The sequence below is a fragment of the Methylophilus sp. 42 genome (genome assembly GCF_000384155.1).
Lineage (GTDB): Bacteria > Pseudomonadota > Gammaproteobacteria > Burkholderiales > Methylophilaceae > Methylophilus.
This window is the reverse complement of sequence record NZ_KB913031.1, coordinates 1,612,153-1,727,495: the sequence shown is the minus strand read 5'-3', so window position 1 is coordinate 1,727,495 and position 115,343 is coordinate 1,612,153. Positions and strand designations below refer to the sequence as shown.

98 protein-coding genes and 1 tRNA gene (2 of these 99 only partly in view) are annotated in these 115,343 nt (G+C 47.3%); 80 read left to right on the top strand and 19 right to left on the bottom strand.

From position 1 onward, the window contains the following. The 3 genes from MET42_RS0108415 to MET42_RS0108405 all read left to right on the top strand — a co-directional run. On the top strand, window positions 1-625 hold the 3' portion of the coding sequence (locus tag MET42_RS0108415) for a response regulator transcription factor (protein WP_019882469.1). Its footprint begins 38 nt before the window's first position; the window shows 625 of its 663 coding nt (coding positions 39-663); its start codon lies off the left edge, out of view; its stop codon occupies window positions 623-625. Next, window positions 622-1,959: an ATP-binding protein gene (locus MET42_RS0108410; protein ID WP_232411404.1), complete on the top strand. Its 1,338-nt coding sequence runs from the start codon at window positions 622-624 to the stop codon at window positions 1,957-1,959. The genes MET42_RS0108415 and MET42_RS0108410 overlap by 4 nt, the downstream gene beginning before the upstream one ends. Before the next feature lie 103 nt (window positions 1,960-2,062). After that, window positions 2,063-3,028 carry a PEP-CTERM sorting domain-containing protein gene (locus tag MET42_RS0108405; RefSeq protein WP_019882466.1) on the top strand — a complete coding sequence of 322 codons (966 nt, stop codon included), beginning with the start codon at window positions 2,063-2,065 and terminating at the stop codon, window positions 3,026-3,028. A 497-nt stretch (window positions 3,029-3,525) separates the two neighbouring features. Here MET42_RS0108405 and MET42_RS14775 read toward each other — a convergent pair whose 3' ends face one another. Both MET42_RS14775 and MET42_RS0108400 read right to left on the bottom strand, forming a co-directional pair. Next, complete coding sequence (locus MET42_RS14775) at window positions 3,526-3,717, bottom strand: hypothetical protein (protein WP_152604427.1); 192 nt, start codon at window positions 3,715-3,717, stop codon at window positions 3,526-3,528. A 601-nt stretch (window positions 3,718-4,318) separates the two neighbouring features. Next, window positions 4,319-4,403: transfer RNA gene (locus MET42_RS0108400), tRNA-Leu, on the bottom strand. A 35-nt stretch (window positions 4,404-4,438) separates the two neighbouring features. Between MET42_RS0108400 and rnr the strand changes: the two genes are divergently transcribed. From rnr to MET42_RS0108385, 3 genes are all read left to right on the top strand, one after another. After that, window positions 4,439-6,919 carry a ribonuclease R gene (rnr, locus tag MET42_RS14365; protein ID WP_019882465.1) on the top strand — a complete coding sequence of 827 codons (2,481 nt, stop codon included), beginning with the start codon at window positions 4,439-4,441 and terminating at the stop codon, window positions 6,917-6,919. Window positions 6,920-7,069: 150 nt separating this feature from the next. Continuing rightward, the gene (gene rlmB / locus MET42_RS0108390; RefSeq protein ID WP_019882464.1) at window positions 7,070-7,831 is read left to right on the top strand and encodes a 23S rRNA (guanosine(2251)-2'-O)-methyltransferase RlmB; all 762 of its coding nucleotides are present in this window, start codon (window positions 7,070-7,072) and stop codon (window positions 7,829-7,831) included. A gap of 15 nt (window positions 7,832-7,846) precedes the next feature. Continuing rightward, window positions 7,847-9,622, top strand: coding sequence for an ABC transporter ATP-binding protein (locus MET42_RS0108385; RefSeq protein ID WP_019882463.1), 1,776 nt, complete (start codon window positions 7,847-7,849; stop codon window positions 9,620-9,622). A gap of 14 nt (window positions 9,623-9,636) precedes the next feature. Here MET42_RS0108385 and MET42_RS0108380 read toward each other — a convergent pair whose 3' ends face one another. Further along, entirely contained in the window at window positions 9,637-11,382 is a 1,746-nt protein-coding gene (locus MET42_RS0108380) for an adenylyl cyclase (protein WP_232411402.1), read from the bottom strand. A 122-nt stretch (window positions 11,383-11,504) separates the two neighbouring features. Then, the gene (gene mqo / locus MET42_RS0108375) at window positions 11,505-13,058 is read right to left on the bottom strand and encodes a malate dehydrogenase (quinone) (RefSeq protein WP_019882461.1); all 1,554 of its coding nucleotides are present in this window, start codon (window positions 13,056-13,058) and stop codon (window positions 11,505-11,507) included. Window positions 13,059-13,432: 374 nt separating this feature from the next. On the opposite strand from mqo, the gene MET42_RS0108370 reads away from it, so the two are divergent. The 5 genes from MET42_RS0108370 (at window position 13,433) to cimA (ending at window position 18,953) form a co-directional block, all read left to right on the top strand. Next, window positions 13,433-13,924 carry a urate hydroxylase PuuD gene (locus MET42_RS0108370; RefSeq protein ID WP_019882460.1) on the top strand — a complete coding sequence of 164 codons (492 nt, stop codon included), beginning with the start codon at window positions 13,433-13,435 and terminating at the stop codon, window positions 13,922-13,924. A 62-nt stretch (window positions 13,925-13,986) separates the two neighbouring features. Beyond that, window positions 13,987-15,177, top strand: coding sequence for an aspartate aminotransferase family protein (locus MET42_RS0108365; protein WP_051089062.1), 1,191 nt, complete (start codon window positions 13,987-13,989; stop codon window positions 15,175-15,177). Between the two features lie 22 nt (window positions 15,178-15,199). Then, window positions 15,200-16,117: an ornithine carbamoyltransferase gene (argF, locus tag MET42_RS0108360; protein WP_019882457.1), complete on the top strand. Its 918-nt coding sequence runs from the start codon at window positions 15,200-15,202 to the stop codon at window positions 16,115-16,117. A 38-nt stretch (window positions 16,118-16,155) separates the two neighbouring features. Further along, a complete protein-coding gene (locus tag MET42_RS0108355) occupies window positions 16,156-17,379 on the top strand; it encodes an argininosuccinate synthase (RefSeq protein WP_019882456.1) in 1,224 nt (407 codons plus the stop codon). 5 nt (window positions 17,380-17,384) lie between these two features. After that, window positions 17,385-18,953, top strand: a complete 1,569-nt coding sequence (cimA, locus tag MET42_RS0108350) for a citramalate synthase (RefSeq protein ID WP_019882455.1) — start codon at window positions 17,385-17,387, stop codon at window positions 18,951-18,953. Between the two features lie 12 nt (window positions 18,954-18,965). On the opposite strand, the gene pagP is transcribed toward cimA, so the two are convergent. Next, a complete protein-coding gene (gene pagP, locus MET42_RS0108345) occupies window positions 18,966-19,550 on the bottom strand; it encodes a lipid IV(A) palmitoyltransferase PagP (protein WP_019882454.1) in 585 nt (194 codons plus the stop codon). Between the two features lie 37 nt (window positions 19,551-19,587). Further along, on the bottom strand, window positions 19,588-20,388 hold the full coding sequence (locus tag MET42_RS0108340; RefSeq protein ID WP_019882452.1) for a helix-turn-helix transcriptional regulator: 801 nt from the start codon (window positions 20,386-20,388) through the stop codon (window positions 19,588-19,590). A 119-nt stretch (window positions 20,389-20,507) separates the two neighbouring features. Here MET42_RS0108340 and leuC point away from each other — a divergent pair, with 119 nt between their 5' ends. From leuC to MET42_RS0108195, 29 genes are all read left to right on the top strand, one after another. Beyond that, the gene (gene leuC / locus MET42_RS0108335; RefSeq protein WP_019882450.1) at window positions 20,508-21,914 is read left to right on the top strand and encodes a 3-isopropylmalate dehydratase large subunit; all 1,407 of its coding nucleotides are present in this window, start codon (window positions 20,508-20,510) and stop codon (window positions 21,912-21,914) included. 12 nt (window positions 21,915-21,926) lie between these two features. Next, window positions 21,927-22,565, top strand: a complete 639-nt coding sequence (gene leuD / locus MET42_RS0108330; protein WP_019882449.1) for a 3-isopropylmalate dehydratase small subunit — start codon at window positions 21,927-21,929, stop codon at window positions 22,563-22,565. A gap of 56 nt (window positions 22,566-22,621) precedes the next feature. Then, window positions 22,622-23,692 (top strand): 3-isopropylmalate dehydrogenase, encoded by a 1,071-nt coding sequence (gene leuB, locus MET42_RS0108325; RefSeq protein ID WP_019882446.1) that lies wholly within the window; start codon window positions 22,622-22,624, stop codon window positions 23,690-23,692. 84 nt (window positions 23,693-23,776) lie between these two features. Next, a complete protein-coding gene (locus MET42_RS0108320) occupies window positions 23,777-24,088 on the top strand; it encodes a pyrimidine/purine nucleoside phosphorylase (RefSeq protein WP_019882445.1) in 312 nt (103 codons plus the stop codon). A 102-nt stretch (window positions 24,089-24,190) separates the two neighbouring features. Continuing rightward, entirely contained in the window at window positions 24,191-24,685 is a 495-nt protein-coding gene (locus tag MET42_RS0108315; protein ID WP_019882444.1) for a YajQ family cyclic di-GMP-binding protein, read from the top strand. Between the two features lie 28 nt (window positions 24,686-24,713). Continuing rightward, window positions 24,714-24,821, top strand: coding sequence for an entericidin A/B family lipoprotein (locus MET42_RS0108310; RefSeq protein WP_019882443.1), 108 nt, complete (start codon window positions 24,714-24,716; stop codon window positions 24,819-24,821). Between the two features lie 44 nt (window positions 24,822-24,865). Continuing rightward, window positions 24,866-25,978 carry an aspartate-semialdehyde dehydrogenase gene (gene asd, locus MET42_RS0108305; RefSeq protein WP_019882442.1) on the top strand — a complete coding sequence of 371 codons (1,113 nt, stop codon included), beginning with the start codon at window positions 24,866-24,868 and terminating at the stop codon, window positions 25,976-25,978. Between the two features lie 208 nt (window positions 25,979-26,186). Then, window positions 26,187-29,108 carry a FimV/HubP family polar landmark protein gene (locus tag MET42_RS0108300; RefSeq protein ID WP_019882439.1) on the top strand — a complete coding sequence of 974 codons (2,922 nt, stop codon included), beginning with the start codon at window positions 26,187-26,189 and terminating at the stop codon, window positions 29,106-29,108. A 98-nt stretch (window positions 29,109-29,206) separates the two neighbouring features. Continuing rightward, entirely contained in the window at window positions 29,207-29,980 is a 774-nt protein-coding gene (gene truA / locus MET42_RS0108295) for a tRNA pseudouridine(38-40) synthase TruA (RefSeq protein ID WP_019882438.1), read from the top strand. A gap of 18 nt (window positions 29,981-29,998) precedes the next feature. Continuing rightward, the gene (locus tag MET42_RS0108290) at window positions 29,999-30,646 is read left to right on the top strand and encodes a phosphoribosylanthranilate isomerase (protein ID WP_019882437.1); all 648 of its coding nucleotides are present in this window, start codon (window positions 29,999-30,001) and stop codon (window positions 30,644-30,646) included. Window positions 30,647-30,668: 22 nt separating this feature from the next. Next, window positions 30,669-31,871 carry a tryptophan synthase subunit beta gene (gene trpB / locus MET42_RS0108285; protein WP_019882436.1) on the top strand — a complete coding sequence of 401 codons (1,203 nt, stop codon included), beginning with the start codon at window positions 30,669-30,671 and terminating at the stop codon, window positions 31,869-31,871. Between the two features lie 96 nt (window positions 31,872-31,967). Continuing rightward, the gene (gene trpA / locus MET42_RS0108280) at window positions 31,968-32,768 is read left to right on the top strand and encodes a tryptophan synthase subunit alpha (RefSeq protein ID WP_019882435.1); all 801 of its coding nucleotides are present in this window, start codon (window positions 31,968-31,970) and stop codon (window positions 32,766-32,768) included. 51 nt (window positions 32,769-32,819) lie between these two features. Next, a complete protein-coding gene (accD, locus tag MET42_RS0108275) occupies window positions 32,820-33,686 on the top strand; it encodes an acetyl-CoA carboxylase, carboxyltransferase subunit beta (protein ID WP_019882434.1) in 867 nt (288 codons plus the stop codon). Next, entirely contained in the window at window positions 33,686-34,981 is a 1,296-nt protein-coding gene (folC, locus tag MET42_RS0108270) for a bifunctional tetrahydrofolate synthase/dihydrofolate synthase (RefSeq protein ID WP_081624280.1), read from the top strand. The genes accD and folC overlap by 1 nt, the downstream gene beginning before the upstream one ends. Window positions 34,982-35,042: 61 nt before the next feature. Next, complete coding sequence (locus MET42_RS0108265) at window positions 35,043-35,825, top strand: SPOR domain-containing protein (RefSeq protein WP_232411400.1); 783 nt, start codon at window positions 35,043-35,045, stop codon at window positions 35,823-35,825. 8 nt (window positions 35,826-35,833) lie between these two features. Then, window positions 35,834-36,352 carry a CvpA family protein gene (locus tag MET42_RS0108260; protein ID WP_019882430.1) on the top strand — a complete coding sequence of 173 codons (519 nt, stop codon included), beginning with the start codon at window positions 35,834-35,836 and terminating at the stop codon, window positions 36,350-36,352. 31 nt (window positions 36,353-36,383) lie between these two features. Then, entirely contained in the window at window positions 36,384-37,919 is a 1,536-nt protein-coding gene (gene purF / locus MET42_RS0108255) for an amidophosphoribosyltransferase (RefSeq protein WP_019882429.1), read from the top strand. A gap of 225 nt (window positions 37,920-38,144) precedes the next feature. Then, window positions 38,145-39,332, top strand: a complete 1,188-nt coding sequence (locus tag MET42_RS0108250) for an O-succinylhomoserine sulfhydrylase (protein WP_019882428.1) — start codon at window positions 38,145-38,147, stop codon at window positions 39,330-39,332. Between the two features lie 238 nt (window positions 39,333-39,570). Then, window positions 39,571-42,150: a DNA gyrase subunit A gene (gene gyrA, locus MET42_RS0108245; protein ID WP_019882427.1), complete on the top strand. Its 2,580-nt coding sequence runs from the start codon at window positions 39,571-39,573 to the stop codon at window positions 42,148-42,150. 8 nt (window positions 42,151-42,158) lie between these two features. Next, window positions 42,159-43,238: a 3-phosphoserine/phosphohydroxythreonine transaminase gene (serC, locus tag MET42_RS0108240; protein ID WP_019882426.1), complete on the top strand. Its 1,080-nt coding sequence runs from the start codon at window positions 42,159-42,161 to the stop codon at window positions 43,236-43,238. Between the two features lie 23 nt (window positions 43,239-43,261). Continuing rightward, entirely contained in the window at window positions 43,262-44,344 is a 1,083-nt protein-coding gene (pheA, locus tag MET42_RS0108235) for a prephenate dehydratase (protein WP_019882425.1), read from the top strand. 8 nt (window positions 44,345-44,352) lie between these two features. After that, the gene (hisC, locus tag MET42_RS0108230) at window positions 44,353-45,453 is read left to right on the top strand and encodes a histidinol-phosphate transaminase (RefSeq protein WP_019882424.1); all 1,101 of its coding nucleotides are present in this window, start codon (window positions 44,353-44,355) and stop codon (window positions 45,451-45,453) included. Further along, a complete protein-coding gene (locus tag MET42_RS0108225; protein WP_019882423.1) occupies window positions 45,450-46,532 on the top strand; it encodes a 3-deoxy-7-phosphoheptulonate synthase in 1,083 nt (360 codons plus the stop codon). The genes hisC and MET42_RS0108225 overlap by 4 nt, the downstream gene beginning before the upstream one ends. A 289-nt stretch (window positions 46,533-46,821) precedes the next feature. Further along, the gene (gene pqqB / locus MET42_RS0108220; RefSeq protein ID WP_019882422.1) at window positions 46,822-47,763 is read left to right on the top strand and encodes a pyrroloquinoline quinone biosynthesis protein PqqB; all 942 of its coding nucleotides are present in this window, start codon (window positions 46,822-46,824) and stop codon (window positions 47,761-47,763) included. A 9-nt stretch (window positions 47,764-47,772) separates the two neighbouring features. Then, window positions 47,773-48,534: a pyrroloquinoline-quinone synthase PqqC gene (gene pqqC, locus MET42_RS0108215; RefSeq protein ID WP_019882421.1), complete on the top strand. Its 762-nt coding sequence runs from the start codon at window positions 47,773-47,775 to the stop codon at window positions 48,532-48,534. A 17-nt stretch (window positions 48,535-48,551) separates the two neighbouring features. Continuing rightward, window positions 48,552-48,836: a pyrroloquinoline quinone biosynthesis peptide chaperone PqqD gene (gene pqqD, locus MET42_RS0108210; protein ID WP_019882419.1), complete on the top strand. Its 285-nt coding sequence runs from the start codon at window positions 48,552-48,554 to the stop codon at window positions 48,834-48,836. A gap of 17 nt (window positions 48,837-48,853) precedes the next feature. Further along, complete coding sequence (gene pqqE / locus MET42_RS0108205) at window positions 48,854-50,035, top strand: pyrroloquinoline quinone biosynthesis protein PqqE (protein WP_019882418.1); 1,182 nt, start codon at window positions 48,854-48,856, stop codon at window positions 50,033-50,035. Between the two features lie 77 nt (window positions 50,036-50,112). Then, entirely contained in the window at window positions 50,113-51,327 is a 1,215-nt protein-coding gene (locus MET42_RS0108200; protein ID WP_019882417.1) for a multidrug effflux MFS transporter, read from the top strand. A gap of 132 nt (window positions 51,328-51,459) precedes the next feature. Continuing rightward, on the top strand, window positions 51,460-52,146 hold the full coding sequence (locus tag MET42_RS0108195; protein ID WP_019882416.1) for a hypothetical protein: 687 nt from the start codon (window positions 51,460-51,462) through the stop codon (window positions 52,144-52,146). A 59-nt stretch (window positions 52,147-52,205) separates the two neighbouring features. Here the strand turns inward: MET42_RS0108195 and MET42_RS0108190 are convergent, their stop codons facing one another. Beyond that, the gene (locus MET42_RS0108190) at window positions 52,206-53,009 is read right to left on the bottom strand and encodes a pyruvate, water dikinase regulatory protein (protein WP_019882415.1); all 804 of its coding nucleotides are present in this window, start codon (window positions 53,007-53,009) and stop codon (window positions 52,206-52,208) included. A gap of 41 nt (window positions 53,010-53,050) precedes the next feature. Beyond that, a complete protein-coding gene (ppsA, locus tag MET42_RS0108185; RefSeq protein WP_029512372.1) occupies window positions 53,051-55,423 on the bottom strand; it encodes a phosphoenolpyruvate synthase in 2,373 nt (790 codons plus the stop codon). 203 nt (window positions 55,424-55,626) lie between these two features. Here ppsA and MET42_RS0108180 point away from each other — a divergent pair, with 203 nt between their 5' ends. From MET42_RS0108180 to MET42_RS0108140, 9 genes are all read left to right on the top strand, one after another. Further along, window positions 55,627-56,601, top strand: coding sequence for a hypothetical protein (locus MET42_RS0108180; protein WP_019882413.1), 975 nt, complete (start codon window positions 55,627-55,629; stop codon window positions 56,599-56,601). A gap of 120 nt (window positions 56,602-56,721) precedes the next feature. Next, window positions 56,722-57,615: an NAD(P)-dependent methylenetetrahydromethanopterin dehydrogenase gene (locus MET42_RS0108175; RefSeq protein WP_019882412.1), complete on the top strand. Its 894-nt coding sequence runs from the start codon at window positions 56,722-56,724 to the stop codon at window positions 57,613-57,615. Between the two features lie 23 nt (window positions 57,616-57,638). Further along, the gene (locus tag MET42_RS0108170; RefSeq protein WP_232411397.1) at window positions 57,639-58,721 is read left to right on the top strand and encodes an ATP-grasp domain-containing protein; all 1,083 of its coding nucleotides are present in this window, start codon (window positions 57,639-57,641) and stop codon (window positions 58,719-58,721) included. Further along, window positions 58,687-59,661: a methenyltetrahydromethanopterin cyclohydrolase gene (mch, locus tag MET42_RS0108165; RefSeq protein ID WP_019882409.1), complete on the top strand. Its 975-nt coding sequence runs from the start codon at window positions 58,687-58,689 to the stop codon at window positions 59,659-59,661. The genes MET42_RS0108170 and mch overlap by 35 nt, the downstream gene beginning before the upstream one ends. 117 nt (window positions 59,662-59,778) lie before the next feature. Further along, window positions 59,779-60,690, top strand: coding sequence for a RimK family alpha-L-glutamate ligase (locus MET42_RS0108160; RefSeq protein WP_019882407.1), 912 nt, complete (start codon window positions 59,779-59,781; stop codon window positions 60,688-60,690). Beyond that, the gene (locus tag MET42_RS0108155; RefSeq protein ID WP_019882406.1) at window positions 60,687-61,538 is read left to right on the top strand and encodes a triphosphoribosyl-dephospho-CoA synthase; all 852 of its coding nucleotides are present in this window, start codon (window positions 60,687-60,689) and stop codon (window positions 61,536-61,538) included. Before MET42_RS0108160 ends, MET42_RS0108155 begins: the two co-directional genes overlap by 4 nt. Before the next feature lie 60 nt (window positions 61,539-61,598). Next, window positions 61,599-61,970 carry a 4a-hydroxytetrahydrobiopterin dehydratase gene (locus MET42_RS0108150; RefSeq protein ID WP_019882405.1) on the top strand — a complete coding sequence of 124 codons (372 nt, stop codon included), beginning with the start codon at window positions 61,599-61,601 and terminating at the stop codon, window positions 61,968-61,970. A gap of 47 nt (window positions 61,971-62,017) precedes the next feature. Further along, window positions 62,018-62,977: a tRNA (adenosine(37)-N6)-dimethylallyltransferase MiaA gene (miaA, locus tag MET42_RS0108145; protein WP_019882404.1), complete on the top strand. Its 960-nt coding sequence runs from the start codon at window positions 62,018-62,020 to the stop codon at window positions 62,975-62,977. A 62-nt stretch (window positions 62,978-63,039) separates the two neighbouring features. Next, a complete protein-coding gene (locus MET42_RS0108140) occupies window positions 63,040-64,206 on the top strand; it encodes a nucleotide sugar dehydrogenase (RefSeq protein ID WP_019882403.1) in 1,167 nt (388 codons plus the stop codon). A gap of 54 nt (window positions 64,207-64,260) precedes the next feature. On the opposite strand, the gene MET42_RS0108135 is transcribed toward MET42_RS0108140, so the two are convergent. Next, complete coding sequence (locus MET42_RS0108135; RefSeq protein ID WP_019882402.1) at window positions 64,261-65,556, bottom strand: undecaprenyl-phosphate glucose phosphotransferase; 1,296 nt, start codon at window positions 65,554-65,556, stop codon at window positions 64,261-64,263. Between the two features lie 356 nt (window positions 65,557-65,912). On the opposite strand from MET42_RS0108135, the gene epsL reads away from it, so the two are divergent. The 20 genes from epsL to MET42_RS0108035 all read left to right on the top strand — a co-directional run bounded on the left by epsL (window position 65,913) and on the right by MET42_RS0108035 (window position 89,830). Beyond that, entirely contained in the window at window positions 65,913-67,109 is a 1,197-nt protein-coding gene (gene epsL, locus MET42_RS0108130) for an XrtB/PEP-CTERM-associated polysaccharide biosynthesis outer membrane protein EpsL (RefSeq protein ID WP_369751524.1), read from the top strand. A gap of 21 nt (window positions 67,110-67,130) precedes the next feature. Then, window positions 67,131-68,000 (top strand): EpsD family peptidyl-prolyl cis-trans isomerase, encoded by an 870-nt coding sequence (locus MET42_RS0108125; protein ID WP_232411395.1) that lies wholly within the window; start codon window positions 67,131-67,133, stop codon window positions 67,998-68,000. A 67-nt stretch (window positions 68,001-68,067) separates the two neighbouring features. Beyond that, a complete protein-coding gene (locus MET42_RS0108120) occupies window positions 68,068-69,096 on the top strand; it encodes an SLBB domain-containing protein (protein WP_019882398.1) in 1,029 nt (342 codons plus the stop codon). A gap of 17 nt (window positions 69,097-69,113) precedes the next feature. Further along, a complete protein-coding gene (gene epsF / locus MET42_RS0108115; RefSeq protein WP_019882397.1) occupies window positions 69,114-70,469 on the top strand; it encodes a chain length determinant protein EpsF in 1,356 nt (451 codons plus the stop codon). Between the two features lie 46 nt (window positions 70,470-70,515). Next, on the top strand, window positions 70,516-71,382 hold the full coding sequence (epsG, locus tag MET42_RS0108110; RefSeq protein ID WP_019882396.1) for a chain length determinant protein tyrosine kinase EpsG: 867 nt from the start codon (window positions 70,516-70,518) through the stop codon (window positions 71,380-71,382). 5 nt (window positions 71,383-71,387) lie between these two features. Beyond that, window positions 71,388-72,290, top strand: a complete 903-nt coding sequence (gene xrtB, locus MET42_RS0108105) for an exosortase B (protein WP_019882395.1) — start codon at window positions 71,388-71,390, stop codon at window positions 72,288-72,290. Window positions 72,291-72,298: 8 nt separating this feature from the next. Then, on the top strand, window positions 72,299-73,012 hold the full coding sequence (locus tag MET42_RS0108100; RefSeq protein ID WP_019882394.1) for an exosortase C-terminal domain/associated protein EpsI: 714 nt from the start codon (window positions 72,299-72,301) through the stop codon (window positions 73,010-73,012). Between the two features lie 71 nt (window positions 73,013-73,083). Next, window positions 73,084-74,565: a lipopolysaccharide biosynthesis protein gene (locus MET42_RS0108095; protein WP_019882393.1), complete on the top strand. Its 1,482-nt coding sequence runs from the start codon at window positions 73,084-73,086 to the stop codon at window positions 74,563-74,565. 29 nt (window positions 74,566-74,594) lie between these two features. After that, on the top strand, window positions 74,595-75,488 hold the full coding sequence (locus MET42_RS0108090; protein ID WP_019882391.1) for a hypothetical protein: 894 nt from the start codon (window positions 74,595-74,597) through the stop codon (window positions 75,486-75,488). Window positions 75,489-75,537: 49 nt separating this feature from the next. Further along, complete coding sequence (locus tag MET42_RS0108085; protein WP_019882389.1) at window positions 75,538-76,488, top strand: polysaccharide pyruvyl transferase family protein; 951 nt, start codon at window positions 75,538-75,540, stop codon at window positions 76,486-76,488. A gap of 36 nt (window positions 76,489-76,524) precedes the next feature. Then, window positions 76,525-78,546, top strand: coding sequence for an acyltransferase family protein (locus tag MET42_RS0108080; RefSeq protein ID WP_019882388.1), 2,022 nt, complete (start codon window positions 76,525-76,527; stop codon window positions 78,544-78,546). Between the two features lie 2 nt (window positions 78,547-78,548). Next, complete coding sequence (locus tag MET42_RS0108075) at window positions 78,549-79,364, top strand: glycosyltransferase family 2 protein (protein WP_019882387.1); 816 nt, start codon at window positions 78,549-78,551, stop codon at window positions 79,362-79,364. Window positions 79,365-79,385: 21 nt separating this feature from the next. Continuing rightward, the gene (locus MET42_RS0108070) at window positions 79,386-80,468 is read left to right on the top strand and encodes a glycosyltransferase (protein WP_019882386.1); all 1,083 of its coding nucleotides are present in this window, start codon (window positions 79,386-79,388) and stop codon (window positions 80,466-80,468) included. Between the two features lie 59 nt (window positions 80,469-80,527). Beyond that, on the top strand, window positions 80,528-81,952 hold the full coding sequence (locus MET42_RS0108065) for an O-antigen ligase (RefSeq protein WP_019882385.1): 1,425 nt from the start codon (window positions 80,528-80,530) through the stop codon (window positions 81,950-81,952). A gap of 25 nt (window positions 81,953-81,977) precedes the next feature. Further along, a complete protein-coding gene (locus MET42_RS0108060; RefSeq protein WP_019882384.1) occupies window positions 81,978-83,177 on the top strand; it encodes a Gfo/Idh/MocA family protein in 1,200 nt (399 codons plus the stop codon). A gap of 63 nt (window positions 83,178-83,240) precedes the next feature. Further along, entirely contained in the window at window positions 83,241-84,461 is a 1,221-nt protein-coding gene (locus MET42_RS0108055; protein ID WP_019882383.1) for a glycosyltransferase family 4 protein, read from the top strand. A 17-nt stretch (window positions 84,462-84,478) separates the two neighbouring features. Continuing rightward, window positions 84,479-85,876 (top strand): hypothetical protein, encoded by a 1,398-nt coding sequence (locus tag MET42_RS0108050; protein WP_019882382.1) that lies wholly within the window; start codon window positions 84,479-84,481, stop codon window positions 85,874-85,876. A gap of 32 nt (window positions 85,877-85,908) precedes the next feature. Then, a complete protein-coding gene (locus MET42_RS0108045; protein WP_019882380.1) occupies window positions 85,909-87,093 on the top strand; it encodes a glycosyltransferase family 2 protein in 1,185 nt (394 codons plus the stop codon). 32 nt (window positions 87,094-87,125) lie between these two features. Beyond that, window positions 87,126-88,256, top strand: coding sequence for an acyltransferase (locus tag MET42_RS0108040; protein ID WP_019882379.1), 1,131 nt, complete (start codon window positions 87,126-87,128; stop codon window positions 88,254-88,256). Window positions 88,257-88,414: 158 nt separating this feature from the next. Further along, window positions 88,415-89,830 (top strand): hypothetical protein, encoded by a 1,416-nt coding sequence (locus tag MET42_RS0108035; RefSeq protein WP_019882378.1) that lies wholly within the window; start codon window positions 88,415-88,417, stop codon window positions 89,828-89,830. Window positions 89,831-89,845: 15 nt separating this feature from the next. Here MET42_RS0108035 and MET42_RS0108030 read toward each other — a convergent pair whose 3' ends face one another. From MET42_RS0108030 to MET42_RS0108020, 3 genes are read right to left on the bottom strand one after another with little or no spacing between them, the layout of a single operon-like run. After that, complete coding sequence (locus MET42_RS0108030) at window positions 89,846-90,922, bottom strand: acyltransferase (protein WP_019882377.1); 1,077 nt, start codon at window positions 90,920-90,922, stop codon at window positions 89,846-89,848. A 13-nt stretch (window positions 90,923-90,935) separates the two neighbouring features. After that, complete coding sequence (locus MET42_RS0108025; RefSeq protein WP_019882376.1) at window positions 90,936-91,907, bottom strand: NAD(P)-dependent oxidoreductase; 972 nt, start codon at window positions 91,905-91,907, stop codon at window positions 90,936-90,938. 10 nt (window positions 91,908-91,917) lie between these two features. Next, window positions 91,918-93,597, bottom strand: a complete 1,680-nt coding sequence (locus tag MET42_RS0108020) for an FAD-dependent oxidoreductase (RefSeq protein WP_019882375.1) — start codon at window positions 93,595-93,597, stop codon at window positions 91,918-91,920. A 267-nt stretch (window positions 93,598-93,864) separates the two neighbouring features. On the opposite strand from MET42_RS0108020, the gene MET42_RS0108015 reads away from it, so the two are divergent. The 4 genes from MET42_RS0108015 (at window position 93,865) to MET42_RS0108000 (ending at window position 97,112) form a co-directional block, all read left to right on the top strand. Then, on the top strand, window positions 93,865-94,626 hold the full coding sequence (locus tag MET42_RS0108015) for a WecB/TagA/CpsF family glycosyltransferase (RefSeq protein WP_019882374.1): 762 nt from the start codon (window positions 93,865-93,867) through the stop codon (window positions 94,624-94,626). A 69-nt stretch (window positions 94,627-94,695) separates the two neighbouring features. Further along, window positions 94,696-95,664, top strand: coding sequence for a UDP-glucose 4-epimerase GalE (gene galE, locus MET42_RS0108010; protein WP_024931227.1), 969 nt, complete (start codon window positions 94,696-94,698; stop codon window positions 95,662-95,664). A gap of 406 nt (window positions 95,665-96,070) precedes the next feature. Next, entirely contained in the window at window positions 96,071-96,559 is a 489-nt protein-coding gene (locus MET42_RS0108005; RefSeq protein ID WP_019882371.1) for a hypothetical protein, read from the top strand. A gap of 37 nt (window positions 96,560-96,596) precedes the next feature. Next, entirely contained in the window at window positions 96,597-97,112 is a 516-nt protein-coding gene (locus tag MET42_RS0108000; RefSeq protein WP_019882370.1) for a PEP-CTERM sorting domain-containing protein, read from the top strand. 66 nt (window positions 97,113-97,178) lie between these two features. Here MET42_RS0108000 and dapC read toward each other — a convergent pair whose 3' ends face one another. Continuing rightward, window positions 97,179-98,369, bottom strand: a complete 1,191-nt coding sequence (dapC, locus tag MET42_RS0107995) for a succinyldiaminopimelate transaminase (protein WP_019882369.1) — start codon at window positions 98,367-98,369, stop codon at window positions 97,179-97,181. 15 nt (window positions 98,370-98,384) lie between these two features. Here dapC and MET42_RS0107990 point away from each other — a divergent pair, with 15 nt between their 5' ends. After that, on the top strand, window positions 98,385-99,296 hold the full coding sequence (locus MET42_RS0107990; protein ID WP_019882368.1) for a DMT family transporter: 912 nt from the start codon (window positions 98,385-98,387) through the stop codon (window positions 99,294-99,296). Here the strand turns inward: MET42_RS0107990 and MET42_RS0107985 are convergent. From MET42_RS0107985 to MET42_RS0107975, 3 genes are all read right to left on the bottom strand, one after another. Beyond that, a complete protein-coding gene (locus MET42_RS0107985) occupies window positions 99,293-101,080 on the bottom strand; it encodes a tetratricopeptide repeat protein (RefSeq protein WP_019882367.1) in 1,788 nt (595 codons plus the stop codon). The two genes, MET42_RS0107990 and MET42_RS0107985, sit on opposite strands and share 4 nt — an antisense overlap. Continuing rightward, the gene (gene mnmC / locus MET42_RS0107980) at window positions 101,077-103,047 is read right to left on the bottom strand and encodes a bifunctional tRNA (5-methylaminomethyl-2-thiouridine)(34)-methyltransferase MnmD/FAD-dependent 5-carboxymethylaminomethyl-2-thiouridine(34) oxidoreductase MnmC (RefSeq protein ID WP_019882366.1); all 1,971 of its coding nucleotides are present in this window, start codon (window positions 103,045-103,047) and stop codon (window positions 101,077-101,079) included. The genes MET42_RS0107985 and mnmC overlap by 4 nt, the downstream gene beginning before the upstream one ends. A gap of 96 nt (window positions 103,048-103,143) precedes the next feature. Beyond that, window positions 103,144-104,217: a cyclopropane-fatty-acyl-phospholipid synthase family protein gene (locus MET42_RS0107975; RefSeq protein WP_019882365.1), complete on the bottom strand. Its 1,074-nt coding sequence runs from the start codon at window positions 104,215-104,217 to the stop codon at window positions 103,144-103,146. 30 nt (window positions 104,218-104,247) lie between these two features. On the opposite strand from MET42_RS0107975, the gene MET42_RS0107970 reads away from it, so the two are divergent. From MET42_RS0107970 to MET42_RS0107945, 6 genes are all read left to right on the top strand, one after another. Beyond that, on the top strand, window positions 104,248-106,158 hold the full coding sequence (locus MET42_RS0107970) for a PQQ-binding-like beta-propeller repeat protein (RefSeq protein WP_019915244.1): 1,911 nt from the start codon (window positions 104,248-104,250) through the stop codon (window positions 106,156-106,158). 263 nt (window positions 106,159-106,421) lie between these two features. After that, complete coding sequence (locus tag MET42_RS0107965; protein ID WP_019882363.1) at window positions 106,422-106,937, top strand: FxDxF family PEP-CTERM protein; 516 nt, start codon at window positions 106,422-106,424, stop codon at window positions 106,935-106,937. A 268-nt stretch (window positions 106,938-107,205) separates the two neighbouring features. Further along, window positions 107,206-110,400, top strand: a complete 3,195-nt coding sequence (locus MET42_RS0107960) for a response regulator (protein ID WP_019882362.1) — start codon at window positions 107,206-107,208, stop codon at window positions 110,398-110,400. Window positions 110,401-110,422: 22 nt separating this feature from the next. Further along, entirely contained in the window at window positions 110,423-110,782 is a 360-nt protein-coding gene (locus tag MET42_RS0107955) for a response regulator (protein ID WP_024931246.1), read from the top strand. A gap of 42 nt (window positions 110,783-110,824) precedes the next feature. Next, window positions 110,825-111,901: a two-component system response regulator gene (locus MET42_RS0107950; protein ID WP_019882358.1), complete on the top strand. Its 1,077-nt coding sequence runs from the start codon at window positions 110,825-110,827 to the stop codon at window positions 111,899-111,901. 230 nt (window positions 111,902-112,131) lie between these two features. Continuing rightward, complete coding sequence (locus tag MET42_RS0107945; RefSeq protein WP_019882357.1) at window positions 112,132-112,515, top strand: hypothetical protein; 384 nt, start codon at window positions 112,132-112,134, stop codon at window positions 112,513-112,515. Window positions 112,516-112,779: 264 nt separating this feature from the next. On the opposite strand, the gene MET42_RS0107940 is transcribed toward MET42_RS0107945, so the two are convergent. The 3 genes from MET42_RS0107940 to MET42_RS0107930 all read right to left on the bottom strand — a co-directional run. Continuing rightward, window positions 112,780-114,138 carry an RES family NAD+ phosphorylase gene (locus tag MET42_RS0107940; RefSeq protein WP_019882356.1) on the bottom strand — a complete coding sequence of 453 codons (1,359 nt, stop codon included), beginning with the start codon at window positions 114,136-114,138 and terminating at the stop codon, window positions 112,780-112,782. A gap of 4 nt (window positions 114,139-114,142) precedes the next feature. Beyond that, complete coding sequence (locus tag MET42_RS0107935; protein WP_232411391.1) at window positions 114,143-114,400, bottom strand: hypothetical protein; 258 nt, start codon at window positions 114,398-114,400, stop codon at window positions 114,143-114,145. A gap of 411 nt (window positions 114,401-114,811) precedes the next feature. After that, window positions 114,812-115,343, bottom strand: partial view of a hypothetical protein gene (locus MET42_RS0107930; protein ID WP_019882354.1) — the 3' portion only. Its footprint extends 287 nt past the window's final position; only the last 532 of its 819 coding nucleotides appear in the window; the start codon falls outside the window, past its right edge; it ends in the stop codon at window positions 114,812-114,814.

Sequence of the window (115,343 nt, the reverse complement as noted above, 5' to 3'; positions counted from 1 at the left end):
AGAAAGCCTGCAGCAGGCCATGCGGGCGCATGCGATTTACTGGGCGCCAGATGCTTTTCAGGCTGAAGCGGCATTGGCCGGTGAAACGTTTGATGCCATGTTGCTTGATCTTGGCCTGCCTGGAAAGTCTGGTATGGCCTTGTTGTCTGCTTTAAGAAAAGCAGGCAATGCACTGCCCGTGATCATTATTACCGCCAGGGATGCGATTGAACACCGCATTCAAGGCCTGGATGCTGGGGCTGATGATTATGTATTAAAGCCTTTTTCTGTCGAAGAGATTGAGGCCCGGTTACGCGCGATTTTCAGGCGTAAAGAGGAGCGGCACTCCAACCAGATACGGGTTAATGATGTGGTGCTGGATATTGCCAGTTATACCTTAACCATGGGCGATATCAGTCAGCGGCTTTCTAGCAAGACTTTTGCCATCATGCACGCGCTCATGTCACAGCCAGGAATGATTTTTTCAAAAACACAACTGGAAGAAAAACTGTATGGCTGGGGCGGAGAGGTCGACAGCAATGCCGTCGAAGTGCATGTGCATACCATACGCAAAAAATTTGGCGCAGAGATTATTCAAACCGTTCGTGGCATAGGCTACGCATTCCCTGGGCAAAAAGCACCATGATGCGGTCCATTAGGGTCGAGCTGGCCGTCTACCTGTCGATTGCCATCGTGTGCATTATCGGTTTGCTGTCCTTTTTATCTTACCAGTCAACGGCGGACGAACTGGGTGAGCTTTATGATGCTAATTTACAGCATTTGGCCGAGACCATCATAGGCAGTGACCAACTAGCAAGCCTTGCGACGCGTTACGACCCAGCAAAACACAGTATTCCATCCAAAATGCGTGGCGAGCAGGATTATCTGATTCAACTACAGCAACAGGGGAAGGTGATTTACCAGTCGCACCAGCGTGCGTTTGATGTTGATACGGCACGGCTAGGGTTGTCCACGCAATGGGCAAATCAAAAGCGTTGGCAGGTATTTGTTGCCAAGCGTGGCGACACTACCTGTGTGGTCGCACAGGACTTTAAACTGCGGCAACGCACCATCCGCGAAGTGGCTATCCACCTGATTATTCCGCAGTTGCTGATCGTGCCGTTTCTGATTTTGGGTGCGTTGCTGGTGATACGAAAAACCTTTAAACCATTGCTGGCGCTATCGTCTGAAATTGACATTAGACGCGCGGATCAACTGACGCCGCTTACCATCGCCCAGCCGCCTGATGAGCTGAAGCCGATTATTCAGGCGCTGAATGGCTGGATGCAAAGAGTGAGTAATGCCATTGCCATGCAGAAACGCTTCACCGGTGATGCCGCACATGAGCTCAGGACGCCGGTGACTGCGCTCAAGTTGCAAATCAGTGCCATGCAGCATGGCGACAAAGCTGAGTTAGATCATTGCCTGCAGCAAGCGCAGGGTGGGGTTGCACGTATGGAGCGCCTGGTACACCAGTTGCTCACGCTGGCGAAAGTGGATCCTGATGCCAGGCAGCAAGAAATGCAATCTGTGCATTTAAACCCTTTGGTGATCAAAGTATTGAATGATTTAGGTCCGTTATATCGCAAGAAACAACTGGATATTGGCTTCACGCGCGCCGACGAGGTGACCATGATGGGGCTGCCAGATGAGATTGAAGTCCTGCTCAATAATATTATCGTCAATGCGATTCACTACACGCCTGTACATGGCGTGATTAATCTGTCACTCACGGCCTTAGCGGATGGATTGCGATTTGAAGTAGAAGATAGTGGCCCAGGCATTGAGCCGGATGCACTGGAAAAAGTATTTGATCGCTTTTATCGCGTAGAACAATCAGAGACCACGGGCTCTGGCCTGGGCCTGGCAATTGTAAAGGAAATAGCTTTAAAGCATCAGGCTAGCGTTCGCCTCGAGAATAAACCATCCCAGAGCGGATTAATTGTCATCTTTGAATACCAGGTGCATGCATCACAATAAGACATTAAATCTCCTTTAATTGATAAAAAATGTAAACATAATGACAAACAAATGTTAATATTTGTATTGACGTTTGTTTTTATTTTTGTTTAGGAGAGTATTGATGATGAAGCATTCCCTGATTACCACAGCCATTTTATTCGCTTTTAGCCACGCTGCATCTGCTGCGCCAGTCGCTGTCAGCGCAGATGCCGCAGACGGCTATGGCATGTATCTGGATTTAAGCGCCCAGGTGACAGCAAAAGCCAATCTATTTCCAATCGGCTCTATTACCGTAGGCCAGGCAACCGTGGGCATTACAACACCAGTGGCGCTGGGAGATATCAGTGTCGCAAGCGCAGGCACGCCAATCCCAACGCAAACAAATTCAACCCTGAATCTAGGCCTGAGCACGAGTGGCGCTGGCAACGGTGTGTTATCTAGCTTGAACCCGATTTTGGCACTGCTGATGCCAACACAAGCGGGGTCTGCCACTTTCTCAGGTTCTGGGGCCTATCTTGAAAACAATCCTGTGCCTGGGTCAAATAGCGCCATCGGTACTGGGAGCGTAGAGAATCTGGATCTTCATGTGTCTAGCGCGTTGGCGCTGAAAGCGGATTTAATCAGTTCAATATCCACCGTCACGGTGAATGAAAGCACTGGCTTGTTCACGGCAAACGGGGATAGCACTTTTACGGGTGCCAGTCTGAGCATTCTGGGGCATTCGATTGACCTGGCGGCGGCAGCCTCGGGGGGCGTTGATTTGGACCTGGGGCCGCTGGGGCATGCTTCCATCTGGGCCAATGAGAGTAAATACTGGGCAGATGGCGTGCTTGCCAGCAGTTGCAGTGCGGCCACATTTAGTTGCGCGGTGCAAACCAATGCCTTGAGCATTACGCTGGATGATATCGGTATCAACTCATTAGGCCTGTTAGGGACTGCGAGTCTTTCAGCCACCACCGATTTGTGCATTACGGTTGGGCATTCCTATGCGTCGCTGACAGTGACTCCGGTGCCAGAGGCTTCTTCATCTTTAATGATGATGCTCGGTTTAGGGGCGCTCATGGCACTTTCACGTCGCCGCGTGTAATTGACCTGATATAACCTGGTGATATAAAAAGCCCCCTAAATGCAGGGGGCTTTTTGTTTTACCTGATATGTGAAGCACCAGGTGTTGGCTGTCAGCATTCAAACGCTTAAATGACTGTACTAATAAATGATGACACTAAGCGCTTTTAATGACACGATCGTTGATTAGCCGTGGTCGTGGTTGCTTGGCTGGCAGCTGCCGCATGGCGGTGGAGGCGGTGGTGTGCATGGGCTAGGTGCTGGTATGCATCCACCGTGATATCCAGGGTTGTACCATGAGATAGGGCCGTAATTGAGGCCGGGTTGATTGAAGTAACTAAAGACGCTGCCCATGATAAAAGGGCTATAGGCATAGCCTGGAAAAAATTGTGATCCGCCTGAAACCGTTTGTGTTTCAGATTGGGAAAGTTGGTTGATGGCCATATTCTACCTTTCAAAAGTTAATATTCATTCGATCTGGCTTGCCAAATCATGCTTCAAACGTCAGTCTCAGTAACGTTAAAGTGATGGGCTTGGTGTGGGGGTATACCCTGGGTGATACCAGGAAATCGGGCGGTAATCGAGACCGGGTTGGTTGAAGTAACTAAAGACGCTACCCGTAATATAAGGGCCGGATGCATAACCTGGAAAAAACTCGGAGCCGCCAGAAATGCTTTGTGTTTCAGATTGGGAAAGTTGATTAATCGCCATATTAGATCTCTTTAAAAGTTAACATGAATTCAATCTGCTGGCAGTGGTGCTTGTTTCTCACTGACTGCCATTGCTGAGAGAATTACCTTTAAACGTCATTTTTACGCTCAGTTGAAACGCGTGGATGTCTGACGCACTACACTTCGTTACTTAATGGATGAAGTGTTAATTAATGTTAATTATAAACTTAAATTAAAACAAGTTAATTTTTTAAGCGCTATTCACATTTAAGGTGATTACGACATGGCAAAGAGATATCAGTTTGATCAGCGTTGAGTAACGCTGAGACTCGGTGTGATGATTTACGCGCGAAGCAGGGATACAAAAGAAATGTTGCTGAGCATGCTGCAGACAAGTGTTGGACAAGGATGGCTAAGCCATTGGTTGTCACAAAACGACAAGCATTGCTAAGTACTATTTAAAAGCTAAGGAGGGGGCGTAACGTTGTTGCCGAAGAGCCTTAAAGTTTAATCTGACGCAAACATGAAAGATGTTAAACTGTGGCCATGGTGATTCAGAACGAAGCAAAAGCAATTATTCAAAAACGCAAAAAATTGAGTGCTTGGGAATCTGTATTTGGCGCAGCTTGTAAGCTGCTTGATGGTGCCCAGAAGAGGACTCGAACCTCCACGTCGTTAAACACTAGTACCTGAAACTAGCGCGTCTACCAATTTCGCCATCTGGGCTAAAGAAGCTGTGCATTTTAAAGGAAGAATAAATATTGTCAACCAGAAAAACGAAAAAATCCCTGCGTGCAAATGACCCGCAGGCCCAGCGTGAAGCTGAGTTATATCAAACACCATTGCCGAGTCGCGAGTTGGTGTTGCAATTGCTCTCGGACCAGGGAGTCCCCCTGAGTGCCGACCAGATTTATGTATTACTCGACATTAGCCATGATGAACGAGATATTTTTAACCGCAGGCTGGGCGCCATGGAGCGTGATGGCCAGTTAATGCGTAACCGCAAGGGGGCATTTTGCCTGCCGGATAAGATCCACCTGATTGCTGGCACGGTGTTTGGTCATACCGATGGCTATGGCTTTTTAGTGCCGGATGATAAAACCAAGAACCCGGAAGATATCTTTCTGGGGCCAAAAGAGATGACCTTGGTCATGCATGGTGATCGTGCCATGGTGCGCCTGGCGGGCGTGGACCGTAAGGGGCGTCCCGAAGGCAAGCTGGTCGAGGTGCTGGAACGCGCTAACAAAACGTTGGTCGGGCGTGTGATTCGTGCGCAAGGCGTGACGATTGTTGCCGCAGAGGATAAGCGCATCAGCCAGGATGTGCTGATTCCTTATCATCTGGATATGGATGCGCAGGTCGGCCAGATCGTGACGGTTGAGTTGACGGAGTATCCCTCTTCTCACTCCAGCCCCATGGGTAAAATTGTGGAAATCCTGGGTAACTATGCCGACAGTGGCATGGAAATCGAGATTGCCTTGCGTAAACATCATTTGCCTCATCAGTTTAATCCTGCAGCGGTCAAGCAGGCTGAGGACTTTCCCAGAACCGTGCAAGCTAAGGATTACAAAGGCCGCAAAGACCTGCGTGACCTGGCATTGATTACCATTGATGGTGAAACGGCGCGCGACTTTGATGATGCCGTATTTGCTGAGCCGCAAGGCAAAGGCTGGCGTCTGGTGGTGGCGATTGCCGATGTGAGTTTTTATGTGCAACCTGGCGATGCACTGGATAAAGATGCTTACGACCGCGGCAACTCGGTGTATTTTCCTCGCCGCGTGATCCCTATGCTGCCAGAGGCGTTGTCTAATGGCCTGTGTTCACTGAACCCGGATGTTGAACGCTTGTGCATGGTGTGCGATATGCAGATCGATGGCCAGGGCGTGGTCAAGCAATACCAGTTCTATCCTTCTGTCATGCTGTCTAAGGCGCGCATGACCTATACCAAGGTCGCGGCCTTGTTGCAGGGCGAAGATCCTGCGCTGGCAGAAGAATACGCCTGGCTGTTACCGCATGTGCAAAACCTGAACAGCCTGTTCCGGTTAATGCTGACCCAGCGTGAAAAGCGCGGTGCAGTCGAGTTTGAGTCGACTGAAACCATGATGGTGTTCAATGACAATGGCAAAATCGACAAAATCGTGCCCGTGGTGCGTAATGACGCCCACAAGCTGATTGAAGAATGTATGTTGGCGGCCAACGTCTGTGCGGCTGACTTTTTGCTTAAAAATGAACAAACCTGTTTGTTCCGCATCCACGAAGGTCCGACGCCTGAAAAACTGGAAGCCTTACGCTTGTTTATGGGAGAGTTTGGCTTTGGTGTTGGCGGTGGCGAAAATCCAAGTGCCAAAGACTATGCCAAACTCATGCAGCGTATCAAGACACGGCCAGATGCTCAGTTGTTGCAAACCGTGATGTTGCGCTCTATGCAGCAAGCGGTGTATAGCCCGGATAATGTCGGCCACTTTGGCCTGGCTTATGAGGCTTACACCCACTTTACCTCGCCGATTCGGCGTTACCCGGACTTGCTGGTGCATCGTGCCATCAAGGCTGTGGTAGAAGGCAAACGTTATCAAGCCAAAGACTGGCATCAACTGGGTGTGCATTGCTCGATGACCGAACGCCGTGCCGATGATGCCACGCGTGATGTGACCAACTGGCTGAAGTGTTTTTACATGCAGGATAAGGTTGGTGAGGTATTTAGCGGCACAGTGGCTGGTGTGACCAGCTTTGGTTTGTTTGTGGCGCTGGATGAGGTCTACGTTGAAGGCTTGTTGCACGTGACTGACCTCGGCAATGACTATTTCATTCATGATAAAGCCCGTCACGAAATGGTGGGCGAGCGTACGGGTGTACGTTACCGGCTGGGCGATCGTTTAACCGTGAAAGTGGTACGGGTTGATTTGGAGACTTCGCGTATCGACTTTACGCTGGTTGGCGCCGTAGAAGGCTCGGCAGAGCTGGAAGGTGGATTATCCGCTGATGATGAGAAACCGGCCGGTACAAGAGGCCGGTCTGCTAAAACAGCAGGATTGAATACGCCTGTTAAAGCAGCGCCAGCGGCCTGGGCCAAGTCTGCGGCTACAAAAGCCAAACCTGCCAGTGCAGGCGCAAAATTACCGCGTAGCCAGGGCGATAAGCCCACGACAGGCAAAGCGACAGCAGGAAAATCACGTTCAGCCAAGGATAAAGGTCGCCACTCGGCACAAAAAAATAAAGGCAAACCCAAGGCAAAAGCACGATAATAGCGTCTGGAGTTAATTTGTCATTTATTCGCGCAGTGCGCAGCAATATTAAAATGTTGCTGGGCCTGCGCGATTCGTGTTTTATCTTTTGTACAGGTTATCTTGTGCAGATAGCTTGGCAAAAGTCATTAAGAAAAATTAGGAGTCACTATGTCAGAAACCCGCATTCTGTTTGGTTTTCATGCGGTGTTGAGTCGCATGCGTCAGCATGGCAGCAGCATTCAGGAAATTATTATTGATCAAGACCGTGTCGATGCGCGTATGCGCGATTTACTCGACATGGCAAAGTCGCAAAATATTCGTGTCATTCAGGCCGAGCGTCATCGTCTGGATGGCTTTATTGGCGCGCATGGCCGTCATCAGGGTGTGATTGCCCGTGTGGTGGAAACGCCTATGCCGTACAAGGACATCCATGATGTGCTGGAGTCAGACCTCGATGAGCCGCCATTTTTCCTGATTCTGGATGGCGTGCAGGACCCGCATAACCTGGGCGCCTGCTTGCGTGTGGCCGATGCCATGGGCGTACACGCGATTATTGCGCCTAAAGATCGTTCTGTCGGCCTCAATGGCACCGTACGTAAAGTCGCCAGTGGCGCGGCAGAGACTGTGCCGTTTATCTCGGTCACCAATCTTGCCCGCACCATTCGCGAATTGAAAGAGGCTGGGGTGTATATCATTGGCACCACCATGGATGCCCCAGGCTCCTTGCATAACACCAAGCTGGAAGGCCCGATCGCACTCGTCATGGGCGCTGAAGGGGATGGGATGCGCCGTTTGACCCAGGAAACTTGTGATGCACTGATCACCATCCCGATGTTCGGTTCGGTACAAAGCCTGAACGTCAGTGTGGCCAGTGGTATTGCCTTATATGAGATTCGTCGTCAGCGAGTGTTGGCTGGCGGCAAAGCTTAACTTCCGGTCGTTGTGATGTTGACCTTGCGTGATTTGTGGCAGCAGCTGCGTCTGCAATCCCGGCGTTTGTGGCTGGGGCAGTGGTTGGCGTTTCTGGGTGCCGTTGTGGCGGTGCCTATTCCCTTGCTGATGCCCTTGCTGGTAGATGAAGTACTACTTCATCAGCCAGGCAAACTCACGCAACTCATGACCTGGTTGCTTCCCGCTGATTCGCTGGGGCCGATTGCCATCATTCTGCTGGTGACGCTGCTGACCATGAGCTTGCGTCTGGGCAGTGTGCTGCTGGGCGTCGCCACCACGCGTATTTTTGTCGGCCTGTCCAAGCAGGTGACGCTGGGCGTGCGGCAGACACTGTTAGACAAGCTCTCCCGTATCCGCATGCAGGTCTATGAAAGCCTGGGTGCAGGCCAGATCACGGCACGCTTGCTGACGGATATTGAAACACTGGACAAATTTCTGGGGGAAACCATCGCTAAAGTGCTGGTGGCCGTCCTCAGTGTCATCGGTGTGGCCGTTGTTTTACTGTGGATGCACTGGCAACTGGCACTGATTATCCTGTTGTTGAACCCGTTTGTGATCGGGCTGACCATGGTGCTGGGTAAAAAGGTCAAAGTGTGGAAGCAGCGTGAAAACAGTGCCTTTGAAATGCTGTCACAATCTGTCACTGAAACGCTGGAAGTCATGCAGCAATTACGTGCCAGCAACAGCGATAAACGCTTTCTGGATAAAGCCAAGCAGGCTGCCGAAGCGGTGAGGGCTGCGGCGACCGCTTCCGGCTGGAAATCAGATGCTTTATCACGGTTATCGTTTGGCATTTTCCTGTTTGGCTTTGAAATTTTTCGCGCAGTGGCGATGCTGATGGTGGTGTTTTCCAACCTTTCTGTTGGGCAGATGATCGCGGTGTTTGGTTATTTATGGTTCATGATGGGGCCAGTGCAAGAGCTGTTGTCGGTGCAAGTATCTTATTACGCCGCCAAAGCTGCGCTAGGCAGGATTAACCAGGTACTGGCCGCTGACGAAGAGCCGCATTATCCTGCGCAGGTCAATGGGTTTGCTACACAAAGTCCGGCGGCGATTCGTTTGCAGCAGGTGACGTTTGCCTATGGTGAAGGCAGCCCAATTCTGGAGGATGTGACCCTGGATATTGCGCCGGGCGAACAGGTGGCGCTGGTTGGTGTGTCAGGCGCAGGCAAATCCACGCTAGTGCAATTACTGCTCGGTTTATATGCGCCCAGCCGTGGGCAGATTCTGTTCAACGGGCAAGCCATGGAGCAGTTGGGCTATGCACAAATCCGAGAGCATTTAGGGGTGGTGCTACAGCAACCCATGCTGTTTAACGATAGTGTGCGACAAAACCTGAGCCTAGACCAGCCTTATGCGGATGATGCGTTATGGCAAGCGCTGGAGGTTGCGCAGTTGGCACAATTTGTCCGTGACTTACCCGAAGGACTGGACACACAACTTGGGCGCAGTGGCGTACGTCTGTCAGGTGGTCAGCGTCAGCGGCTGGCGATTGCACGCATGATGCTTAAGCAGCCACAAATCGTGATTCTGGATGAAGCGACTTCGATGCTGGATACACACACCGAAGCTTTGCTGCATCAAGCCATGCGCACATTTTTGCGTGGACGCACTACCATTATCATTGCCCATCGCTTATCGGCGGTGAAAGAGGCTGACCGTGTGCTGGTATTTGACGGTGGTCGTATTATCGAAGAAGGGCAGCATGAGACGCTGGTCAAGCAGGCTGGCAGCGTTTATCAACGTTTGTATGGACAGCAAACGGCCTGATTGTCTCGCTCGCCTTATGGCAGCCTAACTACCTCATTGCCAGGTTTAGCCGCGTCTCCTGATTGATTGAGGACATGCGTAATTTCACCTGTGCCGCCAAGGGAAACTGCGGTCATGCGCTGGAACTGGATATGTTCAGACACCGGTGCCTCAATCGCGCTATTGAGTTTCACGCTGGGGTTGTCATTAAAAAAGCAATACACACCCATGCCCACCGCTTTGTGACGGGTCACCTGGTCACCCACTTTGTAAGAAGCAAAGCCATTGACACTACCATTCATCCAGCTTTGCTGATCAGGCACATCATAAGGTGCTTCGCTCTGGTAGAAGTAGACCGCGCCATTGTCGCCGTTCCACACTGTCTGGTAATCATGAAAGTGTTCTACAAACAAGCCATACATGGTTACATCATCACCGTTGACGACGATGCCGTGCTTCGTCTTATTGCTGGCCCAGCCGATACCGTTACCGTGATCACCGCGCCATACCCACAAATTGTCACCAATCACATGATTGCTGTTGATGATGATGCTGTGCGTGGCATTGCCAACGGCCGCCCCGCCTACCCTGAAAAATACATCATGTAAGGTGGTGGGGTTGTTGGCGTGACTGACCGTGCCCTTATGATCGCCGATTTGCAGCAAAACGTCAGAATTCTTTTCACCGGCGTCGAATAACACGCCGCCCAGTTTTACGCCGTCCACATCGGCAATTGACAGAGCAACATTACCCGCCACCGGTTTCAGCGTGGCGATGCCCAAGCCCAGGACGACGGTATTGGGCTGCGTGACTTGCAAAGGCTTGTTCAGGGTGTAAATGCCTGGTGTTAGCAGCAGGTGCTTGCCGCTGCTTAGCGCGGTGTTGATACTGTCTGCAGTATCAACCGCCGCTTTGGCAATATAAAACTGCGACAGCGGCAAAGTTTCACCTGCTATGTGTGCTTGTTGCCAGGAGATGCCTTGCGTGTTGGCATGCAAGGCAGGCACGAATACCTGGTAAGCACCGGTGCCGTCTATGGTGAGAAAGGGTTTTTCACGCACAAGTGGCGTTTTCTCGACCACCGTGTAAGGCGGGGTAGGCCAGTGCTCGCTATCGGGTGCGTTTTTCACGCCCACAAATACCATGTTCCAGTTGGCATTGGTCCAGCTGCCAACGGTTGAATTTCTGGTCAACCACTGTTGCTGCGTGCCTGAGTTGATTTGCTGGTCAATCAGGCTGTCAGCAATAAAACCGCCGCTGGACCAGCCGCCATTATCGTCTAGCAACATATTGCCGCGTACATGAATACGGCGTAACGGGGCCGCTTGTGACACGGCCCATTGCATGGTGCCATTGTCTGGGGTCACCGAAAGGTTTTCTACGCTGCGCCAGAAGTTTTGTGTGGCATCTTCTTCATGCCAGTGTGCTTCTACCTGAATGCCACCTTGCAGCATCACATCATCAGGAAACTGTCCCAAGCCCAGTAATTGCGTATAAAAGCCGAGTTTGACTTTGTTGTGGTAGACGCCAGGCTTGAACAGGACGGCATAGCGTTCTGGGCCAAACTGGTTAGCTTCCTGCTGCTTGAACAAACTGTCCAGTTTGTTTTGGATCGCGTCCGGCGACATGCCTGGATCCAGAATGATGACATTGGCACCAAAGTCAGGTGTCACCGGTTGCGCCTTTTTGGCATCGGTTGCCTGGCAGCCAAGTAACAAGAGGGCGGCAAATCCAGCGCCGAGCGTTTTAAATGTTAAAGAGTCTGGCAAAAAAGAACGCATAAACAGGGAGCTTTCAATCGAAATCATTTCATACATGACCACAACACGGCCTATGAAATTCCATTTTTTTCATTTTCTATACATTGCCGGGTGTGTGTGGCAATACGATGATATGCCATGGTCTAGCCCAAGTTCAGGGTGCTTAATGTGTCGCTGCGCACGCGGGCGAGTAAGCTGGCATCGTCAATCAGTGATTCACCAAAAGAAGGAATCAGCGCTTTCAGTGAGTCTTGCCATTCGCTGCTTTGCATACGGCTGGCAAAGCAGCGTTGCAACACATCCAGCATGGCTTTCACGCTAACCGAGGCACCAGGTGAGGCGCCAAGCAGGGCAGCTAAGCTGCCATCGGCGCTGGCAACAATTTCAGTGCCAAATTCGAGTTTGCCCCAATGCTGATGGCAGCGTTTGATAATTTGTACGCGTTGTCCGGCATGCGCTAACTGCCAGTCATTGCTGTTAGCTTCGGGCAAAAACACGCGTAAGGATTCCATGCGCTGCTCGTGGTTCTGAAAGACTTCTTTAATCAGGTATTTGGTTAAGTCAAGATTGTGGCGGCTAACTCCGAGCAAGCTTTTGATATTTTTCAGTTTGACCGATTTTGCCAGGTCGAAACGCGAGCCTTGTTTGAGAAAGCGCGTGGTGAATCCGGCATAAGGGCCAAACAACAACGCTGGCTGGCCTTGTATCATGCGCGTGTCCAGGTGCGGCACTGACATGGGTGGTGCGCCAACAGCCGCCTGGCTATAGACTTTTGCATGGTGCGCGTTGATCAGTTTCGTGTTGTTGCAAATCAGCCATTGACCGCTGACCGGGAAGCCGCCATAACCGTGTGCTTCCGGGATGCCAGATTGTTGCAGTAAAGGTAAAGCACCACCGCCAGCACCTAAAAAGACAAATTTGGATTGATAGGTTTGCGTGTGTCCTGAAGGTAAATGCTGGATATGCAGTTGCCAGCTGCTTTGTTCACGTTGCTGTTGCTGCTTGAGTTTGGTGACGCGCGATTGCGTCAGCAAGGTGAAGTTTGGGCGTGTTTTTAAATAGGCAACCAGTTGACGTGTCAGGGCGCCAAAGTTCACATCCGAACCATGTGCGACACGGGTAGCAGACATTTTTCCGGCAGGCTGGCGACCGGCCATCATCAGCGGCATCCAGTCGCTTAATTGACTGGCCTGGTCGCTCCATTGCATCTCGGCAAATAGCGGGTGCGCTTGTAATGCCTCAAAGCGTTTGCGTAAGAATGCAGAATCACTTTCGCCCCAAACGGCACTTAAATGTGGCACGCGCTGAATAAAATCAGCCGCATTTAACACGCCTTCTTTGACCAGGCTAGACCAGCATTGCAGTGAGACCTCGAATGCCGCGTTAATCTCAAGTGCACGGCGAATCTGAATGTCGCCATGTTTATCTTTAGGGGTGTAGTTGAGCTCACAATAACCGGCGTGACCGGTCCCGGCATTATTCAATGCATCTGAACTTTCGAGGGCAACATCATCGAGTTGCTCTACCATGCAAATATGCAGGGTTGGGTCGAGTCGATGTAGCAGAACTGCCAGCGTAGCGCTCATAATGCCGCCACCAACCAACAATACATCGAGATCAGTTGTTGCCATGGTTTGTGATTCCCCCGTGTTGAGGCGCCTGGATGTCAAACGCACAATCATAATGCCGCCGCGCATTATAATATAAATCGAAAAACACGCTGCATAGACGACATTGAATCGCCTGTAAAGCCGCTGCAATCGTGATTGCACGAACTTGTCAACAAAAGGCTTTTGCGGTAATCTCTGACATTCACCAGAAATGGTTTAAAACTAGAAAAAAACGAATCCTGACTTGAAGTTAGGGCAAACAGTTCGCAAGCGTCATCGAGTCGTAATGCGGCAAGTTTTCCCTAAACGGACAAGTAGTCAGGCTCACTGTGGAATACATGATTGGGGTGCGTATGAAAAATCCGCTGGAATCAGTTGTCGGGTCCGTCATTTCAGGGTTGCTGTTAACCCTGGCTCTGGTTTTTTTCCTTAAAAATTTCATTGTGGCAGGGGGCTAATCCATGGAACTGGTACCGGCACTCGCGCGGTGGATACATTTTCTGGCAGGCATTACCTGGGTCGGCCTGCTTTATTACTTCAGCCTGGTACAAATGGCAGGCCTGAAGGCTGCCGCTGCGGATGGAACAGCCGCCGGGATTAATAAACATATTGCCCCACGCGCCTTGTTATGGTTTCGCTGGTCGGCTGTCGTGACATGGCTGGCCGGTGCGGCTTTGCTGGGGCCACATTTTGTTGATGCCTTTGCATTGCGTAACGGATTTGAGCTGATAGGCGTAGGGGCCTGGTTGGGTACGATTATGCTGTTTAATGTCTGGGCTCTGATTTGGCCCAACCAGAAAAAAATTCTGGGTATGGTTGCCGCGGATGATGCGGCAAAAAATAAAGCGCGACGTGTGGCCATGCTGGCATCGCGTACCAATTTGATGCTTTCATTGCCAATGTTGTTTTTTATGGCGAATGGATTGAGTCATCGCGCAGTATTAGGTTTTTAGCGGGTTTAAGGCGTTTACGGCGGCTTAAGCCGCCGTTTTTGTTTTTTGAAAAAGGGTTTGAAATGCATTCGGAACACTTAATGAACACCTATGGTAGGCAGCCTGTGACGTTTGTCAAAGGCGAGGGCGTCTGGCTGACAGACACTGCCGGTGATCGCTATCTGGATGCGCTGTCCGGCGTGGCAGTAAATGGCCTGGGCCATGCCCATCCCAAATTTGTGGCTGCACTCAATGCGCAAATTGCCAGATTGATCCATGTCTCCAATATTTACCAGATTGCCGAGCAATCTGCGCTTGCCGATAAACTGGCTGAATTGTCCGGCATGGACCGCGTGTTCTTCTGTAACTCTGGTTGTGAAGCCAACGAGGCGGCCATCAAACTGGCACGACTGTATGGCCATAACAAAGGCATAGACCACCCGGAAATCATTGTCATGGATCAAAGCTTTCACGGCCGGACCATGGCAACCTTGTCTGCCACCGGCAATCGCAAGGTGCAGGCCGGTTTTGAGCCCTTGGTGAGTGGTTTCCTGCGTGTGCCATTTGATGATCTTGAGGCAGTAAAAACCATCGCTTCACACAAAAACAACGTGGTTGCCATCCTGGTCGAGCCCGTGCAAGGGGAAGGTGGCGTGCATATTCCGGCCAGCCTCAAAGCCTATTTGCAAGGCTTGCGCGAGATTTGTGATGCCAATGGCTGGTTGCTCATGCTCGACGAAGTGCAATCCGGCATTGCCAGAACCGGTACCTGGTTTGCGTTCCAGCATACTGGCATCGTGCCTGATGTCATGACCCTGGCCAAGGGCCTGGGCTCAGGTGTGCCGATTGGCGCCTGTGTGGCGCGTGGCATTGCGGCTGAAACCTTCACCCCAGGCAAGCATGGCTCTACTTTTGGCGGCAACCCGTTAGCGACAGCTGCTGGTTTGGCCACACTGGATATTATTGCCGAAGAGAAACTGCGCGAAAATGCAGACACGGTGGGTGATTACATCCGCCAGCAATTTACTGCCGCGCTCAAAGGTGAAGCTGGCGTCATCAACATCCGCAATGCCGGCATGATGATAGGCATCGAGCTGGATAGGCCTTGTGCAGAGTTGGTCAAGCAGGCATTGGCGGCCAAATTGCTGATTAACGTGACTTCTGAAAAAGTGATTCGTTTGCTGCCATCCCTGGTGATGAACAAGCAAGAAGCGGATGAACTGGTTAGCAGGCTGACGCCACTGATATTGAATTTTTTAAAGGCAAGCGCTTGATTGAACAAGTGCCCAACACATTATGAGTATTAAACACTTTTTGCAATTTAATGACCTGACGCGCGACGAGATTGAACATATCTTTGCGCGTGCCAAATGGATTAAATCGCAGTTTAAAGACTACAAACAATACTGGCCGCTGGTCGACCGCACGCTGGTCATGATCTTTGAAAAAGCCAGTACGCGTACGCGCTTGTCATTTGAGGCCGGTATGCAGCAATTGGGTGGCTCAGCGATTTACCTGAATACGCGTGACTCACAACTGGGTCGCGGTGAGCCGGTAGAAGATGCGGCACAAGTCATTTCACGCATGAGTGACATCGTCATGATTCGTACTTTTGAGCAAAGCATCATTGAACGCTTTGCGCAAAACTCGCGCGTGCCCGTCGTCAATGGCCTGACCAATGAATACCACCCGTGCCAGATTCTGGCTGATATTTTCACTTTTATCGAGCATCGTGGGTCGATTCAAGGCAAAACCGTGGCATGGATTGGTGACAGTAATAACGTCTGCAATACCTGGTTGCAAGCGGCAGAAGTACTCGACTTTAATGTACATGTCTCTACGCCGCCGGGCTATGAAGTTGAGCCTGAGCGCGCCAATTTGTATGGCACCTCGCACTTTGAGTCTTTTGCTGATCCGATGGAAGCAGCACGTGATGCAGATTTAGTGACCACTGACGTGTGGACATCGATGGGTTTTGAAGCCGAAAACGAAGAGCGTCGTAAAGATTTTGCTGACTGGCAAGTCGATGAAGATATGATGAAAGTGGCTAAGGCCGATGCGGTGTTTATGCACTGCCTGCCAGCGCACCGCGGCGAGGAAGTGTCTGCCGAAGTGATTGATGGCAAGCAAAGCGTGGTGTGGGATGAGGCGGAGAACCGCTTGCACACGCAAAAAGCATTGATGGAATATTTGTTGTTAGGAAAAGTGGCTTGATTTCACAAGCCAGATGAATTCAGTTTGGGATAATTTAGATGAGCGATATTAAAAAAGCGGTGTTGGCTTATTCCGGTGGTCTGGACACCTCCGTGATTTTGAAGTGGTTACAAGATACCTATCAATGTGAAGTGGTGACGTTTACCGCTGACCTCGGTCAAGGCGAGGAGCTGGAACCGGCGCGTGAAAAAGCCAAAAAATTTGGCGTGAGCGAGATTTATATCGACGACTTGCGTGAAGAGTTTGTGCGTGATTTTGTGTTCCCGATGTTTCGTGCCAATACGGTGTACGAAGGCGAATACCTGCTGGGTACTTCGATTGCACGCCCATTGATTGCCAAGCGTCTGATTGAAATTGCCAATGAAACCAAAGCCGATGCCATTTCGCATGGGGCGACCGGTAAAGGCAACGACCAGGTGCGTTTTGAGTTAGGTGCTTATGCGCTCAATCCGAATATCCAGATTATTGCGCCATGGCGTGAATGGGATTTGTTGTCCCGTGAGAAATTGCTGGCTTATGCCGAAAAACACAGTATCCCGGTGGAAATGAAGCATAAACAAGGCGGCAGTCCATATTCGATGGATGCCAACTTGTTGCATATCTCTTATGAAGGCCGTCACCTGGAAGACCCTTCTGCTGAAGCTGAAGAAGATATGTGGCGCTGGACTGTTTCACCGGAAAAGGCACCTGATGCTGCCGAGTATCTGGATATTGAGTTCAAACATGGCGATATCGTGGCCTTGAATGGCAAAGCCATGAAAGCACACGAGATTCTGGCCGAATTAAACCGTATTGGTGGTCAGCACGGCGTGGGCCGTCTGGATCTGGTGGAAAACCGCTATGTGGGCATGAAGTCTCGTGGTTGCTACGAAACGCCTGGCGGTACCATTATCCTCAAAGCACATCGTGCGATTGAAAGCATCACATTGGACCGCGAAGTGGCGCATTTGAAAGATGACTTGATGCCACGTTACGCCAGCCTGATTTACAACGGTTACTGGTGGAGCCCTGAGCGTGTTGCCTTGCAAACGCTGATCGACCATACACAGGCGACGGTGAATGGCTGGGTGCGCGTCAAGCTTTACAAAGGGAATGTCATTGTTGTCGGTCGTGACAGCAAGACAGACTCCTTGTTTGATTCAACCATTGCCACGTTTGAAGATGACAAAGGCGCTTACGATCAAAAAGACGCTGGTGGCTTTATCAAGCTGAATGCTTTACGTATGCGTATTGCGGCTAATTTGCACAACCGTAAAAAATAATTTTTATGGCCAATCGACGCGTCATTGCTTACGACTCCACGTTGCGTGATGGCGCGCAGGCGCAAGGCGTGTCTTTTTCAGTGGAAGATAAACTCAAGGTCGTGCAACGCCTGGACCAGCTGGGCATTGGGTATATAGAGGCAGGCAACCCTGGTTCGAATCCTAAAGATCTTGAGTTTTTCGCACGCGTCGGTGAGTTGCAATTGCAGCATGCCAAAATTATTGCTTTTGGCAGTACGCGTCGCATCGGCATTGCCGCGGCCGAAGATAAGAATTTGCAATCGCTACTTTCTGCTAACACGCAGGCGGTCGCGATTTTTGGCAAAAGCTGGGATTACCAGGTCACCGATATCCTGCGCACCACGTTGCAGGAAAACCTGGCCATGATAGGTGACACCATTGCCTATTTAAAAGCGCAGGGCAAAGAGGTGGTATTTGACGCTGAACACTTCTACGATGGTTACAAAGCCAATCGCGAATATGCCATGCAAACCCTGCAAGCCGCAGTGGATGCTGGGGCTGATGTACTGGCATTGTGTGATACAAACGGAGGCACTTTCCCGAACGAAGTGTTTGCGATCACCGAGACCGTGGTGAAGCATTTCCCGTCCGTTCAAATCGGTATTCATTGCCATAACGATTGCGAAATGGCCGTAGCGAACTCAGTGGCGGCCGTGCAGGCAGGCGCAGTACAGGTGCAAGGCACCATCAATGGGATTGGTGAGCGTTGTGGCAATGCCAACCTGGTGTCGATTATCCCGAATGTACAACTCAAACTCGGCTTGGAGTGTGTGTCACCGGCGCAATTGTCTGAGTTAACCGCGGCTGCGCGTTTTGTCAGTGAAGTGGCCAATGTGGCATTTAACGATAAAGCGCCGTATGTGGGGCATGATGCCTTTGCACACAAGGGCGGCATGCATATTGATGCGGTGAATAAAAACCCTAAGTCTTATGAGCATATTAACCCCGGAGTGGTCGGCAATCAGCGCCATATCCTGGTGTCCGAGGTGGCGGGGCGCGGCGCTATTTTGCGCAAATTACAGCAAATAGATCCTACTTTGACCAAAGAGTCTGACGCTGCAGTCAATATCCTGGAGCATCTCAAAGCGCTGGAGCACGAAGGCTACCAGTTTGAAAATGCCGAAAGCTCTTTTGATTTGCTGATGCAAAAATTGCTGGGCAAGTTTGAGCCTTTTTTCAGCTTGCAACATTACAAAGTGAATATTTATGAGCCATCGGAAGATGGTTTGAACTCGTCTGTCAGCATCCATTTGAGCGTCAAAGGCAAGGATGCGGCAGCAACTGCGCAAGGCGATGGCCCGGTCAATGCGCTGGATAAAGCCATGCGTAAGGCGCTGGAGCCATTCTATCCGGCTATCAAGGACATTAAGCTGGTGGATTACAAAGTGCGCGTGCTGGACTCTAACCTGGCGACTGCGGCCAAGGTGAGGGTGTTGATTGAGTCTACCGATCAGCAAACCACCTGTGCCACCATGGGTGTTTCTTCTGACATTATTCAGGCCTCATGGCTGGCGCTGAAAGATGCCATTGAGTATAAACTGATCCGCGTTTAATCTGCGCGTTAGTTAAAATGCCACCGTTGACCACATAAACAGCACATTACCATTGCCCTTTGTGCCAGGCACATAGGTGGCGTTGACAATCACTTTATCGTATCCCATGGCTGCAATCGGCAGCAGCACAGGTAGCGGCTTGTAGTTGTAATCACTTCTGGCTGTGAACCCGGCCGTTAATCCCACGCCAGCATTTAAGCCACTGGCTTGACCGACCAGATTTTTGACATGTCCATAACCGACAATGGGTTCCCAGTCGTCATGTGAATCTTTAAATGCCATCACATAGTAACCATCCCAGTTGCTGTCAGCATCGCGGTGCGACTTGCCTATACCCAGCCCCCACGGACGCTCGTTAAACGAATCAACTTTCTCTTTCGAGTACATGCTTCTGTTGTGATAAGTCACCAGCGGTACATATAAATCGGTTTGATCGGATTTTTGCCATACATCCGTCAGGTGGTTTTTAAGCTGCCCCAGCCAGCTGTCTTGCGTTGCAGCATTGGCAGATTCTGGGCTTGCTGTTTCTACACTAACTGGTTCAGCGTTTGCGTGCAGGCTGAGTGTGCTGATGAAGAGGAGTGCATATATTTTCATAACATTTTAAGCGGTCTGATTTTTGGTTAACATTTTCTCATGAATTTGCTGTGCTGGTTGGTTGCAAAAGCACCAGTTTCAGTTGCTCCTGCTCTACAGGCTTCAGCGTGACTTGTTGAAAGTGAATCAATCCATGCACTGGATGTTGAAATTCACGTTGTCCGCCTTGTCGTTCCAGTACATCGTGTTGTTTCCAGAATTGGGTAAATTCTACACTGGCGGTACTTAACTCACTGACCAGTTGCTTAACTTCAGGTTCCTCTAATCTCGAGCGGCAGTCTGCGCGAAATTCAGCCACCAGGCGGCGTGCACGCATCTCCCAATTAACGACAAACTGCCGGGCTTGTGGATTTGCAAAGACAAAGCGCAGCAGGTTTGGGCGCTGGGTCTTCGGCCAGGCGACGTCCAGCAGTCCGGTAAATAATGTCTCTGCTGGCTGGTTCCAGGCCAGGATATCCCAGGTGCGGCCCATCACATAGGCGGGAATCTGCATCTGCTCCAGCATGGCGACCAGTGTTTCCGGGGCGGTATCGACTTCGTTTTGATGTGCTTGTGGATCACGTCTGTCGGCCATATCAAACAAATAACTGCGTTCAGACTTACTGAGTTTCAAGGCTGTTGCCAGCCTGTCCAACGCTTCGGCCGAAACATTGACTTCGCGTGCCTGCTCTATCCAGGTATACCAGGTCGCGCTGATGCTGGCCAGTTGTGCGACTTCTTCGCGGCGTAAACCTTGTGTGCGGCGGCGTGAACCAGAAGGGAATCCGAATTCTTCCGGGGTACCACGCTGACGCATGGCTTGCAGAAATTCTGCCAGTTCCTGCCTTCTCGTATCCATTTGATTTGTTTATCCTATTAGTCTTAATACTAGTATAAACTATCTTCTTGTAAGGGTATTAAAACTTAGGTATTCTGCGCGAGTTTTATCAATATTTGCGTGGTAAGAAAGGAACAGTCATGGCAGGCAAAACGCTGTACGACAAATTGTGGGAATCGCATGTGGTGCATGAGGAATCTGATGGCACCTGTTTGATTTATATCGACCGTCATCTGGTACACGAAGTCACCAGCCCGCAGGCGTTTGAAGGCTTGCGTATGGCTGGCCGAAAGCCATGGCGTAACTCCAGTATTGTGGCGAACCCTGACCACAATACACCGACCAAAGATTGGGACAAAGGTATTGAAGACCCGATCTCGCGTCTGCAGGTAGAAACCCTGGACAACAACATCAAAGAGTTTGGCGCTTTGGTATATTTCCCGTTTAAAAACAAAGACCAGGGCATTATCCACGTCATCGGGCCTGAAAATGGTACAACCTTGCCAGGCATGACCGTGGTCTGTGGCGATAGCCATACCTCTACCCATGGCGCTTTCGGTGCCTTGGCGCATGGTATTGGTACCTCAGAAGTAGAACACGTGTTGGCGACACAAACACTGGTGGCCAAAAAATCCAAAAGCATGCTGGTGCGTGTTGACGGCCAGCTTGGCAAAGGTGTGACCGCGAAAGATGTGGCATTGGCTATTATTGGCAAAATCGGGACTGCTGGCGGTACTGGCTATGCGATTGAATTCGGTGGCGAAGTGATTCGTAGCTTGTCCATGGAAGGCCGTATGACGCTGTGTAATATGGCGATTGAAGCAGGCGCACGCGCCGGCCTGGTCGCGCCAGACGAGAAAACAGCGGCCTACCTCGAAGGTCGTTTGCATGCGCCTAAAGGTGACCACTGGAGCAAAGCGGTGGCTTACTGGACTACACTGAACTCTGAAGCTGACGCAGAATTTGATACCGTGGTGACCTTAAATGGTGCTGAAATTGCGCCGCAAGTGACCTGGGGCACCTCACCCGAGCAAGTACTGCCAATTGGCTCTACGGTACCGGATCCGGCGAAAGAAGTGGATGCGACCAAGCGCACCAGTATCGAAAACGCCTTGAAATACATGGGCTTGTCAGCGAATACGCCGATTGATCAAATTCAGCTGGATAAGATTTTTATTGGTTCATGCACAAATTCCCGCATTGAGGATTTGCGCGCTGCAGCTGGTGTCGCCAAGGGTAAAAAAGTGGCCAGCAATATCAAACTAGCGATGGTCGTGCCGGGTTCTGGCCAAGTGAAGCGCCAGGCAGAGGCTGAAGGCCTGGACAAGATTTTTATTGAGGCTGGTTTTGAATGGCGTGAGCCAGGTTGCTCCATGTGCCTGGCCATGAACGCAGACCGTTTGAGCCCGGGTGAGCGCTGCGCCTCTACCTCTAACCGTAACTTTGAAGGCCGCCAGGGCCCGGGTGGTCGTACGCACCTGGTGAGCCCGGAAATGGCCGCCGCTGCCGCGATTGCCGGTCACTTTGTGGACGTGCGCAGCGCATAAGAGGAGAACATCATGAAAGCATTTACTACTTTAAATGGGCTGGCCTGTCCGCTGGATCGTGCCAACGTTGATACGGATGCCATTATCCCGAAACAGTTTTTGAAATCAATTAAGCGTTCTGGCTTTGGCCCTTACTTGTTTGATGAGTGGCGTTATACCAACTATGGCGAACCCGGCATGGATTGCAGCACACGCCCGCTCAACACCGAGTTTGTCTTGAACCAGCCACGTTACCAGGGCGCACAAGTGCTGCTGGCGCGCGATAACTTTGGTTGTGGCTCTTCGCGCGAACACGCGCCATGGGCGATTGAGGACCAAGGCTTTCGCGTAATTATTGCGCCTAGCTTTGCCGACATTTTCTTTAATAACTGCTATAAGAATGGCATTTTGCCGATTGTGGCCTCAGCTGAGCAAGTCGATAGCCTGTTCAAAGAATGCCTGGCCAATGAAGGCTATACACTAAATGTCGATTTGGCCGCACAAACGGTGACTACGCCTTCAGGCCAGTCATTCAGTTTTGAGATTACGCCTACCCGTAAGCACAACCTGCTGAACGGCCTGGATGAAATCGGCCTGACTTTACAGCATACGGATGAGATCCGTGCTTTTGAAGAAAAGCACAAACAAAGTCAGCCCTGGTTATTTGCTTAATGGAACGTGTCTTCTCTCGCAAAGAGAATGCATCAAAAAATAAAAGGAATTTTTAAATGGCATTAAATATTGCTGTATTGCCAGGTGATGGCATTGGCCCGGAAATTATTGCGCAAGCGTTGCGCATACTGGAAGTATTGAAAAAAGACGGCCTGGACATGACCTTTACGGAAGCGCCTTTGGGCGGCCAGGCTTATGACCAGTTCGGTCATCCATACCCTGAGTTTACGCAAGAGGTCTGTCGTAAAGCTGACGCCGTCTTGCTGGGCGCCGTCGGTGGTCCGCAGTACGACAACCTGGACCGCCCATTGCGTCCTGAGCGCGGCTTGCTAGCTATCCGCAAGGACTTGGGTTTGTTCGCTAACCTGCGTCCTGCCGTACTGTTTCCTGAGCTGGCGAATGCCTCTACCTTGAAACCAGAAGTAGTGGCAGGCCTGGATATCATGATCGTGCGTGAACTGACTGGTGACGTTTATTTCGGCCAGCCACGCGGTATGCGCACTAACGAGCAGGGCGTGCGTGAAGGTTTCAACACGATGATTTACAGCGAGCCTGAAGTGCGTCGCATTGCGCATGTGGCTTTTGACATCGCCATGAAGCGTGGCAAGAAGTTGTGTTCTGTGGACAAGGCCAACGTGCTGGAAACCACTGAGTTCTGGAAAGAGATCGTCATTGATGTGGCTAAAGAGTATCCGGAAGTGGAGTTGAGCCATATGTACGTCGACAATGCCGCCATGCAGCTGATTCGTAATCCTAAGCAGTTTGACGTCATGGTTACCGGCAACATTTTTGGTGACATCTTATCTGATGAAGCTTCGATGCTGACCGGCTCTATCGGCATGCTGGCGTCTGCTTCCTTGAATGAAAGCAAAAAAGGCTTGTATGAGCCTTCACATGGCTCTGCGCCGGATATTGCTGGCAAGAACCTGGCCAACCCGATTGCGACGATTCTGTCAGTGGCGATGATGTTGCGTTACAGCTTTGATAATGAAGCGGCGGCGACCCGCATTGAAAATGCAGTGAAAAAAGTATTGGCAGCAGGCTACCGCACGGGTGATATCTACGAAGAGGGAACCAAGAAGGTTTCTTGCTCTGAAATGGGTGACCAGATCGTCGCTGCCATGTAAAGCAGGCTCTGCGGGCGGCGCTGTTCATGCCGTCCGTTCAGTTTTAAGATATAGTCGTAACTAGTATTGATTAGGAATTTAAAAATGGCACAATTTGATAATGTCAGCGTAAAAAAGAAAGCCAACGTTTATTTCGATGGTAAATGTGTGAGCCACACGGTGTTGTTTCCAAATGGTACACGCTGTACCGTGGGCGTGATTTTCCCTAGCACATTGACCTTTAACACTGGCTCACCAGAGTTGATGGAAATTAATGATGGCGTGTGCAAAGTCCGTCAAAAAGACGAAGATAACTGGACAATCTATAAGGGCGGTGAGAAATTCACAGTGCCGGGTAACTCCAGTTTCGATATTGAAGTGTTGGAGACAGTAGACTACGTCTGCCACTTCGAGTAATTGTGATTGCTCGGCAGGGCCGCGTTGCAAGCGCTTGCCGTACTGAATGTACTGTCTGAGCGCTTGCGCCTTGTCCTGCCCTCGCTTGTGAGGTTTTAAAATATGCCAAGTTTTGATATTACGTCTGAAGTCGATATGGTCAATTTGAAAAATTCGATTGATGCTTCTGTCAAGCAGATCACCAATCGTTATGATTTCAAGGGCACGTCGGCCAAAGTCGATTTTAACGAAAAAGACAAAGTGATTACCTTGTTTGGTGACAATGACTTTCAGCTGGACCAGGTGAAAGACATCTTGTTGCCAGCCATGGAAAAAAAAGAGCCTGAGTCATCCAAACGCCTGGAGCACAAAGATGTGCAAAAAGTGTCAGGCAACAAGGTGAAGCAAGAGCTGCATGTGCGTGATGGCATTGATAGTGACCTGGCCAAGAAAATCACCAAGCTGATTAAAGATAGCGGCATGAAGGTACAGGCGAGCATCCAGGGCGATACGGTACGTGTCAATGGCGCCAAGCGCGATGTGCTGCAAGAGGCGATCGCATTCGTGAAAAAAAGTATTACCGATTTCCCATTGAAATACGGTAACTTCAGGGATTAGTCATTGGGAGAATAATATGGCGAAATGGATGACATTAGTATTGACGGTGTTGGTGTTAGCAGGCTGCAACACCATTAATGGCATGGGTAAAGATATTGAACAAGCAGGTGAAGCTGTTCAGAAATCGTCCAAATAATTTATTGTTAATGCCGGATGATCCGGCTGAAATATCGAGTCACTATGTTAAAAGTAGGGTTTGTAGGCTGGCGCGGCATGGTTGGGTCCGTGCTGATGCAGCGCATGATGCAGGAAAATGATTTTGCGGATATCGAGCCGCAATTTTTCACGACCTCGCAAACAGGTGGTGCTGCACCTAACGTGGGTAAAGATTCTCCTGCATTAAAAGATGCCAGGGATATCAACGCTTTGCGTCAGATGGACGTGGTTGTGACTTGCCAGGGGGGCGATTACACCAGTGAGGTGTTCTCGCAATTACGCGCGACTGGCTGGCGTGGTCACTGGATTGATGCGGCTTCAACCTTGCGCATGGAGCAAGACGCCGTGATCATTTTAGACCCGGTTAATATGCATGTGATTAAAGATGCATTAGCCAATGGCGGCAATAACTGGGTTGGCGGTAACTGTACCGTGTCTTTGATGCTGATGGCATTAAACGGCCTGTTTAAGGCTGATCTGGTGGAGTGGGCGACATCCATGACTTACCAGGCGGCTTCAGGTGCCGGTGCTCAGAATATGCGTGAGCTGATTAGCCAGATGGGCGTGGTGAATGCCTCTGTGGCTGGCTTGCTGGCAGATCCTGCCTCTGCGATCCTGCAAATCGACAAAACCGTGGCGGAGACGATTCGTAGTGAAGCGCTGCCAACCGCTAATTTTGGTGTTCCCCTGGCTGGCAGCCTGATCCCATGGATTGATAAAGATCTGGGTAATGGCCAAAGCAAAGAAGAGTGGAAGGGCGGCGTTGAAACCAACAAGATTTTAGGCCGTGAAGCCAACCCGATTGTGATTGATGGTTTATGTGTACGCATTGGCGCCATGCGCTGCCACTCGCAGGCGTTGACACTCAAGTTGCGCAAAGATGTGCCACTGGATGAAATTAACCAGATGCTGGCCGAAGCCAACGAATGGGCCAAGGTGATTCCTAATGAGCGTGAGATCAGTATGCGCGAGCTGACGCCAGCGGCGATTACCGGCACACTGACAACACCGGTAGGCCGTTTGCGTAAACTGGCGATGGGTGGCGAATACCTGTCCGCTTTCACGGTGGGCGACCAGTTATTGTGGGGGGCAGCAGAGCCTTTGCGCAGAATGTTGAGAATTCTGGTAGAAGCTTAAGTAATTGATTAAATAGCGGCCCGTAAAGCCATGATTTATTAATGAAATCATGGTCTTTTCGGGCTTTTGCTTTTTATATAATGCGGTTTAATGGGGACTATAGCCTCAAATCGGTGTATTTATTGCTCCCAAGCCGCCTGGGCGTGCTTGCGTGGCTGTGTGAATGATGCTATTTTGACAAGCGCCATGAATGAATAAGGGTTAATCGGTGAGTAAATTTCAATTAAAAAAAATAGCCTTTGCCTTGAGTTTGAGTACGGCCCTCTCGGCGCATGCTGCCGGTTTGGGTAGCATGATTTCCAGCTCAAAACTTGGTGAGCCGCTCAATGCGGAAATTGAGCTGTTGGCGGTGACACCAGCCGAGCTCAACAGCATTCAGGCGACACTGGCCAGCGAGCAGGTCTATCAGGACCAGATGCTGGAAAAGCCAGCTTCTTATCCGTTTATTAAAATTGAAGTGGGTAACAACACCAAAGGTCAGCCTATCCTTAAGCTGACAAGCTCGCAGCCGATTACCGAAGCCTTCCTGGATATGTTGATTCAGGTAGACTGGCCGACCGGACGCCTGGTCAAGGAATACACCTTGTTACTGGATCCGCCTGGTTTTAACTCTAATTATGTTTCTGAGTCGGCCGGATTACCTGTAGCAGGCCAGTCAGTGCCACTAGCCACTACCAATAATACGGCGCGAGTGCCAGAGACAAGTCAGCAGCCCGCCCCAGAGCCCAGATCCGAACCCAGTAAACCTCGCCAATCTAAGCCTGCAGCGGTGCCCGCACCGAAACAGGTGGCAGCGGATGAGGCTGCGAACACCGAGCAAGCGTTGACTACTGAGCGCGGTGATACGCTTTATGCCATTGCCAGGCAAATGAAGCCTGATAACGTCAGCGTGGAGCAAATGCTGGCGGCACTTTACCAGTCTAACCAGCAGGCGTTTGACGGTAAAAACATGAATCGCCTTAAGGTGGGCAAGATTATTCGCATGCCAGATCAGGCTACGCTGGATAGTGTTAGTCGCCCGCAGGCAAAAAGCCTGATTGCCGAGCATGCGACCAACTGGCAGGCCTATAAAAATTCACTGGCAAAAGTGGTCAAGGAAAGCGAAGCTAGCCAAACTGGTGGTAATACACAGCAATCTGCAGGCAAGATTGGTGCAGCAGGTGAGAAACCAGCGCCTCAAGCCAAACCAGGCAAAGATGTATTGAAGCTGTCTGCCGGTGATGCTAAGTCAACCACGCAAGCTGACAAGGCCGCAGCTAAAGCCTCGGCGGCGGCAGAGGATGCGACCGCTAAAGCGAATGCCATCAAAGAGGAACAGTCTCGTGCTGCTGCGCTTGAAAAACAAGTCGCAGACATGAAAAAGCTGATGGAAATGAAGAATAGCGCCATGGCGCAGGCTGAGAAAAATGCTGCGCAGGCAGCAACTGAGCCAAAAGCAGAAGTAAAGCCTGACGCAAAAGTAGAGCCAAAACCGACGGAGCAAGCTGCCAAAGCGCCTGCAGAGCAAACCAAAGTGCCACCAGCCGCGGTTGTGCCGGAAAAACCGACACCAACTGCCGAGCCAGCCAAGCCTGAGTTGCCTGTAGAGGAACCCGCAGCAGAGACCATGCAGCAGCCTTCGTTTATGCATGTATTGCTGGAACGCCTGAAAAACATCAGCCCGGTGTTGCCATTGGCATTGATCGCCTTGCCGGTATTGTTGTGTGTTTGGGCATTGATCCGTATTCGCCGTAAAAAACAAATCGATAATTTTGAAGATGTGATTGTCACGTCACCAGCTACGGAAATGCAGAACAATACGGTGTTCGGGGATACGCAAGCTGCCGCTTCTGGCGACACTTCTTTCCTGACGGATTTCTCGCAAAGCGGTGTGGGCGGCATGATAGATTCGCACGATGTGGATCCGATTGCCGAAGCAGAAGTGTACATGGCCTATGGTCGTGATGCACAAGCCGAAGAGATTTTGAAAGACGCGATTCAGAAAGATCCCGAGCGTCAGGAGCTCAAGTTGAAGTTGCTGGAAATTTATCAGACAACGGGTAATAAAGCTGCGTTTGAGTCCCTGGCCAGTGATGTCTATGCCAAAGCTGGTCCGGCAGATGCTGCCTGGTCCAAAGTCAGTGCCATGGGGCAGAAACTGGATCCTGAGAACACGCTATATCAGGCCACGCCAGCAGCAGTCAATGATGTTGCACCTTTAGCTAATGCAACCGTGCTGCCAGTCGCAGAAACACAAAATGAAGAAGATGCATATCACTTTAACTTTGAAGCGCCTGCCTTGGAGTTTGATGGGGCTTCAGAGGCGGTGGCGGCTGCCAGTGCTGAGCCAGTGACTCCCGCTGAAAGCCCTGTACGCCCTGCTGCGGCAGAAGAGGTGACGATTGAATCCGGTGCTGATGCATTATCTGCCACAAGCGATAACGATGCGTTGGCGCTTGATACGTTTACGAGCGAATCAGCCCCTCAGCGTGCAGATGACACAACGCTTGCGTTCTCGGAGGATGCTATCAGCACTGCGGATACGCTACGCTTTGAGGTTGAACCAGCTTCAGTGGCAAGTGTAGAGCCAGCCAGTGATGATGTCAGCAATACTTTAAATGTTGATGATGACCTCGCACTGACACCTAAAGCCCTGGATTTGCCTTCGCTAAACCTGGATGATGTTCCGCAAAGTGCAGAGGCTGCAAGCAGCAAGCCATTGTCAGCAACCACCGGTGAGCAAACGCTGTCTAGTGAGGATGCCGTGTTTGACTCATTGCCTGAGTTGTCACTGGAGCTGGGCGGCCCGAATGATGCGGTTGGCGAGCGTGTGAGTGACGATGCTCTGGAAATTGAGGAAATTAGCCTGGGCTCTGCGGATGCTGCATTAAATGAAACACCTGCCGTAGAGGCCACGGCCGACAGTATTGCCTTCCCTGAGATATCCCTGGATGTCGCCGAGAGCAGTACGGCAAGTGCTGAGGAGATCGCCGATGAACCGGAAGAAGTGAACACCAAACTTGATTTGATCCAAGCCTATATTGACATGGAAGATGTGGTGGGCGCCAAGGAACTGATCGATGAGGTGATCGCAGAAGGTGGCGAGCGCCAGCGGCAACGAGCCAGCGAATTACTGGCAAAATTAGCGTAAATCAAGGCCGGGTTCCCGGCCTTGTTCATTTTCACTGTCACTCACCGGCGATGTGGCCTGATTTGGCGTAATGACAGACAGCCCTTATACTAGGCGCCATGAAAATTGCGATTGGCATTGAATATCACGGCGCCTATTTTCAAGGATGGCAAAGTCAGCCAAATGCCGCAGGCGTGCAAGATGCCATCGAGCGAGCCATTGAACAGGTTGGCGGTGAAAAAGTACGTTTGCATGCGGCTGGACGTACCGATTCAGGCGTGCATGCCTTGATGCAAGTGGCACATTTTGAAACTTCAGTTGTCAGACCATTGAGTGCCTGGGTGCGTGGCACCAATGCGCACTTGCCAGCCTGGGTACGTATATTGTGGGCGGTTGAGGTGGCTGAGGATTTTCATGCCAGGTTTAGTGCACGTGCGCGCAGCTACCAGTATGTGTTGCATAATCATGCTGTGGCGCCAGCCAGCCAGCACGGGCGTGTGGGCTGGTACCACAGGCCGCTGGATATTGCATTGATGCAACAGGCAGTGCCTGGCTTAGTGGGCGAGCATGATTTCAGCGCTTTTCGTGCCAGTGAGTGCCAGGCCAGCACGCCAATACGCACGATGCATCGTGCCGATATTACACAACATGGGCGATACATCATTTTCAGTTTTAAGGCGAATGCCTTTTTACAGCACCAGATTCGTAATATGGTGGGCGCGTTAGTCTATGTCGGGCAGGGCAAGTTGAGCCCGGACGCATTTGCCGATTTGCTGCAACATAAAGACAGGCGTCTTTCACCTCCTACGTTTATGCCCGATGGTTTGTATTTTACCGGCGTAGAATATGATGGCCACTGGCAATTGCCCGTGTGTGAAGCGCACTGGGACTAAAGAAAGTAAATAAACAATATGACAAGAACCAGGGTAAAGATTTGCGGGATTACCCGCCTGGAAGATGCATTGGCGGCGATTGCCGCAGGTGCAGATGCGTTGGGGTTTGTATTTTATGCGCCTAGCCCACGCGCGGTCACGGCGGCACAAGCCCAGGCAATCATGGCGGCACTGCCGCCCTTTGTAAGCAAAGTCGGCTTGTTTGTGAATGCATCGCCTGAAGAGGTGCAGCAGGTGATGACAAGCACAGGCCTGGATTGTTTACAGTTTCATGGCGATGAGTCGGCAGACTATTGTGCACAATTTAATCTACCATATTACAAAGCAATCCGCGTCAAACCAGGGGTAAATTTGGTACAATGCGAGCTTGATTTTGCGTCAGCTTCAGCCTTGCTGCTGGATACTTATTCTGAAAAAGCGGTTGGCGGTACAGGTGAGGCATTTGACTGGTCGCTGATCCCTGCGAGTTTGCAAAAGCCAGTAATATTGGCCGGTGGTTTGAATCCGGAGAATGTTATGCAAGCCACGCGTCAGGTGCAGCCTTATGCATTGGATGTGAGTGGCGGGGTAGAAGCACAAAAGGGGATAAAATCCCCGCAAAAAATAGCTGCATTCATGCAGCAGGTGGTGCAGTGTGATGCTGCACGTAATGGGCGGTTTGAGTAGAAAACGAGATACGGAGTAACGCATGCAAGTCTATGACATGCCAGATGAGCGCGGTCATTTTGGCCCTTTTGGTGGCGTTTTTGTCGCAGAAACCCTGGTGGAAGCCTTGGAAGAACTGCGGGTAATGTATGAAAAATACCGACACGATCCTGAGTTTCTGGCTGAATTTGCTTATGATCTCAAGCACTTCGTTGGCCGTCCCAGCCCGATTTACCATGCTAAACGCCTGTCTGAAAAAGTGGGCGGAGCACAAATCTATCTTAAGCGTGAAGATTTAAACCATACCGGCGCGCACAAAATCAACAATACTATCGGCCAGGCATTGCTGGCCAAACGCATGGGTAAGCCGCGTGTGATTGCGGAAACCGGTGCTGGGCAACATGGCGTGGCGACTGCGACGATTGCTGCTCGCCTGGGCCTGGAGTGCGTGGTCTATATGGGAGCCGAGGATGTCAAACGCCAGGCGCCAAATGTGTTCCGTATGAAGTTGCTGGGTGCCACTGTGGTGCCCGTCGAAAGTGGCTCAAAAACCCTGAAAGACGCATTGAACGAAGCCATGCGTGACTGGGTGACCAATATCTCCAATACTTTCTACATTATCGGTACTGTGGCAGGTCCACATCCTTACCCGATGATGGTGCGCGATTTCCAGGCAGTCATTGGTATCGAAGCGAAAGATCAGATGCAGGAAATGATAGGGCGTCAGCCAGATGCTATCGTCGCCTGTGTCGGCGGCGGCTCCAATGCCATGGGTATTTTCTACCCGTATATTGACGTCGAAGGCGTACGTCTGATTGGCGTTGAAGCGGGCGGACATGGTTTGAGCACTGGCCAGCATGCCGCGCCATTAACGGCGAATAGCCCGATCGGTGTGTTGCACGGTAACCGTACTTACCTGATGCAAGATGAAGATGGCAATATTATTGAAACACATTCTATTTCTGCCGGCCTGGATTATCCTGGCGTTGGCCCTGAGCATGCCTGGTTAAAAGATATCAAGCGCGCTGAATACGTGGCGATTACCGATGAAGAAGCCATGACGGCTTTCCATAACCTGTGCCGTACAGAAGGCATTATCCCCGCGATGGAATCCAGCCACGCCTTGGCGCATGCTGAGAAACTGGCCAGAACCATGTCTCCGGATCAGGTGGTGCTGGTAAATCTTTCTGGCCGTGGTGACAAAGACATTAACACCGTGGCACGTTTGGCTAATATTACCCTGTGACCTTTTGCCTGCATGACTGCGCTTGTTAAACGCATCCGCGCAGCCATGTATTGCAGATCCACTGTCATTATTTGAATTAATTAAAAAAGCATTCTTATGTCCCGCATTCAATCTGTATTTGCCACCCTCAAGGCACAAGGTAAAAAGGCACTGATTCCCTACATTACAGCGGGCGATCCGCACCCTGATCAAACCGTGCCTTTGTTGCACGCGCTGGTAGAAGCGGGTGCCGATATGATTGAGCTGGGCGTGCCGTTTTCTGATCCAATGGCGGATGGTCCGGTGATCCAGCGCGCCAGTGAGCGTGCATTGGTACACAAGATGGGCTTGCGTAAAGTATTGGCCATGGTGAAAGCGTTTCGCGCAACCAACCAAACAACGCCTATCGTACTGATGGGATACGCCAACCCGATTGAAGCGATGGGCAGTACCCAGTTCGTTGCCTTGGCGAAAGAGGCTGGTGTAGATGGCGTGCTCACGGTCGATTATCCGCCTGAAGAGTGTGAAGTCTTTAACCAAGAACTGGCAGGCGCGGATATTGATAGTATTTTCCTGCTGTCACCGACCACCGAGCCATCACGTACCGAGTTGATCGTGAAGCAGGCGACAGGCTTTTTGTATTATGTCTCGCTCAAGGGTGTGACGGGGGCGGCTAACCTGGATATTGTCGAGGTGAAAAAGCGCGTGGCTGAAATTCGTCAGCAGACCAGCTTGCCGATTGGTGTTGGCTTTGGTGTGAAAGACGCGGCGACTGCACGTGAAGTGGCCGCGATTGCCGATGCGGTGGTGGTGGGTAGTCGGATGGTATTGGCGATTGAAAGCGCTAATGCCGATAACCTGATTGCCAATGTGCAGACATTAACGAAAGAATTGCGTACGGCGATTGATTCTGTATAGACCGGTGTATTCAGGTTTTCAGCATATCGCAATATAAAAGCAGGAGAAGCTATGAGTTGGTTAGACAAGATTCCACAAAAAATTAAACGTGCTGTTGGCTCGGTACAAAAACGTAATGTGCCAGAAGGCTTATGGCATAAGTGTGATGCCTGCCAAACAGTACTTTACCGTACTGACCTGGATGCCAACCTGGAAGTATGTCCGCAGTGCGGCCATCACCACCGTCTCGGCGCACGTGCTCGCCTGGATGTATTGCTGGATGCAGAAGGCCGTGTTGAAATTGGAGCTGACGTCACGCCGGTGGATGCCTTAAAGTTTAAAGACAGTAAAACTTACGCCGAGCGCATGAAAACTGCCCAGCGTGATGTGAAAGAAAAAGATGCGCTGATTGTGATGCGTGGCACGGTTGAAGGCGTGCCGGTGGTGGCTGCCGTATTTGAATTCAAGTTTATGGGCGGCTCCATGGGCTCTGTGGTTGGCGAGCGCTTCGTACGCGGTGTACAAGATGCCATTCAGCACAAGTCTGCATTTATCTGTATTTCTGCCAGCGGCGGTGCACGTATGCAAGAAGGCCTGTTGTCGTTGATGCAAATGGCTAAAACCAGTGCCGCGTTGACCAAACTGTCTGAAGCCGGATTGCCATATGTCTCCGTGTTGACGGACCCTACCATGGGCGGTGTGTCGGCCAGTTTTGCCATGCTGGGGGATGTGATTGTGGCCGAACCGAATGCGCTGATTGGTTTTGCCGGCCCGCGCGTGATTGAGCAAACTGTACGGGAGACCTTGCCTGAAGGCTTCCAGCGCGCAGAGTTCCTGCTGACGCATGGCGCCATCGATATGATTGTCGATCGCCGTGAAATGCGTACCAAACTGAGCCAGGTATTGTCCAGTTTCTTGAATATTACCAAAGCTGCCTGATGCCACCTGTGATACCCGAGCTTCCCCAAACAGTTGAGGATTGGCTCGGCTACATCGAATCCCTGCACCCCAAATCCATCGAGATGGGCTTGGGCAGGGTGCAAACAGTCGCTGCACGCCTGCAGCTAGAATTTCCGTTTACCGTGATCACCGTTGGTGGTACCAATGGCAAAGGCTCTACCTGCGCCATGCTGGAACGTATTTATAGCGCTGCCGGTTACCAGGTAGGCTGTTATACCTCACCACATCTGGTGCATTATCAGGAACGTGTTCGTTTCAATACCAATGTCATTGCCGATGCGCTGCTGTGTGACGCCTTTGCCGCCGTAGAGCAGGCACGTGGGGATATCACACTGACCTATTTTGAAATGGGTACGTTGGCGGCATTATGGGCCTTTGAGCAACAGCCATTGGATGTCGTTATCCTTGAGGTTGGTCTGGGCGGGCGCCTGGACGCGGTGAATATTGTCGATGCCGATTGCGCCATTGTCACCAATGTCGATCTCGATCACATGGAGTTTCTGGGTGATACCCGCGAATTAATCGGGCACGAAAAGGCGGGCATTTATCGCCAGCAGCAGATTGTTATTTGCGGCGATGTGGCGCCACCAGCGTCATTATTGGCGCATGCCGAGACGCTGGCAGTAAAGTTAAACCGTTTTGGCGTGGATTACCAGATTGATATCTCGGATACACAATACGCACACTATCGGGATGCACAAGGGCAGCTCGATATAGGCAACTTGCGCTTGTTTGGGCATTACCAGTGGAATAATGCCGCGAGCGTAATATTTGCCGTGCGTGCTTTGCAAGCAACATTGCCAGTCACGGAAGGTCAACTGTTGCAGGCGTTAACCGGCACAGAGGTCACTGGCCGCTTTCAATACTTGCAACATGCGCCGGATGTGATTCTGGATGTAGCACATAATCCACATGCTGCGCGTGCATTATGTGACAACTTGCAGCGCCTGAGTGCCGATGGCGGCCAGGTGATTGCCGTATTCTCCATGTTGTCTGATAAGGATATTGCCAGCGTAGTGGACATCCTGCATCCGGTGATTGATACGTGGCATATTGCCTCCATCCAGCATCCGCGCGCAGCGGCGCTTGACTACTTGCAAGCTTGCTTAAGTCAGAAAGTGTCGCTGACCCATATTCACCTGCATGCTGATTTACCCGCCGCATTGCGAACGGCTTATAAAAATGCGGCAAAAAATGATAAAATTATTGTGTTCGGCTCATTCTTCACTGTAGCTGCAATACTCGAATTAACGCCTGATCAGTGGGTTGCGTAAAAACGCCACGTGTATACATAGAACTGAATGTGAACCTCAAAACAGTATGGCGAGAGATGCTTTGACAGATAACGAACTGTTGCTCAAGAAAACTGCCCGCAGGCGGTTGGTAGGTGCGATCACCCTGGTGGTTTTGATGCTGATTGTATTGCCCTTTGTGCTTAAAGACCGGGTGATCGAATCCAGCCATGATAACGTTGAAATTACGGTGGTGAATCGCCAGGCCAACCGTGAGCCTATCCTTGAGTTACCTGATGATGAAGTTGTATTGGATAACGAAGCTGCACCAGCGGCCAATACATCAGAAAACAATGCTTCCGAAGTGGCTGAGGCTAATATTGAAGAAGCGCCAGTTTCTGCGCCCGCAGTAGTAGCAACGCCACAAAAACAGGTAAAAACAGAGCCTGCCAAGCCTGTTGTCGCGCCTGCACCAGTTAAACCCGTACCAACCGTTGAACCCAAAGTTGAACCCAAAGTTGAACCCAAAGTTGAACCCAAAGTTGAACCCAAAGTTGAACCCAAAGTTGAACCCAAAGTTGAACCCAAAGTTGAACCCAAAGTTGCGGCAATCAAGCCTGAAACTAAAGAAGAGCCTGTTGCATCCGATAAAAAAACTGGTAAGTTCTTTGTGCAGTTTGGCGTGTTCTCTGACCCGAAAAACCTGGAAACCCTGCAAGGCAAGCTGAAGCAGGCAGGATTCGAGTCAGCCACCGAAAAAGTGGATGCAGCTGGTCAGAAACTACGCTTGCGTACGCGTACCTATGCTACCCGTAATGATGCGGCAGCTGCCTTGAAAAAACTGGAAGCGGCTGGGTTTAGCGGTATTGTGGCCAGCAAATCCTGATATAGGCCATGACTGTTTTTGATTATCTGGTATTAGGCATTATCGGCTTCTCCATTTTGGTCGGGCTGATGCGCGGCGCCATCCGTGAGCTGTTTTCTGTAGTGGGGTGGGTGCTGGCTTTTTACCTGGCGAATCGTTTTAACGGTGAGGTCATCACCTATATGCCAGAGCAGATTCCTGGCGAGGCGGTAAAAGCCATGGCGGCTTTTTTAGTGGTGTTTTTACTGGTGCTGTTTGTCAGTGCCTTGCTCGCCTTGTTGCTGACTACCTTGATCAAGGCGGTCGGTTTGGGCGGGCTGAACAGAGTACTCGGCGGTTTGGCTGGTATTGTTAAAGGCGTGTTGGTGGTCTGTATCCTGGTGATGCTGGCTGCCATGACGGATTTGCCCAAGGATCCGCGCTGGACAAATGCAACATTCAGTGCGCCAGTAGAAGCGTTGGTCTTGAAATTACTGCCATGGATGCCATCTAGTATTGCTAGGCACGTACATTTGGATCATCAGCGGGTAGATGAATCTGCCATTTAATTTGTAATCAAGTGTTTGATAGGATGTCGCTATGTGTGGAATTATCGGTATTGTAGGCAAGAACCCGGTGAATCAGTTGTTGTATGACGGATTGCTGGTATTACAGCACCGTGGTCAGGATGCCGCTGGTATCGTCACTTGTGATGGCAACACTTTCCACATGCATAAAAACAATGGTCTGGTGAAAGATGTATTTCACACACGCCATATGCGCAATCTGGTCGGTAATGTGGGTATCGCCCATGTGCGTTATCCGACAGCAGGCTCGTCTAGTGCTGCTGAGGCCCAGCCGTTCTATGTCAACTCACCGTTCGGTATCGTCTTGGGCCATAACGGTAACCTGACCAACTCCGAGCAACTCAAGTCTGAAATGTTCAGGCAAGACTTGCGTCACATCAACACCAACTCTGACTCAGAAGTGTTGTTAAACGTGCTGGCACATGAAATTGAGAGCACATCCAAAAATGCTTTGCTCAATAGCGATATGGTGTTTGATGCCGTTGCTGGCGTGCACAGACGTTGTAAGGGGGCGTATGCCGTAGTGGCGATGATCGCCAACTTTGGTTTGCTGGCCTTCCGTGACCCACATGGTATTCGCCCTCTGGTGATTGGCAAACAAGTGACCGACAAGGGGACTGAATATATTATCGCCTCTGAAAGCGTCGCACTGGATGTACTGGGTTTCACCATGGTGCGTGATGTTGAGCCAGGTGAGGCGGTATTTATCGATATGGACGGCAATTTATTCAGTCGTCAATGCGCAACGAATCCAAAACTGACCTCATGTATTTTTGAATACGTTTACCTGGCACGCCCTGACTCAGTGATCGATGGCGTCTCTGTTTACCAGACCCGCCTGGACATGGGTACCTTGCTGGCCGAAAAGATTAAACGCGAATGGGCGGATAAAAAAATTGATGTGGTGATTCCTATCCCGGATACCAGCCGCCCGAGTGCATTGCAATTAGGGATTGCCTTGGGTCTGGATTACCGTGAAGGCTTTATCAAAAACCGTTATATCGGCCGCACATTTATTATGCCGGGCCAAGCCTTGCGTAAAAAATCCGTGCGCCAGAAACTGAACCCGATCGGCATTGAGTTCAAGGGCAAAAACGTATTGCTGGTAGATGACTCTATTGTGCGTGGCACGACTTCGCAGCAAATCGTGCAAATGGCACGTGATGCAGGTGCTAACAAGGTTTACTTTGCTTCAGCAGCGCCGCCAGTGCGTTATCCAAACGTATATGGCATTGATATGCCTAGCCGTCATGAGTTGTTGGCGACTAATCGTACCGATGAAGAGATTTGTGCCGAAATCGGTGCTGATGCGCTGATTTATCAGGACCTGGATGCCTTGCGTGAAAGCATTGCCAAGTCCAATCCGCACATGACGGAGTTTGACTGTAGTTGTTTTGATGGCAAGTATGTCACTGGCGATATTGATGCGGCTTACTTAAACCGTATTGAGTCTGCGCGCAGTGATATGAATAAAAAGCAATTGCCGCCTAACTCGACCACGCAGCTGGATTTGAATCTGTTATCTACAGACTTGGTCGGTGCCGAGTAAAAGTTGACAGGCGCCAGCAAAAGGCGTTTAATGAAATTGCGCTGATTTGAGTGGCGAACTTTAAACGAAGCCAAACTCAGCTTGCGAGCGCATTATAAATACCGCTAAAGCGAGAGCCCCAAAGACCCGTTTTAGCGCAATGCTGAAACGGGTTTTTTATTGTCCAGAGCGCAAGTCAGGATGCTTGTGCAGGAATGTCCGCACCGGACAGAAGTTTGAGGAATCATGAACGATCAATACCATTTGGAAACGCTGGCTGTGCGTGCTGGCACTTTGACCACCGAGTTTGGCGAAAACTCAGAGGCCCTGTTTTTAAATTCCAGCTTCCGCTTTAAAAATGCAGCGCAAGCGGCAGCGCGATTTGGCGGCACCGAGCCTGGCAATATTTACTCACGCTTTACCAATCCGACAGTCACCATGTTTCAGGACAAACTGGCCGCATTGGAAGGCGCAGAGCAGTGTGTGGCAACCTCGAGTGGTATGTCTGCGATTCTCGCTTGCATCATGGGCATTTGCAGTGCGGGTGATCATATTGTGGCATCGCGAAGTATTTTTGGGACCACGGTGCAATTATTCACCAATATCTTGAAACGCTGGGGTCTGGAAGTGACGCTGGTTTCCCTAACGGATGTGGATGCCTGGCAAGCGGCTGCCAAGCCAAATACCAAGCTGTTTTTTGCTGAAACGCCTTCAAACCCGCTGACTGAAGTCGGTGATATTGCCAAGCTGGCGGAGCTTGCGCATGCGGCTGGTGCCTATCTGGCGGTTGATAATTGCTTTTGTACGCCTGCATTGCAACGACCACTCAAGCTGGGGGCTGATATTGTCATCCATTCTGCCACCAAGTATATCGATGGTCAGGGCAGGGTATTGGGAGGCGCGGTGCTTGGTAGCAAGGCGCTGATTGAGCCGGTGTATGCCTTTTTGCGCACGGCAGGCGTGACCATGAGTGCCTTTAATGCCTGGGTGTTTGTCAAAGGGCTGGAAACCTTGCAAGTGCGCATGGAAGCACATGCCGCACGTGCCCTGGCTTTGGCGCAATGGCTGGAACAGCAGCCTGGGGTAGCGCGCGTCTATTACCCCGGCTTGCCATCGCATCCGCAATACGCACTCGCGCAAAAACAGCAGCGCCTGGGTGGCGGTATTGTGACCTTTGAAGTGAAGCCACGTGCTGGCCAAACAGCACAAGAAGCCGCATGGGCTCTCATTGATGCGACACGCCTGATTTCCATCACCGCCAATTTGGGCGATGCCAAATCGACGATTACGCATCCTGCTACCACCACGCATAGTCGCGTCAGTGCCGAAGCGCGGGTCGAAGCTGGCATCAAGGATAACCTGGTCCGGATTGCCGTGGGCCTGGAGCATGTTGAAGATTTAAAAGCTGATTTGCAACTGCTGACCCAGTTTTAGATTCATCGTGCCGCGCATTCATTTGCGCGGCTTTCCAAAATTCCTTTTTTAACATCATTCACTGGTGCTGACAGAAATAGTTCGTCGGTGCATCCTCAATGTTGTCCGCGTCTCTGGTTTGCATCATCACTCCCTTTCAGTTTTGCCCGATTGGCCTGTCAGCCGCGATTAGGCGCGCCGGATTGCGCTAAATATGCTAAAATCGCGTGATAACTTTTAACTATAAATTGGGTCAAGAATGAGTCAGTCTCCAGATCAATTTGCTAAAGAAACCCTGCCTATCAGCTTAGAAGACGAGATGCGTCGTAGCTATCTCGATTACGCCATGAGCGTGATTGTGGGCCGTGCGCTTCCCGATGTGCGTGATGGTTTAAAACCTGTGCACAGACGCGTGCTGTTTGCCATGCACGAGCTGTCCAATGACTACAATAAGCCTTACAAAAAATCTGCCCGTATTGTTGGTGATGTGATCGGTAAGTACCACCCGCATGGTGACACTGCGGTGTATGACACCATCGTACGTATGGCGCAGGATTTCTCCTTGCGTTACATGCTGGTTGATGGCCAGGGTAACTTCGGTTCGGTTGATGGCGACAATGCGGCGGCGATGCGGTATACCGAAATCCGTATGTCCAAAATTGCCCACGAGTTACTGGCAGATATCGACAAGGAAACCGTCGACTTTGGCCCTAACTACGATGGTAGCGAGCATGAGCCTCTGATTATGCCGGCGCGTATTCCCAATCTGCTGATTAACGGCAGCTCGGGTATTGCGGTGGGTATGGCGACCAATATTCCGCCTCACAACCTGAATGAAGTGCTGAATGCCTGTTTCGCGTTGTTGAAAAATCCTGAAATCACTATTGATGAGTTGATCGAGTTGATTCCGGCGCCTGACTTCCCGACTGCGGGTATTATTTATGGCACGGTAGGGGTGAAAGAAGGTTACCGCACTGGCCGTGGCCGAGTGGTGATGCGTGGCCGCACCCACTTTGAAGATTTGGAAAAAGGCGGGCGCCAATCCATCATTATTGATGAATTGCCCTACCAGGTTAACAAGAAAACGCTGATTGAAAAAATCGCCGAACTGGTTAACGAGAAAAAAATTGAAGGTATCTCTGACCTACGTGACGAATCTGACAAGTCAGGTATGCGCGTCGTCATTGAGCTTAAGCGTGGCGAAGTGCCTGAGGTGATTCTAAACAACCTCTACAAACAAACGCAGCTTCAAGATACATTCGGTATGAACATGGTGGCGCTGATGGACGGCCAGCCACGCTTGCTCAACCTGAAGCAGATGCTGGAAGCATTCTTGCGTCATCGCCGTGAAGTGGTGACACGTCGCACCGTGTTCGAACTGCGCAAGGCGCGTGATCGCGGCCATGTGCTGGAAGGCTTGGCGGTGGCACTGGCCAACGTGGACGAGATGATTGCCATCATCAAAGCCGCGCCAACACCGCCAGAAGCGAAAAAAGAGTTGATGGCGCGCAGCTGGAACTCTCCGGTAGTTGAGGAAATGCTCAAACGTGCAGCCATGGAGGCTTCGCGTCCAGAGGGCTTGTCTGTCGACTTTGGCATGACGCCAAAAGGCTATAGATTGTCTGATGTACAAGCGCAGGAAATTCTGCAAATGCGCTTGCAACGCCTGACAGGTCTGGAACAAGACAAGATTGTCAACGAATACAAAGAAGTGATGGATGTCATCGCCGACTTGCTGGATATCCTGGCCAAGCCAGAGCGCGTGACTGCGATTATTGTCGAAGAACTGAACGAAATCCAGAAACAGTTTGGTGATAAACGTCGTTCCGAGATTGAGCAGAACACGCAAGATTTGTCACTCGAAGACCTGATTACGCCACAAGATGTGGTGGTGACGTTATCACACACCGGCTATGTCAAATCACAGCCGCTGGATGAATACCGCGCACAGCGTCGTGGCGGCCGTGGCAAACAGGCAGCTGCGACTAAAGAAGACGACTTTATCGACAAGATGTTTGTCGCGAATACGCATGACTACATCCTGTGTTTTAGCAGCCGTGGCCGTGTTTACTGGCTAAAAGTTTATGAAGTGCCGCAAGGCAGTCGTGTCAGCCGCGGCAAACCGATTGTGAACTTGTTCCCGTTGGAAGAGGGCGAGAAAATCAATGCCATCCTGCCGGTGAAAGAGTTCGACGAGAATCACTACGTATTTATGGCGACAGCCAAGGGCACTGTGAAGAAAACGGCGCTGACGGAATTCGCTAACCCACGTAAGTCCGGCATTATTGCTATTAACCTGGATGAAGGTGATTACCTGATCGGTGCCGAAGTGACCAATGGCCAGAACGACATTGTGCTGGTTTCCAATGGTGGTAAAGCCGTCTGGTTCACTGAGGATGACGTCCGTCCAATGGGCCGCGCAACACGTGGTGTACGCGGCATGAAACTGGCGGTCAAACAGCAAGTATTGTCCTTGCTGATTGCTGAGAATGACCAACAGTCTGTGTTGGTGGCAACAGAAAATGGTTACGGTAAGCGTACTGTGTTGTCCGAGTTCCGCCATTCTGGTCGCGGCACACAAGGCGTGAAAGCCATTGCCATCAGTGAACGCAATGGTTTGGCTGTTGCGGCCAGACTTGTGACGGCAGAAGATGAAATCATGCTGATTACCACCGGTGGCGTATTAATCCGTACCCGCGTCAAGGAAATCCGCGATATGGGTCGTGCTGCACAAGGTGTCACCCTGATCAACCTGGGTGAAGGTGAGAAATTGTCAGGTCTGGAGAAAATTGTAGAAACTGACGATGATGGTGTCGAGAGCGACGAGAACGAAGAATAAACACACGCATGAAACAGATCTTTAATTTTTCAGCCGGTCCGGCCGTGCTTCCTAAACCAGTGCTGGAGCGCGCGCAAGCCGAAATGCTTGACTGGCATGGCTCTGGCATGAGCGTGATGGAAATGTCGCATCGCGGCAAAGAATTCACCAGTATCCTGGAAAAAACCGAAGCCGATTTGCGCCAATTGCTGTCCATCCCGGCCAATTACAAAGTCTTGTTTTTGCAGGGCGGCGCAATTGGAGAAAATGCCATCATTCCGATGAACTTGCTTAATGGTAAGTCTGCGGATTACGTGGTGACAGGCTCCTGGAGCAAGCGCAGCGTAGAGGATGCCAAAGCCTACGGTCAGATTAATATCGCCGCCAGTGCTGAAGTCGGTGGCTTTACGACGGTGCCCGCTTTTGCTGACTGGACGCTTAATAAAGACGCGGCCTATGTGCATTACTGCACCAATGAAACGATTAACGGTGTCGAGTTTCTGGATGTCCCTGACACGCATGGCGTGCCGATTGTGGCAGACATGTCCTCACATATCCTGTCACGCCCGATTGATGTTTCCAAATATGGCGTGATTTATGGTGGTGCGCAAAAAAATATCGGCCCGGCAGGTTTATGCCTGGTAATTGTGCGTGAAGATTTGCTGGCGCAAGCCTCTGCGTTAACACCAGCGGTATTCCACTGGAAAACGCAGGCGGATAACCAGAGCATGATTAACACACCGCCAACCTACAGCATTTATATTGCTGGTCTGGTCTTTGAGTGGTTGCTGGCGCAGGGTGGCGTAGAGGCGATTGAGAAAATCAATATTGCCAAGGCTGATTTGTTATACAACTACCTGGATCAAACCGAGTTTTATGACAATAACATCGAGCATGCTTACCGCTCACGCATGAATATTCCATTCCGTTTGCGTGACGAGAGCCTCAATGACGCCTTTTTGAAGGCAGCAGATGCACGTGGCTTGCTGCAATTAAAAGGCCATCGCTCAGTAGGCGGCATGCGTGCGAGCATTTACAATGCCATGCCGATTGAAGGTGTGAAAGCCTTGGTCGAATTCATGCAAGAGTTCGAAAAAAGTCATTCATAAAATACATTAAATATTAATTTCAAATGTCTGATTTATTAAAACAATTTAGAGACAAAATTGATGCGATTGATACGCAGATGCTGGCGCTGGTCAATGAGCGCGCAGCGCTTGCACGCGAAATCGGGCACTTGAAAGATGACGGGGTGATTTATCGCCCTGAGCGTGAAGCACAAGTGATTCGACGCCTGCAGTCAGAGAATCAGGGCCCATTGGCGCCTGAGGCGGTGAGTCATATTTTCCGTGCCGTGATGTCCAATTGTCGCGCACTAGAAAAAGAGCTGTCGATTGCTTTTCTGGGCCCCTTGGGCACTTACAGCGAAGAGGCGGCACTCAAGCAGTTTGGTGAAGGCCGCCAGGCTGTGGTGTGCGCGAGCATTGATGAAGTGTTTCGTACCGTAGAAGCGGGTCAGGCCGATTACGGCGTGGTGCCGGTAGAAAACTCTACGGAAGGTGCGGTTGGCATTACACTGGATTTATTGTTGTCTAGTCCGTTACAGGTCATTGGTGAGATCACCTTGCCTGTGCATCACTGCTTGTTGTCTGCACAGCAGGATATCCGCCAGATCAGCCATGTATTCTCTCACGCACAATCATTGTCGCAATGCCATGAGTGGCTAAATAAACACTTGCCAAATGCTGCGCGTGAAGCGGTAACCAGCAATGCACGCGCAGCACAAATGATCCACGAGCTGGTGGCAAGTGAAGGCACGTTTGCGGCGGCGATTGCCAGCAAACGTGCGGCCGATTTATTCGATTTGCATATCCTGGCTGAAAATATCGAAGATGATCCGAAAAATACCACACGCTTCCTGGTGGTGGGTAATCATGCCGTGGCACCTTCCGGCCAGGACAAAACCTCGCTGGTCATGAGTGCACAAAACAAACCTGGCGCGGTATTACAGTTACTGGAGCCATTTTCACGCCATGGCGTGAGCATGACCAAGCTGGAGTCCCGTCCGTCCCGTCAAAATCTATGGAATTACGTGTTTTTCGTCGATATTGAAGGGCACCAGCAGCAACCATCCGTACAGGCAGCGCTCAAAGATCTGGCTGAACGCGCCACATTACTCAAAGTGTTGGGCTCTTACCCAACCGCTATTATTTAATTCAATCTATGTCTTTATCAGAATTAGCGCCTGCCAATATTCGTGCCATTGCGCCATATCAAGGTGGCAAACCTATCAGTGAATTAGCCCGCGAAATGGGGCTCAATGAAGCCGATATCGTCAAGTTAGCCTCTAACGAGAATCCCTTGGGCATGAGTCCAAAGGCACAAATGGCATTAGAAGAAGCCATTTATGAGATTGCCCGTTATCCGGATGGCAACAGCTTTGCCTTGCGCGATGCCGTGAGCCATAAATACGGCGTGCAACCGGCACAAATTGTATTCGGTAACGGTTCAAACGATATTCTGGAACTGGCGGCACGTGCTTTTCTGAGCGCAGGCGATGAAACGATTTATTCACAGCATGCTTTTGCGGTGTATCCGTTGGTGACGCAAGCCGTTGGCGCCACTGGCGTGGTAGTGCCTGCGGTTGAGTTTGGTCATGACCTGAAAGGTTTTTTAAAGGCGATCACGCCTAAAACCAAGCTGATTTTTGTGGCCAACCCAAATAACCCAACAGGCACACTAATCAGCAAAACAGATTTAAAAGCCTTTTTGCAACAAGTGCCCAAGCATATCCTGGTGGTGCTGGATGAAGCCTACGACGAGTACTTGTCTTCTGTAGACAAATCTGAGGCGATTGGCTGGCTGGCAGAATTTGAAAACCTGATTATTTCGCGTACCTTTTCCAAGGCCTATGGCCTGGCTGGCTTGCGCGTGGGTTTTGGCCTGATGCATGCCACACTGGCTGACTTAATGAACCGCGTGCGGCAGCCATTTAACGTCAATAGCCTGGCGCAGGTGGCTGCCACCGTCTCCTTGCAGGATGAAGACTTTGTGGCACGCAGTTATGCTGCCAACCAGGCGGGCATGACACAGATCACACAAGGGCTGGAGCAACTGGGCCTGAGCTATATCCCATCCTACGGCAACTTTGTCAGCTTTAAAGTGACCAATGCCAATGCGGTGAACCAGGCATTGCTCAAACAGGGTGTGATTGTACGCCCGGTGGCTAATTATGAAATGCCTGATTATTTGCGCGTCAGTATCGGTTTGTTTAGCGAAAATGCCCGCTTTTTAGACGTGCTGGAAAAGATTTTAAAGTCATGACTGTATACGAGAAATTAGCTACCGATGATGTACGGGTGCTGGAGATCAAGCCGCTAGTAAAACCGGCAGAACTATTGTCACGCCTGCAGGAAAGCACGGTCAGCACGCAAAATATCCTGAAGACACGCACTGCGATTCATCATATCTTGCACCAGGGCGATGACCGCCTGCTGGTCATTGTGGGCCCATGCTCCATTCATGACACCGAAGCCGGCATGGAATACGCCAAGCGTCTGCTGGACGTGCGTACACGCCTGGCAGGTGAGTTGTTGATCGTCATGCGCGTTTATTTCGAGAAGCCGCGCACCACCGTGGGCTGGAAAGGCCTGATCAACGATCCACACCTGGATGGCACTTACGACATTAATTTGGGCCTGGAAAAAGCACGTCGCTTCTTGCTGGATGTGAACGAGATTGGCATGCCGGCGGCGACTGAGTTCCTGGATGTGGTGTCGCCACAATATACTGCCGACCTGGTGAGCTGGGGCGCGATTGGTGCACGAACCACAGAATCGCAAATCCACCGTGAACTGGCTTCTGGCTTATCCTGCCCGGTAGGCTTTAAAAATGGCACCGATGGTGGCGCCAAAGTCGCCATTGACGCGATTAAAACTGCTGCCAGCCCGCATCACTTTTTATCCATGACCAAAGAAGGCGAGTCAGCCATTTTTGCCACCAGGGGTAACGAAGACTGCCATGTGATTTTGCGTGGCGGCAAAGCGCCTAATTATGATGCACAAAGTGTGGCGGCGGTGTGCGACCAGTTGGCGGACGCTGGTCTGGCGCCTGTGCTGATGGTAGATTGCAGTCATGGCAACAGCCAAAAACAATATAAAAACCAGATCGCGGTGGTAGATGATGTTGCCAGCCAAGTCTCTGCGGGTGATGCGCGCATTATTGGCGTGATGCTGGAATCACATTTGAACGAAGGCCGCCAGGATCATTCGCCAGGTTGCAGCTTGAATTATGGGCAATCGATTACCGATGCCTGCTTGGGCTGGGATGACTCGGTGACTGTATTGGAAACCCTGGCAGCATCTGTCAAAGCGCGTCGCGAAAAACGGGCAGCGGAAGAGTAAGCGATCAGCAGGCAAAACACCGGCCGCGCCAGTGAGCGCGGCTTTTTTATGCCTGCGATGATCCCATTTCCCACCTGCTCATGAAAATCATGAGCAGGGAATCATTGTCTGTTGCAGGCTGTTCATGCAACGCATGCGTATGATGCCAGTCTTACTTAACAGACATTGCAAACGCAGCTTGTACAGGACTTGCAATGAACCCATAGTAGTCACAAACAATTGTTGTATGATGAAGTTTGAAACTGTCTTGCAACTTTCATGAACGAATAGAATTGAATAACGAGCGATTATGCATATACACGTATTAGGGGCGGGTGCTGGCGGTGGCTTTCCGCAGTGGAACTGTAACTGTCAAAACTGTGATGGTTTACGCAAAGGCACGATTAAGGCTAAACGCCGCACCCAATCATCGATTTGTGTCTCCAGTAATGGCGTGGACTGGGTGTTGTTTAATGCTTCGCCTGACGTATTGCAACAAATCCAGGAATTTTCCCCGTTGCAACCTGGCCGTGGCATCCGTGATTCCGGCATTCAGGGCATTGTGTTGATTGATGCGCAAATCGACCATACCACCGGACTGTTCATGCTACGTGAAGGTCAGGTCAAACGTGAAATTTATTGCACTAAAATGGTCTACGAAGACCTGACCACCGGTAACCAGATTTTGAATATTCTTGGCCATTACTGCGGCGTTAACCATCATGAGATTGCCATTGATGCCAATGATGTCAGTAACGCGCACAGTTTTGAAATTCCCGGCGTGCCTAACTTGCGCTTTACTGCGGTGGCCTTGAAGAGTGCGGCCCCGCCATATTCACCACACCGTAACGACCCACATCCTGGCGACACCATCGGCGTGTTGATTGAAGAAATTTCTACCGGCAAAAAATGCTGGTACTCACCTGGCCTGGCTGAGATTGAGCCACATTTACCGCCTTTGATGAACCAGGCCGATTGCATTATGGTCGATGGCACGTTCTGGACCAACACTGAGATGCTGGACATGGGCCTGATGACCAAAACGGCACGCAGTATTGGCCACAATCCGCAATCCGGTCCGGGCGGCATGATAGAAGAGCTGGACAAGTTTGGTACAGATAAACCGGTACGCAAAGTGCTGATTCATATCAACAATACCAACCCGATTTTAAGGGAAGATTCCGCCGAACGTGCGACACTTGATCAACACAAGATTGAGGTAGCGTATGACGGCATGGACATCATTCTATAGGAGAGCAATATGAACGCAGTCAGCAACGACAACTTGCCATGGTCCCGTGAAGAGTTTGAAGCCAAGCTCCGCGAAAAAGGGAAGGGTTACCACATCTACCACCCGATTCATGTGCTGATGTATGAAGGCAAGTTAAGCAAAGAGCAGTTGCAGTGCTGGGTGGCGAATCGCTATTACTACCAGATCATGATCCCGCAAAAGGACGCGGCAGTCATGTCTAATTGCCCGGACAAAGAAGTGCGTAAAGGCTGGATACACCGGATTACCGACCATGATGGTTACGAAGGCTCTGAAGGGGGCATCGAGGCCTGGGTTAAGCTGGGTGAGGCCGTTGGTTTAACACGCGAGCAGATTACCTCACTGGAGCTGGTTTCGCCAGGCGTGCGTTTTGCGGTAGATGCTTATGTCAACTTTGCCCGCCAGCGCCCCTGGCAGGAAAGTGTTTGCTCCAGCCTGACCGAGCTGTTTGCACCGCACATTCACCAGCAACGCATCAGTTCCTGGCCAACTATGTATCCCTGGGTCAAAGAGGAAGGGTTTATTTACTTTAAAAAACGCCTGACAGAAGCCAGACGCGACGTAGAGCAAGGCCTGGACATTACCCTGGATTACTTCAGTGTGAGCCGCGATATGCAGCTGCGTGCGCTGGATATTCTGCAATTCAAGCTGGATGTGTTATGGGTAGTGGCCGATGCCATTATGCTGGCCTGCACGCAGATCAAGGTGGAAGACCGCGACTACACACGTCAACCAGTGATCAAGTTTAGATAAGCGACGAAAGTAATTCTATGGAAAATAACATTCAACATTCAGATATCTACGCCATCGCCTTGCACCATCGCTTTCAATGGGAAGAGGCGCAGCAAAGTTACGTCATCCTGTTTCCTGAGGGCATGGTCAAACTGCATGGGGGCGCCGGTGAAATACTGAAGCGTGTGGATGGTAAAACCACGGTCGGAGAGATTGTTGTTGATTTGAAAACGACCTTTCCCGATGCCGAAGACATTGAGAATGATATTTTAGGCATGTTTGACCTGGCCGTTGGTAAAGCCTGGTTGCGCAAGCTGAATTAATCCGAAACGAGGGCATCATGGCACAGTTAAATAATGGTGTTGCAGCAAGCGTCACACAGAAACAGCCTTTATGGTTGTTGGCTGAGGTCACTTATCGCTGTCCGCTACATTGCGCGTTTTGTTATAACCCGACCGATTATGACAAGCACACCAAAAATGAATTAACGACTGAGCAATGGATCAGCGCCTTGCGTGATGCGCGTAAAATGGGTGCCATCCAGTTGGGGATTTCTGGCGGCGAACCTTTGTTGCGTGATGATATTGAAGAGATTGTCGCTGAGGCGCATAAATTAGGCTATTACAGCAACCTGATCACCTCAGGTGTCGGCCTGACGGAAAAGCGCATCCAGGCGTTTAAAGAAGGCGGCCTGGACCATATCCAGCTCTCCATGCACGATGTCACTGAAGACATCAGCAACTTTATTACCAATACGCGTACTTTCGAGCTGAAGAAAAAGGTCGCAGCCATGATTAAATCGCATGGCTATCCGATGGTGTTAAATGTGGTCATACACCGTTATAACATTGACCAGGTCGGCAAGATTCTCGAAATGGCAGAGGCATTGGGCGCTGATTATGTTGAACTGGCCAATACGCAGTACTACGGCTGGAGCCTGGTTAACCGTGACCAACTGATGCCTACCCGTGAACAGCTAGATCGCGCGGAAGCGGCTACCAATGCGTTCAGGGAGCGTGTGGGCAATAAAATGAAGGTGTTCTTTGTCGTCCCCGACTACTTTGCTGACCGGCCCAAGAAATGTATGAATGGCTGGGGTGAGGTATTCATGATTGTGACCGCCAATGGCGATGTCTTGCCATGCCATTCGGCACGTGTCTTACCCGGTATGACGTTCCCGAATGTGCGCGAAAATGGCCTGGAATGGGCCTGGAAAGAGTCACCAGCATTTACCAAATACCGCGGCATGGAGTGGATGAAAGAGCCTTGCCGCAGTTGTGACGAAAAAGAAAATGATCTGGGTGGTTGCCGTTGCCAGTCCTACTTGCTAAGTGGTGATGCTGAAATGGCGGATCCGGTATGCACTAAATCGCCTAATCGCCATTTGATTGATGAAGCGTTGATCAACTCACAAAATCCGTTGGTACGTGAGCAGCCCATCATTTTCAGAACGGACAAAAACTCCAAAAAATATGTCGAAGGTGACAAGGAAAGAATCGAGCAGTTTCACGCCTTGCCTTAAGGCTGCGCATGGCAGACATTGTGGCTTATAATCTTAAAGGTGCCTGAGGGCACCTTTGCTTTTTTACAAGGTTGTTCATGTTGAAATCCCGTTCTTCTACCCTGGTGCTTGTCTTGGCTGGGTTGGCTGCGTTAGCGCCATTTGCAATAGACACCTATCTGCCTGCGTTTCATGTCATGGCCGCTGAGTTTGGTACGGATGAACTGGCGATCCAGCAGAGCCTGACCTTGTATTTGCTACCCTATGCCGTGATGACGCTGTGTCACGGCGCCATTTCAGATGCTATCGGGCGCATCACCACTATTAAATGGGGACTGGCCATTTTCGCGCTGGCGAGCCTGGGCTGTGCATTTGCCCCCAACGTGCAGACCTTGTGGCTGTTCCGCGCCTTGCAAGGCGTGAGTGGCGGGGCGGGCAATACGGTGGCACGCGCCATGGTGCGCGACCTGTTTTCTGGTGCACAAGCGCAACGGGTGATGGCAACTGTACAGTTATTATTCGGCATCGCCCCGGCGGTTGCCCCCATTTTAGGCGGCGTCTTGCTGGGCATACACTGGCAAGCGATTTTCATTTTCCTATCCGTCTATGCCGCGATTGCGCTATGGATGGCGGTGCGCTATCTGCCGGAGACGATGACACCGGAGAAACGCATCGTATTCTCGGTCAAAGGGATTATTGCCACCTATGGCAAGATGCTGAGGCATAAGGTATTTCTTGGCCTCATCGCTTGCCTGGGCTTGAACTTCTCTGCATTTTTTATTTATGTGCTAGCCAGCCCGGTTTTCCTGGTCAAGCATTTGCATTTAAACAGCCAGCAATTCGGCTACCTGTTTATTCCTACGGTGACTGGCATGATGCTAGGCTCATGGATCTCACGCCATACAGCGGGTAAAGTGGCGCCAGCGCGCATTCTGTACTGGGCATTTGCCTGGATGGTATTCATTGCCAGTTGTAACGTGGGTGTGCAATGGTGGGCGAGCACCACCACGCACAGCGACTGGTGGCTGGCCATTTTACCGATTGCCTTGTTTAACGTGGGTATGGCTGCAGCCATGCCTGTGTTATCCATCGCCGCCCTCGATTGCTATCCGACCCTGCGCGGTACTGCCGCCTCGGCGCAGGCATTTATGCAAATGCTGTGCTCTACCGTGAGTTCGGCATTGATTGTCCCCTTGGTGTGGCACTCGACCTTCACCTTGGCGGCCGCCATGCTGGGGATGACGGTGCTTAGCAGCCTGTTACTGCTGTTGGCACGCAAACCCAAGCCGCCTGTCGCAGCGACCGCCAGTTAAGCGCAAGCCCTGAAATATGGGGCATTTACCGATTTCATTACATGTTTGAACAAGGACTGCCTGTTTTAATATAAAGCTGTCAATGCCTGCGAGCTTGCAGGACATTATTCAGAATCGACAAGGGAGTCAATCATGGAAATGACCAGAGAAGAAGAAGCTCAAAAAGCTTACGTCAAGTTGCTGACCGGGCAGGGTGTGAGTGAGCGTGTGCTGGTACAGCGCGAGTTCATCATTATTCGTGTCAGTGCTTTCCTGAAAGATATTCCTTGTGATGGCAGCCATTATCGACATGCGGTCGACCGTTTTATTGCCAGCATTGATCCTGCTGAAATTCCAAGTATTTTGCCGGTGATTCGCGAATTTTTCTCATTCTGGGTACGCGATATCAAAGCCATTGCGGCCATGAGCCAGGCCAAAGTATTTAATGGCAGCACGCCTGTCGCCATGGTCACGCAGGATGAATTATTCAAGCATTGGTATGATTTGGATAAGACGGCGATGACTCGCCACGAAACACAAGTCATGGATGCTTTTGAACAAGTCACGCTGGTTCGCGGTTTTGAACCCGCGGTATTTAAAGAACGCATGCGCATGGCAAAATGCCTGCTGCTGTCGCTACGCCATATTTCGCACAAACAATCCCATAGTTACCGCCAGATGGTGGACAGAAACCTGCCATTGTTTAATGCGCTGGGTTCACAGCACACTTTCCTCAGTGTTTGTCGTGAGTTTTATTACTTTTGGCGTGGGGATATGTTGAAACCACAAACTGCAAGAGTGCAAGCAGCGCCAATGCGTGAAATGGCGATGGCAGCGTAATGTTTGCATGATAAGTCAGGCGGCGAGAAGCCGCCGTCAGGGTTTAAAAAACGCCAGCCTTAGCGCTGGCGAATTTTTTGCAGGATCAGCGCAGAGAGTTCTTCAATTGAACGACTGGTGGAGTCTGCCCAGGGAATGCCTGCACTGCGCATCATGCCTTCAGCAATTTCAATTTCCTTGCGGCAGTTATCCAGTGAGGCATAAAAACTATCAGGGCGGCGTTCGTTACGCACAGAGTGCAAACGCTCGGGCTTGATGGTCAGGCCAAAAATCTTGTCGATATTTTTTTGCAAAGCCGCAGGTAAGGCGCCACGTTCAAAGTCTTCTGGAATCAATGGGTAGTTGGCCGCTTTAATGCCAAACTGCATGGCCAGGTAAATGCTGGTCGGTGTTTTACCGCAGCGGGACACACCAATCAGAATCACTTCAGCTTCATCCAGACCGGTATTGGTCATGCCGTCATCATGATTGAGCGTGAAATTAATGGCTTCCATGCGCTCAGAGTAGCTGTTGCCCATGGCGCTATACGCAATGCTGGCACCCGTCAGTGGCTCCTGATTAAGCTCCGAGCCTAGCGGGTAAATAAAACGGTGGAATAAATCAATAAAGTAGGCATTGGCCTGCTTGAGGTGATTGCGGTGTTCGCCATTGCCGACAGACATAATCACAATCGGGCGAATACCATCCTGGGCAGCCACCTTCTGGATATGCTCAAAAGCGGCTTGCACTTTCTCGTCATTGTCCGTGAAGGGCAGGCGAGTAGTGGTGAACTTGGTATTCGGAAAGTGTTCCAGCAGTTTGCTCAAGGCGCCAGCTGTAATCCCCGTGCCATCAGAAATAATAAAAACAGAACGGTGATTCATGGTAACGCCTTGAGTTGATTGCTAAAGTTTACTACCTAGGTTTACTTCTTGGTCAAACGCTGCCAAGTGGCAACCACTGTGTCAGGGTTGAGTGACACAGACTGGATGCCCTCAGCCACCAGCCATTCGGCAAAGTCTTCATGGTCAGAAGGGCCCTGACCACAAATGCCGACGTATTTGCCTAAGCGGTTACAGGTGTTGATCGCCATTTTCAGCAATACTTTCACCGCATCGTTACGCTCGTCAAACCCGTCTGCCAAAATGCCGGAGTCACGGTCCATGCCTAATGTCAGCTGGGTCAGGTCGTTAGAGCCGATGGAGAAACCATCGAAGTATTCCAGGAACTGTTCTGCCAGCAAGGCATTGGCCGGGATTTCACACATCATGATCAGGCGCAGGCCGTTTTCACCGCGTTTGAGGCCGTTCTCTGCCATGATTTCAGTCACGGCACGTGCTTCTTCCAACGTACGTACAAATGGGATCATCAACTCAACGTTGGTCAGGCCCAGTTCATCGCGCACTTTTTTCATGGCCTGGCATTCCATGGCAAAGCACTCTTTAAAGTCTTCTGCCATATAACGCGCCGCACCACGGAAACCGATCATCGGGTTTTCTTCATCCGGCTCATAAATGTCACCGCCAACCAGTTTTTTGTACTCGTTAGACTTGAAGTCTGACGTACGTACAATCACTGGTTTTGGATAGAAAGCGGCCGCAATGGTTGCGACACCCTCTGTCACTTTATCAATATAAAACTGTTTTGGGCTGGCATAGCCACGTGCACGGTTTTTGATCGTTGCCTGAATGGCCGCTGGCATGGCATCGACATTCAAGATGGCTTTCGGGTGAATGCCAACCATGTTGTTAATTACGAACTCCAAACGTGCCAGGCCTACACCATCGTTTGGTGTTTGAGCAAAGGTAAACGCCATGTCAGGGTTGCCGACGTTCATCATGATCTTGCAAGGTGGTTTTGCCAGTGCGCTGTTAGATTGCGTAGACACTTCGAAGTCCAGGGCGCCATGGTAAACAAAACCAGTTTCACCTTCAGCACAAGACACTGTCACCATTTCGCCATCACGCAGCAAATCTGTGGCATTCACTGAGCCGACAATCGCCGGGATACCCAGTTCACGCGCAATAATCGCCGCATGGCAGGTACGGCCGCCACGGTTGGTCACCAGTGCGCTGGCACGCTTCATCACGGGTTCCCAGTTAGGGTCGGTCATGTCGGCAACCAGCACGTCGCCTGGTTGAACTTCATGCATATCGGCCGGATCCAGCACGATACGTACCGGGCCCACGCCTACTTTCTGCGTCACGGCACGGCCGGCAACCACAGGCACTGAAGAGTGCTTTTGCAGTTTGAAGGTTTCGGTCACGTTTTTAGCCGCTTCTTGCGATTTTACTGTCTCAGGACGTGCTTGCAGGATGTACAGCTTGTTATCCAGGCCGTTTTTACCCCACTCAATGTCCATTGGGCAGCCATAGTGTTGCTCAATCGTCATCGCGTAGCTAGCCAGTTCCAGAATATCTGCGTCTGTCAGGGAGTAACGATTGCTTTCTGCAGCATCAACGTCCACGGTATGCGTGGATTTACCTGCCTGGGTAGCATCAGAAAAGATCATTTTGATCAGTTTTGAACCCATAGTACGGCGGACGATGGCTGGCTTGCCTTGTGCCAGCAATGGTTTATGCACATAGAACTCATCCGGGTTGACGGCGCCTTGTACCACGGTTTCACCTAAACCATAAGAGGAGGTGATGAACGCGACATCGCGGTGACCAGATTCAGTGTCAATGGTAAACATCACACCGGCACAGCCGATGTCTGAACGCACCATTTGTTGCACGCCTGCGGACAAAGCCACATCTGCATGCACAAAGCCTTTGTGTACGCGGTAGGAGATCGCACGGTCGTTATACAAAGAAGCAAATACTTCTTTAATGGCGTGGTTAATGTTTTCCAGGCCATGGATATTCAGGAAAGACTCTTGCTGACCGGCGAAAGAGGCATCCGGCAAGTCTTCTGCCGTCGCAGATGAACGCACCGCGAAGGTAGTGCCTTGTGCTGATCTTTCAATCAGTTTGGCATAGTTTTCAGCAATCGCTGTTTGCAGCGCTTGTGGAAACTCGGCTTCCATAATCCACTGGCGAATTTGTGAACCAACACGGGCCAATTCCTGGGTGTCGTCTGCATTCAGTTTATCAAGCAAGTCGTTGATCTTGTTGTTTAATCCACCTTGTGCCAAAAACTCACGATAAGCATCCGCGGTGGTCGCAAAGCCGGTAGGTACGCGTACGCCCTTGGCTGTGAGTTGAGAAATCATTTCGCCCAAAGAAGCATTTTTGCCCCCTACGGACGGCACATCAGTGTTTCGTAGATTCTCAAATGGAATAACATGACTTACCATATAAAACCCTTAATTATTTAAAACTGGTGGTAATCTATCGCGGAATGCAACGGATTGAATTCGATAAATAGAGGCTGTTTGCCGGACATCGTCTGATTACAGAATGACTTTTATAGCGGTCATTATGCCAAAATCATGTTTTAATGTCACGTCGCCGTAAGGGTGGCAATTCATTTTTTTTAGCATCAATATAATAAAACGCCATGAATGCAGTAATTCCCGCAGAGCGCACGGTCACTGTGACCACTTATGGTCGCCTACATCTCGGTTTTTTCAACTTGAGTCGAGAGACTCAACGTCAGTTTGGCAGCGTCGGCGTCGCGATTGATGCCTTTCAAACTTCATTAAGCATCAGTGGCGGCCCGCAACAGCTGGCATTGGATCCATGGGCCTCTGTCATATTGCAACGCCATTTAGCTGCCTGCGAAACGCATGCCGAGCTGAACGTGACCATTCAACAGGCGATTCCACGTCATGGCGGCCTGGGCTCAGGCACACAAATGGCCCTGGCGTTAGGCGCAGCAGCCAACAGTTTATTAGATAGACCAGTAGAAGCCGCCGCGATTGCTGCGATTCACCAGCGTGGCGCCCGTTCAGGCATAGGCATCGCCACGTTTGAACATGGTGGTTTGGTGATTGATGGTGGCCGCAATGCGCAGACGATAGTGCCACCTATGCTGGCGCGCCATGCGTTTCCGTCCGACTGGCATTTTTTATTGATTATGGACAACAGTCGCGATGGCCTGCACGGACAAGGCGAGAAAACCGCATTCAAACAGTTGGCACCACAATCATTGGCGGCCACACAAGCGATACAGCAACAGTTATTGAGCCTGGGCCTGCCAGCACTCATCGAGCAAGACTTTGCCGGGTTCAGCCAGTTTATCGGTGCACTGCAAGCCTATAATGCTGAGTACTTTGCGCCTGCACAAGGCGGCGCCTATGCCAGCAAAGCGGTCGCCGGTATCTTGCAAACATTGCAGCAGCAGGGCTATGCCGGTGTCGGGCAAACCTCCTGGGGGCCGACCGGTTTTGTGCTGCTCCCATCGCGTGCCGAGGCGGTCGGCATGCAAATGCAACTCTTTAAAGAATATGCCGAGCAGACCACGCTCGGTTTTCTGGTCAGCGCGGCAGTGAATCAGCCTGCATGTATTAAGATAGAAGATGTGGCAAATTAAAACTTTTTAAGATAATTTTGAAAAGTTATGATTTTCACGGTCTACTCTTTATTTTGAACTGCGCTGGAAGTGTGTATATTGGCTGTAGGTTTGATTAACGAACGGTTCCGGGGGGGAATAATGAAAAAAACCAGTATTATGCATTTGTTTACAGCCGCAAAAAATGCCAGCCCATTTGATGTGAATATGGCGTTTGATGCCGGCTACGAAAAAATTATTTCTTACACCGATGTGACCTTGAATGAAATCGTTGCGCTGACGCAAGATGCGATTTTCTCCCGCAGTCCGAGTGGTTTAAAGCAACAGGCGCTGTTCTTTGGTGGCCGCGATATCCAGGTTGCTCTCGAAATGCAGAAACAGGCACGCAGTGCCATGTTTAAGCCATTTGAATGTCACACATTCTCTGATCCTTCTGGTGCATTTACCACCGCGGCCGCCATGCTGGCCAAGGTTGATTTCTATTTGCAAAAATCTGGCAGCGGCCTGGGCAAAGAAAAAATCGCTATTTTTGGTGCCAGTGGCACTGTTGGCTCCACCGCCGCATTGATTGCTGCCCGCCAGGGATCGACGGTATTTATGGTGGCGCATGCTGGCGTAGAGAGCATGCAAGCCTATGTGGATAAATTGTCCTCCAGCTATGGCGTGACATTACAAGTCGTTGATGGCAGTACTGAAGCCGCCAAAATTGCCGTCTTAAATGAAGCAACCGTTGCGTTGTGCGCAACACCAGCAGGCATTCGTGTGCTGGAAGTGGCCCAGTTTGCCAACTCCAAAACGCTGAAAGTCGTGGCTGATGTTAACGCCGTGCCGCCCTCCGGGATTGAGGGTGTCGATACCTTCTCTAATGGCGGCCTGATTGAGGGTACGCAAGTAGCAGGGTTTGGCGCGTTGGCCATTGGTCAACTGAAGTATGTCACACAGAACAAATTGCTGGAGCAGATGTTGCAAAGCGAAAGCCCGATGCATATTGATTACCATCAGGCCTATGAATATGCCTGTGCGCACGTAGAATAAGGTGATTCTTGCGGCTGGCAATCTTGTCTCAAAGTGCGCGCATCTATAGCCAGATGGCGCAACAAGAGGGATTTAGCGTATTCGCCGTCGATGCGTTTGCAGATGCGGATACGCGGCAGGCCGCACAATCGGTATATCAATGGCCAGGTCTATGCGAACAGCAGCCTGGCGATGAAATGGCAGGTTTGTTTGCAGCATTAGATGCTTTTCAGCCCGATGCAGTCTTGATCGGCTCGGGATTGGAAGCCAATCTGGCAAGCTACCATGTGTTGTCTGCCCGTTATGCTTTACTCGCTAATCTGCCCGCAACGGTTGGTCGTGTGAAAACCCCGCAATGGCTAAAGGCATGTTGCAATGTACATAGTGTGCAGTCGCCGTCAATTACTGACACTCAACCAGCAACAGGGCAGTGGTTATATAAGCAGGCAGGGCAGTGCGGTGGCAGCCATGTACAACATTGGCAATCCGAGATGGATGAAGTTGAGCGTGGCTACTGGCAAGCATTCCAGCCGGGGCAGGCAATAGGTATATTATTTTTAGCGCATGCGCAGTCTGTCACCTTGATAGGTGTGCATGCACTCAGGCAACATGCAGACAGTTACGCTTATGCTGGCGCCACGCGCTTGCATGATGCGTTGCTATATGAAGCCGCAAATCATGTATTGCAGGCACTGGTGCCAGCATTAGGTTTGGTTGGCATCAATAGTATTGATGCGATTTGGCATGAGGGCACTTTACATGTCATTGAAGTCAATCCAAGGCTGAGTGCCAGTATGCGTTTATATATGGCGCTGCCATTAATACAAGCGCATATAGCCAGTTGCCTGCATGAGGCTGTGCCTGCGCTAGCGCAACAAACAAACGCGGCAAGTCATTGCATCATGTATGCGAGAAAAACGATAGATGTCAGCCAGTTAAGCTTTCCAGACTGGCTGGAAGACAGGCCTTGTGGTGGCAATATCACTGCCGGGCAACCCATTTGCAGTGTCTATGCAGAAGGGCAATCAGACCGCGAAGTACAACAGGCTTTGCTGGATAAAAAAACACGTTTAGAAAAATTATGGGGGACTTATGTCTGTGACAACATCGAATTCAACATCCATTAGCGTACAGCAGTATAGTGCACCGCTGGTGGCCGAGCTGATTGCCAACGCACCAGCCCTGGGCTGTGCGGTATCTACGCATGAAAGCGGCGCGACCATCGTTGACGCCGGCATTCAGGCGCCGGGCGGGCTGGAAGCTGGCCGTATTATTGCCGAAATTTGCATGGGTGGCTTGGGTAGCGTCGCTTTGCGCCATGTGCCACAGTTTGCCAACTGGCCACTGAGTGTCGTGGTGACGGCCAAACAGCCGGTGATTGCCTGCCTGGGCAGTCAATATGCCGGCTGGGCATTGTCACACGAAAAGTTTTTCTCACTCGGTAGTGGCCCTGCCCGTGCCATTGCACAGCGCGAAGAGGTGTTTAAGGACATCAACTACAGCGACAAAGGCGAACAAACGGTATTAGTACTGGAAACCGATAAAGTGCCGCCAGTGCAAGTAATTGAAAAAGTGGCCAGGGACACCGGTTTACCCGCCAACAAGCTGACTTTTATTCTGACGCCCACACGCAGCGTTGCCGGTTCACTGCAAGTGACCGCGCGCGTGCTGGAGGTTGCATTGCACAAATGTCATACCTTGCATTTTGACTTGAGTGCCATTGTCGATGGCTATGGCGTTGCACCTATCCCTGCGCCATCGCCAGACTTTATTGTCGGCATGGGCCGTACCAATGACGCCATCCTGTTTGGTGGTTTTGTGCAGCTGTTCGTCAATACTGACGATGCCGCTGCTGAGCAGTTGGCTCAACAATTACCTTCGTCATCCTCTAAAGACTATGGCCGCCCATTTGCCGACGTGTTTAAAGCGGTGAACATGGACTTTTATCAGATTGACCCGATGTTGTTCTCGCCAGCCAAAGTAAGCGTGACCAACCTTAAATCAGGCAAAACATTCTTTGCCGGAAAATTCAACGAAGACCTTTTGAATCAATCATTTGGTAGTTAAATTTAAAGTTTTACTAAAGAAATATACACCCTAAAGAAATACACACACGAGTAATAAAAGCGCGGGATACAATGCATTAGATGCAATGTGCCCGCGTTATTTTTTAGAAACTGCCTTATGCAAGTTATTCCCATTTTCACTGACGAAGTGGCCCAGGCTGGTGGCTGGCATGGCCAAAGCCTGGCACAGGCATTTGCACGCCGCGGCTGGCATGCACATATGGTGTCACTCGATAGTTGCCATATCAGTATTGCTCAACAGCAGGTCACTGTACATATTCCCGGTTTGAGTCAGTGCGCACCATTGGCATTTGTACGTGGTGTCGCTGCCGGTACTACGCAGCAAATTATCACGCGCATGAATCTTTTGCATACCTTGCAACGCCAGGGGATGACCATTTATAACCACGCGCGTGCCATTGAAACCACGGTGGACAAAGGCCTGACCAGCCAATTGCTGGTTGAGCAGGGCGTGGCCACGCCTAATACCTGGGTGTGCGAGCACCGTGACGTGGCGCATAGCATTATGCAGCAAGCGCTGGATACCGGGAAAACTCTGGTGATCAAGCCGCTATTCGGTTCACAAGGCAAGGGCGTACGCTTAATCGAAACACGCGCTCAGTTTGCGCTGCCGCAAGACCAGTTCGTCGATGGCGTTTATTACCTGCAAGAGAAGATTGATTGCGGCCCTTATCAACATGATTACCGCGTATTTGTAGTGCGCGGCGAGCCCATTGCAGTCATGAAACGGCAGGGCGATAGCTGGCTGCATAACGTGGCGCGTGGTGCACGCTGCAGCGCATGTGATGAGGTCGATGTGGCTGACATTGGCGTCAAAGCTGCGCAGGCTGTCGGCATTGATTATGCTGGCGTAGATGTGATGCGCGATAAACATGGCAAGTTATGGGTGATCGAAGTCAACAGTATTCCAGCCTGGCGCGGCCTGCAAAGCATTACCCATTTTGAGATTGCCGATGTATTGGTGAATGATTTACTGCAATTGGCCAACGTGGCAGAAGGCCAGCCATGAGCGCAGCCGTACAGCAAGCCTACCTGAACGCCTGCCTGGCCGAACTGGAAGCCCTCAAGCCTGGCAATGTGCATATCTTTGCCGATGGCCATGGCATGCGGGTGCAGGACTTTATCCATAGCGCCGAAGTTTCTGCGCCAGCATTGTGTGATGATCAGCTATTCGGCAGCAGGACACTGGGCCAGCGTATTTTGCACGCTTTGCAGGCGACCCACGCCAAAGTAGGCTGCAATACCAATTTGGGCATTGTTTTGCTGGCGGCCCCAGTGGTACAAGCTTACCTGCAATATCCACAGTTATCGCTGTCAGCAGGTTTACAGCAAGTGTTACAGCAAACCACCGTGGACGATGCAGCCTCGGTCTATGAGGGCATCCGCCTGGTCAGCCCGGCCGGCATGGGTCAGCGAGACGAACATGATGTATCACAGGCGCCGCAAATCACCTTGCTGGAAGCTATGCAATTAGCGAGCGCGAATGACATGCTGGCACGCCAGTATGCGGATGGCTATGCCAGTATTTTTACGGCTGCGATACCACTTTACACTGATTGTTACCAACGCTGGCAGCGACCTGCCTGGGCATTAACGGCCGTTTATTTATATTGGCTGGCGAGCGTACCAGACAGCCATATCGCCAGAAAATATGGCCAGGCCAGAGCAGTAGAAGTACAGCTGGCCGCCGGTGTGCATTACCAGGCCTTTGTTGCCCTGGAGAACCCGAAACACTACATGCCTGATTTACTAAAATGGGATCAGTCACTCAAGCAGGAAAAGATTAATCCAGGCACCAGTGCCGACCTGACGGTGATCACCGCCATGCTTTCATTACTGAAAGAAAGCCGCGCTTAAGCTCGACGGCGAGCTGAGGTATACTGTAACGCTTTAGTAGCCTATAGTCAGGAGGGCGTTATGACCGATCAGGTACTCACCGAGCAAGAAATCCAGCAACATTTTTCTGAATCATTACCGCATTGGGTGTATGAGGATGGCTGGATCCGCCGTAAATATAAAACCAACAGCTGGAAGGGCACACTGATGGTGGTCAACACCGTTGGTCATCTGGCCGAAGCTGCCTGGCATCATCCAGACTTAACCGTGTCCTATGCCTTCGTCATCGTCAAACTGTGCACACACAGCGCCAAAGGCATTACGATGAAAGACATCGAACTGGCACGCAAAATTGAAGAGGTAGTGCAATGGCAGCCGCAGTTACAAGCAGGCTCTGCACTGGAAGGTACGCCAGAGAGTGACCTGCGCTTCAGCTACGTCAAATACGATTAGTTTCAGTATTCTGCGTCAATAGTTTTCGTTAGCCCAGTTTCAACTGCATGAACACCAATCATCATGCCGGTTTGCCACCGGCAATCTTTTTAATGGGTCCCACCGCTAGCGGTAAAACCGCGGCGACCATTGCTTTAGCACAGCGCTTTCCGGTTGAAATTATCAGTGTTGATTCCGCACTGGTGTATCGCGGCATGGATATCGGCACTGCTAAACCCGACGCCGAGACCTTGCGCCAGGCGCCGCATCACTTGATTGACCTTATTTCACCGCTGGAACAATACTCCGCGGCACAATTTGCCAAAGATGCCCTGGCACTGATGCATACAGCGACTGCTCATGGTCGTATCCCAGTGCTGGTCGGTGGCACTATGTTGTATTTCAATGCCTTGCAACATGGCCTGAGTGATCTGCCTGAAGCGGATTTAACCATCCGCGCCCAGATTGAAGCGGAGGCGAATGCTGTAGGCTGGCCAGCAATGCATGCGCAATTGGCTAGCATCGATCCGGCAGTTGCTGCCAAGATTCACACCACAGACTCGCAGCGCATAGAACGCGCATTAGAGGTTTATCGCATCAGCGGTAAATCCATGAGTGCTTTACGTGCGCAGTCGCAAAAAGTATCGCTACCGTTCAATATCCTTAAACTTGCCTTGATGCCAAGTGATCGCGGTGTCTTGCATCAGCGCATTGCCGAACGCTTTCAGATCATGCTCAAGCATGGCTTTGTGGATGAGGTAAAAAGCTTGTTGCTTGAGTATCCGCAACTCACTGTGGATAGTCCCAGTATGCGCTGCGTTGGTTACCGGCAAGCGTTGCAATATTTGAATGGTGATATTGATTTACCAACTTTGGGTGAGCATGGTGTATACGCCACTCGCCAGCTCGCTAAACGCCAACTCACCTGGCTACGTGGCATGGGCGATGTAAATATATTGGATTGCTTGCGTACGGATTGGGTGGGGGGAATGTTGAATGCAATGGCATCACATATTCTAATTAAATAACATAAATATTTTATATTGTTACTATCTGTGAATTTTTTATTAATGATCTGTGAGCTGTCCTAATGAAAATTGCTATTGCTGGTACTGGTTATGTGGGCTTGTCGCTTGCGGTTTTGTTAGCGCAAAAAAATGAAATTGTTGCGCTGGATATTGTGGCGGAGAAAGTGGCACTACTTAACCAAAAGAAATCTCCTATTGCTGATCATGAAATTGAAGATTTCTTGGTTAACAAATCATTAAACTTCAAAGCAACTACTGATAAAAACGAAGCCTATACAAATGCCGAGTTTGTGGTAATTGCTACCCCCACCGATTACGATGCAGAAACCAATTACTTCAATACAAAATCTGTTGAGGCGGTGATTAAAGATGTGATGGCCATCAACCCTGAGGCAGTCATGGTAATCAAGTCGACGGTTCCTGTTGGCTATACTGAAAAAATCCGTGCCAAGCTCAACTGTGGCAACTTGATTTTCTCGCCGGAGTTTTTACGTGAAGGCAAAGCGCTATACGATAACTTGCATCCATCGCGCATTGTGGTTGGCGAGGTGTCTGAGCGAGCACAGAAGTTTGCCAACTTACTTAAAGATAGCAGCCTCAAGCCAGATACACCTGTCCTGTTAACCAATAGCTCCGAGGCCGAAGCTATCAAGTTGTTTGCCAATACCTTTCTTGCCATGCGTGTCGCTTATTTTAACGAGCTGGACACTTATGCCGAGACACATAATTTGAATACGCGCCAGATTATTGAAGGCGTTTGTATGGATCCACGTATTGGCAATCACTACAACAACCCATCATTTGGCTATGGCGGCTACTGTTTGCCTAAAGATACCAAGCAATTGTTAGCAAATTACTCGCAGGTACCGCAGAACCTCATCAATGCCATTGTGGATGCCAATACGACGCGCAAAGATTTTGTTGCTATGAGTATTATTAAACAAAACCCCAAGGTGGTAGGTATCTATCGACTGGCGATGAAAACAGGCTCAGATAATTTCAGGGCATCGTCTATTCAGGGCATTATGAAGCGCATAAAAGCGCGTGGCATTGAGGTGGTTGTTTATGAACCTGCATTGGAGGCTGAAGAGTTTTATCACTCCAAGGTGATAAGTGACTTAAACCACTTTAAACAAGTGGCTGATGTGATTGTCACTAACCGAAAAACAAATGAGTTAGAGGATGTGATGAGTAAAGTCTACACCCGAGATCTATTTGGACTTGATTAAATAAAAATGCCCGCCATTATGAGGCGGGCATTGTTTAACGCTATGCGCTTATTGCTAATAAGCACCATCCTGGCCGACGATGGTTAACCAGGCTGTTTTAGCCACGATCAGCATGTCCAGACGCGGGCTCCAATTGCGTAAATACTCCAGGTCATAGTGCACGCGCTGCTCCATCTTTTCCAGCGTGTCGGTTTCGCCACGGAAGCCATTGACCTGTGCCCAGCCGGTAATGCCCGGTTTTACCTTATGACGCACCATATAGCCTTTAATCAGCTTGCGGTACTCTTCGTTATGCGCCACGGCATGCGGGCGTGGGCCAACGACACTCATGCGTCCTTGCAACACATTAATAAACTGCGGCAACTCATCTAATGATGATTTACGCAGGAAGGCACCCAGCGGAGTAATTCTCTGGTCATTCCTTGTTGCCTGAGTGACTGTAACGCCATCTTCCGTAACAGTCATTGAACGGAACTTATAGACCAGAATTTCCTCACCATCCAAACCATAGCGCCGTTGCTTGAAAATAATGGGGCCAGGGGAGGTGAGTTTCACCCCTAAGGCGACCCCTAACAAGATAGGTGAAATCAATATCAGTACAAACAGCGAGAACAAAATATCTGCTGTGCGTTTAATTAAACCATCCACGCCGGTAAAAGGTGTTTCACATACCGACACTACCGGAATGCCATTGACGTCAGACACACGGCCTTGAATCAAGTCTGTGACGAAAATATCCGGCACAAAGTAGATGGAAGCGGTGGTGTCTTTTAAATCATCCAACAATTTCAAAATACGCGGGTGACTAGACATTGGCAACGCAATATAGATCGTATGAATCTGGTTGCTTTTGCAATAGGCAGGAATGTCCGTCAGGGCGCCCAGAATTTCAAAGCCATGGTCTTGCGGCGCACGCTCCGGGGCACGATCCTCAAAGAACCCCAATACGGAAACCCGGCTATACTCATCTGCCAGCAAGTTGTTTGCTACGGCCAGGCCTTGTTCATTGAGGCCGATAATGACTGCATTTTTGATAGGGCCCTGCAGGCTGATAAAGAACGGAGAGAGCTCCTTTAGCGCCGTTAACGCAAGAATCTGGGCGATCGGCGTTCCTATTAACCAGGTGTATATAATTTCTGGGGTATACAGCGTGATGTAGCCCGTAATCCGAGCAAATACAAGCACCATGCCCGCAAGCAAAAGCCATTGAAAAATGACATCCCGCACCATTTTCCAAAATCCCAGGCGAATTTTTGCACCGCTAGGAAAAGTCACCGAAAACAGCAATATCGAGGTGAAGAAGATAGAGATAGGAATTCTGTCTTCGAAATAAATAAAAATGCCCCACATAAAAAAGACTAATACGAGGGGCTCTACAATGGATTCGATGAAGTAAAGGGGGCTTCGAGGCCCCGAAGATAATCCGGAGATTGTTCTAATTGGCGGTCTGATAGTTTTTTTCATGGATTACTTATTTCTATATACCGTTTGAGTTTAACCAAATTAATGCTTAACATCAATCGCCGAATGGCAGTGCGAATGCAGCCTAAATGTCATAAAACCGACTTGAAAGCTTGCGTATACTGTAAAGCTGATTTAATAATTCTCATTGCAGCTACCAAAAAGTTAAATTTTGGTAGCAATAAATGCATGTTTACAGGTTAGAATGTAACTCAAATATCATATTTGTTATTGCTTAAAAACTCATGTCACCCTGCAAGCAATCCCATAAAGTAAATCTACATCGACCAATTCAATACTGGGCCGCACTAATCTTTGTTGCAATGCCACTTATAAGTATGGCTGATGAGCTAGATACGCTACAGTTTAAAGCCTCAATGAATAAAACCTATGATAGTAATTTGTTCAGACGCTCTAATAATGAGGTTGCTGAGCAAATCACGACTTCAATTTTTGGGGTGAAATTAGACAAAACATATTCTTTGCAGCGATTCGTTTTGGATATTTCGTATGTGGATAATAAATATAATGAAAACGACTATCTTGACTTTGCAGCCACCAACTACAATGGATCATGGCTTTGGTCTTTAACTCCAAACTTAACTGGCACTTTGTCGTCCCAAAGAACCCAATCTCTCAACAGCTTTGGTGATTTCTTAAATACCACAAGAAATATTAGAACGCTGACAGATAATCAGTTCAGAGCACAATACTCACCTCATAAAGTTTGGAGCTTGATATTAGGCGTTAGCCAAGCAAGCCTTGAGAATACTGAAACATTTACGGCAATCTCTGATTTTGACTCTACCGGTTTAGATTACGGAGCCGCTTACAGCTTTCCTTCTGGAGCAATGATTACCTTCCTTGGTCACTCAAGGAAGGGGGAATATAAAAAACGACCTCTTGACCCTATAATTGCTTTTGATAATGGATACTCTGAAAGGGAATATGAGGTAGATTTATTTTTGCAGGATCCAGGTAGGAGCAAACTAATTGGCAAGATAGGCTATCTTGAAAGAGAATACGATAACTTCACTATTCGAAACTACCAATCTTATGTTGGATATTTGAATTATGATTTAATGATTACAGGCAAAATTAAGTCGAGTTTTGGTTTGACGAGAATTTTAGCCCCATTTGAAACTGAATCTACCGCGTACTCAATTTCAGACACGGTTACTGCACAAATTTCTTATGAAGTCACTTCTAAAATTCAAGCAGGTATCAATCTTAGATACACTGAAAGGGATTTTGGTGGCCGAGGACAATTTGACTCTAGCCGGTTGGATAAAGAGGATGCTTTTGCAGGCTTTATTGGATGGAATCCAACAAAAAACATAGGTTTTTCCTTAAGAAGTACGAAGTCTAGCCGTAATTCAAATGTCTCCAGATTCAACTTTGATGACACGCTGACCAGTGTGAATATTGAGTTGAAAATTTAATCTTTACTAATGGGATTCATTTTGTATAAAAGAATAATAATTAAAATATTACTTAATCCTGCCACATATACTGTGTTTCTGGCGGCTTGCTCATCAGGTGAGTCAACTAAACAAACGTCGCAAATAGTTGCCCAAGTTAACGGAGATGAAATTACAGTTGCTCAGCTCAAGATAGAGTTGCAGAAAATTAAAACCAAAGTAAATGACCCTGTGCAGTTGTCTCAAAAATTGATAACTGGTTTAATTGACAGGCAGCTTTTGGTACAAGAATCTTTAAAATTAAATTTAGATCGTACCCCAGAGGTGCAAGAGGCTATCACCTCCGCCAAAGCTCAGGTTTATGCTCAGGCCTATATTGCTAAAAAACTGGCTAAATTGCCACCTCCTAACGATAAGGAAATACAGCAGTTTATTGGCGAACATCCGCAATACTTTTCTCAGCGTAAAATATTTAATACAGTTGACACTGTATTCGAGAACAACGTTGATCAATTGGACTTACATTGGTTAGAGTCTGAAGTGACGAGCTTGGACTTACTGCGTCAGTTGCTGGATGAAAAAGGGATTAAATATCAGACTGTGAATAATCGATTTTCTACGGATGGCTTACCGCTCCCGTTGTTAGACAAAATAAAAAATCTTAAAACGGGGGATTTGTTATTTGCTCACGATACTAATAAGGTGATCGTAAAGTCTATATCGTCAATTGAGCCATACTCTGTTCAAGCATCACAAGCAGAACAAATTGCGACTCATATGCTCACAGACAAACGTCAGCAGGAGTATGTTGCAAAAGAAATTAATCGGTTAAAGGCGCTTGCCAAAGTTGAGGTATTCGAAACTAGAGCAGGTTCAGTTGCAAGTGATTCAAAAAAAGTAGTCGTCCAATAAAGTAAATAAAAAGTTAATCTTCTCGTGGTTAACTATTCCGAAATTTTAAATTGAAGAGAACAAGAGTATGACGCGATATTTTAAATATTTATTAGTAGCGGTGTTTACGCTGTTTAGTGCGTTAGCCCATGCAGACTATACGCTCGGTGCAGGGGACTCTCTTAGAATAGTTGTATATGGCGATGCTGATTTAACGCGGGAAACGCGAGTAGCTGAAACTGGTGAAATTACACTACCTTTAATTGGTGAGGTTGGTGTAGGTGGTTTAACTACCATTCAAGCGGAAAAAAGAATTGCAGAGCAATTGAAACGTGGCGGCTTTATTGCCAATCCTCAGGTTTCGGTGTTAATTCTCGAGTTTAAAAGCAAAACAGTCTCTGTATTGGGTGGTGTCCTTAAACCTGGCAGATATCCCATCACGCACCCAACTGATGTGAAAGATATTCTCGCGGAAGCTGGTGGTTTAACCTCTGAAGCCTCAGAAATTATCACTGTAGTGCGCGGTGAAAAACGTAGCGAATATGATTTGAATGAAGTGATTGAGCATCGTAATTTGAATGTGCAAGATCTAGGATTGGTTGGTGGAGAGACCGTTTATATTAGTGTGCGCGATGTGGCTGTTGCTGGTCAGGTATTGAGACCAGGTAAATACGGCATTCAAGGAGGTACGCGTAAAATTAGTGATTTCGTCGCATTGGCTGGCGGTGCAAACGAAACAGCTGGCGAAACGTTGTTTTTTACGACCTCTCGATCTGGCACGGCAGTTACTCAGGAGATCAATATCGATGACTTGTTTAGATCTCCTGCCAGTGAATTAAATAAAGAGCTCACGCCTGGTGATGTCGTTTATATTCCCAAAGCGCCGCAAGTTTACATTTATGGTGAAGTACAACGCCCTGGCATGTACAAGATTGATAAGAATATGACGATAATGCAAGCAATTGCAAAAGCAGGCGGTTTAACCGTACGTGGAACACAACGTTCAGTGAAGTTGCATCGTAAAAATGCGGAAGGCGCATTGGTCAAACAATCATCCGATCTCACAAGCACCCTGATGGACGAAGATGTGTTGTTCATCGAAGAAAGTTTGCTTTAATTTAATCAGGCAGCCATATGAATTTTTTACAACTAGCAATAATCTTAAAAGTTCGACGTTACATCATCTTACTGGTAGCGGTGATTACTTTACTGACAGCAGTGACAGTGAGCATGCTGCTGCCGAAAAACTTTTTAGCGACAGCGACAGTACTGCTTAACTACAAAGGGGTAGATCCAGTGACTGGCGTATCCATGCCGGCTCAATTATTACCAGGCTATATGGGTACTCAAATTGACATTATTAAAAGTAAGAATGTAGCAGTTGATGTAGTTAAGCATTTAAATCTGATAGAAATAGACTCTATCAAGCGTGACTACGCCAATGCCACTAAGAGTGGCAATGTTAAATCGGACATTGTCGACTGGTTAGCTGATCGCTTATCTAGCAAATTGGATGTAACACCTTCAAGGGAGAGTAGTGTCATTAACATTTCCTATAAAGGTGTAGAGCCTACATTTGCAGCAACGATGGCAAATGCATTCGCTGAATCCTATATCAATGTAAGCCTGAAGTTAAAGATGGACCCAGCGATTAAAGCCTCACATTATTTGTCTGAGCAAACCAAAGTATTACGTGATAACTTGCAGAAAGCTCAGGAAAAACTTTCAAACTATCAACAGGAGCATGGGTTGACGAGTATATTAGATACTTACGATGTGGAGAGCTCTAAATTAAGGGACTTATCCACTCAGTATAGTTTGATGCAATCGCAATCAATAGACGCCAACTCTAGAAGAAACGATGCCGCAAAAAATATGAGCGACTCACCTGATGTTGCGCTCAACCCCATCATCCAGAATTTGCGAGTAAACCTAGTCACGGCCGAGTCAAAACTGGCCGAAATGGGCCAGCGATATAGCAAAAACCATCCATCCTACATTGCTGCCGAAGCCGAGGCCTCAAAACTCAGAAGCCAGCTGCAAACAGAAATTGACAGGACTGTTGTTGGTTTGAGTAACAGTGCAAATATTAACTCTCAGCGTTTAGGTGATGTTAAAACACAATTGGAACGCCAAAAACAAAAAGTACTGACGTTAAACAGATCCCGCTCAGAACTTTCAATTATGGAGAAAGAGGTTGAAATCGCTCAAAATGCACTCGCCTCTGTCAATAACCGCTTCAGTCAGACCATATTAGAGGGCCAATCAAATCAAGCGGATATTGCCGTATTGGAAACGGCTACACCGCCATCCTCACCTAACAACCCGAGTTTACTGCTGATTATTCCATTCTCACTGATTGTAGGCACAATGCTAGGCTGTTTTTTTGCGTTAGTGGCCGAGTTTTTGGATCGCCGCGTGCGCAGTAAAGATGACATCCTTTCATTGGGTGAAATTCCAGTTTATGAATACAGTATCAAAACCGCCTAAAGGCTCACTTGTCATCAAAACAATTTATCAAGCAAAGTGATCGCGTATGAATATTATTGAAACAGAAAACAAAGCGCCGTTGAAAACGGTGTCTTCCAGTATTGGGCACCTCTTGCTTGATATGGGGAAAATCACGGATAAAGACGCTGAGCGCATATTGAAATTCCAGAAAGAAAAGTCTATGCGCTTTGGAGAGGCGGCACTGGCATTGGGCTTTGTTACGATGGAAGATATCAATCAAGCTTTATCCTATCAGTTCGATTATCCGTATTTAACGCCGGAAAAAACTTCTTTTAGCAACACCCTTGTGGCCGCTTTTGATCCTTTTTCAAAGCAAGTTGAGTCTTTGCGTTCATTACGGACACACTTGATGCTACGCTGGTTTGAGCGTGGATTTAAAACCATCGCCATATCCTCACCCAAAGGTGGCGATGGTGTGAGTAACCTTGCAGGTAATTTGGCAGTGGTATTCTCTCAGCTTGGTGAACGTACCTTACTTATTGATGCCAACCTGAGATCACCACAACAACATAAGTTATTTAAACTCAATAATAATCATGGCTTGTCAGACATCTTGGTTGGTCGCGCTTCTATTGATGTGGTCGTAAGGATTTCATCTTTGCTCAATCTGAGCGTGTTAACTGCGGGAGCTGTACCACCCAATCCGCAAGAGTTGCTAAATAAAAATACACTTGATGAACTGCTCGCTACATTTTCAGAGCAATTCGATGTCATTATTATTGATACATCCCCTATACTCGAATCCTCTGACGCTCAAATTGTTGCCAAAAAAGTGGGGGGCGTGTTAATTTCCACACAACAACATAAAACCACCTTCAAAGATACCCAAGATGCGATTGAAACTTGTCGTGGGTTAGGCATTGAAGTGCAAGTCGCATTGAATGTGGACTAGTTAATATGTCGCTATCGTCACTGCCAATGACTGACAACTATGGCACTCGCCAAAAACTGTTAGGATACTTGGCAATACTGCTGTCAGTCCTTGTGCTGTTTGTACCCGTTTTTTATGACTTGTTCACCACGGTTTGGAATAACGATACGCAATCACACGGCCCGATTGTGTTGGGCATAGGCATCTGGTTTTTTTATTTTAAAACTAAACAAATTTTAGAAAAGCCTCAGTCTTTTAAGCCATCTCCAATATTGGGTTGGTTTTTAATATTGATTGGCGCCAGTATCTACATTGTTGGATATTCGCAAAGCGTTTATATATTCTCTATCCTGTCACTGGTCTTGATATTGTGCGGGGTGATTTGCCTGTTATTTGGCTTGCAAATCGCTTACAAATATTGGTTTGCATTATTCTTTTTTATATTTTTAATGCCATGGCCAGCCTCAGTCATTGATATATTGACGCAGCCCATGAAGATTGCCGTCTCCTATGCTGCCGATCATCTGCTCTATGCGCTTGATTACCCGATCGCGCGTTCAGGGGTAATTCTGCAAATTGGCCAATATAAACTGCTGGTCGCTGATGCCTGTGCCGGGCTTAACTCTTTGTTCACATTAGAGGCTATAGGCTTGCTGTATATTAATGTGATTAACCATCAGGCCTTCTGGCGCAATGTATTACTGGCAGTGTTAATTGTGCCCGTATCTTTTACATCCAATGTGCTGCGTGTTTGCACACTGGCACTGATTACATACCACATGGGCGACGAAGCAGGGCAGGGTTTCTTGCATAACTTCTCTGGCATGGTGCTTTTTCTGACTGCACTCATTTTGATTATCGTGATTGATTCCGTGATTCAAAAGATTGCTGAAAAATTTAACATTAAGAGCTTACTGAGCCAGGATTAGCGATAGCAATGAAAGACCTGTACCTCAAACTACCACATGTAAAGCTGATATCAGCGCTACAGTTATTGCTAATTAGCCTCGTATTTTCAGGGCTAGCAACGTTTCTAAAACCACATGCGCATTTTGCAAAAAATGAGAGCAATTTTGAAGAGAATATTCCACGCGTGATTAACGACTGGATGGAGATTCAACAGTCAGCACCACAAGTCAGTATGGTTAGTGATGAAAAAAGCCTGATTAACCAGTTGTACGATGACACCTTAATGCGTACTTATGTAAACAAGGATGGTCAGCAAGTCATGGTTGCGCTAGCTTATGCCAAAGAGCAGCGCCAGGATGTGAAAATACACCAGCCAGATATCTGTTATCCGGCGCAAGGTTATCAAATGCTCAAGTCGAAAGAGAAAGTGTTTTCCAACCTGAGCAAAAATGCACAAATCATTGGTAAGCAGCAGCTCTATTATGGTCAGAGCCATCTTGAGGCAGTGAGTTACTGGATTCGAGTTGGTGATCGAACCATGACATCTGGATTGCAGATGCGCTCAAAAATTATTGAAGACGGGTTACTTAAAGGACGTCTGGATGATGGTATTCTAGTCAGGGTTTCTTCAGCGATTTCTGATGAAGAGAAGGCTAGCGAGGCTTATGCGCTGCAAGAGCGCTTTATCAAAGAGTTTGTTCTGGCAGTCGAGCAGAAAAGCCCCGGTTTACTCGTTCCATAAAAATAAAATTAGTTGAATATTAAGTATTGGCTTTTAGGGGAGCCCAATACTTAAACTCCTGACAGGTATAAATGAAAGAAAAGCTTTTTATCGGAGTGTTCTGGCTGGGCGCTGCGAAACTAATCATTAATTTTCTGGCCCTAATCAGCACGATAATACTTGCCAGATTATTAACACCTGAAGACTTTGGTTTGGTTGCAATTGTTCTAGCCTTACTTGCAATTATAGAGGCCGTAACAGATTTATCTTTGGCGTCTGCTTTAATTCATATCAAAGAACCATCAGAGGAGCACTTTCACACAGCCTGGAGTCTGAATCTAACAAGGGGAGCTTTTCTTGCATTGTTATTTTGCTTAAGTTCAGGCCTTGTAGCCAACTATTATCACGATCCAAGACTCATTAATATCATGTGGATTATTAGTGGCTCAATTCTGATCTCGGGCTTTACAAACCCTAAGATGGTTGTATTGACTAAAAAGTTAATTTTTTGGCAAGAATTTGTGGTCTCAGTGTCCCAGAAGTTAATGTCAGTTATTGTTTCAGTAATTTTTGCCTTTTCGTTCCGCAGTTATTGGGCATTGATTGCTGGCGTTATTACTTCTCAGCTTGTTGGGGTTTTAGTTTCTTATCTCATCATAAGTTATAAACCTAAGTTTACTTATCTGCACCTTCGTGATATCTGGTCTTTTTCGATTTGGCTTACACTTGGTAAAATTGTAAACACCCTAAATTGGAAATTTGATCAACTGTTAATTGGAAGTCAGCTAGGAAGTAAATCTTTAGGTTTCTATACTGTGGGCGATAACTTGGCTGGGCTTCCAACACGTGAAGCCATCCAGCCACTTGAAAACACTCTCTTTCCGGGTTTCTCTCATATTGCTGAAGATAAAGAGAGATTGCGAAATGCATATGTAAAATCTCAAACACTTATTACAGCCATCGCATTGCCGCTTGGCATTGGTTTTGCTGCGATTTCTTACCCCTTGGTTTTATTACTTATGGGGGCAAAGTGGCTGCCTTCAGTTCAGGTCATTCAAGTTATTTCATGTATATATGTTTTACAGACAATTGGCTCCCAAGTGCACCCAATTGCAATGGCTGTTGGTAAAACAAAAACTCTTTTTTATAGAGATATGCTTAATTTCATTATTAGGCTGCCTATAATTATCGGCGGTTTGTTTTATTTTGGACTAATGGGCGTTATTTTCGGCCGTGCCATCAGTGGGTCAATATCGCTACTGATTAATATGCATTTGATTAGTAAGATGTTAGGGATCAGCATATGGGAGCAAGTGAACTCAAATGCTAGAGCTGTCGCCAGTGTGCTTAGTATGGCGTATTTTCTCTTGGTGATTCAAACAAATGCTTCATTTGAGAGTAGTAGCACATTTGAGTTAGTACTACAGGTCATAGGTATGGTGCTCTCTGCTTTTCTTGTTTATGCCGGTTTGAATTTATTGTTATGGCTACTGATGAATAAGCCATCTGGTCCTGAATCAGAACTCTTGAAAGTTTTAACAACAGTTCTGAAAAAATTTAAACGGTTTGAGTGAATTAATTTAGATGACTTGGAATATTTAACATGCACGCAGATATTGCAAATTTTTTATGGGTGGGGAATTCGCTATCACTGTACGAAGCCAAGTGTATTGAGTCATTCGTAAAGAACGGCTTTAAAGTACATGTTTACTCTTATGGCGAATTAGCCATACCAGATGGTGCAATACTCAAGGATGGGAGGGAGGTTTTGCCACTCTCTGAAGTCTATTCATACACACAAGCAGGGAAGAAGGGAAATCTCGCCGCCTTCTCTGATGCATTTAGATATGAATTATGTAAGTTAAAGGCTGGTTGGTGGTTCGACACTGATGTGTTTTGCTTAAAGAATGTCAACGAATGGATTGCACTTGCTGAGAGCAAACAGGGATCCTTTGTTTTTGGTTGGGAAAGTGATGAGTTGGTTAATGGTGCCGTCATGTTCTCTGACAATGAGCAATTTAATAATCTGGTGTCAAAAAAGCTTAGCGAAATTGGTAAAGAATTTGTTTGGGGGGAAATCGGCCCCAGATTAATTACCAAAACAGTGAGTGAGTTGCAAATGGTCGATCAGGTGGTAGATAAGCATCTGTTTTACCCCATAAACTTTAATGATATGAGTTACTTCTTCGACCCTTCACTAAAGGATGCATCGAATGAAATTATCAAGAATAGTTTTTGTGTTCACCTGTGGAATGAAATTTACTCGATATATAAGATTCCTAAAAATTTACCGCCTCCTTCAGGTAGCTTTCTGAATGAATTATTGTCAATACATTCTAAATTAGATAATTTATATTCAATCCCACAAAATGTTCTCAATATTTTATTTGAATATCCCTTCATCGAAGGCTCGTTACAAGAGCATAAGGCTTATAAAAATAAAATTGAGTCTTTACTAGTTACAAGAGTGTTCAGAAAGCTAAGATCCTTACTTTAATCTGGGCTCAATGGCATTATTTAGATATTTATTTTAGGTCGATGTTGAAATGATAAAAAAACAAATTAAGAAAACTTTATTAAATATTAGAGATTTGATATTGCGCTCACCACTTAATGGATTGATATATGACAAAAAAAGTGTATATGTACTTTCCTATCCCAAGTTAACCAATATTGGTGACGAGGTGCAGTCTATTGCTAGCCATGATCTTTTGAGAGCTCTCGATTTTAATGTTAAATATGTTCCAAGAGAAAGACTTTCAAAGGTTTTCTCAATATTTAAACGCAAGGCTATCTTAAATGGCTGGTTTTCTCATGATGAAAACTCATTTCCACCCACTAAGGCTATTACTCCGATCTTTATAGGCTTTCATCTAGCAAACAAACACATCTTAAATTCAAAGCAAGCAGTTAACTATTTTAAAGAACATACTCCGATAGGTTGTAGAGATTTTGCGACGCAAACGGCATTAAGCTCGGTTGGTATCAATGCCTATTACTCTGGCTGCCCCACGTTAACACTCAATAAGCGTGATGTTGAAAAAACCATTGAATGCCTAGTTGTTGATGCACATTTAAATAATCCTGACGGTCACACTAGTGACGCAAGACATTTGTTGAATAGCATTATTGATAAGTACCAGATAAAGAATATTCAATATGCAACACAAAATTGCGAAGAAAACACAGCTGCACCCAGGAAAGTAGAATTGGCTGAAGCCAGGCTAAATGATTTATGTGCCAGTAAACTCGTTATTACCAACAGAATTCATGTTGCATTACCCTGTCTTGCTATGCAAGTTCCTGTTATTTTCATTCATGCAGAGCCTGAGAATGATGCTCGAATCGCCTCGTTCCTAGATCTTTTTTGGTACAAAACAAACACTGAAGAAGTCCTTCCATCTGAAACAGACTATCTCCAAATTAAAAATAAGGACACCTATTTAAAATTGAGAGAGTCGATTATCAATCAGTATCAAAATCACTTAATCAAATAACTCCACCTAACGGCTAACAAACAATTTAAGCATGCTGTGAATAAGAACCTGTTAAAACCCAATTTTCGATATGATATTAATGCACTTAGAGCATTAGCTGTAGTATCTGTCGTCTTCTATCATTTTAAAGTCAAAGGCTTTGGCGTTGGGTTTATTGGGGTAGACATATTCTTTGTAATTTCCGGGTATTTGATGACTCAAATTATTGTGAATATGCTCGATAAGAATAGCTTTAGCTATATCAAGTTTATTTATTCGCGTGCGACAAGAATATGGCCTGCGCTTATTGGGCTAGTTTTAGCATTGAGCTTGTTTGGGGCTATTTTATTACCTGCCGATGACTATATGAAGTTTGCCGAGAGTGCGATCAAAGCACTCTTGTTTATAAGCAATGCTGAGTTTGCCAAGGGTGTAGGTTACTTCTCCTCAGGGATTGAAGAAAGATGGTTTTTGCACAGTTGGTCATTGTCTGTCGAGTGGCAGTTTTATTGTGCTTATCCGCTGATAGTTTTTGCACTTTACAAAGTAGCCACGGAAGTGAGTTCTGGCTGGAGTAAGCGACTAGACTCCAAGCAACTGTTGAATTTAATATTGCTAACGCTGACACTTTCGTCATTTTTTTATTCACTACATTTAACATTAATTGATCAGCCCAAAGCCTTTTTCTCTTTGCCTTCACGAGCTTGGGAAATGCTTATTGGTGGCCATGTACTTTTGTTGAAGAATACCAAACTCAATTTATGGGTTAAGCAGCATGCGGGCTATTTTAAGTGTTTATCGGTGGCAATGTTTGCTGCATGTGTCTGGTTGGGTCGTGGTGGGGTATGGGAGTCAGTTTGGCCAGGACGCTTCGCACTTATTCCGGTGATTGCTACAGCTATTTATATTTTGGCTGAGGAATCGAATTCGTTTTGGTCCAGGCTTGAGTCTAATAAAGTTACTCAGTCTTTAGGCAACTGGTCCTACTCAATTTACTTGTGGCATTGGCCAGTCGTCATCGCAATCAACTTTTATGGATTAGCTGTTGTCCCCAAGTCTATTGCAGTTGCCGGATTAATACTAAGTATTATCTTTGGCTACATTTCTTATCGATGGATTGAGCAAGTATTCCGCACGAAAAATGTTTCGCTGTATAGTTTGTTAAAAGTAGTGATTCCTTATGGTCTGGTTTGCATATTGGTGACCGCCATTGTATGGACTAATGGCGCTGCAAACAGACCAAATATTATTTCTTATCCAGAAGAATATTCAACAGCTTTAAAACTTCCAGGTAAGTATGAAAACTCTAAACTACTGCCGGCTCAATCACTGCAGACTTTAACGTTAAATGAGAGTGCACAGCAAAAGGTTTTGCTTATGGGAGACTCTCATGCCGAGCATTTGTACCCATGGTTTGTACATAACTTAAAAAACGCATCTGTAACATTTGCTATTACGATTGGCTGTCCGCCTTTGCCAGGATTAAATAGACATGATCAAGGGTGGAGCTGCGATCAAAGCTTTCAGAAAATTGAGCGTTTAATTCAAAAAAGCCAATTTGATGTGATTGTGATTTCAGGTAACTGGTACTCTATTGATTGGGATAGACCTGGGGTTTGTGCCAAGAAATATCCGCATTGTCCTGAACTAAATATTGAGCAAAATAGAGATTATGCAATAAACAGCATGGCTGAGTTTCTGGATACGCTAATTGAAAAGAAAGTCAAAGTGGTGATTGTTAAACCAACACCATACTCGCCTGTAGCAATCGGCCATGTCTGGAAAAGATATCGGATGTGGGGAGTTAAGCCACCCTCAACTTATATTGATAAAGAATGGGCTAGTAATAATGGCGACATGTTCTTAGATGCAGTAGTAAATCGGTTAAAAAGTAAAAACCATTTAATCACAGTTGATTTGAGAAGCACTTTTTGTAAAAGAGGTAGTTGTGATTATTTTGATGCTAATAATGCACCAATTTTTTGGGATGATAATCATTTTAGTCCTGGCTGGATTTTAAAGAATGGTACATCGCTATCTGTAATTAATAGTTTTTTCAATCCGATTTCGAGTTTTTGATAATGAGAACACATAAAGACTATACGGCTGTTATCCGAACATACAATAGCCTACCTTTGCTACTTAAGGTTCTAGATGCCTTAAAAATGCAAACGATCCCTCCATCTGATTATGTGATTGTTGATTCATCAAAAGACTATAGCCAAAAAGAAGCTATCAAAAAGCTAGGTCTTCAAGTTGTTGATTATCCTGATGAGGAGTTCAACTTTTCGAAGGCAATTAATATCGGCGTAGACTATGTAAAAACTGAACTTGTATTAATCATAAGCTCACATGTCCTCTTGAATGATCGCTCTTTAATTGAAAAGGGATTGGCGTTAGAGAGTTTTTCGATTGAGAACTACCTTGGGTTTTGTTTGACTCCCGCTATTAATGAAAGTGAGAATTGGGAGCCAGCAATGGTAACTAAATATAATTTTAGTCTAGATCTGGCAGCGTCTAATTCTTGTACGATGTTAAAAACATTGCATATTCAGCAACGGCCATTTTTAGAGGAGGTTTTTTCAGCTGAAGATCAAGAGTGGGCCGCATATTACTTGCGAGAAAAAGAGGCTTACTTTTATCGAGTGAAAGCTTATGAAGCGAAATATCTTAATGTAAATATGAATGATCAAAAAATTATTAATGAGCAAATTGCTTTAGCTTATTATACGCATCGTGAAATGTTGGGTTATCGTAATATTATTATGAGGCTCTTTAGAGCTGTAGTTGCAAGAGTGAGGGGAAGAACTGGACGAGCGCGTTTGCATTTTACGATTGCGAAAGAGTTGTTTGTTGCCAGATCAAACAAACCTGTCAAAAAATCAAAATACTTTTAGCGAATAAACAGGGCCTCGAACATGGCTAAAATAGATGTATTACTCCCGGTAAAAAATGGTGTCGCTTATCTCGCAGAAGCAATAGATAGCATAATTAATCAAAACTTTTCTGACTGGCGTTTGATTGTACTGGATCATGGCTCTACTGACGGCAGCTATGAGATGGCGCTTGATTACGCAAAGGCTGACCAGCGTATAGTGGTATTCCAGTTTTTAGACGCAGTGGGCTTGTCTGGATTATTAAACAAAGGTCTTGAGCTGTGTCAATGCGATTTTGTCATGCGCCATGATGCAGATGATGTCGCGTTTCCCGATAGGATGGAAAAGTCTTTGGCGGCTTTTGCGCGCCATCCGCATATTGACGTCATTGGTGGTCACGCATTAAAAATTGATGCTGAAGGTAAAGAGACCGGCTTAATTAAAGTCCCTACGGATATTGCAAGGTTACAAGCAGCTTTTTTCTTTAAAAATCCAATCATACATCCGACAGTGATGATGCGGTTTTCGACAATTCAAGCTTTAGCTATGAGGTATGGTATCGATTTTATCAATCTTCTACCTGAGTCTGAGCAACTAGTCGTGAATGGATTGGCCGAGGATTACTATTTATTTGGCCAGCTAGGTGTGCTGGGGAAGTGCCTCAATATTGATGAGGTGTTAATCAAATACAGATGGCATGGCAATAATGTAGGGGCTAAAAAGTTTTTAGACCAAATTTCACTCTCGATTAAAATTTCACGATATCTTGCGGCTTCGTTTTCAGCCAGGCACAGTATTGAAAGGTTTGATCCGGCTCCATTTTGCACATATGGTGGTACAGTGCTAGAAATAGTGCCTAATGTATCCCATCATGATCTGGCAAGCAGATTCAATAAGATGTCAGATAATTTAAGCCGTGTACTCGGCAAGTCAAATGGATTGTCACGAGAATTAGCTTATCGCAAGGTATTATCTACACGCCATACTTTATGTATGCTAATCAAGTATATGTTTTTTACACTCAAAAATAGCAGGGAGCTTGATGAGTGGTATGCCGTAAAAAACTGGGTGACCAGAAAAATCAAGCGTCGCCAGTTTGTAAGTGTTGAGTTGTTAGATCAATAAAACTCAATTGCTTACAATAATAATGATTAAATAATTGAGATGACATACAGGTTGCAGAAATGGCCCAATTAAACATTAACAAATCAAAAGTGATATTTTCACTGTTGGCAGTTTTTGCAGCCTTATTTTTTGGGTTAGTTTCACTTATATTGGTTCAGATTTCAGGAAAGCACTATGCCTATCTTGCCGCATTGCCGGTTGCGATTATATTGGGCTTAGTATTTGTATTTAACAGATATTTTTTCTTCATATTGGTTATTCTAAGTCGAGCCTCTTTAGACTCAATTTTCAATGCAATCAAATTAGGTAGCTTCGGTTTAGGTGCAGTTCTAAACGCTTTAGTTATTCTTATCGCGATACTGATGGTTTTTGAAAAACCACTTAAATACGATATAAAACTTGATTCAATCAAGCTATCTTGGATCATTTTTCTCACGCTTGCTTTTGTTTCAATATTTTATGCGCCAGCATTCGTTGCAAGCTTGAAGGTTTTTTTATTATTTGTTTCTTATTGTTCAATGTTTACACTTGGGCTCTATGTTGTTCAAACACAGGAAGACTTCTCTAAGTGGATGAAGATGATTGTGTACTCATCGTTTATCCCATCAATCTATGCAATACTTAGTATGACATTCGGCCTGAGTGGTTTTTATCACTCTTTGAATGAAGGCCTTCGTCTACAAAGCACCTTTCCCCATCCGAATACTTATGCCCCATATCTGGTCATTGTAATTACCGTTTCCTTTTATTTGTGGAGAGCTAAGCCATCTTTGGTTTCTCCAACATTTAATAAGTTTTTGCCGGTATACATAGTGCTTTTATGCTTTTTCTTGTTGATGACAAAGACCAGGTCTACATGGGTTGCTTGTTATGTATTTTTTCTTTTGTATGCTTCATTTCATGAGAGAAAACTCTTGCTCCCAGTTCTACTCGCGCCATTTTTGGCACTATTAATTCCAGAGATCAGGGACCGTGTGATGGATTTGGCCCAGGGCTCAAACTTTGGTGCCGATGGGTATGGTCGATTGAATTCATATGCATGGCGTAAACAAGTATGGACTGATGCCATAAACTGGATGTCAAAAACGCATTATTTGTTTGGGTACGGGCTAGCGAGCTTTATTCATTACTCTACAAGCATTATCAAGGCTAACGCATATCAAATGCAAACTGTAGAAATTAATGCTCACAGCGTTTATGTGCAGTTGTTCTTTGAACTTGGAATATTTGGACTACTCTCATTTTTGTATCTTTTATATGCACATCTTAAGGCTCTTTTAACTGTATATAAAAGAAACAAATTATTGATCTTCATGGTTATTGTAATGATGATTGAATACTTGTTTATGTCCTACTCAGACAACCTCATCGACTATCTCATTTATGAATGGTATTTATGGTTTACTGTTGGTATATCGCTCAGCAGCGTTAAATTGTCACAAACAAAAATGCAGTCACATGAATTGAAAGTACACAGTACTTGATGATTAGCGTGCTTGCGCTTTAATCATGAGCGACAGCACAAGCAAAAAAAGTTTTTTATTTTATAAGTGGTTGGTTATGTACACCGTTTCAATTATAGGGACTGGATATGTCGCTGATTTTTACATGCGATCCCTGCAAACTTTTCCAGAAGTTAAAGTACTGAAGGCCTATGATATCAATCAGCAACGACTAAAGGTTTTTGCTGACTATTGGCATGTGCCTACTGCAGCGTCTTTGGAAGAGTTGCTTAATCCTTCAGATACCCAAGAGCGGCCAATGCTGATCTTAAATCTGACCAATCCGCACGCCCACTTTACAGTGAGCAAGTCGTGCCTTGAGGCCGGCTACAATGTTTATAGCGAGAAACCGCTTAGCATCAAGATGGAAGATGCTTTTGAATTACATAGAATTGCCGCTGAAAAAGACCTTTATCTCGCCTCAGCGCCCTGTAGCTATTTAAGCCAGGTGGCACAGACAGTTTGGCTGGCTGTACGTGAAAAGCTCATGGGCAAACCACTGCTGGTTTATGCGGAGCTGGATGATGACTTTATATCGCAAGCCCCTTATCAAAAATGGATCAGTGAGTCTGGTGCGCCATGGCCAGCTGAAGATGAGTTCAAAGTAGGCTGCACTCTGGAACACGCTGGATATTATTTATCCTGGCTGATGATGATTTTTGGTCCGATAGAAAAGGTGATTGCGGCCTCGGCAGAGATCATCAAAGATAAGTTACCAAATAATCAACGAACAGCACCTGATTATTCTACAGCGACTTTATTTTTCAAATGTGGGCTGATCGCACGTATCACCTGCGGGATTGTTGCACCGCACAATCACGGGCTGCGTATTATTTGCGAGCAAGGCGTCATCGAAGTAAATGAGTCCTGGAATAACGCAGCGGTTGTAAAAACCAGACGCCGTTATGTCTTACATAGAAAATTGATTAACAGCTTGTTTACAAGAAAGCTAAAACTGTCAGGCCCATCGCACCCCATGGGGCCTAAAAAAGGTAATACGAAAATGAATTTTGCCTTAGGACCAATGGAATTATTAAGCGCGATTAAGGAGCAACGTCCGCCTAGAACCTCTGCGGACTTTGCGTTGCATTTGAATGAAGTCACTTTGGCGATACAGAATGCGCGCGATAATACCGGTGTGCAGATAATGAAAACTTCATGTCCAGAACAGCCGCCTATGCCTTGGGCGCATGCACTCAAGCCATAAACTAACTCTAAAGTCAGCCTAGTGGCTGACTTTTTAAATCACATCATCTCAAGAGTGCATCAAATGCGTATTGCTTATTTCACCAGTATCTATCCAAGAGCCACCGATACTTTTATTCAAAGGGAAGTAGCGGGATTGCGCCAATTGGGGCATCAAGTCTTTACCATTTCGACTAACGAACCGGGCAGTGAGCATTTAATCAGCCCAGAGGTAAAAAAAATCTTTGATGAAACAGATTACCTATTACCATTTAATCCGCTTTTGCTCGCCTGGTTAAATATTCAGGGATTATTATTTAATACCAGACGCTATTTACATGCCTGGAAAATTGCGCTGAAAAGCGCCAGACCTGGTATTAAAGGATTTTTGTATCAGCTTTTTTATTTTCAGGAATCCCTGCTTTTGGTACAGCTATTAAAAAAACATCAAATTGAGCATGTACATAATCATTTTGGTGATAGCAGTGGCACGATTACCATGCTGGCATCTTTGCAATCGGGGGTAGGGTACAGTATCACCATACATGGCCCCCATATTTTCTTTGAACCATTAGTGTGGGCGCTTGACTTAAAACTTAAGTACTCTAAGTTTGTGGCATGCATTAGCCACTATTGCCAAAGCCAGATTATGCTGTTTTCAGACGCCGCTGACTGGCATAAATTAAAAATTGTGCATTGCGGGATTGATTTTAACCATTATCAAACGGTGCAATCTCAATCTGCACCAACTGCTGTTCAAGGCCAGCCTACAAAGCTCATTTATGTGGGCCGATTGGCCCCTGAAAAAGGGGTGGGCGTAATGATTAATAGCCTGATTAAACTGAAGCAAGAAGGTACAACTTTTGAATTAACATTGATTGGCGATGGCCCAGAAAGAGTTCACCTGGAACAGCTGGTGGCTAAGAATGATTTAAAAGAAAATATTTTGTTTCATGGCTACGCGAACCAACATACTGTGAGAGCCAAACTATTGGAAAGTGATATTTTCGTCTTACCCAGTTTTGCAGAAGGCGTTCCTGTGTCATTTATGGAGGCCATGGCTTCTGGTATTCCGGTAGTGGGTACTAATGTTGGCGGAGTGAGTGAGTTGATTGAACACGGTGTCACCGGACTGATTGTCCCGCCCGCAGATGAAGACGCTTTAAAGAATGCCATATCACGCTATATCAAAGATCCAGATTTACGTGTGCGTATAAGTCAGGCAGCCAGAATATATGTTGAAAACGAATTCAATCTGGACAAAGAGCTTTCCAAGCTTTCCAGTTACATTTCTGAGGCTAACTAACAGTATTGGATAATATTATGGTGAAAAGTTTTAAACTAATCTCTGCCACATTAATATCTTTATGTATTGGTTGCAGCAATGAAGTGAGCTACGGTGCTCAAGACCAAACTTATTTAACCCCTTTTGCTAAAAACTCTTTGTGGAACAGTAAACCGTTGAATCCGGTATTTAGTGACTTCGTGATTCCGACTTCTGACTACTTCCCATCCATCCACAATGGCCAATATTCTACGGGTTGTTTCTATGCAACTGCCTCAGATCAGCCTATGAAAATTAAGGGTACAAAGGGACAAAAAGGGGTCTTTGATGCTGATGCAGAAACCTTTCATGAGGAGCTAATACTTCCTCATTGGCCTGCTGACTTAATTCCAGCGAGCGGGGGTGATGGGCACGCGGATATTTTTGATGTAGCAACTGGCATAATCCACTCTTTCTGGCAGTTGAAAAAGGTAGATGGTGAATGGAGAGCCACGCATTATGGATGGATGCCGATGAAAGGCTCAGGTTGGGCAGATGCGGCACATTACCATCAAGGCGCTCGTGCGACAGGCGTTCCTGCCTGTGCAGGCATCATTCGCAAACATGAAATTAGTGATGGCGAGCCACTCTATCATCATGCGCTAGCCATTTCTTTGACACATAACTCACTATCAGCAAATCCGCCTTATATTTTTCCTGCGACAATTTCTGATCGTTTTGTGGATAAAAACAAGGGACCGATTTCTGAAGGATCGCTCATCATGTTGCCTGCAGATTTCGATATTAATGTATTCAAGACGCCAGAAATCAAGAAGATTGCCAAAACATTACAAGTGCACGGAGCCTATGTTGTAGATGAAAACTATGGGACACCTTACGTAATTTATGTAGAACGAGGCGGTTCACTAGATATACACAAGGGGCTTTGGAACAATGCCGCAGCTGAGGAGTTACAATTACTCCGCAAACAATTACGCAAGGTAACATCAGTCTCCGGTTACCTTGATGCTGAAGGAAACAACTTCCAACCCAATGCAAATGTAAATGTTTTATCTATGAGAGGACCATGGTACCTAGAGTCCGGGCAGGCACTAGGAAAATATGACTCTTATAATCAATCCATTGTTTTTTCCGGAAGCGGCCGTAAAACAGTACAATCCAATGAATCTGGTCGCTCAATGCACACGGTTTTGTGGGCTAAGCCTAAAAAAGGTGAGCGCTATAAACTATCCGTCACGGCGACTGGTGGTGCACAGTTAAACTTAAAAGTACTTGATGGTGCTACGCGAAAATTAGTCTATGAAACTGGCAATGTGCCAGATGGACAGTCAGTCACTTTTGAATGGCCAGTAGATAGTTTCGTACCAAAATTAGTATTAACGAGTGGTGTCGATAACCAATCAAGCATTTCTGCTACTTTATTAAAAGATCAGTAATTATTTCGTAAAAGCATAGGGATAAGAAGAGAATGGAAAGTATTTTAAGTGGGCTTTACTGGATAGTTTTTATCATCCTGGCTATTCCTGTCATAGTATTTTCCATTCAAATTCTGTTTGCAGTTTTGCCCGGCTTTAAGTTAAGAAAAATTGAAAACTCCTTGGCGAGCGTTGCGGTACTTATCCCAGCGCACAACGAAGCTAAAGGCATACAGGAAACTTTACGCTCTATTCAAGCACAAGCGACTGAGCATACCCGTATAGTCGTTATTGCAGACAATTGTGTAGATAATACTGCTGAGTTAGCGCGAGCAATGGGGGTGGAGGCGATTGAACGGCAAAATAAAGACCTTCGTGGTAAGGGGTATGCGCTAGATTATGGCATTCAATTTTTAAAGCAAAATCCGCCCGAAATTCTGGTTATTTTTGATGCAGATTGCCAGATTTCCAAAGACTGTATTTCCGCACTTGCTCAGGCAGTCACGTTGCATCAGCGGGCGGTACAAGGGTTATACCTTATTCAATCTCCGGCAGAAGCCAAAGTGCCTACCCGATTGTCCGAATTTGCTTATGTTGTAAAAAGTTGGACGCGCGCGCTTGGATTCTATCGCTTAAGAATGCCGATGCTGCTTATGGGCTCTGGTATGGCTTTTCCTTGGAAACAAATAGCTGATGCCAATTTAGCACATGGCAGTATTGTAGAAGATATGAAACTGGGTATTGACCTGACAAATCAGCAATTGGCGCCAAAGTTTTGCCCCGAGGCTTTTGTAAGTAGCTTGTTTCCAGAGCATAGTGAAGGAGAACAATCTCAACGTAAACGCTGGGAGCACGGGCATCTCGGGATGATTGCCCAAGAAGGGCTACCATTATTGTGGCGCGGACTTAAAACCTTTGACATTCAAATGATCGCTATGGCGCTTGATTTATGCGTCCCACCGCTCGCATTACTATTTTTGCTTGCATTCGTATTTGCAAGTATTTCAGCCTGCATTGCTCTAATCTCTGGGCAGCTTTTCCCATGGGGAGCGGGAGTATTGTTATTTGTGATTTTCAATAGTTTTGTTTTAATCGCCTGGATAAAACACGGCCGCAATATCTTATCGATGAAAGCATTACTAACATTTGCTCCTGTCTATGCTTTCCGTAAAATCAAGCTATATCTTGGTTTTTTTGTGAACAGGCAAGTGGAATGGGTAAAGTCCAGAAAAGACTAACTTGATAACGTATTAATCTGAAAGTAAGCAAAATGAGCTCGATTGCAAATAATAAAAATAAAATTGATGAGTTAGAGAGTATTCGCGGTATAGCTGCTTTAATCGTAGTGATGTACCACATTCCAGGCTGGAATAGTTTTCTGCATCAGATCCCGTTAATTAGAGGTGGCGGGATCATGGTCGACTTGTTTTTTGTTTTGTCGGGCTTTGTAATTTACTCAGCTTATGGCAATAAGCTGAACTCTGCAAAAGAGGTTCTACAGTTTCAATTCCTGCGATTTGGCCGTTTATATCCGGTACATCTAACTTTTCTACTTGTTGCATTAGGGATTGAAACCCTCAAATATATTTTGCAAGCCTACTTTGGTATTGAAAGCCATAGTAAAGCACCGTTTGTACAAAATAATTTAGCTGCTTTTTTAAGAGAGCTTTTTCTAGTAAAAGCTTTCTGGCCTAATGAAACCGCTATGTCCTTTAATAGCCCAGCATGGTCAATTAGCGCGGAGTTCTATACGTATGTTATTTTTGCACTCATCATCCACTGGTTCAGAGAGTTTAAAACGCTAGTTTTTGCGTCGATTGCAATTGTCAGCATTTATGTTTTGTATGCATTTGATCCGGAACATTACAATTTCATGCTGAGATGCTTAGCTGGTTTTTTTGTTGGATGCTTAACTGCCTACGGTATACAAAAAGTAAAAAAATATCCTCATGATGGGGTATATAAGTTAAGTATATGGCTTATTCCTCTCTCAATATTCTGGATCATTATTATTGCGTCCACAGCGCAAGGATATACTGGTACAGCGCTCTTCATATATCCAGTCAGTGCATTATTGATTGCGGCTATCACCCTCAGCCCTGCAAATGTCTTTAAAAGGATTCTTTCACATGCATGGCTTGTATGGCTAGGAACCATTTCTTATTCACTATATATGGCTCATGGCGCGGTACTTTGGTGCTATCAGCAAGTTATCCGAATATTATTTCACCGACCAGAATTGATGATCCATGGGATATCAACACCACAATTCTCTGCCCTGGAAGCAGCAGGGTTAATTACTCTATTTTTGTTGATAGCATTTATAGTTTCGCATATTACTTATTTATTAATAGAGAAACCTTTTAGAGAAAAGTCTCGAGCATTGCTTCGCTCCTCATGATACTTATCAAATGTTTAAAGGCACTTAGGTGCCTTTTTTTATTTCTAATTTAAAAATAATTACTACATCAATAGCAATTAATCTTTTATCATGTAAATATTAGTTAATAAAATATAACAAATAAATAATTTCATGAGATTGCTAAAAGGAGTTCCAAGATGAAGTATCGCAAAGCCAAATTAGCTAGCCAATTAATCATAGTTAATTTTCTGTTCGCTACAAACGCTTTTTCAGTAGATTATGGTACATATGAGCGTCCGTTTGCATTAGACTCATTTTGGAATAGTCGGCCAGTTTCACCAGTTTTTTCAAACTATGTGATTCCCAATTCTCTTTATAACCCAACTGCTTACACGCCAGCATATTCCGCCTCTTGCTTTCTTACAGATGCAAGTCACTCATCCGTAACGCTCAAGGTTGGTCCAGGTTATGGTGGTGTGCATGATAGAGATGCAGAGGTGCTGACATCAGAAATTACAATTCCTCATTGGCCTGAGGATGTTTTACCAGCATCAGGGGCTGATGCCCATGCAGATGTATTTGATGTTGAGAACAAAATCATTCACTCATTTTATCGATTGAAAAAAGTAAATGGTGAATGGACGACATTGCTATATGCTTGGACTCCCCTTGATGGTCGTGGATGGGGTGATCCAGCACATTTCTATCATGGTGGGCGAGCAACGGGTATCGCGGCCTGCGCAGGCATGATTCGAAAGCATGAAGTAGATGATGGTGATAGCATGTTTAGACATGCCTTAGCAATATCGCTCACAGATAATGCTTTATCTAAAGATTACGTTTTCCCCTCTACCTCTACTGATAACAACACAGGTAACTACACAGGCTCAATTCCAGAAGGTACATTATTGATGTTGCCTCCTAGTTTTAATACAGCATCAATTCAAACACCATTGATTAAGAAAATTGCAAATACGCTTAAAACTTATGGCGCATATGTTGTTGATAGAAATTACGGTACACCATTTGTTATTTACTCGGAGATCGGTGCAAATACATGGACGACTACAAATTTATCTTATGCTGAGTTTAGAGGACTGCATTCAGCGTTAAGAGCGGTTACTTCAGTGCAAGGTTGGGTCGATGGTAATGGTGTTAGCTATCAAGCGAACAAGAATCTAAATATATTATCTATGAGGGGGCCATGGGTGAGGGGGTACAATTATTTGCCAGACAGTGAAAAGTGCGAAACCTCATGTAATGTACTTGGTAAATTTAATTCGTATAAGCAAGTATTAGAATTCGACGCTACAGAAGAGCCGATTGTGCAGGCTAACTCCTCAGGACGCTCTGTGAGTACGATTGACTGGGCTAAACCTAAGAAAGGCATTAAGTATCAACTTAAAGCAAAAACCACTGGTGGTGCTAAATTAAGATTTGTTATTCGCAATCCACAAAAAAACGATTATGTGATTTATGACTCCTATAATTTAGAGAATGACCAGGCAGTTACATTTACCTGGCCTCTGGATGATTACGATATTACAGTGGTTGCAACCAGCGGCATAGAAGGGCCATCTAGTGTAACAGGGGACTTAATCAAACTTGAATAAACCTTCTGAGGCTACTTAATACTTAATCTTTTGGCTAAGCTTGATGACTGGTTTTTCAATATACATATACATTAAAAACGCGGAAATCAAGCAAGTCAAAGTACATACTATCGCAACGATCAGATCTGTGACAACTCCTGTATCTAGCGTTTTTCTGATAAGCCGAGCAACAATACCAAGCAGATTATTATGTATTAAATATAAACTGTAAGAAATTAAGCCTAGAGTCTGTAATGGCTTAAAGTTTAACCAGCTATCCATTTTGTTTTTATATAATGCCAGATGTAGAATCAAAGCCGTTAAACCTGCAGTAACTGCGAATGCATCCATTTTGATATATCCAATGGCTATGGTTGCTACATAAAATAGCATCAAATATTTTTCAAAATAAAACCTGTTATAACGGGTTATTGACCAGCCAACGACCGCACCTGCGCTAAACGCATACCAATAGTTGATAAAGACGAGATGGTGACTTGCATAAGTTTGCAGGGGAGTTAGCTCAGATACCAGCCCCAGCCATAATAGGCCTGGCATGGTGAAGAATATCAATACAAGAAAATGATTAAGGCTGTCTTGGCTGAAGCGAGAGGCCAAATAAATCACTAGGCTAAATACCAAATAAAACTGAATTTCATAGCACAGTGTCCAGTACACAACATTGATTTGTTTGATACCTAAAAACCCTTGCATGTAAAACACATGGGCAACAATAGCTTTCATATCTGGAAGTGAAATGGTTGGCTCTACAAAGCGGGTCTTAACGTATAAAAGTATCAGGGTAACTATAATCCCAAAATAGTAGGGTGGGGAAAGTCTTATGAATCTTCTAAGCATGAATTTGACTGATTGCAAAACACCCATAATTTTTTTGTTGGTAGTCACAGCCATGACAAAGCCACTTAATACAAAAAATATGGGAACCCCGAGATTACCGTATTCAAAAATAATGGCAGATAATGAATGTCCAAGAAACAGGCTTAGTTGGGTCACATGATCACCATGAAATAAATGGTAAAAGACTACCCAGAGTGCCGCCAACCCTCGTAGACCATCTGCAAAAGCATACCTGTTATTTGTCTCTGTTTTCATATGATCTATGTTGCTAATACTTAATATCGTTATACCAGGAGATAGACTCCTGAAGGCTTTGTGCATAACTCATGTAAGTAAAATCATATTCGTTGCTAAACTTCTCAGCATTCAGAAAAATATGCTGCTCAAAAAGTCTGGATAGGCTAGGTGGAAGCGGTTCTGGTAACCAAGAAGCATCCCGCCTTGCTTTACGGCACAAAATTTGTGCAATTTTAATCGCTGGGCTCAGTATTTTTGAGTCCAGCTTGAGTTGCAGTCGACTGATACGTTTAATCGGCGTCGCGTCAATACCATTAGCCAGATCAAACAAATATTGATTCCATCGCGGGCTATCAGGGGCTGCCAGGTTGTAAAACAACGCCTCCCCCGCTTTTTTAGATATCTTCAAACCTACATGAATGGCACGCACGACATCATCCACATGCACTAGGTTACTCCAACCATCGCCAGCATCACCTAAATCCCCAAGCCTATATGTTCTTAACAAGTTTGCAGGGCGGCTTACCCATAGGTGGCTACCAGGCCCATGTACGCATCCAGGTCTAAATGAAATAACTTGCCCGCCAGCCGCCGCATATTTTTGCATATAAGTCTCAGCTTCACATTTTGCAGCAGCGTACCAGCCGTAAGTTGGATCAAATGCGTGAGATTCAGTAATATTCCCCTCATGACCGCCATAGACAGACATCGTACTCAAGTGGATGATCTTTGGTTTACCTGCAACGATCGCAGCTTGTACCAAGATATCAGCCCCTTTACCAATTGAGTGTTTATCACCAGCAACACAATTGACCACGGCATCAACGCCTTTGAGGTAATGAGTCAATGCCTCCAGGTTTAAACTATCAAGCGTGATACGCCCTGGAATGTTCGTATTTAAACGCCCTCTGGATGCGGCTATTGTTTCGTAACCTTGCCGATTGAGATGCGTAACTAAGCGACTACCAACGTGACCGGTCGCACCAAGAATCAATACTTTCATTTACATTACCTCAAATAACCACGTGCTTTGATTGACAGGGCGCCTGCATTTTTTGCGCGAGATGATCTGCCAGCCGCAGGCTAAGTGCAGCAATTGTAAGTGTTGGGTTGGCCTGGCCACTGGTCGGGAAAACTGCTGAACTGGCGATATAAAGATTATCTACATGATGCACCTTACAGTTAGCATCCACCACTGAAGTTTCTGGATCTTTGCCCATTCTGGCAGTGCCAATATGATGACCGCCGTAGGCACCGAATCGAGTCAAATCTTCTTCCAATTTTGAGGCATCGAATTCAAAGTTACCGACGCCACTTTTCCTGAATTCCTCAACAAATACATCCAATGAGCGACGTACAGACTCAATATCAGCAGGTAAATATCGCCAATCAACCTTCACGCGCGGCATTCCAAGTGCGTCGCATTCATCAATTAAAGTGATGCGACTATCAGGGTTTGGGTACTGCTCACTATGAATTTCTAAAGTGAACTGGTTACTTTTATTACTTAGAATGACAGAGGGGAATTTGCGCTTTGCTAATGTCCGCTTAGTCAGCCAGTGATACAGAAACCTAAATGTATCAATGGGATCTAAAATGATATTAGAAAAATGCTTTAAGTATGTACTCAAAGATGCCTGGCCATCTTTGAGACGCTTTCCATATTCGTAACTAATAAAATTTTTAGCTAGGAACAGTCCTGATAAAACACCAACCTTATGTGAGGGGTCAACGATTTTGGGGAAGTGCAACCTGGCAACCATGTTGCCTGCTTTTATTTTTTGTTGAGTTTCCTCGGTAAGAGAAAGCCGTCGTCGACAATAAATACCTTCAGCAGAGACCTCATAGCCATGCCTCACATTTGATGTAGGCCCTAAAATAGTTAGTTTGCCTAGATTGCCTGCAATATGGCACTGATAATAGCGCCCCACCAGATCTTGCTGGTTACCTATGCCAGTTTTGCAAATATCATTTGATGCTAATAGCAGTCGAGCAACCTCAATGCCTCCTGTTGCTACTACTATTTGTTTGGCTTTAACTGCCATTTTTTTACCATCCAGACTAGCGACATCCAGATGATCAACGTGGTCGGCAGTAGTATTGAGTCTAATGCCAGTACAGTTTGCCCCCAAGATTACTTGAATATCATCTGCCAGTGACAATCGTTGACGATAGCGACTACCGACGTTGGTTGGACATGAAAATCGCTCCATGTTATTGGTCATTAAGATATCACTGGCGAAGCCTTGAAACATAGGCTTGTTTATGCCAAATACTGTGTCTGCATCGTAAGCATACTCACCGGCCTCAAGTAATCTATTGGCAACAGGAAAGTAGGGCGCCAAATCGGCATGGGTGATAGGCCAGCCACTTTGCGGGATGTAATCACGTTGCTTAAAATCAATAGGGTCAAATGGCATGCAACGCCCGCCCCAAATAGCGGTGGAACCTCCGAAGCGTCGATGTCGGTATTTATCAGGCGGGCTGTGTAGCTTTTCATCAGCCAATTCACCGGCATATAGTTTCTGCGTTTTTTTAGAAAATACTTCTGTACCAGATTCTAGTAAAATAATCTTGAGCCCACGGCCAGCAAGTGAAAGTGCTACAGCTAGCCCAGCAGCACCAGAACCTATAATGCAAACATCAGCTTCAAGCTGTGTATCGGAGGGAATTTCGGAGATGTTTTTTATCATTGCTGTATAACCAATCTAGCTGAACATCTGCAGAGTACAAAGCAGACTAACTAGCACAAGCATACAACATAATGCGGCATTTTTTCCACCCCGCAGTTTTTTAACGAAAAATACATTTTATCGTGCTATTTTAAATGATAGTCTTCTGACGAAACTGAATATTTTCTGGTGTAGAATCGCAAAAATACACTTTAAAACTATTAAATAATGCCAATGGGGTGGTGGCCGAATGCCATCTAACACTGACCAACTGCCCGAAAGTAATTCATGACTCATTCTCATCGTGAGGCAGAAACCTCAACTGATTTAATTAATATCGCTGGCGTTTCAATTCTAAGCACGACCTCAGAGCATTTACTTAAAATATTGCAGCAGCGTCGACAGCAATCAAAAAAAACGATATTACTATTTGCTAATAGCAACTTCATTGTCAACTGTCGTGCGCTATTTCAGGCATCAACCCCTGATATTGAAAATGTATTAATTGCCAATGACGGTATTGCCTTAAATATAGCGTCCAAACTCGTACATGGAAAAACATTTAGCGATAATTTAAATGGTACGGACTTTTCGCCTTTTTTCTTATCACATCATCCTGAACAGTTAAATATTTTCCTGCTTGGCGCCAAACCAGAAGTAGTTTTGAAAGCAAAAGAATATATTGCTTTACGTTTTCCACGGCACCAAGTTGTAGGTGTGAGAGACGGCTATTTTGACCATCAAGACAATGATGAAATTGTGGGCACGATTAATACCGCAGGTACAGATATTCTACTTGTTGCGATGGGTAATCCAATGCAAGAGAAGTGGATTTTGACAAATCAGAGCCAACTCAATGCTTCTTACATTTTCGGCGTTGGCGCACTCTTCGATTTTTGGTCAGGCAATAAGATTCGCGCACCCATCGTAATACAAAAGCTACGCTTGGAGTGGCTATTCAGGTTGTGCCAGGAGCCCAAAAGACTATTGAAAAGATATTCAGTAGATATCATCCAATTTTTATATATTGCATTCAAAGAAAGCAAGTAAAAACACTCTAGGCTAACTTGAGATTTTTTAAACAGTTTATTAAATAGCAGCATCTGAAAGGATTCAACAATGCGAGTTCTAGTAGTAGGTGGGGCAGGTTATATTGGCTCACATATGGTCAAAATGTTGCTGGGCGCCGGCCACGAGGTGATCACACTGGATAATTTGTCCAGTGGTCACCGCGATGCGGTGCTAGGTGGCACCTTTGTTGAGGGTGATTTGGCAGACCCAGCATGCCTGGCCCAAGTATTTAAGCAGCATCAGCCAGAGGCGGTTATGCATTTTGCCTCTTATATCCAGGTAGGTGAGTCCGTGCGCAAGCCAGATATCTACTACCGTAACAATGTGACCAATACGCTGAACCTGCTAGATGCCATGTTACAATTTGAAGTGAAGAAATTCATTTTCTCATCGACTGCGGCAGTATTTGGCGAGCCAGATTACGTGCCTATTGATGAAGCACATCCTAATCGCCCATTGAATCCTTATGGGCGGTCAAAGTGGATGATAGAACAAGTGCTGGCCGACTATGAGAAAGCATTTGATCTGCGCTCGGTATGCTTGCGTTACTTTAATGCGGCTGGGGCCGACCCTGAGGGGCAATTGGGGGAGCGTCATGATCCGGAAACCCACTTGATTCCTTTAATTCTGCAGGCAGCTTCCGGTCGGCGCGAAAATATCCAGGTATTTGGCCGTGATTACGACACCCCCGATGGTACCTGCATTCGCGACTATATCCATATTGTGGATTTATGCGCTGCGCACTTGGCAGCATTGGAATACTTAAATAAAGGCGGTGCTAGCGACCGCTTTAATCTGGGAAATGGTTCAGGTTTTTCGGTGCAAGAAGTAATTGATGCCGTGCAGAAGGTATCAGGCAAACAGGTCACGGTGATTAACGGCCCAAGACGTGAAGGGGATCCAGCCAGACTGGTGGCTGATGCCAAGCGTGCCAGAAGCATATTGGCGTGGCAACCGACCTATACTGCGCTGGACACCATTGTGACGCATGCATGGCAATGGGAGCAAAAACAATAGTCCAGTAACTTTCATTCTTGGATGTTTAAACATCCAAGAATGAATGCCTACCCCTGTAAAGCATTCATGATGCTGTCATATTTCTGACAAATTTCTTTACTACTTTCCCCAAGACGCGAGTAAAATAGACGCATTGAAATGGTGCATTACAAACATTTCGTTCTGAAAAGTGGTGCAATTCATGCATCCATCCTAGTTGGCTTATTGTTACAAGCGTAAAAATACTAATAAAATCAGCCTGTTAAACGATTTCACTTGCGCTGGTCTGCTTTTTGCTTAGAAATAACCAAAAAAAAGATAAACAACAAATAAATAAAAATGAAGTAATTGGCCAATATGGGCTATATAAAATAGCCGTATTAAATAATAAGATGGCTAATAATTAACTGTACTGAGGAGAATTACCATGTTCATGCATTGGCTGAAAAAATTATCAATTGTCACCGCGGCAATGATTGCCTTCACTGGTTATGCGCAAGCGACCAATGTGACTTTGAGTTATGGCACCACAGATCTGCTAGGTGTTGTTAACCGCGATGCAGGTGTGATTGGCGGCTTCACATTTAATGATGTGTTTGATCTTGACCTTCAAGTACCAGCCTCACTTTCTTACTTTATTACTGAAATGCCTGACGCTGCCTACAATATCGTAGATAGCACTTTTACTTATGGCCTGTACGATATTGACAACAACTTGTTAACAACGCCATCGATCCTGACGCCAGGTGCTTACCAATTACGTGTCTCTGGCACGGCTGATGGTTTTAGCGGCGGACAATATTTCTTGAGCTTTAATGTGACTACCCCAGTACCTGAGCCAGATCTGGGCTTGTTAATGCTGGTTGGCCTGACCATGATGGGTCTGGTGTCTTTGCGTAAATCACATTCTGCTTAATTAAAAGTTTTCTTGTTTTTTTAATTGAGGAGTAGGTATGAAAGTATCTAATGTATTGGGATCTATGGCATTAATCTCTGCCATCAGTTTCTCACATCAGGCGTTTGCGACCACAAACGTGACTGATCTGGCTGACTTGAATGCAGGTCCAGTGGTTGATCAGTCTTTGTTACAGGTTGGTGCCTTTTGGTTGCCAGACCTATACACCTTTGACTTGAGCTCCGACTCTACGGTCACTGTAGACTTTAAAGCGTTGCTGGGTATCGGTGTTGGCTCTACTTTCAGCCTGTATAACTCTTCAAATACTTTAATCACATCCTACAATATTCCACTGTTAACCTTCGGTGCGACGACAACGTTTACGTTTATTGATCTTGCCGCTGGCAATGATTATGTGTTCAAGTTTAATCCAGGTGCGTTAAACGTTACCCTGTCAAATAAACTGACGTTTACTGCACACGAAACAGTGCCAGTGCCAGAACCAGAGTCTAATGCACTGATGCTGGTTGGTTTGGGTATCATTGGTTTGATTGCTCGCAGAAAATTTGCTTAATTTTTGCTTGTCATAAAAAAGCCGGTTTGCATTTGCAACCGGCTTTTTTGTTTTAATACATGTTTATTACTTGAGGTAGTCCTTTATTCTTTGGGCGGCGGCAATCGTTTCTTCAGTCGACGCCACCAGCGCCATACGAATAAAGCCTTTGCCGGGGTTGAGGCCATGCGCTTCACGCGCCAGAAAAGAGCCTGGCAACACCGTAATATTCAACTCCTGATACAACTGCCTGGCAACAACGGTGTCGTCTTTTTGTATGTTAATCCATAAATAAAATGCCGCATCTGGCAACTGCGTGTGTGGCCAGACTTGTTGCAGCAGTGGTGTGACCGTGCTGAACTTCTCGCTGTATAAAGCACGGTTATGAATCACATGTGCTTCGTCATTCCAGGCCACTACACTGGCAGCTTGCACTGCCGGGTTCATGGCGCAGCCGTGGTAGGTGCGATACAAGGCAAATTTCTCAACAATATCTGCATCGCCTGCGACAAAGCCAGAACGCATGCCAGGCACATTCGAGCGTTTGGAGAGTGAGCTGAACATGACGACACGGCTAAAGTCGCGACCTAGCTGATGTGCTGCCTGCAATGCGCCAACCGGTGGATTATTCTCATCAAAATAGATCTCTGAATAACACTCATCTGACGCAATCACAAAACCGTATTGGTCGGACAGCTCAAACAGGGTTTTCCAGGCCTGAATATCCATGACCTTGCCCGATGGGTTACCTGGGCTGCATACAAACACCAATTGGGTACGCTTGAGGATATCGACCGGTACTTGTGTCAGGTCCATCACAAAGTCATTGTCTGGCGTGGTGTTGATAAAGTAGGGCTGCGCACCGGCTAAAAAGGCCGCACCTTCATAAATCTGGTAAAACGGGTTGGGTGAAATCACTACTGGCTGTTGTGCAACGCTGGTATCAATGACTGCCTGCGCAAAGGCAAACAAGGCCTCGCGGCTGCCATTCACCGGCAAAATCGCTTTATCGATATTGAGGGCGGGAATGTTGTAGCGACGTTGCAGCCATTGATTAATCGCTTCACGCAAGGCCGGTACACCGATTGTGGTAGGATAGCTGGCCAATCCCCCCAGATTACTGGCGAGTGCGTCACTAATGATACTCGGCGTGGCGTGTTTAGGCTCGCCGATCGACAGGTTGACAGGACTAAACGCCGGGTTAGGCGTCAGGCCTTGAAACAGATCGCGCAAGCGTTGAAACGGATAGGGCTGAAGTAGGTTTAAATTTGGATTCATAGGTGTGTATTATAAGTGAGCCTGCCACATAAACAAAAAGCTTCCGGGCAAAAATATACGGCTTCAGCGGCCTTGATCTATGGCGCGTTATGCTGGGGCATTATCTGGTATCCCTACCGCCTGCTAAACGATATCGGCTTGTCTGGCGTGCAATCCAGTTTATTGAGTTATAGCCTGGCGTTGCTGATAGGTAGCATGCTGTTTTGGCGGCGATTCAACTGCATACTGCAAGTCCCTGCCTCGGCCTATTGGCTAAGCCTGATCGCGGGCTGGACCAACCTGGCTTATGTACTGGCGATTATTGATGGTGAAGTCATGCGCGTGATGCTGCTGTTCTACCTGTCGCCGCTATGGACCTTATTGCTGGCAAGAGTCTGGCTGCATGAGCCCTGGCATAAACCGCAACTACTGGCTATAGGACTATCTTTATTAGGCGCGGTCTTAATGCTTACCGACGGTCAATGGGCATGGCCGTGGCCACAATCCACCTCAGACTGGCTGGCACTCTCTGCCGGCATTGGCTTTTCTTTAACCAATGTCATGACCCGTTTTTCCACACATTTAACGATTGCAGCCAAAGGCATGCTGGTATGGCTGGGTGTCTTTGGCTTGTCATTCGCGGTATTACTTTGGCAATCTGGCATCGCTGGCATGGCGTTTATCACGGCATCAACCTTCACCTCCTATGTGACCATCACTTTCTTGGTGATTGCCTTATTGCTGGTTTCAGCGACTTTGCTGGTGCAATATGGCGTGACCAAAATACCCGCTATCCAGGCGTCAGTGTTGTTTATGTCCGAGTTGATTGTGGCCGCGATTGCCGCTTATTTTCTGGCGCAGGAAACCATGTCGGTGATGGAAATGATAGGCGGCTGTTGCATTATTGCCGCAGGCATCTTGTCGGTCAGCGTTGGCGAGTCTGACTAAGCGCGAGACAGCAATTGCCGATAAGCCTGCTCCAATTGCAGGCAGAATGTGTGCGGCTCAAACAGCACACCGGCCTGGCTTTTCACTTTGGACTTGAGCAATGCCAGTGCGCTTGCATCATGCGCTAAAGTGATAGCGCGCTGTTCAAGCGCCGTCCAATCGGCGCAGATGCATTCATCCAGCCCGATATGCTTGAGTAAACTGGCACTGACCCGTGCCGGGAAGGTATCACCAGCCACCGTGAGCAGGGGAATCCCTTGCCATAAAGCATCACTGGCGGTGGTGTGCGCGTTATAGGGTGCCGTATCCAGCATCAGATCGGCATGCTGTTGCCTGGCAATATGTTGCGCAATGCTGGTGCGTGGCGCAAAAATCAATCGATCGGCGGCAATGCCAGCCACTTTTGCTTGCGCTTGCAGGTGCCGTGTTGCCCACTGGTTACATTGCAATAACCACAATACGCTGCCTGGCACTTGCTGCAAAATGCGCATCCAACTGGCAAACACATCCGGCGTGATTTTAAAACTCTGGTTCAGGCAACAAAACACAAACCCCTGCTCAGGCAGGCCATGCGCTTTGCGCGTGTCAGCCTCAGCCATGGGGCGTTGTGCATTGTTTGCCTGGTAGCATGGCAACACTACAGGCTGTTCGGCCACAACCACTTCATTTAATGTGCCATCCACAATCATGGCGTCAAACAGCGGCTGACCATTGACCATTCCCATACTACCGGGATAACCGAGCCAATTAATGTGGGTGCGGGCAGGGCCGTAGGCGGCAATGCCGCTACGGCTATTTTGCGTATAGCCGGTTAAATCTACCAGCACATCAATCCCCATGCGTTGCATATGTGCGGCGACTGCCACATCAGGCATGCTGGTGATGTCTATCCAGTGATTGCCGGCGGCAAACAAGGCTAGGCGTTCGCTTGAGTGATCGTCTTTGCTGTTGCTATATAAAAACACTTCGAATTGCTGATGGTCGTGCGCGGCAATCACGTCTGTGACCAAATACGCCAGGGGGTGACGACGAAAATCAGAAGAAAGGTAGGCAATTTTAATACGCTGCTGATTTTCTGGCTGGCTAGACTGTTGGGTGGCGGCTAACGGCTGTATATGGCCATAATGCAGTTGTGCCCAGTTGCTTGCACATGCCAGTTGCTCAGCCGCCGTGGTCCCTGGCATCGCCAAAAATGCAAATGGCGGGATCTGCGCCTGTGGGGATTGTGCTAACGCAGCGCGCACTTCGGCAATGGCGGCATCCAGACCTTGCCAGTCGGCCATATGCTGTTTTTGATGAATCCAGTGTACTTTGGCATGCAGTAGCTGCGGATCAAGTTTAATGGCCTGTGCATAGGCAGCCACGGCCAAGTCTAGCTGACCTTGCTCACGGTAAGCATTGCCCAGGTTGTTGTGGCACTCTGCGTCCCTAGGTGCCAGCGCCAGTGACTGCCGGTAATGTTGAATCGCCAGCGTATTCTCACCTAGTTTACGCAGGCTATTGGCCAGGTTGAAATGCACATCAGCCTGCTGTGTATCTTGCGCTAGCGATTGCCTGAAATAGTGGGCAGCGACCGCTTCATCCCCACGCAAACTGGCCGCATTGCCGAGTTGCATCAATATTTGCGGGTGATCGGGTGCCCATTGTAATGCCTGAAGAAAAGCCTGCTCAGCATCTTCAGCTTGCTTGAGTGCCAGGTAATGCCGCCCCAATTCATAATGCAACTCAGGGTCTTGCGGCGTGCGCGTTAACTGCTGTTTTAACTGTTGAATACTCGCACTCATGCTGACGTCTGCTCAGTAAAAGGATTTAGTAACGACTTCCAACCCAGCTGCTTAAACAAATGACGCTGCGGATGCAAACCGTGCCAGAAACTGTCTTCGGTCAATTGTGGCAATCTGGTACCAAAGTCGCTTAACAAGCGTCTGGCCAGCATGGCTGCACAATAAGGCGCGGTCATCAAACCTTTGCTGCCATGCGCAACATGCACATATAGGCCTTGTGGCGCGGGTAGCGCGGCGAAATCGTTGATCGGTGTACGTTGAGCATGAAACGTTGTTGTCGTCAGCACAGGCCCGACATAAGGCAAATAATCCGGGGAACCACACCTGGACGATGCGCGCGCAAAAGTCACTTCCGCGCTGCTTGCATGATCGAATTGCGGGCTCAACCTACTCACCATATCGAGGTTGCTCAGATTATCTTGTTCGCGAACCTCTGTACTACTATCACCTGGTGCAAAAGTAGCCCCCATGGCATGCTGGCCTTGAGAAAGTGGGGTCAGGTAACCGTCCCCGCATAAAATCACCTTGAGCGATTGCATAGACGCCTGCCCGGCAATCATACCCATCTGGCCACGCACCGGATTCAGCCACATGCCGCTTTCTGGCAATAAGCTGGCGGCTTCTGAGGCATTACAGACAATCACGGCATCAAAATAATCATTAATTGTTCCGGTGTGATCTGCTAGCTGCCAGCCTTGCTTTTGGGAGGTCAATTGGCAAATATCTTGCTGAAGATGCAACGTGATATTGGGATGGGCTATCATGCGTGCACATGCTGCGGTCGGATTTACCCAGGCGCCAGCTGCAAAATACAGGCACTCATGCGCCAGGTTAACACAGGCCTGTGCACTGGCCTGTGTTGCATCCAGCTGTTGTAGCATGCCTAAATGCGCATATCGGCTGGCCACTTTCTGTACCCGTTTATGCTCGCGAGGATTGCTGCCCAGTTGTAACAAACCACAGCTTTGAAAGCCATCCTCACCCAAATTCAGGCTGGCATAGTGACGCAGACTAAAACTGTAACTACGCCACGCCAATTGATCGTTTTGCGGTTTTTCAGCATTCAACCGTGGGTAGAGCATGCCCCTGGGATTGCCAGAGGCGCCACTGGCAAGTTGATCTGCACGTTCAAACACATGTACCTCGCAGCCTAAGCTGGCCAGATGCCAGGCGGTACTACAACCCGCAATACCGGCACCAATGATTGCCACTTTAGGCAACGAAGTAGAAGAGGGTAGCTGTTCGGATGCAGGCCATGCGCCGCATAACATTTCACGTTTTTTGCCAAACCCACGTGCTTTTTCAACCTGGAACCCAACCGTCTGCAAACCGCGCTTGACCAGCCCGGCGCTGGTAAACGTGGCAAATGTTGTCCCGGCATGCGCACATCTGGCCATACATTCAAATAGATAAGGCTGCCACATTTGTGGATTTTTGGCTGGCGCGAATCCATCCAGAAACCAGGCATCCGCCTGTAATTGCAGCTGCGGCAAAATCTGCTCGCTGTCCCCAATATACAAGGTCAAACTGGTAGAGAATGACGATAGCTCAAGCTGGTTAATCCCAGGTTGCAATAAATGATATTGTTGGCATAAAGCCTGGCTGATATCGGCCAGTTCAGGGAAATGTGCATGTGCCATCTGCAAGTCTTGCAAGGTAAACGGGGCGATTTCTATGCTGACAAAATGCAAGTGCGCGTTGGCTGGCGCAGTATCACGCCACAATTGCAGAGTAGCCAGAAAATTGAGGCCGCTGCCAAAACCGGTTTCAATAATCACAAAATGGCTGGGACAGTCAGTCGGCAGTTGCTGCCATCTTGCCTCTAACTGGTTGTGCTGCAGAAAGACATGGCGCGTTTCAGCCAGCCCATGCTGTGGATGATCAGGGTTGACTGAAAAATAAACATCATCGAATTGTGTAGAGTAGGGCAAGCCGTCGCGCCACTCTAAAACTGCATGCGTACTCATAGGCTGGCAAGTGTATCACGGCCGTCCCCGGGTGGCACCCGCTGAGCCTGATTGTGACAGGCTATTGTACATGTCGGCTTAGGCCACTTTTTAGCATCATCTTCTGCAAAAAAGATAATGACTGCCCCACCAGGTTTGTCCGTGGTTATAGCCAAACAGTTCGGCACAAACCATAAAGAAAATACGCCAGCGCTGACGCCAGACTTCGGCATCTGCCTCACCGTAGATGGCCTGAAAAAGTGGCGTCAGATCATGGTGGTGCTTATCCATATTTGCCAGCCAGGCATTAGCCGTTTTTTGGTAATGCGTGCCGCTCCAGCGCCATTTGTTAATGACCTTCAGCTCGTCTTGAAAATAAAGCGGCAAATCGTCGCTAGGCATTATTGTGCCTTTGAAGAAATGCTGATTTAACCAGTGATCCCTTGCGTTCAAGTTCAAGTCCGCGTCGTTTATACCCAAGGCATAAGGCGTGTTTCTATGCACAAATATATGTTTGAAAAACAGGCCATCGGGCTTGAGCCAGCGTGCCACCTTGGCATACAGCATCGGATAATGTTGCATGGGCTCGAACATTTCTACAGCCACAACACGGTCGAAGCTTTGCTTGGTGTCAAACAGGTTAATGTCAGCCATGATGACCTGAATATTAGACAGCCCGCGCGCTTTGGCTTGCTGCATGATATGTTCACGCTGCAAACTCGAACTTGAAACCGCCGTCACCTGCGCATTAGGATAATGGCTGGCCATCCACAATGTCAGAGCGCCCCAGCCACAGCCTAATTCCAGTATTTGTAAAGGCCCGCCCAAACGCGCCAGTGAGCAGATTTGCGCCAACGCCAGATGCTCGGCTTCATCCAGGGTTCGTGTATCTGGCAACCAGAAGCTGCTGCTATATTTGCGGTTCATCCCCAAACAATATTGATAAAACGCTGCTGGGATTTGGTCATGTATTGCATGTGCCTCTTCAGTGAGTGGGGCGATTTCTGCTAACTGTATATGCTCAATACATTGAATCAGGCGTGATTGCGCAAGCTCACAATCATCATCGGTAATCAGTTGCAGCCTGGCTTTACAAAGTGACCTGATGCCTTGGCGAATCAATGCATCAGGCAACCAACCCTGCTCAGCGAGTTTGACGGCTAATGAAGATTTTTTGAATCTAATTATCATGATGATAATTATTGTACAAACCAATTAATAATGTCTATGGCCATTACGGGCTACTGGGTGTTTTGTGGTTTAAATTCCCCATGGCAACAGCGCACTGTTAACGTGTATACTAATCTGTATACCTTATGGGATTTTGATATGAACCTGGCATCTCACAAACAGATTACCCGTTGCCTAACCGCAGCAGTTTGCGGCCTCCTGCTGGCCTGTACGCAAGCGACCAAACCGGTGGCACAAAACCACCAACAGGTAGATTGGCCTAGTTATGGCTTAAATATGGCATCGCAGCGTTTTTCCGCGCTGTCACAGATTAATCAGCACAATGTTGCCCAGTTACAAGCGGCATGGTCTGTAGAAACAGGGGTTAAAGCGACGTTTCAAGCCACGCCTATCGTCGTGAATGGCATCATGTATGTCAGCCTGCCGTTTAATCATGTATTAGCCCTGGATGCTGCCAGCGGCAAGCAATTATGGAAATACTCGCACGTGCGCAAAGCAGACTGGCAAATGTGCTGTGGCCCGGCCAATCGCGGTGTCGCAGTGGCAGAAGGCAAGGTGTTTATCGGCACGGTAGATGCCAGGCTGATCGCGCTTGATGCCCAGAGCGGGCAAAAATTGTGGGATATTGATGTGGCAGCCAATCAGGTGAATACCGAACACCAGGATGCCTTAAGCGGCACTGACCCCAATAAAACACGTAAAGTCACCGGCGGCACCGGCGTTGGCATCGCCATGGCGCCAGTGGTTTATCAGCATAAAGTCATTATTGGCATTACCGGCGTCGGTTACGGCCTGCATATCGACAACCCGCGCAGTGATGCGCCCTTGGGCGCGGTGATAGGTGTCACCGGGCGCTATGGCCGCCCAGGTTTTCTGGCGGCGTTTGATGCCAATGACGGTCATCAGGTATGGCAATTCGACACGATTCCCAAGCAAGGCTGGGAAGGGCAGTTTGCAACAAAAACGGCTGATGGCAATCAATTCGATCGTGATATTGCGGCAGAACAAGCCGCCCTGAAAGACTATCCAGATGCTGCGCGCTTTGGCGGTGGCTCAGCCTGGAGCACGCCAGCCATTGATACCGCCAGCCATACCCTGTATTTTGGAACGGGTAACCCTTCACCACAAATGAATGATGTTTCCCGGCCTGGCGATAATCTTTACACCGTTTCGCTGGTTGCACTGGATACAGAAACCGGCAAATACAAATGGCACTACCAGCAAGTGCCACATGACTTATGGGGATATGATTTGGCGAGCCCGCCGGTATTGTTTAACTACAACCACCAGGGAAAAACCATCGCCGCCGTCGGCCAGGCCAGTAAAACGGGCTGGTTCTATATTCATGACCGCACCAATGGGCAGTTCCTGGCCAAATCAGTGCCATTTGTGCCACAACATAATCTATTTAAAAAGCCGAGCCCTGAAGGCACGATTGTCTACCCGGGCATACTGGGTGGTGCGAACTGGTCACCAGTCAGCGTTGATGAGCATCAACAAAAGGTGTATGTCGCGGCCATGCACAGCCCGATCAAATACAGCGTACATGAAACCGAAGTCAACGCGGGTGAAAAGCCTATCCGCTACGCCGCCAGCGAGCCAACAGATGATGCGCGCTGGGGTTTATTAAGTGCCATTGACCTTAAATCCGGGCAGATTGCCTGGCAGCACAAAACCAGCCAGCCATTGGTAGGCGGCGTGCTAGCCACAGCGGGCGGTTTATTATTTTGCGGAGAGGGTGATGGAAAGTTTGCGGCCTATGATAGTCAAACTGGACAATCATTATGGCAATTTGCATCTGAATACGGTGTCAACGCACCACCAATTACCTATCAAATGAATGGCGAACAATACATTGCGGTAGTGAGTGGCGGTAACTCTCTATTTGGGTTTAAACAAGGTGACCGTATTTTGACATTTAAATTACCGTCAAAGCATTAATCCTTTTTTAAAATCCCAATCAATTAGATTGATTACTATGCATTTGCTTAATGGCTAAAAATGCCATTTTTTTCTTGAAAAACATGTTGTTAGGTTTACAGAATATCGCGTAAACAGTTAGAATGGCTACGATTTTTAAATTGCAGTTTTATGATTATAAAAATAAGCCGTGGAGTAGCCCGTTAGTACTATTGTGTATCTAACCGTTGTCACAAATAATGAGTATAGTTTTTTAGATTGTATTAATCCTTGGAGAAGTAGTAATGTTTCAAACCCTGAAAAAAATTGCAGTCGCTGGCGTATTCGGCATTGCATCCGTTTCTGCAGTACAAGCGCAAGATTTTGGTCCATACACCACCAGCCAAAGCCTTGATTTCATTCGTGCAATTGCTGATGCAGACTATGTCAAAAACACCGGTGCCTTGAATGCAAGAGGTTCTTACTTTGAAGATATTTATGAAATCAACCTGACTCAAGTGTCTGATTTTTCATACAGCATCACAGAAATCACCACAGGCAACAATGCACAGTATGACGTGACATTTATGAACTATGGTTTTTACGATGCGAACGGCGAAGCTGTGACCACATTGACTAGCCTGGCAGCTGGTACTTATTTCCTGACTGCTACCGGCAAACTGTCTGGTTCTTTGGGCGGTGACTTCAATGTCAGCTTCAACATCAACCCGCTGACACCAGTACCAGAAGCTGATTCATATGCTTTGATGCTGGCTGGCTTGGGCTTGATGGGCTTGGTAAGCCGTCGTAAAGCTAAATAAGTTTCCACTTATTTGGTAAGCAAAAAAGGGCGCTTAGCGCCCTTTTTTTATTCAATGATAAAACACACCTGACCGCTATTCAGCGCACGTTTATAAACAGCGTGCTCTTTACCATCCTCACACAATTTAATTGATACAAATAAAATACTTACGTGTTTTCTTAATTTAGTATTTAATAGCTCTTGCAGCGCAAGTACCGAAACTGATTGATCCTTGATGTTAAAAACAAGAAGGGAGTCATAATGCTTAGTCGCAAGGTTTCATCAGTATGAGTTCGCAAAAAAAAGAAGTGTGGGCGCTGGAATCCGTCATTATTTATGGATTCATCAGTTTCTTCGCATTACTCGTTTTGCTTGGCATTACCAGCATGGTTTACCTGCAGCGCTTTGCTGAAAATAACCGCTGGGTCAGCCACACCAACGAAGTCATCTCCAAGCTGGATAAAGGCCTGGTGCTATTCAATCAACTGGAAGTTTCACAACGAGGCTTTCTGCTCACGGCTGATGATAGTTCTATTACACGCCGCGACGCTGCGTTAGCCGACTTGCAAAAAGACGTCACAGAACTTGCCGTACTGACCAAAGATAATTACTTCCAACAGCAGCAAATCACCCAATTAAGGCAATTGATTGATAAGCGGATTATTTACTTTAATCACATTATTGAGACTGCACGTACCACTTCGGCCGATAAATTAAAAGAGATTCTACGCAAAGACTATATCCGCCGCGAAGACATGCTTGAAATTCGTGGGGTCTTTAGTGCGATGTCGCTTGAAGAACAGAACCTGCTTACCGACCGCACACTATCTGAACAGAGCCACGCCAAAGACCTGCTGACGCTGTTTGCGGTGATGTCTATCGCCATTTTGATTTTTTTCCCACTGCTGATCTGGCGTATTCAGCGCGACCTCCATATTCGCAAGCAAGCCTCTGCAGAACAAAGGCGACTCACGGATATCCTTGATGCTTCACCGGACCTCATCGCCAATGCGAACCTGCAGGGGGATTACTTTTACCTGAACAGAGGCGGGCGCAAGCTGTTGGGCATTGGTGAGAATGAAGACATCGCATTTCAGGGCATTGCACATATGCGACCAGAGTGGGCGGCAGATTTAATCCAGCACAAGGCGATTCCTGCTGCATTGAGTACTGGCGTCTGGAGCGGGGAATCGGCATACATTACCCGTACTGGCATAGAAATTCCGGTCTCGCAGGTGATTGTGGTGCATAAGGATGCCGATGGCGTGCCGACACATTTATCCATGGTTGCACGCAATGTCAGTGACTTTAAACAGATTGAAGTCGACCTAACCCATGCAGCGACTTATGACCAAACGCATAGTAAGGTCTTAAGGTTATTTAATGCCAACTATGACCGCTCGAAGATTTTGTCAGGCATGCTGGATATCCTGGCCAACAATCATGCGCTGCCGGTCTCGGCCATTTATGGCTATGACGAATGGAGTGGATGCTATCGCCTTGAAAGCACACATGCGGCCCCGGTAGACATTCTCAATGAGTTTAAATTGGGCCATGGCATAATCGGTGAGGCTATTCAAAAGAACCAGACACTGATACTAAGCGATATTGATGTACTGCCATCACTGACTATTGAAACGGGGCTGGTGTCTATCAAGCCGACCGGCATCATCATCTGCCCGGTCACTTATCAGGAGAAGCGCCTGGCCGTGCTGGTGCTTGCCGCCAGCCAGGTCATTACCGAGCGTGACCAAACCTTTATTGAGCGCTTGGCCGCGCAGCTTGGTGTCGCGCTGCATAATATTCAACAATATGGTGACCTCAAGTTACTGGCCGAACAACTGCACCTGCGCAGCGAAGAAATCGGCTCGAAAAACGAGCAGCTACTCGAAGCAGACCGCATGAAATCTGAATTCCTGGCCACGATGTCGCATGAACTACGCACACCACTCAATGCAATTATCGGCTTCTCCGAGATATTGCGGGATGGCTTCGTTGGGCCGTTGGCCGATAAGCAAAAAGAATACGTCAGTGATATTTTTGAAAGCGGGCAACATCTGCTGTCATTGATTAATGATGTACTGGATCTGTCAAAAATTGAAGCAGGCCGCATGGAGCTTGAGCCGGAGATCGCCGATGTTCAAGTGCTGTTGCAAAACAGCCTCTCTATTATTAAGGAAAAAGCAGCGACGCAACATATCAAGCTGCAAGCGGACTTATCCGAAGACTTGGGCAATGCGTGGCTGGATGCACGCAAGGTAAAGCAGATTATTTATAACCTGTTGTCGAATGCCGTAAAATTTACGCCCGAAGGCGGGCAGATTACGTTGCAAGCCAAGCTGCTTGAACGCGCAGCCGTCCTTGAGCAAATCAAAGATATTCCGCAGCACCAGATAGCGTCCATAGGTAACGCGCAACAATTCATCCAGATATCCATTACTGATACCGGGATAGGCATTGAGGCGCAGGACATTGAGCGCCTGTTCCAACCCTTTGTTCAACTGGAAAGCACGCTTTCCAGGCGTTTTGAAGGCACAGGACTGGGGTTAGCGCTCGTGCGCAAACTGGCAGAGCTGCATGGCGGAGCAGTCGCAGTCAGCAGTACGCCAGGGGAGGGCAGTACGTTCACTGTCTGGCTGCAATATAAGGTCAATCTGCTGGCCCCTGCAAACCCCATTAACCAGGCAAAAGAAACCGCCAGTCAGTTATTAAATAAAGAATCACCACATGTGCTGGTCCTGGAGGATGATGACCGTGCCGCCGACTTGATCAGGTTGCAACTGGAGTCAGACCATTGCCGCGTGACGCGTGCGGCCACGGCCGAAATTGCCCTGGCCATTTTGGCAGATGCTGCACCGCCCGATTTAATTACGCTGGATATTTTGCTGCCGGGCATGGATGGCTGGGAATTTTTGGCTAAACTCAAGGCCAATCAGAAACTGGCCCATATTCCGGTGGTTATCCTGTCTATTGTCGCAGACAGTAATCGAGGCTTATCACTTGGTGCCGCACAGGTATTACAAAAACCGGTCTCTGCCGATGATTTGCAAACTGCGCTTGGCAAACTGGGGTTTACATCCCCGACCAATGATCAAGCAAGCGTGAAAGTACTGGTTGTCGACGATGACCCTAAAGCTGTAGAAATCATTTCATCTTATCTTGAGCATGCAAGATACTCGGTGATGCGGGCTTATGGCGGCCATGAGGCCACTCAAATAGCCAAGCAACAGAAGCCTGACCTGATTATCCTCGATTTGATGATGCCTGAAGCCAATGGTTTTGAGGTAGTCGAAGAGCTGAAACAGGACAAACGCACGGCAAAAATTCCTATCATTATTGTCACCTCAAAATTCCTGGCGCCTGAAGAACACCACATTCTCAAGGGCCATGTATTAGCCGTTCTCGAAAAGTCTGAATTTAATCACGGTAACTTTTTAAGTGAAGTGCATCGCGCATTGGCTGGCCAGGCCAAGCAGCCATAATATAAAGAACATAGGGGCGAGCATGGCAAGAATACTTATTGTTGAAGACAATCCTAACAATATGAAACTGGCGCAGCTGTTGCTTGAAAGCGCAGGGCACGAGGTATTGCAGGCCGTTAACGCCCTGGATGGCCTTGGTATTGCACGCAGCTTGTTACCCGAAGTAATCCTCATGGATATTCAGCTCCCAGGCATGGATGGCCTGACTGCGACACGACTGCTTAAAGAAGACAGTCAAACTAGCCATATCAAGATTATCGCGCTCACCGCCTTTGCCATGAAGGGGGATGAAGAGAAAATGCGCCAGGCGGGGTGCGACAGCTATATCGCCAAACCTATCCGCTATAAAGAGTTTCTGCAAACAGTGGATGCCTTACTTTAAAGCAGAATTCACCAGAAAATAAGCTCGCAGGGGACCCGGCACATGGATATGAAAGTCACGCGCAAGACCATTCTGATTGTCGATGATGAAGAAAATAATCGCGCCTATCTGGAAGCGTTGCTCACCGCTGAAGGCTACGCCACACTACAAGCCCACGATGGCAAAATGGCGCTTGAAATGACCTTAAGCCATCAACCAGACCTGATTTTGCTGGATGCCATGATGCCGGTATTGAACGGCTTCGAGCTGGCTGAGCAATTGAAAAATAATGAAGCGACGAAAATCATCCCAATTATTATGCTCACGGCGCTGATAGACCGCACCTCGAGAATGCGTGCCTTGCAATGCGGTGTTGAAGAGTTTGTCACCAAACCAGTAGACAGGGCCGAGCTTTGGATCAGGGTGCGTAACTTGCTGCGCCTGAAAGAATATAACGACTTTCTGACTGACTATAGCCATACACTGGAGATACAAGTAGAAGAGCGGACCGCTCAATTGCTCACCAGTTATTTTGACTCCATGTTCAGCATTATGCGTGCCGCCGAATTTAGGGACAAAGAAACCGGCGACCATATTCACCGCATTGCCTTTTACTGTAAGGAACTGGCCGCCGATTTGGGCATGGACTCAAATTTTATTGACACCATTTATCATGCCAGCCCATTACATGATGTCGGAAAAATTGGTATTCCGGACCATATCTTGCTCAAGCCAGGCCCGCACACTGATGAGGAATGGGAGGTCATGAAAACACATACCGTATTAGGTAACAGCATTTTGGGACACGGCAAAAGCACCTCACCATTTACCATCATGGGTGCAGAAATCGCCTTGAACCATCACGAGCGCTGGGATGGCAGTGGTTACCCCAATGGCTTAAAAGGCGAGGAAATCCCATTATCCGCACGCATCATGATGATGAGTGATGTATATGATGCGCTACGCAGCAAGCGCCCATATAAATCCGCATTTACGCATGAACTCACTTTGCAAATCATCATGCAAGGTGACGGACGAACACAGCCAGCGCATTTTGACCCCGTCATACTCAACGCATTCAAAAAACTCGCCAATCGTTTCAGAGATATCTTCGACGAGCATGCAGACGATGCAGATTAAGCATTTACCAGATTTCAACAACGTGCTTTTTCTGTTCAAGCAACAGGGTAAACATCTTCATCCATTATTTAACATAATATACATTATGCGAATATTAATACAAGTGTATCAATGCCATTGCCGTAAATGCACATTCAAATTATTTAACAATAGTCACACCAGTTTAATTAACATATGGAAAACAAGTGTTAACATCCGGATGTGGTTTGCAAGGTTTTACGGGAGTTGCTATGCAAGACAGAAAACGCTTAAAGAAATTACATACACAATACAGCTTAATTTGGTGCCTCAAGATTGGTGAATATCTGGGAACGCTGTCCATCGCTGAGCTCAGGCAGCTACTGGATGTCAAATCAGATGTGATCGATCGATGGCTATCCGGAAAACAAACTGCGCCTGATATCAAATTGAACATCATTAAGAGGCGGGCATTTGCACCCTATCGTATCGGCCACCGTCAAAGAGTATTAAAAAGCTATGCCGATGAAACCACGCTAGATGCAGAATTAGTTGAAACCAAGTATTTATGGAAAATGATGCTGTTTGATGAGATGAACACGCTCACCAAGCGACGTTACTGCAAGCGTTTAAAAAAGGAACTGTTGCTAGGATAATTAAAATACCATTTTATCGACTGGAAACAGACGTAAAAAAGCCAGTCACATTGGACTGGCTTTTTTATATCACCCTACTCATATCACTTGAAAGATATTTTAAAACAATATCTTAAAAGCACTTCTTCAACTACTTTGTTTGGTGGGCTGGGGTCAACAAAACAAATCTATGAAAGCCTTTAAATAAGGCAATTATTGGATTATTAATTTTGTAGTTACCCCCAAAGTTACCCCAAAATCACATGTCTGAAGCAAAGAAATTTCCTAGTTGCCCTTTTCTATTCTGACTGATTTCGTATCTACACCGTATTCAACATTTTCAATTTCCCTTATTTGAATTGAGTCCGAAATTAACTGAAGTGTATGCAGTTTCCCATCAAACAAATAGCCATTGTTATTTGATGAATCACCATGCTCAAAGTACGAAATTACCGGATCGTATATCACATCACCATTTTCATAAAAAGTGTACAAACTAGAAGTGAATTTGCGACCAGGTTTATTGAAAGTACGCATAACAATACTAGCCTTGTTGAACAGGACTATGTTCATAGGTGGTTTACTATATTTATTCGCAACCTGAATGGAGCGAAAAATCACACCATCGAGATTTAACATTTGATGGCTTGCCAGAAAATCAGCAATAACTTGAGTGACAAGGTAACCAGCATCACTATGTTCAGGCATGACTGGCTTTACCAACTCCTCTTCTAGCTTCGTTAAAAACTTATGGCGCCGGACTTTATTCAAAGATTGTTTGTCAAAAATGCTGTAGTCAAATTCTGAAACTACCTCTTTGAATCTTGTTAAATCAAGCAACCTTACTTCTCGAATCACTTTGAATTTAGCGATGGCAACTTTACTACCTACTGGAGGACGCACTTCTGCTAATGCGACTTCAGGCAAATTTGCTCCATAGAATACAGATATGCCTTTAGCATTCATTCTCCCAGCTGTGGCTTTTGGATTTGGCGGCGGGCCTAACTCTTTTTCCGGGTTGAGCAAAGCCTCTTCAAGATCATTATCATGTTGAAAAAGCCTTGCGCGGTATAAGGTACTCAACTCATGCTCTGGCGTGATTTCTAAAATTAATGACTTACCGTCCGAAGTGGGTACTTTATCAATATCATCAAATACCATTTTCATTAAATCTAGAGCCTCAGAATTTAGAAAACGGCATTCATTTTTTAAGCTGTAACTCATTGAGGCCCAGTATTGTTCGAACCAGGACTCTGCACCAGCTTTTATAAATGAGGTGTCTGAAGTTGGATTTGATTGAAAAATTGAAACGTTTTCCCAGAACGAGTAAATGATTTTGCTTAAATCATCTGCGATTAGCTCGTCAATAGGCTGAATTTCTTTCCAGATTATTGAGTATAAATCTTCGCCCTTTGTTGGATAGCCATGGTCTTCAGCAAGCCTTTCATCGATCTCCGAGTAAGTGTCTGAGAAAGCTTTATCGAATATATGAGCTAAATCAACCAAATCAATACAGTCGTCTTCACTTTGACAATAAGTGCAGAAATTACGATGCCTCGGATGAGCGCTAATTATCTTTTTTAGATGTGCATCACCAATACATTTAATACAAATTGTCTTATGTATAGGGTCAATATTAAACATGGTACTAGGTTGAAGATCCGACCTTTGGTGAAATTTCATTGAGATAAGCTATGAGGGCTTTCAACTGCTCTTTATTAGTTGCCAGAGGATATCCAGCTGCTTCTGATCTCAGAATGTCATGGTGATCTACTGACATTAAACCGAATCTCAAATAGTCTTTGTATTCATCAAGAGACATGTCGCTCATAGTTTGGACGTCTACTGCTGTGACTTCTTGATTTTTTGTGGTGGTCTTGTACGGCATATTTTCTCCAAATTTCATTCAACAATTCATCTGCAAAATTCACTACTCAGGTTAACCCCTAGAGATTAATTATAGAGTCGATTATTTGCTAGTCTTACACTCGGTCATTTATTGGTTTTTCTTAGCTTTCGAACATAAAGGATCTGCACTCCCCTATTTTCGTTCGCATTTGCAACTGCTTCCACTCTGTACGTTTGTTCTTTCAAAACGCTGAAGTACAAACGCCTTCGAAAAAAAAGAACAAACGCTTCTGGAGAGAAAGCACAAACGCTTTTTGCACTCAAAAACGAGAAAACTAACAAACAAACAGGCACTGATTGAATAAATTTTCTCTGCCAACTTGCTCAAAACTCTTGCTGCACAAGGGGTTGAGGGGTGCTCAAATTAGATATCAAAAAAAGAGATTTGCTTCGAAACCTACCATATTTCTCATGGTAACGAAGGTATGCTGACTAAGGCTGAACCCAAATGCAGAAATTCATCCTCTATTACCCTACCTAAATAAGTAATCTCGACTCCGCCAGGCGGTTGAATACGTGGGCGGTAAAGCATATATGGCTTAAAGCCAAATCGATCTGCTACCGCCAATTGAATGTCTCCCCCGACACTAGGGTAGTCACCTGACCCTATGCATTGCCCAATTACTCTCTTAGGTGCCCGTGTGGTCGTTCCCTCTGCATCAATAGCTGCCGTGATCAACTCGGAAATTTCCCTTGAATAATCTCCAAGATATACAAATTGCTCATTAGAGAAGTCCACATAGCTCGATTCGATGCCATACATTCCACCCTGCTGGATCACAGGCCTGATTCTAAAAAGTCCTAATGTTTGCTGAACAGGACACCATCCAAATATTGCTACTTCAAACATAGCATCACGTCCCATAGTTACTCTTAGATCGTCAAAGGTAGCTGAAAGGTAATTGGCAATATACTCACCCACTTCGGTCAGGCTTGGGGAG

Coding starts and splice junctions, on each gene's coding strand:
- MET42_RS0108410 (WP_232411404.1), top strand. CDS start 622: ATGATGCGGTCCATTAGGGTCGAGCTGGCCGTCTACCTGTCGATTGCC.
- MET42_RS0108405 (WP_019882466.1), top strand. CDS start 2,063: ATGATGAAGCATTCCCTGATTACCACAGCCATTTTATTCGCTTTTAGC.
- MET42_RS14775 (WP_152604427.1), bottom strand. CDS start 3,717: ATGGCGATTAATCAACTTTCCCAATCTGAAACACAAAGCATTTCTGGC.
- rlmB (WP_019882464.1), top strand. CDS start 7,070: ATGTCAGAAACCCGCATTCTGTTTGGTTTTCATGCGGTGTTGAGTCGC.
- MET42_RS0108385 (WP_019882463.1), top strand. CDS start 7,847: ATGTTGACCTTGCGTGATTTGTGGCAGCAGCTGCGTCTGCAATCCCGG.
- MET42_RS0108380 (WP_232411402.1), bottom strand. CDS start 11,382: ATGCGTTCTTTTTTGCCAGACTCTTTAACATTTAAAACGCTCGGCGCT.
- mqo (WP_019882461.1), bottom strand. CDS start 13,058: ATGCGCGGCGGCATTATGATTGTGCGTTTGACATCCAGGCGCCTCAAC.
- MET42_RS0108370 (WP_019882460.1), top strand. CDS start 13,433: ATGGAACTGGTACCGGCACTCGCGCGGTGGATACATTTTCTGGCAGGC.
- MET42_RS0108365 (WP_051089062.1), top strand. CDS start 13,987: ATGCATTCGGAACACTTAATGAACACCTATGGTAGGCAGCCTGTGACG.
- argF (WP_019882457.1), top strand. CDS start 15,200: ATGAGTATTAAACACTTTTTGCAATTTAATGACCTGACGCGCGACGAG.
- MET42_RS0108355 (WP_019882456.1), top strand. CDS start 16,156: ATGAGCGATATTAAAAAAGCGGTGTTGGCTTATTCCGGTGGTCTGGAC.
- cimA (WP_019882455.1), top strand. CDS start 17,385: ATGGCCAATCGACGCGTCATTGCTTACGACTCCACGTTGCGTGATGGC.
- pagP (WP_019882454.1), bottom strand. CDS start 19,550: ATGAAAATATATGCACTCCTCTTCATCAGCACACTCAGCCTGCACGCA.
- MET42_RS0108340 (WP_019882452.1), bottom strand. CDS start 20,388: ATGGATACGAGAAGGCAGGAACTGGCAGAATTTCTGCAAGCCATGCGT.
- leuC (WP_019882450.1), top strand. CDS start 20,508: ATGGCAGGCAAAACGCTGTACGACAAATTGTGGGAATCGCATGTGGTG.
- leuD (WP_019882449.1), top strand. CDS start 21,927: ATGAAAGCATTTACTACTTTAAATGGGCTGGCCTGTCCGCTGGATCGT.
- leuB (WP_019882446.1), top strand. CDS start 22,622: ATGGCATTAAATATTGCTGTATTGCCAGGTGATGGCATTGGCCCGGAA.
- MET42_RS0108320 (WP_019882445.1), top strand. CDS start 23,777: ATGGCACAATTTGATAATGTCAGCGTAAAAAAGAAAGCCAACGTTTAT.
- MET42_RS0108315 (WP_019882444.1), top strand. CDS start 24,191: ATGCCAAGTTTTGATATTACGTCTGAAGTCGATATGGTCAATTTGAAA.
- MET42_RS0108310 (WP_019882443.1), top strand. CDS start 24,714: ATGACATTAGTATTGACGGTGTTGGTGTTAGCAGGCTGCAACACCATT.
- asd (WP_019882442.1), top strand. CDS start 24,866: ATGTTAAAAGTAGGGTTTGTAGGCTGGCGCGGCATGGTTGGGTCCGTG.
- truA (WP_019882438.1), top strand. CDS start 29,207: ATGAAAATTGCGATTGGCATTGAATATCACGGCGCCTATTTTCAAGGA.
- MET42_RS0108290 (WP_019882437.1), top strand. CDS start 29,999: ATGACAAGAACCAGGGTAAAGATTTGCGGGATTACCCGCCTGGAAGAT.
- trpB (WP_019882436.1), top strand. CDS start 30,669: ATGCAAGTCTATGACATGCCAGATGAGCGCGGTCATTTTGGCCCTTTT.
- trpA (WP_019882435.1), top strand. CDS start 31,968: ATGTCCCGCATTCAATCTGTATTTGCCACCCTCAAGGCACAAGGTAAA.
- accD (WP_019882434.1), top strand. CDS start 32,820: ATGAGTTGGTTAGACAAGATTCCACAAAAAATTAAACGTGCTGTTGGC.
- folC (WP_081624280.1), top strand. CDS start 33,686: ATGCCACCTGTGATACCCGAGCTTCCCCAAACAGTTGAGGATTGGCTC.
- MET42_RS0108260 (WP_019882430.1), top strand. CDS start 35,834: ATGACTGTTTTTGATTATCTGGTATTAGGCATTATCGGCTTCTCCATT.
- purF (WP_019882429.1), top strand. CDS start 36,384: ATGTGTGGAATTATCGGTATTGTAGGCAAGAACCCGGTGAATCAGTTG.
- MET42_RS0108250 (WP_019882428.1), top strand. CDS start 38,145: ATGAACGATCAATACCATTTGGAAACGCTGGCTGTGCGTGCTGGCACT.
- gyrA (WP_019882427.1), top strand. CDS start 39,571: ATGAGTCAGTCTCCAGATCAATTTGCTAAAGAAACCCTGCCTATCAGC.
- serC (WP_019882426.1), top strand. CDS start 42,159: ATGAAACAGATCTTTAATTTTTCAGCCGGTCCGGCCGTGCTTCCTAAA.
- pheA (WP_019882425.1), top strand. CDS start 43,262: ATGTCTGATTTATTAAAACAATTTAGAGACAAAATTGATGCGATTGAT.
- hisC (WP_019882424.1), top strand. CDS start 44,353: ATGTCTTTATCAGAATTAGCGCCTGCCAATATTCGTGCCATTGCGCCA.
- MET42_RS0108225 (WP_019882423.1), top strand. CDS start 45,450: ATGACTGTATACGAGAAATTAGCTACCGATGATGTACGGGTGCTGGAG.
- pqqB (WP_019882422.1), top strand. CDS start 46,822: ATGCATATACACGTATTAGGGGCGGGTGCTGGCGGTGGCTTTCCGCAG.
- pqqC (WP_019882421.1), top strand. CDS start 47,773: ATGAACGCAGTCAGCAACGACAACTTGCCATGGTCCCGTGAAGAGTTT.
- pqqD (WP_019882419.1), top strand. CDS start 48,552: ATGGAAAATAACATTCAACATTCAGATATCTACGCCATCGCCTTGCAC.
- pqqE (WP_019882418.1), top strand. CDS start 48,854: ATGGCACAGTTAAATAATGGTGTTGCAGCAAGCGTCACACAGAAACAG.
- MET42_RS0108200 (WP_019882417.1), top strand. CDS start 50,113: ATGTTGAAATCCCGTTCTTCTACCCTGGTGCTTGTCTTGGCTGGGTTG.
- MET42_RS0108195 (WP_019882416.1), top strand. CDS start 51,460: ATGGAAATGACCAGAGAAGAAGAAGCTCAAAAAGCTTACGTCAAGTTG.
- MET42_RS0108190 (WP_019882415.1), bottom strand. CDS start 53,009: ATGAATCACCGTTCTGTTTTTATTATTTCTGATGGCACGGGGATTACA.
- ppsA (WP_029512372.1), bottom strand. CDS start 55,423: ATGGTAAGTCATGTTATTCCATTTGAGAATCTACGAAACACTGATGTG.
- MET42_RS0108180 (WP_019882413.1), top strand. CDS start 55,627: ATGAATGCAGTAATTCCCGCAGAGCGCACGGTCACTGTGACCACTTAT.
- MET42_RS0108175 (WP_019882412.1), top strand. CDS start 56,722: ATGAAAAAAACCAGTATTATGCATTTGTTTACAGCCGCAAAAAATGCC.
- mch (WP_019882409.1), top strand. CDS start 58,687: ATGTCTGTGACAACATCGAATTCAACATCCATTAGCGTACAGCAGTAT.
- MET42_RS0108160 (WP_019882407.1), top strand. CDS start 59,779: ATGCAAGTTATTCCCATTTTCACTGACGAAGTGGCCCAGGCTGGTGGC.
- MET42_RS0108155 (WP_019882406.1), top strand. CDS start 60,687: ATGAGCGCAGCCGTACAGCAAGCCTACCTGAACGCCTGCCTGGCCGAA.
- MET42_RS0108150 (WP_019882405.1), top strand. CDS start 61,599: ATGACCGATCAGGTACTCACCGAGCAAGAAATCCAGCAACATTTTTCT.
- miaA (WP_019882404.1), top strand. CDS start 62,018: ATGAACACCAATCATCATGCCGGTTTGCCACCGGCAATCTTTTTAATG.
- MET42_RS0108140 (WP_019882403.1), top strand. CDS start 63,040: ATGAAAATTGCTATTGCTGGTACTGGTTATGTGGGCTTGTCGCTTGCG.
- MET42_RS0108135 (WP_019882402.1), bottom strand. CDS start 65,556: ATGTGGGGCATTTTTATTTATTTCGAAGACAGAATTCCTATCTCTATC.
- epsL (WP_369751524.1), top strand. CDS start 65,913: ATGTCACCCTGCAAGCAATCCCATAAAGTAAATCTACATCGACCAATT.
- MET42_RS0108120 (WP_019882398.1), top strand. CDS start 68,068: ATGACGCGATATTTTAAATATTTATTAGTAGCGGTGTTTACGCTGTTT.
- epsF (WP_019882397.1), top strand. CDS start 69,114: ATGAATTTTTTACAACTAGCAATAATCTTAAAAGTTCGACGTTACATC.
- epsG (WP_019882396.1), top strand. CDS start 70,516: ATGAATATTATTGAAACAGAAAACAAAGCGCCGTTGAAAACGGTGTCT.
- xrtB (WP_019882395.1), top strand. CDS start 71,388: ATGTCGCTATCGTCACTGCCAATGACTGACAACTATGGCACTCGCCAA.
- MET42_RS0108100 (WP_019882394.1), top strand. CDS start 72,299: ATGAAAGACCTGTACCTCAAACTACCACATGTAAAGCTGATATCAGCG.
- MET42_RS0108095 (WP_019882393.1), top strand. CDS start 73,084: ATGAAAGAAAAGCTTTTTATCGGAGTGTTCTGGCTGGGCGCTGCGAAA.
- MET42_RS0108090 (WP_019882391.1), top strand. CDS start 74,595: ATGCACGCAGATATTGCAAATTTTTTATGGGTGGGGAATTCGCTATCA.
- MET42_RS0108085 (WP_019882389.1), top strand. CDS start 75,538: ATGATAAAAAAACAAATTAAGAAAACTTTATTAAATATTAGAGATTTG.
- MET42_RS0108075 (WP_019882387.1), top strand. CDS start 78,549: ATGAGAACACATAAAGACTATACGGCTGTTATCCGAACATACAATAGC.
- MET42_RS0108070 (WP_019882386.1), top strand. CDS start 79,386: ATGGCTAAAATAGATGTATTACTCCCGGTAAAAAATGGTGTCGCTTAT.
- MET42_RS0108065 (WP_019882385.1), top strand. CDS start 80,528: ATGGCCCAATTAAACATTAACAAATCAAAAGTGATATTTTCACTGTTG.
- MET42_RS0108060 (WP_019882384.1), top strand. CDS start 81,978: ATGAGCGACAGCACAAGCAAAAAAAGTTTTTTATTTTATAAGTGGTTG.
- MET42_RS0108055 (WP_019882383.1), top strand. CDS start 83,241: ATGCGTATTGCTTATTTCACCAGTATCTATCCAAGAGCCACCGATACT.
- MET42_RS0108050 (WP_019882382.1), top strand. CDS start 84,479: ATGGTGAAAAGTTTTAAACTAATCTCTGCCACATTAATATCTTTATGT.
- MET42_RS0108045 (WP_019882380.1), top strand. CDS start 85,909: ATGGAAAGTATTTTAAGTGGGCTTTACTGGATAGTTTTTATCATCCTG.
- MET42_RS0108040 (WP_019882379.1), top strand. CDS start 87,126: ATGAGCTCGATTGCAAATAATAAAAATAAAATTGATGAGTTAGAGAGT.
- MET42_RS0108035 (WP_019882378.1), top strand. CDS start 88,415: ATGAAGTATCGCAAAGCCAAATTAGCTAGCCAATTAATCATAGTTAAT.
- MET42_RS0108030 (WP_019882377.1), bottom strand. CDS start 90,922: ATGAAAACAGAGACAAATAACAGGTATGCTTTTGCAGATGGTCTACGA.
- MET42_RS0108025 (WP_019882376.1), bottom strand. CDS start 91,907: ATGAAAGTATTGATTCTTGGTGCGACCGGTCACGTTGGTAGTCGCTTA.
- MET42_RS0108020 (WP_019882375.1), bottom strand. CDS start 93,597: ATGATAAAAAACATCTCCGAAATTCCCTCCGATACACAGCTTGAAGCT.
- MET42_RS0108015 (WP_019882374.1), top strand. CDS start 93,865: ATGACTCATTCTCATCGTGAGGCAGAAACCTCAACTGATTTAATTAAT.
- galE (WP_024931227.1), top strand. CDS start 94,696: ATGCGAGTTCTAGTAGTAGGTGGGGCAGGTTATATTGGCTCACATATG.
- MET42_RS0108005 (WP_019882371.1), top strand. CDS start 96,071: ATGTTCATGCATTGGCTGAAAAAATTATCAATTGTCACCGCGGCAATG.
- MET42_RS0108000 (WP_019882370.1), top strand. CDS start 96,597: ATGAAAGTATCTAATGTATTGGGATCTATGGCATTAATCTCTGCCATC.
- dapC (WP_019882369.1), bottom strand. CDS start 98,369: ATGAATCCAAATTTAAACCTACTTCAGCCCTATCCGTTTCAACGCTTG.
- MET42_RS0107985 (WP_019882367.1), bottom strand. CDS start 101,080: ATGAGTGCGAGTATTCAACAGTTAAAACAGCAGTTAACGCGCACGCCG.
- mnmC (WP_019882366.1), bottom strand. CDS start 103,047: ATGAGTACGCATGCAGTTTTAGAGTGGCGCGACGGCTTGCCCTACTCT.
- MET42_RS0107975 (WP_019882365.1), bottom strand. CDS start 104,217: ATGATAATTAGATTCAAAAAATCTTCATTAGCCGTCAAACTCGCTGAG.
- MET42_RS0107970 (WP_019915244.1), top strand. CDS start 104,248: ATGTCTATGGCCATTACGGGCTACTGGGTGTTTTGTGGTTTAAATTCC.
- MET42_RS0107965 (WP_019882363.1), top strand. CDS start 106,422: ATGTTTCAAACCCTGAAAAAAATTGCAGTCGCTGGCGTATTCGGCATT.
- MET42_RS0107960 (WP_019882362.1), top strand. CDS start 107,206: ATGAGTTCGCAAAAAAAAGAAGTGTGGGCGCTGGAATCCGTCATTATT.
- MET42_RS0107955 (WP_024931246.1), top strand. CDS start 110,423: ATGGCAAGAATACTTATTGTTGAAGACAATCCTAACAATATGAAACTG.
- MET42_RS0107950 (WP_019882358.1), top strand. CDS start 110,825: ATGGATATGAAAGTCACGCGCAAGACCATTCTGATTGTCGATGATGAA.
- MET42_RS0107945 (WP_019882357.1), top strand. CDS start 112,132: ATGCAAGACAGAAAACGCTTAAAGAAATTACATACACAATACAGCTTA.
- MET42_RS0107940 (WP_019882356.1), bottom strand. CDS start 114,138: ATGTTTAATATTGACCCTATACATAAGACAATTTGTATTAAATGTATT.
- MET42_RS0107935 (WP_232411391.1), bottom strand. CDS start 114,400: ATGAAATTTGGAGAAAATATGCCGTACAAGACCACCACAAAAAATCAA.